Annotated in this window: 100 protein-coding genes, 2 pseudogenes and 1 riboswitch (2 of these 103 running past the window's edge); of the genes and pseudogenes, 53 read left to right on the top strand and 49 right to left on the bottom strand. The window is 72.9% G+C overall.

Annotated features, from left to right (window positions below; genetic code table 11):
* Together ACZ60W_RS00845 and ACZ60W_RS00840 are read right to left on the bottom strand one after the other, a co-directional pair.
* Positions 1–206: pseudogene (locus ACZ60W_RS00845) on the bottom strand (acyl-CoA thioesterase) (its annotated part extends 127 nt beyond the left edge of the window); the annotation flags it as partial.
* A gap of 129 nt (positions 207–335) precedes the next feature.
* A riboswitch (cobalamin riboswitch) is annotated at positions 336–559 on the bottom strand.
* A gap of 50 nt (positions 560–609) precedes the next feature.
* Positions 610–1,602 (bottom strand): LacI family DNA-binding transcriptional regulator, encoded by a 993-nt coding sequence (locus tag ACZ60W_RS00840; RefSeq protein ID WP_469753171.1) that lies wholly within the window; start codon positions 1,600–1,602, stop codon positions 610–612.
* A gap of 341 nt (positions 1,603–1,943) precedes the next feature.
* Between ACZ60W_RS00840 and ACZ60W_RS00835 the strand changes: the two genes are divergently transcribed.
* From ACZ60W_RS00835 to ACZ60W_RS00820, 4 genes are all read left to right on the top strand, one after another.
* Positions 1,944–4,079 (top strand): discoidin domain-containing protein, encoded by a 2,136-nt coding sequence (locus ACZ60W_RS00835; RefSeq protein WP_469753263.1) that lies wholly within the window; start codon positions 1,944–1,946, stop codon positions 4,077–4,079.
* Positions 4,080–4,295: 216 nt separating this feature from the next.
* Positions 4,296–5,675, top strand: a complete 1,380-nt coding sequence (locus ACZ60W_RS00830) for a DUF1996 domain-containing protein (RefSeq protein ID WP_469753170.1) — start codon at positions 4,296–4,298, stop codon at positions 5,673–5,675.
* Positions 5,651–6,217, top strand: coding sequence for a DUF305 domain-containing protein (locus ACZ60W_RS00825; protein ID WP_469753169.1), 567 nt, complete (start codon positions 5,651–5,653; stop codon positions 6,215–6,217). Before ACZ60W_RS00830 ends, ACZ60W_RS00825 begins: the two co-directional genes overlap by 25 nt.
* Before the next feature lie 77 nt (positions 6,218–6,294).
* The gene (locus ACZ60W_RS00820; RefSeq protein WP_469753168.1) at positions 6,295–7,269 is read left to right on the top strand and encodes a helix-turn-helix domain-containing protein; all 975 of its coding nucleotides are present in this window, start codon (positions 6,295–6,297) and stop codon (positions 7,267–7,269) included.
* 374 nt (positions 7,270–7,643) lie between these two features.
* Here ACZ60W_RS00820 and ACZ60W_RS00815 read toward each other — a convergent pair whose 3' ends face one another.
* On the bottom strand, positions 7,644–8,033 hold the full coding sequence (locus tag ACZ60W_RS00815; protein WP_469753167.1) for an alpha/beta fold hydrolase: 390 nt from the start codon (positions 8,031–8,033) through the stop codon (positions 7,644–7,646).
* Positions 8,034–8,226: 193 nt separating this feature from the next.
* Here ACZ60W_RS00815 and ACZ60W_RS00810 point away from each other — a divergent pair, with 193 nt between their 5' ends.
* From ACZ60W_RS00810 to ACZ60W_RS00800, 3 genes are read left to right on the top strand one after another with little or no spacing between them, the layout of a single operon-like run.
* Positions 8,227–9,087 carry an ABC transporter ATP-binding protein gene (locus tag ACZ60W_RS00810; RefSeq protein ID WP_469753166.1) on the top strand — a complete coding sequence of 287 codons (861 nt, stop codon included), beginning with the start codon at positions 8,227–8,229 and terminating at the stop codon, positions 9,085–9,087.
* Entirely contained in the window at positions 9,084–10,064 is a 981-nt protein-coding gene (locus ACZ60W_RS00805) for an iron-siderophore ABC transporter substrate-binding protein (RefSeq protein WP_469753165.1), read from the top strand. Before ACZ60W_RS00810 ends, ACZ60W_RS00805 begins: the two co-directional genes overlap by 4 nt.
* A 7-nt stretch (positions 10,065–10,071) precedes the next feature.
* Positions 10,072–12,123: an iron ABC transporter permease gene (locus ACZ60W_RS00800; RefSeq protein WP_469753164.1), complete on the top strand. Its 2,052-nt coding sequence runs from the start codon at positions 10,072–10,074 to the stop codon at positions 12,121–12,123.
* A gap of 173 nt (positions 12,124–12,296) precedes the next feature.
* On the opposite strand, the gene ACZ60W_RS00795 is transcribed toward ACZ60W_RS00800, so the two are convergent.
* The 4 genes from ACZ60W_RS00795 to ACZ60W_RS00780 all read right to left on the bottom strand — a co-directional run bounded on the left by ACZ60W_RS00795 (position 12,297) and on the right by ACZ60W_RS00780 (position 18,024).
* Positions 12,297–12,599 (bottom strand): WhiB family transcriptional regulator, encoded by a 303-nt coding sequence (locus ACZ60W_RS00795; RefSeq protein ID WP_469753163.1) that lies wholly within the window; start codon positions 12,597–12,599, stop codon positions 12,297–12,299.
* Between the two features lie 252 nt (positions 12,600–12,851).
* A complete protein-coding gene (locus ACZ60W_RS00790) occupies positions 12,852–13,442 on the bottom strand; it encodes an SMI1/KNR4 family protein (protein ID WP_469753162.1) in 591 nt (196 codons plus the stop codon).
* An 89-nt stretch (positions 13,443–13,531) separates the two neighbouring features.
* A complete protein-coding gene (locus ACZ60W_RS00785) occupies positions 13,532–13,828 on the bottom strand; it encodes an STAS domain-containing protein (protein WP_469753161.1) in 297 nt (98 codons plus the stop codon).
* Complete coding sequence (locus ACZ60W_RS00780; RefSeq protein ID WP_469753160.1) at positions 13,825–18,024, bottom strand: SpoIIE family protein phosphatase; 4,200 nt, start codon at positions 18,022–18,024, stop codon at positions 13,825–13,827. Before ACZ60W_RS00780 ends, ACZ60W_RS00785 begins: the two co-directional genes overlap by 4 nt.
* 344 nt (positions 18,025–18,368) lie before the next feature.
* Here ACZ60W_RS00780 and ACZ60W_RS00775 point away from each other — a divergent pair, with 344 nt between their 5' ends.
* Positions 18,369–18,725 (top strand): STAS domain-containing protein, encoded by a 357-nt coding sequence (locus ACZ60W_RS00775; RefSeq protein ID WP_469753159.1) that lies wholly within the window; start codon positions 18,369–18,371, stop codon positions 18,723–18,725.
* Between the two features lie 90 nt (positions 18,726–18,815).
* Here ACZ60W_RS00775 and ACZ60W_RS00770 read toward each other — a convergent pair whose 3' ends face one another.
* From ACZ60W_RS00770 to ACZ60W_RS00740, 7 genes are read right to left on the bottom strand one after another with little or no spacing between them, the layout of a single operon-like run.
* Entirely contained in the window at positions 18,816–20,462 is a 1,647-nt protein-coding gene (locus tag ACZ60W_RS00770) for a SpoIIE family protein phosphatase (protein WP_469753262.1), read from the bottom strand.
* Complete coding sequence (locus ACZ60W_RS00765; protein ID WP_469753158.1) at positions 20,462–22,345, bottom strand: ATP-binding response regulator; 1,884 nt, start codon at positions 22,343–22,345, stop codon at positions 20,462–20,464. Before ACZ60W_RS00765 ends, ACZ60W_RS00770 begins: the two co-directional genes overlap by 1 nt.
* On the bottom strand, positions 22,342–23,403 hold the full coding sequence (locus ACZ60W_RS00760) for an anti-sigma regulatory factor (RefSeq protein ID WP_469753157.1): 1,062 nt from the start codon (positions 23,401–23,403) through the stop codon (positions 22,342–22,344). The genes ACZ60W_RS00765 and ACZ60W_RS00760 overlap by 4 nt, the downstream gene beginning before the upstream one ends.
* Positions 23,391–23,813, bottom strand: a complete 423-nt coding sequence (locus ACZ60W_RS00755) for an ATP-binding protein (protein WP_469753156.1) — start codon at positions 23,811–23,813, stop codon at positions 23,391–23,393. Before ACZ60W_RS00755 ends, ACZ60W_RS00760 begins: the two co-directional genes overlap by 13 nt.
* Complete coding sequence (locus tag ACZ60W_RS00750) at positions 23,810–24,187, bottom strand: STAS domain-containing protein (protein ID WP_469753155.1); 378 nt, start codon at positions 24,185–24,187, stop codon at positions 23,810–23,812. The genes ACZ60W_RS00755 and ACZ60W_RS00750 overlap by 4 nt, the downstream gene beginning before the upstream one ends.
* Complete coding sequence (locus tag ACZ60W_RS00745; RefSeq protein WP_469753154.1) at positions 24,184–25,029, bottom strand: STAS domain-containing protein; 846 nt, start codon at positions 25,027–25,029, stop codon at positions 24,184–24,186. Before ACZ60W_RS00745 ends, ACZ60W_RS00750 begins: the two co-directional genes overlap by 4 nt.
* Positions 25,030–25,048: 19 nt before the next feature.
* Positions 25,049–25,594: a GNAT family N-acetyltransferase gene (locus tag ACZ60W_RS00740; protein WP_469753153.1), complete on the bottom strand. Its 546-nt coding sequence runs from the start codon at positions 25,592–25,594 to the stop codon at positions 25,049–25,051.
* 299 nt (positions 25,595–25,893) lie between these two features.
* Here ACZ60W_RS00740 and ACZ60W_RS00735 point away from each other — a divergent pair, with 299 nt between their 5' ends.
* Positions 25,894–26,490, top strand: coding sequence for an effector-associated constant component EACC1 (locus ACZ60W_RS00735; protein WP_469753152.1), 597 nt, complete (start codon positions 25,894–25,896; stop codon positions 26,488–26,490).
* Complete coding sequence (locus tag ACZ60W_RS00730) at positions 26,487–30,926, top strand: caspase, EACC1-associated type (protein ID WP_469753151.1); 4,440 nt, start codon at positions 26,487–26,489, stop codon at positions 30,924–30,926. The genes ACZ60W_RS00735 and ACZ60W_RS00730 overlap by 4 nt, the downstream gene beginning before the upstream one ends.
* Here ACZ60W_RS00730 and ACZ60W_RS00725 read toward each other — a convergent pair.
* A complete protein-coding gene (locus ACZ60W_RS00725) occupies positions 30,859–31,221 on the bottom strand; it encodes a hypothetical protein (RefSeq protein ID WP_469753261.1) in 363 nt (120 codons plus the stop codon). The genes ACZ60W_RS00730 and ACZ60W_RS00725 overlap by 68 nt on opposite strands.
* Positions 31,222–31,454: 233 nt before the next feature.
* On the opposite strand from ACZ60W_RS00725, the gene ACZ60W_RS00720 reads away from it, so the two are divergent.
* Positions 31,455–32,336: a hypothetical protein gene (locus ACZ60W_RS00720; RefSeq protein WP_469753150.1), complete on the top strand. Its 882-nt coding sequence runs from the start codon at positions 31,455–31,457 to the stop codon at positions 32,334–32,336.
* Positions 32,337–33,238: 902 nt separating this feature from the next.
* Positions 33,239–34,519 (top strand): alpha/beta hydrolase family protein, encoded by a 1,281-nt coding sequence (locus ACZ60W_RS00715; protein ID WP_469753149.1) that lies wholly within the window; start codon positions 33,239–33,241, stop codon positions 34,517–34,519.
* A 76-nt stretch (positions 34,520–34,595) separates the two neighbouring features.
* On the opposite strand, the gene ACZ60W_RS00710 is transcribed toward ACZ60W_RS00715, so the two are convergent.
* On the bottom strand, positions 34,596–35,240 hold the full coding sequence (locus tag ACZ60W_RS00710; protein WP_469753148.1) for a GAP family protein: 645 nt from the start codon (positions 35,238–35,240) through the stop codon (positions 34,596–34,598).
* A gap of 520 nt (positions 35,241–35,760) precedes the next feature.
* Between ACZ60W_RS00710 and ACZ60W_RS00705 the strand changes: the two genes are divergently transcribed.
* Positions 35,761–37,245, top strand: coding sequence for a multicopper oxidase family protein (locus ACZ60W_RS00705; protein ID WP_469753147.1), 1,485 nt, complete (start codon positions 35,761–35,763; stop codon positions 37,243–37,245).
* A 211-nt stretch (positions 37,246–37,456) separates the two neighbouring features.
* Here ACZ60W_RS00705 and ACZ60W_RS00700 read toward each other — a convergent pair whose 3' ends face one another.
* Entirely contained in the window at positions 37,457–37,903 is a 447-nt protein-coding gene (locus ACZ60W_RS00700; protein ID WP_469753146.1) for a winged helix-turn-helix transcriptional regulator, read from the bottom strand.
* A gap of 120 nt (positions 37,904–38,023) precedes the next feature.
* Here ACZ60W_RS00700 and ACZ60W_RS00695 point away from each other — a divergent pair, with 120 nt between their 5' ends.
* Positions 38,024–38,941 carry an alcohol dehydrogenase catalytic domain-containing protein gene (locus tag ACZ60W_RS00695; RefSeq protein WP_469753145.1) on the top strand — a complete coding sequence of 306 codons (918 nt, stop codon included), beginning with the start codon at positions 38,024–38,026 and terminating at the stop codon, positions 38,939–38,941.
* 168 nt (positions 38,942–39,109) lie between these two features.
* Complete coding sequence (locus tag ACZ60W_RS00690) at positions 39,110–39,502, top strand: DUF4267 domain-containing protein (protein WP_469753144.1); 393 nt, start codon at positions 39,110–39,112, stop codon at positions 39,500–39,502.
* A 195-nt stretch (positions 39,503–39,697) separates the two neighbouring features.
* Here the strand turns inward: ACZ60W_RS00690 and ACZ60W_RS00685 are convergent, their stop codons facing one another.
* Complete coding sequence (locus ACZ60W_RS00685; RefSeq protein ID WP_469753143.1) at positions 39,698–40,435, bottom strand: VOC family protein; 738 nt, start codon at positions 40,433–40,435, stop codon at positions 39,698–39,700.
* A 210-nt stretch (positions 40,436–40,645) separates the two neighbouring features.
* Here ACZ60W_RS00685 and ACZ60W_RS00680 point away from each other — a divergent pair, with 210 nt between their 5' ends.
* Positions 40,646–41,551 (top strand): arginase family protein, encoded by a 906-nt coding sequence (locus ACZ60W_RS00680; protein WP_469753142.1) that lies wholly within the window; start codon positions 40,646–40,648, stop codon positions 41,549–41,551.
* A gap of 70 nt (positions 41,552–41,621) precedes the next feature.
* On the opposite strand, the pseudogene ACZ60W_RS00675 reads toward ACZ60W_RS00680, so the two are convergent.
* A pseudogene (locus ACZ60W_RS00675) lies at positions 41,622–41,789 on the bottom strand (hypothetical protein); the annotation flags it as partial.
* A gap of 153 nt (positions 41,790–41,942) precedes the next feature.
* On the opposite strand from ACZ60W_RS00675, the gene ACZ60W_RS00670 reads away from it, so the two are divergent.
* Entirely contained in the window at positions 41,943–42,884 is a 942-nt protein-coding gene (locus tag ACZ60W_RS00670) for an SMP-30/gluconolactonase/LRE family protein (protein ID WP_469753141.1), read from the top strand.
* Between the two features lie 82 nt (positions 42,885–42,966).
* Here ACZ60W_RS00670 and ACZ60W_RS00665 read toward each other — a convergent pair whose 3' ends face one another.
* The 3 genes from ACZ60W_RS00665 to ACZ60W_RS00655 are packed head-to-tail and all read right to left on the bottom strand — an operon-like array spanning position 42,967 to position 46,300.
* Positions 42,967–43,821 (bottom strand): SDR family NAD(P)-dependent oxidoreductase, encoded by an 855-nt coding sequence (locus ACZ60W_RS00665; RefSeq protein WP_469753140.1) that lies wholly within the window; start codon positions 43,819–43,821, stop codon positions 42,967–42,969.
* Complete coding sequence (locus tag ACZ60W_RS00660; RefSeq protein ID WP_469753139.1) at positions 43,818–44,762, bottom strand: alpha/beta fold hydrolase; 945 nt, start codon at positions 44,760–44,762, stop codon at positions 43,818–43,820. Before ACZ60W_RS00660 ends, ACZ60W_RS00665 begins: the two co-directional genes overlap by 4 nt.
* Positions 44,759–46,300 carry a flavin-containing monooxygenase gene (locus tag ACZ60W_RS00655; protein WP_469753138.1) on the bottom strand — a complete coding sequence of 514 codons (1,542 nt, stop codon included), beginning with the start codon at positions 46,298–46,300 and terminating at the stop codon, positions 44,759–44,761. Before ACZ60W_RS00655 ends, ACZ60W_RS00660 begins: the two co-directional genes overlap by 4 nt.
* An 87-nt stretch (positions 46,301–46,387) precedes the next feature.
* On the opposite strand from ACZ60W_RS00655, the gene ACZ60W_RS00650 reads away from it, so the two are divergent.
* Both ACZ60W_RS00650 and ACZ60W_RS00645 read left to right on the top strand, forming a co-directional pair.
* A complete protein-coding gene (locus ACZ60W_RS00650) occupies positions 46,388–47,614 on the top strand; it encodes a PucR family transcriptional regulator (protein ID WP_469753137.1) in 1,227 nt (408 codons plus the stop codon).
* Positions 47,615–47,782: 168 nt separating this feature from the next.
* Positions 47,783–47,980 carry a hypothetical protein gene (locus ACZ60W_RS00645; protein ID WP_469753136.1) on the top strand — a complete coding sequence of 66 codons (198 nt, stop codon included), beginning with the start codon at positions 47,783–47,785 and terminating at the stop codon, positions 47,978–47,980.
* Between the two features lie 228 nt (positions 47,981–48,208).
* Here the strand turns inward: ACZ60W_RS00645 and ACZ60W_RS00640 are convergent, their stop codons facing one another.
* From ACZ60W_RS00640 to ACZ60W_RS00630, 3 genes are all read right to left on the bottom strand, one after another.
* On the bottom strand, positions 48,209–48,475 hold the full coding sequence (locus ACZ60W_RS00640; RefSeq protein ID WP_469753135.1) for a hypothetical protein: 267 nt from the start codon (positions 48,473–48,475) through the stop codon (positions 48,209–48,211).
* Between the two features lie 186 nt (positions 48,476–48,661).
* A complete protein-coding gene (locus tag ACZ60W_RS00635) occupies positions 48,662–49,204 on the bottom strand; it encodes a DUF3710 domain-containing protein (RefSeq protein WP_469753134.1) in 543 nt (180 codons plus the stop codon).
* A gap of 141 nt (positions 49,205–49,345) precedes the next feature.
* Positions 49,346–50,296, bottom strand: coding sequence for an ArsR family transcriptional regulator (locus ACZ60W_RS00630; protein ID WP_469753133.1), 951 nt, complete (start codon positions 50,294–50,296; stop codon positions 49,346–49,348).
* An 84-nt stretch (positions 50,297–50,380) separates the two neighbouring features.
* Here ACZ60W_RS00630 and ACZ60W_RS00625 point away from each other — a divergent pair, with 84 nt between their 5' ends.
* Positions 50,381–51,454, top strand: a complete 1,074-nt coding sequence (locus tag ACZ60W_RS00625; protein ID WP_469753132.1) for an alpha/beta hydrolase family protein — start codon at positions 50,381–50,383, stop codon at positions 51,452–51,454.
* A 131-nt stretch (positions 51,455–51,585) separates the two neighbouring features.
* Here the strand turns inward: ACZ60W_RS00625 and ACZ60W_RS00620 are convergent, their stop codons facing one another.
* The 4 genes from ACZ60W_RS00620 to ACZ60W_RS00605 form a co-directional block, all read right to left on the bottom strand.
* Positions 51,586–51,927, bottom strand: coding sequence for a hypothetical protein (locus ACZ60W_RS00620; protein WP_469753131.1), 342 nt, complete (start codon positions 51,925–51,927; stop codon positions 51,586–51,588).
* A gap of 480 nt (positions 51,928–52,407) precedes the next feature.
* Positions 52,408–53,139 carry an ATP-grasp domain-containing protein gene (locus ACZ60W_RS00615; protein ID WP_469753260.1) on the bottom strand — a complete coding sequence of 244 codons (732 nt, stop codon included), beginning with the start codon at positions 53,137–53,139 and terminating at the stop codon, positions 52,408–52,410.
* Positions 53,140–53,331: 192 nt separating this feature from the next.
* Complete coding sequence (locus ACZ60W_RS00610) at positions 53,332–53,700, bottom strand: hypothetical protein (protein WP_469753130.1); 369 nt, start codon at positions 53,698–53,700, stop codon at positions 53,332–53,334.
* A 96-nt stretch (positions 53,701–53,796) separates the two neighbouring features.
* Entirely contained in the window at positions 53,797–54,531 is a 735-nt protein-coding gene (locus ACZ60W_RS00605) for a dienelactone hydrolase family protein (protein ID WP_469753129.1), read from the bottom strand.
* A gap of 324 nt (positions 54,532–54,855) precedes the next feature.
* Here ACZ60W_RS00605 and ACZ60W_RS00600 point away from each other — a divergent pair, with 324 nt between their 5' ends.
* Positions 54,856–55,620 carry a hypothetical protein gene (locus ACZ60W_RS00600; protein ID WP_469753128.1) on the top strand — a complete coding sequence of 255 codons (765 nt, stop codon included), beginning with the start codon at positions 54,856–54,858 and terminating at the stop codon, positions 55,618–55,620.
* A 157-nt stretch (positions 55,621–55,777) separates the two neighbouring features.
* On the opposite strand, the gene ACZ60W_RS00595 is transcribed toward ACZ60W_RS00600, so the two are convergent.
* Positions 55,778–57,514 carry an amidase gene (locus ACZ60W_RS00595; protein ID WP_469753127.1) on the bottom strand — a complete coding sequence of 579 codons (1,737 nt, stop codon included), beginning with the start codon at positions 57,512–57,514 and terminating at the stop codon, positions 55,778–55,780.
* A gap of 170 nt (positions 57,515–57,684) precedes the next feature.
* Between ACZ60W_RS00595 and ACZ60W_RS00590 the strand changes: the two genes are divergently transcribed.
* Positions 57,685–58,410 carry a TetR/AcrR family transcriptional regulator gene (locus ACZ60W_RS00590; RefSeq protein WP_469753126.1) on the top strand — a complete coding sequence of 242 codons (726 nt, stop codon included), beginning with the start codon at positions 57,685–57,687 and terminating at the stop codon, positions 58,408–58,410.
* Positions 58,411–58,652: 242 nt separating this feature from the next.
* Here the strand turns inward: ACZ60W_RS00590 and ACZ60W_RS00585 are convergent, their stop codons facing one another.
* The 4 genes from ACZ60W_RS00585 to ACZ60W_RS00570 form a co-directional block, all read right to left on the bottom strand.
* Entirely contained in the window at positions 58,653–60,104 is a 1,452-nt protein-coding gene (locus ACZ60W_RS00585; RefSeq protein ID WP_469753125.1) for an amidase, read from the bottom strand.
* 132 nt (positions 60,105–60,236) lie between these two features.
* Positions 60,237–60,578, bottom strand: a complete 342-nt coding sequence (locus ACZ60W_RS00580; protein ID WP_469753124.1) for a hypothetical protein — start codon at positions 60,576–60,578, stop codon at positions 60,237–60,239.
* Positions 60,579–60,709: 131 nt separating this feature from the next.
* Positions 60,710–62,014 (bottom strand): MFS transporter, encoded by a 1,305-nt coding sequence (locus tag ACZ60W_RS00575; protein ID WP_469753259.1) that lies wholly within the window; start codon positions 62,012–62,014, stop codon positions 60,710–60,712.
* A gap of 17 nt (positions 62,015–62,031) precedes the next feature.
* On the bottom strand, positions 62,032–62,571 hold the full coding sequence (locus tag ACZ60W_RS00570; RefSeq protein ID WP_469753123.1) for an ArsR/SmtB family transcription factor: 540 nt from the start codon (positions 62,569–62,571) through the stop codon (positions 62,032–62,034).
* Positions 62,572–62,773: 202 nt separating this feature from the next.
* Here ACZ60W_RS00570 and ACZ60W_RS00565 point away from each other — a divergent pair, with 202 nt between their 5' ends.
* From ACZ60W_RS00565 to ACZ60W_RS00525, 9 genes are all read left to right on the top strand, one after another.
* On the top strand, positions 62,774–63,436 hold the full coding sequence (locus tag ACZ60W_RS00565; RefSeq protein WP_469753122.1) for a hydrolase: 663 nt from the start codon (positions 62,774–62,776) through the stop codon (positions 63,434–63,436).
* A 5-nt stretch (positions 63,437–63,441) separates the two neighbouring features.
* Positions 63,442–63,948: a DoxX family membrane protein gene (locus tag ACZ60W_RS00560; protein WP_469753121.1), complete on the top strand. Its 507-nt coding sequence runs from the start codon at positions 63,442–63,444 to the stop codon at positions 63,946–63,948.
* Positions 63,949–64,149: 201 nt separating this feature from the next.
* Positions 64,150–64,728, top strand: a complete 579-nt coding sequence (locus tag ACZ60W_RS00555) for a Dps family protein (RefSeq protein WP_469753120.1) — start codon at positions 64,150–64,152, stop codon at positions 64,726–64,728.
* Positions 64,728–66,152, top strand: coding sequence for a dihydrolipoyl dehydrogenase family protein (locus ACZ60W_RS00550; protein WP_469753119.1), 1,425 nt, complete (start codon positions 64,728–64,730; stop codon positions 66,150–66,152). The genes ACZ60W_RS00555 and ACZ60W_RS00550 overlap by 1 nt, the downstream gene beginning before the upstream one ends.
* A gap of 195 nt (positions 66,153–66,347) precedes the next feature.
* Complete coding sequence (locus tag ACZ60W_RS00545) at positions 66,348–67,301, top strand: alpha/beta hydrolase (protein WP_469753118.1); 954 nt, start codon at positions 66,348–66,350, stop codon at positions 67,299–67,301.
* A gap of 59 nt (positions 67,302–67,360) precedes the next feature.
* On the top strand, positions 67,361–69,244 hold the full coding sequence (locus ACZ60W_RS00540; RefSeq protein ID WP_469753258.1) for an amidohydrolase: 1,884 nt from the start codon (positions 67,361–67,363) through the stop codon (positions 69,242–69,244).
* A gap of 114 nt (positions 69,245–69,358) precedes the next feature.
* Entirely contained in the window at positions 69,359–70,102 is a 744-nt protein-coding gene (locus ACZ60W_RS00535; protein ID WP_469753117.1) for a GPR1/FUN34/YaaH family transporter, read from the top strand.
* 59 nt (positions 70,103–70,161) lie between these two features.
* Entirely contained in the window at positions 70,162–70,476 is a 315-nt protein-coding gene (locus ACZ60W_RS00530) for a GNAT family N-acetyltransferase (protein WP_469753116.1), read from the top strand.
* Positions 70,477–70,682: 206 nt separating this feature from the next.
* A complete protein-coding gene (locus ACZ60W_RS00525; RefSeq protein ID WP_469753115.1) occupies positions 70,683–72,944 on the top strand; it encodes a helix-turn-helix domain-containing protein in 2,262 nt (753 codons plus the stop codon).
* A 22-nt stretch (positions 72,945–72,966) separates the two neighbouring features.
* Here ACZ60W_RS00525 and ACZ60W_RS00520 read toward each other — a convergent pair whose 3' ends face one another.
* Both ACZ60W_RS00520 and ACZ60W_RS00515 read right to left on the bottom strand, forming a co-directional pair.
* Positions 72,967–73,962, bottom strand: a complete 996-nt coding sequence (locus ACZ60W_RS00520; RefSeq protein WP_469753114.1) for an alpha/beta hydrolase — start codon at positions 73,960–73,962, stop codon at positions 72,967–72,969.
* Between the two features lie 186 nt (positions 73,963–74,148).
* Positions 74,149–75,219 (bottom strand): AraC-like ligand-binding domain-containing protein, encoded by a 1,071-nt coding sequence (locus ACZ60W_RS00515; protein WP_469753113.1) that lies wholly within the window; start codon positions 75,217–75,219, stop codon positions 74,149–74,151.
* Between the two features lie 539 nt (positions 75,220–75,758).
* Here ACZ60W_RS00515 and ACZ60W_RS00510 point away from each other — a divergent pair.
* Complete coding sequence (locus ACZ60W_RS00510) at positions 75,759–76,595, top strand: alpha/beta fold hydrolase (RefSeq protein WP_469753112.1); 837 nt, start codon at positions 75,759–75,761, stop codon at positions 76,593–76,595.
* Positions 76,596–76,797: 202 nt separating this feature from the next.
* On the top strand, positions 76,798–79,056 hold the full coding sequence (locus ACZ60W_RS00505; RefSeq protein WP_469753111.1) for a helix-turn-helix domain-containing protein: 2,259 nt from the start codon (positions 76,798–76,800) through the stop codon (positions 79,054–79,056).
* Between the two features lie 205 nt (positions 79,057–79,261).
* On the opposite strand, the gene ACZ60W_RS00500 is transcribed toward ACZ60W_RS00505, so the two are convergent.
* The 4 genes from ACZ60W_RS00500 to ACZ60W_RS00485 form a co-directional block, all read right to left on the bottom strand.
* On the bottom strand, positions 79,262–79,810 hold the full coding sequence (locus tag ACZ60W_RS00500; protein ID WP_469753110.1) for a hypothetical protein: 549 nt from the start codon (positions 79,808–79,810) through the stop codon (positions 79,262–79,264).
* 408 nt (positions 79,811–80,218) lie between these two features.
* On the bottom strand, positions 80,219–80,503 hold the full coding sequence (locus tag ACZ60W_RS00495) for a hypothetical protein (RefSeq protein ID WP_469753109.1): 285 nt from the start codon (positions 80,501–80,503) through the stop codon (positions 80,219–80,221).
* A gap of 86 nt (positions 80,504–80,589) precedes the next feature.
* The gene (locus tag ACZ60W_RS00490; protein WP_469753108.1) at positions 80,590–80,910 is read right to left on the bottom strand and encodes a hypothetical protein; all 321 of its coding nucleotides are present in this window, start codon (positions 80,908–80,910) and stop codon (positions 80,590–80,592) included.
* Between the two features lie 97 nt (positions 80,911–81,007).
* The gene (locus ACZ60W_RS00485; RefSeq protein ID WP_469753107.1) at positions 81,008–82,345 is read right to left on the bottom strand and encodes a TerD family protein; all 1,338 of its coding nucleotides are present in this window, start codon (positions 82,343–82,345) and stop codon (positions 81,008–81,010) included.
* Between the two features lie 217 nt (positions 82,346–82,562).
* Between ACZ60W_RS00485 and ACZ60W_RS00480 the strand changes: the two genes are divergently transcribed.
* Positions 82,563–82,973, top strand: coding sequence for a RidA family protein (locus ACZ60W_RS00480; RefSeq protein WP_469753106.1), 411 nt, complete (start codon positions 82,563–82,565; stop codon positions 82,971–82,973).
* 139 nt (positions 82,974–83,112) lie between these two features.
* Here ACZ60W_RS00480 and ACZ60W_RS00475 read toward each other — a convergent pair whose 3' ends face one another.
* Entirely contained in the window at positions 83,113–84,639 is a 1,527-nt protein-coding gene (locus tag ACZ60W_RS00475) for a hypothetical protein (RefSeq protein ID WP_469753105.1), read from the bottom strand.
* Positions 84,640–84,782: 143 nt separating this feature from the next.
* Positions 84,783–85,481 carry a D-Ala-D-Ala carboxypeptidase family metallohydrolase gene (locus tag ACZ60W_RS00470; RefSeq protein ID WP_469753104.1) on the bottom strand — a complete coding sequence of 233 codons (699 nt, stop codon included), beginning with the start codon at positions 85,479–85,481 and terminating at the stop codon, positions 84,783–84,785.
* A 379-nt stretch (positions 85,482–85,860) separates the two neighbouring features.
* Between ACZ60W_RS00470 and ACZ60W_RS00465 the strand changes: the two genes are divergently transcribed.
* Positions 85,861–86,427, top strand: coding sequence for a DUF4291 domain-containing protein (locus ACZ60W_RS00465; protein ID WP_469753103.1), 567 nt, complete (start codon positions 85,861–85,863; stop codon positions 86,425–86,427).
* A 196-nt stretch (positions 86,428–86,623) separates the two neighbouring features.
* A complete protein-coding gene (locus ACZ60W_RS00460) occupies positions 86,624–86,944 on the top strand; it encodes a hypothetical protein (protein WP_469753102.1) in 321 nt (106 codons plus the stop codon).
* A gap of 141 nt (positions 86,945–87,085) precedes the next feature.
* Here ACZ60W_RS00460 and ACZ60W_RS00455 read toward each other — a convergent pair whose 3' ends face one another.
* Positions 87,086–87,541, bottom strand: coding sequence for a DUF6221 family protein (locus tag ACZ60W_RS00455; protein WP_469753101.1), 456 nt, complete (start codon positions 87,539–87,541; stop codon positions 87,086–87,088).
* Between the two features lie 194 nt (positions 87,542–87,735).
* Positions 87,736–88,857 carry a PI-PLC domain-containing protein gene (locus ACZ60W_RS00450; RefSeq protein ID WP_469753100.1) on the bottom strand — a complete coding sequence of 374 codons (1,122 nt, stop codon included), beginning with the start codon at positions 88,855–88,857 and terminating at the stop codon, positions 87,736–87,738.
* Positions 88,858–89,341: 484 nt separating this feature from the next.
* Here ACZ60W_RS00450 and ACZ60W_RS00445 point away from each other — a divergent pair, with 484 nt between their 5' ends.
* The gene (locus ACZ60W_RS00445) at positions 89,342–90,127 is read left to right on the top strand and encodes a hypothetical protein (RefSeq protein WP_469753099.1); all 786 of its coding nucleotides are present in this window, start codon (positions 89,342–89,344) and stop codon (positions 90,125–90,127) included.
* 155 nt (positions 90,128–90,282) lie between these two features.
* A complete protein-coding gene (locus ACZ60W_RS00440; RefSeq protein ID WP_469753098.1) occupies positions 90,283–92,799 on the top strand; it encodes a discoidin domain-containing protein in 2,517 nt (838 codons plus the stop codon).
* On the opposite strand, the gene ACZ60W_RS00435 is transcribed toward ACZ60W_RS00440, so the two are convergent.
* Both ACZ60W_RS00435 and ACZ60W_RS00430 read right to left on the bottom strand, forming a co-directional pair.
* Positions 92,733–93,443: a hypothetical protein gene (locus tag ACZ60W_RS00435; protein WP_469753097.1), complete on the bottom strand. Its 711-nt coding sequence runs from the start codon at positions 93,441–93,443 to the stop codon at positions 92,733–92,735. The genes ACZ60W_RS00440 and ACZ60W_RS00435 overlap by 67 nt on opposite strands.
* 593 nt (positions 93,444–94,036) lie before the next feature.
* Positions 94,037–95,308 carry an MFS transporter gene (locus ACZ60W_RS00430; protein ID WP_469753096.1) on the bottom strand — a complete coding sequence of 424 codons (1,272 nt, stop codon included), beginning with the start codon at positions 95,306–95,308 and terminating at the stop codon, positions 94,037–94,039.
* 282 nt (positions 95,309–95,590) lie between these two features.
* On the opposite strand from ACZ60W_RS00430, the gene ACZ60W_RS00425 reads away from it, so the two are divergent.
* Positions 95,591–96,010 carry an MmcQ/YjbR family DNA-binding protein gene (locus tag ACZ60W_RS00425; RefSeq protein WP_469753095.1) on the top strand — a complete coding sequence of 140 codons (420 nt, stop codon included), beginning with the start codon at positions 95,591–95,593 and terminating at the stop codon, positions 96,008–96,010.
* Between the two features lie 69 nt (positions 96,011–96,079).
* Here ACZ60W_RS00425 and ACZ60W_RS00420 read toward each other — a convergent pair whose 3' ends face one another.
* Together ACZ60W_RS00420 and ACZ60W_RS00415 are read right to left on the bottom strand one after the other, a co-directional pair.
* The gene (locus tag ACZ60W_RS00420) at positions 96,080–97,342 is read right to left on the bottom strand and encodes a DUF6357 family protein (protein WP_469753094.1); all 1,263 of its coding nucleotides are present in this window, start codon (positions 97,340–97,342) and stop codon (positions 96,080–96,082) included.
* 79 nt (positions 97,343–97,421) lie between these two features.
* Positions 97,422–98,081 carry a DUF6357 family protein gene (locus tag ACZ60W_RS00415; protein ID WP_469753093.1) on the bottom strand — a complete coding sequence of 220 codons (660 nt, stop codon included), beginning with the start codon at positions 98,079–98,081 and terminating at the stop codon, positions 97,422–97,424.
* A gap of 542 nt (positions 98,082–98,623) precedes the next feature.
* Between ACZ60W_RS00415 and ACZ60W_RS00410 the strand changes: the two genes are divergently transcribed.
* The 13 genes from ACZ60W_RS00410 (at position 98,624) to ACZ60W_RS00350 (ending at position 112,739) form a co-directional block, all read left to right on the top strand.
* The gene (locus tag ACZ60W_RS00410; RefSeq protein ID WP_469753092.1) at positions 98,624–99,352 is read left to right on the top strand and encodes a TauD/TfdA family dioxygenase; all 729 of its coding nucleotides are present in this window, start codon (positions 98,624–98,626) and stop codon (positions 99,350–99,352) included.
* 160 nt (positions 99,353–99,512) lie between these two features.
* Entirely contained in the window at positions 99,513–100,550 is a 1,038-nt protein-coding gene (locus ACZ60W_RS00405; protein WP_469753091.1) for an AurF N-oxygenase family protein, read from the top strand.
* A gap of 19 nt (positions 100,551–100,569) precedes the next feature.
* Positions 100,570–101,853, top strand: coding sequence for a KamA family radical SAM protein (locus ACZ60W_RS00400; protein ID WP_469753090.1), 1,284 nt, complete (start codon positions 100,570–100,572; stop codon positions 101,851–101,853).
* A complete protein-coding gene (locus ACZ60W_RS00395) occupies positions 101,850–103,346 on the top strand; it encodes a dipeptide epimerase (RefSeq protein ID WP_469753089.1) in 1,497 nt (498 codons plus the stop codon). Before ACZ60W_RS00400 ends, ACZ60W_RS00395 begins: the two co-directional genes overlap by 4 nt.
* The gene (locus tag ACZ60W_RS00390; RefSeq protein WP_469753088.1) at positions 103,343–104,458 is read left to right on the top strand and encodes an Ldh family oxidoreductase; all 1,116 of its coding nucleotides are present in this window, start codon (positions 103,343–103,345) and stop codon (positions 104,456–104,458) included. The genes ACZ60W_RS00395 and ACZ60W_RS00390 overlap by 4 nt, the downstream gene beginning before the upstream one ends.
* Positions 104,455–105,774 (top strand): ATP-grasp domain-containing protein, encoded by a 1,320-nt coding sequence (locus ACZ60W_RS00385; protein WP_469753087.1) that lies wholly within the window; start codon positions 104,455–104,457, stop codon positions 105,772–105,774. Before ACZ60W_RS00390 ends, ACZ60W_RS00385 begins: the two co-directional genes overlap by 4 nt.
* Entirely contained in the window at positions 105,771–106,985 is a 1,215-nt protein-coding gene (locus ACZ60W_RS00380) for a GNAT family N-acetyltransferase (protein ID WP_469753086.1), read from the top strand. The genes ACZ60W_RS00385 and ACZ60W_RS00380 overlap by 4 nt, the downstream gene beginning before the upstream one ends.
* 6 nt (positions 106,986–106,991) lie before the next feature.
* Complete coding sequence (locus ACZ60W_RS00375; RefSeq protein ID WP_469753085.1) at positions 106,992–107,912, top strand: branched-chain amino acid transaminase; 921 nt, start codon at positions 106,992–106,994, stop codon at positions 107,910–107,912.
* A 5-nt stretch (positions 107,913–107,917) separates the two neighbouring features.
* Positions 107,918–108,706 carry a hypothetical protein gene (locus ACZ60W_RS00370; RefSeq protein ID WP_469753084.1) on the top strand — a complete coding sequence of 263 codons (789 nt, stop codon included), beginning with the start codon at positions 107,918–107,920 and terminating at the stop codon, positions 108,704–108,706.
* Positions 108,703–110,058, top strand: a complete 1,356-nt coding sequence (locus ACZ60W_RS00365) for an MFS transporter (RefSeq protein ID WP_469753083.1) — start codon at positions 108,703–108,705, stop codon at positions 110,056–110,058. The genes ACZ60W_RS00370 and ACZ60W_RS00365 overlap by 4 nt, the downstream gene beginning before the upstream one ends.
* Positions 110,055–111,332, top strand: a complete 1,278-nt coding sequence (locus ACZ60W_RS00360) for an ATP-grasp domain-containing protein (protein WP_469753082.1) — start codon at positions 110,055–110,057, stop codon at positions 111,330–111,332. Before ACZ60W_RS00365 ends, ACZ60W_RS00360 begins: the two co-directional genes overlap by 4 nt.
* 1 nt (position 111,333) lies before the next feature.
* Complete coding sequence (locus ACZ60W_RS00355; RefSeq protein ID WP_469753081.1) at positions 111,334–112,407, top strand: alpha-hydroxy acid oxidase; 1,074 nt, start codon at positions 111,334–111,336, stop codon at positions 112,405–112,407.
* A gap of 116 nt (positions 112,408–112,523) precedes the next feature.
* Complete coding sequence (locus ACZ60W_RS00350) at positions 112,524–112,739, top strand: hypothetical protein (RefSeq protein ID WP_469753080.1); 216 nt, start codon at positions 112,524–112,526, stop codon at positions 112,737–112,739.
* A 106-nt stretch (positions 112,740–112,845) separates the two neighbouring features.
* On the opposite strand, the gene ACZ60W_RS00345 is transcribed toward ACZ60W_RS00350, so the two are convergent.
* Positions 112,846–113,022 carry a CsbD family protein gene (locus tag ACZ60W_RS00345; RefSeq protein WP_469753079.1) on the bottom strand — a complete coding sequence of 59 codons (177 nt, stop codon included), beginning with the start codon at positions 113,020–113,022 and terminating at the stop codon, positions 112,846–112,848.
* 884 nt (positions 113,023–113,906) lie between these two features.
* On the opposite strand from ACZ60W_RS00345, the gene ACZ60W_RS00340 reads away from it, so the two are divergent.
* On the top strand, positions 113,907–113,923 hold the 5' portion of the coding sequence (locus ACZ60W_RS00340) for a DUF805 domain-containing protein (protein WP_469753078.1). 337 nt of this gene lie beyond the right edge of the window; only the first 17 of its 354 coding nucleotides appear in the window; it begins with the start codon at positions 113,907–113,909; the stop codon falls past the right edge of the window.

Here is a 113,923-nt window from a genome sequence, read left to right as displayed (position 1 = left end):
GTCCGGCCGGCGCGTTCGAGGCCGGCGTCGACGCTGAGCAGGTCGCCCGCCCGGACCGGGGCGAGGAACGTCATGCGGTCGACGGAGACGGTCACGGCCGGACCGTCGGCGTGGCGTCCGGCGGCCGCCGCGGCGGCGTCGTCGATGAGCTTCATCATCACGCCCCCGTGGATCGTGCCGTACAGGTTGGTGTCGTGCTCGCTCATGATGTGGGCGAGGACGACCCGGGAGTCGTCCGGCGTCTTGAGCGGGCGGGCAGGGCTGGTGACGGTGGGATCGGCCACGTCAACTCTCCTTCGCGAGTCGCGGCAGGGCTGGTCCGCACGCCAGGGGTGTCGGCGGGCGGGCAGCGGGCAGGTCTTCGGACTCGCGGGCACGTCCTCCTCGTGGAGGGCTCCTACTGGCCGTCGCTTCCCAGGTCCGGTACGTCGGACCCAGTGCTGTGTGACGGCGGTCGTTCCCGCTCACCGCTGCGGGGCAGTCCCGGATTCCCACCGGGTTCCCTCTTGCGACGCATCCCGCCTGGCGGACGGGGCGAACCAGCTGCGCGTCCCACCCTACGTCGCCCCGGCCCGGCCTCCGCTCGGCGGCGCCGGACCGGACCTGCTGTCAGGTCGACTCGCGGACCACCAGCTCGTTCGGGATGACGACCGGCTCGCGGGGGCCGCCCTCGATGAGTCCGAGAAGGAGGTGGACCGTGGCGATGGCCTGGTCGGCCATCGGGCTGCGGACGGAGGTGAGCGCCGGGGTGGTGTACGAGGCCGCCTCGATGTCGTCGAAGCCGACGACGGCCACGTCCTCGGGAACGCGGCGCCCCGCCTGGTGCAGGGTCCGCAGCGCCCCGATGGCCATGAGGTCGTTGCTCGCGAACACGGCGTCCAGCGCGGGGTCGTCGTCCAGGAGCTGCCGCATCGCCTGGGCTCCCGACGCCCGGGTGAAGTCGCCGAGCGCGACGATCGACCGGCGGCCGGTGTCCCGGAGGGCCTCGCGGTAGCCTTCGAGGCGTTCGCGTGCCTCGAACAGGTCCAGGGGTCCGGTGACGGCGGCGATCCTGCGGCGGCCGCGCTCCAGCAGATGGCGGACCGCGAGCGAGGCGCCCCCGACGTTGTCGAGGCCGGCGTAGGGCACCTGGGGCGCCGACGTGCGGTTGAACGAGGCGATCGGCAGGCCGGTCCTGGCCAGGGCCGCCGGCAGCGGGTCCGTCCCGTGCAGGGCGACGAGCATGACGCCGTCCACGTGCCGGCCGGCCACGTACTCCTCCACCCTGGCGCGGCTGCGGTCGGACTCCGCGAGCATGAGGACGACCTGCTTGCCCGCCGCTTCCAGTTCCCGGCTGACGGCGCGCACCACGGTGGAGAACAGGGGATCGTCGGAGACCACGCCCTGGGGCGGATCGGAGACGACCACGGCCACGGCGTCCGTGCGGCGGGTGACGAGGTTGCGGGCGGCCGCGTTGGGGACGTAACCGAGTTCCCGCACAGCCCGCATCACGACCTCACGGATCTGCGGGGCGACCGTCGTCTCGCCGTTGACGACGCGGGAGACGCTCGACTTGGACACGCCCGCACGCGCGGCGACCACTTCCAGCGTGGGTCGTTTCATCCCGGTCCGTTCGATCGACGACACGCGAACCGCTCGGGGAGCGTTCTCCGGCGAGAATGACGCCCCGGCGCCGCCGCTGTCAACGGCCCCGCGCGCCACGGAGACCTGCGGGCTTCCGCCGCTCACCCGCCTCCGTCCCGTTCCCCCTCTCATCCGGCAGGGACTGCTCGCCTCGTGCCTGGTGAAGCGTGAGAAACCGTTCCCCAAAAGGTCGTTGACGCGTCGATGGCGTTTCCGGCACGTGAACCAAAGCCTTGACAGCCGATACGGACCGGCCCATTCTCACCCCTCAGGGAGCGCTCCCTCGCCCGACCCCCACTTGAGGAGCCGCCGTGCGCCCGCTGCTTCGCCGCCTCGGATTACTCGTCGCCGTCGCGGCCACCCTGCTCACCGTCACCACCGCCCCCGCCACACCCGCCCCGCCCACGACCCCCGCGGCTTCCGCCCTCGCGGCCGAAGTCCCGCTGTCACAGGGCAAGTCCGTGACTGCCTCCGGCACCGAGGGCGCGTTCGCCGCCCGGAACGCCGTCGACGGAGACACCGCGACGCGCTGGTCCAGCGGCTTCACCGACGTGCAGTGGCTCCAGGTCGACCTCGGAGCCCCCGCGACGATCAGCCAGGTCACCCTCGACTGGGAGGCCGCGTACGCGAAGTCCTTCCAGGTCCAGGTGTCGAACGACGCCGTCACCTGGACGACGATCCACACGACGACGCAGGGTGCCGGGGGCAGCCAGAACCTGGCCGTCTCGGGCTCCGGGCGCTTCGTCCGCCTGTACGCCACCCAGCGCGGAACCGCCTATGGGTACTCCCTGTGGGAGTTCCAGGTCCACGGCTCCTCCGCCTCCGCCGCCTGCGGCACCGCGGACGCCGCACGGGGACGGCCCGCCACCGCCTCCAGCGCCGAAGGGGCGTTCGGCGCCCCGAACGTCGTCGACGGGGACCCCGGTACCCGTTGGTCCAGCGCGTTCAGCGACCTCCAGTGGCTCCAGATCGACCTGGGTGCCACGAAGCAGCTCTGTGGCGTGACCCTCGACTGGGAGGCCGCGTACGCGAAGTCCTTCCAGGTCCAGGTGTCGAACGACGCCGCCACCTGGACGACGATCCACACCACGACGCAGGGTGGCGGGGGCAGCGAGAACCTGGCCGTCTCGGGCTCCGGACGCTTCGTCCGCCTGTACGCCACCCAGCGCGGAACCGCCTACGGCTACTCGCTCTGGACCTTCGCCGTCCGCACCACCACCAGCGACGGCGGCAACGGCGACGTGCTGCTCTCCTACGGACGACCCGGCGCGGCCTCCACCTCGCAGAGCGACCAGAACTGCTGGGAATGCACGCCCGCCCGCGCCTTCGACCGCGACCCGGCCTCCCGCTGGGCCACCAGCTCCACCAACGGCTGGACGGACCCTGCCTGGATCTCCGTGGACCTCGGAGCCCCCGCGCAGATCAACAAGATCGTGCTGCAGTGGGACCCGGCCTACGCCAAGTCCTTCCAGATCCAGGTCTCGTCGAACGGCACCGACTGGACGCCGATCTACTCGACCACGAACGGAACGGGGCTCAAGCAGACCCTCCAGGTCTCCGGCACCGGCCGCCACGTCCGGATGTACGGCACCGAACGCGCCACCCCCTACGGATACTCCCTCTGGGAGTTCCAGGTGTACGGCACCGGCGGCGCCCCGAACCCGGCCCCGCCGCTGCCGGCCGACCCCGCGACGCCGCCACGACTCGTCTGGAGCGACGAGTTCGACGGCGCGGCCGGCGGCAAGCCCGACCCGGCCAAGTGGAAGGCCGACCCCGGCACCGGGCAGAACGGCGAACTGCAGTACTACACCGACCACGACAACGCCGCACTCGACGGCGCGGGCCACCTCGTCATGGAGGCCCGCAAGCAGGCCACTGCCGGCAAGGGATGCCCGCCCGACCCGCTCACCGGCAGCACCACCTGCCAGTACACGTCCGCCCGCATGAACACCGGCTCCACCTTCCAGTTCACCTACGGCCGGGTGGAGGCCCGCATCAAGGTCCCCAAGGGCAACGGACTCTGGCCCGCGTTCTGGATGATGGGCGGCGACTTCCTCACCGGACGGCCGTGGCCCTACAACGGCGAGATCGACATCATGGAGATCCTCGGCAAGGACGTGAAGACCGCGTACTCCACCGTCCACGCGCCCGCCTACAACGGCGGCGGAGGAGTCGGCTCGCCGTACAAGCTCCCCCAGGACGCCGACTTCTCCGACGACTTCCACACCTGGACCGCCGACTGGACGAGCAAGGGAATCGTCTACGGCCTCGACGGACGCACCGTCTTCACCCTCGACAAGGAACAGGTGGAGGCGACCCGGGGGCCCTGGATCTTCGACCACCCGCACTACATGATCCTCAACCTCGCGGTCGGCGGCGACTGGCCCGGCCCGACCGACACCACCACGCCGTTCCCCTCGAGGCTGCTCGTCGACTACGTACGCGTCTACCGGTAGCCCCGGCGGCGTGAGCCCGGGCGTCCGCGCCGGTCACCCCGTACCCGCGACCGGCTCCGCCCCTCACCCGTGGCGCGCCCGATCCACCGCCCGCCGCCGGTGTCCGCCCCCAGGCACCGGCGGCAGGCTCCGCCGCGCCCACGGCGCGCCCCTCCGCTCCCACGCCCCAGAGGAATGGCGCGCCCCCGCTCCCTCCCACACCCCAGAGGAACCGACATGCGCCGACCATCCGTCCACCTCTACACCCTGATGGCGGGAGCGCTGGCCGTCGTCCTGGCCGCCGCGCTCGGCATCACCCTCACCGCCAAGACCGCATGGGCCGCCACCCTCGTCGTCCAGGCCGAGTCCTACGCCGCGCAGTCCGGCGTGGGCGTCGAGCCGACCGTGGACACCGACGGCGGACAGAACGTCGCCTACCTCGCCGACGGCGACTGGATGCGCTTCGACAACGTCGACCTGGGCGCCGCCGGCCCCCTGACGGCCTCCGCCCGGATCGCCTCCGCCACCGGCGGCCCCGGCACCGTGGAACTGCGCACCGGATCGCCGACCGGCCCGCTCCTCACCAGCTTCGCCATCACCCCCACGGGCGGCTGGCAGAGCTGGGCGACCCGCACCGCCACCGTCTCCTCCCCTCCCACGGGCCCGCAGACGCTGTACGTGCTCCTCCGCAGCACCACGCCCGGCGACTTCGTCAACATCAACTGGTTCTCGTTCGACAACGGCACCGGCGGCGGAGGCACCGCGCCCGGCTGGGTCGCCCTCGACCAGACCGCGTGGAACGCCCAACTGGCACAGTTCCGCGCCATGACCCCGGCCCCCGTCCCCGCCGGAGTCGTCCGAGTGCCCGAGTTCAACGCCACCTGCACCTACAGCCACTCCAAGCCCGACGACCCGATCGTCGCCCCCGGCCTGCCCGGCGCGTCCCACATGCACAGCTTCTTCGGCAACAAGAGCACCGACGCCTTCACCACCACCCAGAGCCTGCTGGCCAACCCGGGCACCAGCTGCACGCCGGCCAAGGACCTGTCCGCCTACTGGATCCCCACCCTCTACCAGGGCGGCAAGGCCGTCGAGAGCGACGGCATGATCGTCTACTACGGTTCCCGGCTGCCCGACCCCGCCGCGACCGTGCCCTTCCCCCAGGGCTTCCGCATGATCGCCGGCAACGCCAAGTCACAGGTCCCCACTCCGGCCGGCTCCGCCAACCAGTTCTTCTGCGCCGGTGAGGGCGGAGAGATCGGACGCAGCGCCGACGGCAACTGGCCGGTCTGCGCACCGACCGCCAAGCTCGTCTACCAGCTGGTCTTCCCCGACTGCTGGGACGGGAAGCACCTCGACAGCCCGGACCACAAGTCGCACGTCGCCTACACCTACACCGGCTCGTGCAGCGGCGACCACCCGGTCGCCATCCCCTCCGTCTCCTTCGTCATCTCGTTCCCGACCTCCGGGAGCGCCGCCGGCTTCTCCCTCTCCTCCGGCATGGCGTCGTCCATCCACGGCGACTTCTTCAACGCCTGGGACAACGCCGCACTCGGCCGGCGGGTCAAGGACTGCATCACGCAGAGCGCCAAGTGCAACTCCGCCGGAACCTTCTGACCCTCCGGGCGTGGGCCCTGCTCGCGGCACTCGCCGTCACCGGCTGCACTCCGCAGCCGGTGACCGCCGCGCCGCGAGCGGCGGCCTTCAACGCCACCGACACCGCCTGGATCCAGCTCATGATCCCCATGAGCGAACGCGCACACCGACTGACCGCCCTGGCCCCCACCCGCACCACCGACCCGGACCTCGCCGACCTCGCCTCCCGCGCCGACACCCGCCTGCGAGCGGAAGAAGCCGACCTGCGCGCCCTCCTGGACCTCTCCGGCGTCCCCGACACCCGCCCCCACGAAGGGCACACCATGCCGGGCATGGTCGGTCTCGACACCCTCCGCAGGGCGCAGGCCGCGACCGGCAAGGAGTTCGACCGGCTCCTCGTCGAGGCCCTCCACTCCCACTTCGCCCAGTCCAGAACCCTCTGCCTCGGCGAACGGACCTCGGGCGGCGCCCAGGAGGCCAAGGACCTCGCCGCGACGATCGAACGCAACGCCGCGGAGACACTCGCCCGGCTCACCCCGGCCTCCTCCCCGGTGCGCCCGTGAGGAGGATCACCGCGCCCGGCCGGAGGGTCCGGGCCGGCGCACGAACGACGGCGAGCGCTGCCCGTACCCTTCCGCACGTGACCACTGTTGCCCTGGCCATCACCGACGGCATGCTGCACCTCGAACTGTCGCTGGCGATGGAGGTGTTCGGTGCCGATCCGCCGCACCTCGTCGATCCCTGGTACGACTTCACGCTCTGCGGGCCGCGGGCCGTCCGGGTCGGGCGCTTCGTGGTGGAGCCCGACCACGGCCTCGATCAGCTCCGGCGGGCGGACACCGTGATCGTCCCCGGGTGGGCCGACGTCGACGTGGATCCGCCGGCCGAACTGGTCGAGGCCGTGCGGGCGGCGCACGAGGCGGGGGCGCGGGTGGCGTCGCTGTGCACGGGCGCGTTCGTGCTCGCGGCCGCGGGACTGCTCGACGGGCGGCGCGCGACCACGCACTGGGCGCACACCGACGAGCTGAGCCGGCGTCATCCGCGGGTGACCGTCGATCCCGACATCCTCTACGTGGACGACGGGAGCGTGCTCACCTCCGCGGGCAAGGCCGCTGCCATGGACCTCTGCCTGCACCTCGTGCGCCTCGACCACGGCTCGGGCGTCGCCAACACGATCGCCCGCCGCCTGGTCGTGCCACCGCACCGCGAGGGGGGCCAGGCCCAGTTCGTGACGACGCCCGTGCCCGCGCCGGGGAACCATCCGCTGGCCGAGCTGTTCCCGTGGGTGCTCCAGCGCCTCGACCAGGCGCTGACCGTGGAGGACCTGGCGCGTCAGGCCGGGATGAGCTCACGCCATCTGGGGCGCCACTTCAGGTCGGTGACCGGTACCACGCCCCTCCAGTGGCTGCTGGCCCAGCGCATCCGGCACGCGCAGGAACTCCTGGAGTCCAGCGACGACACCGTCGACACCATCGCGTCGGCCACCGGCCTGGGCACGGCCACCACGCTGCGCCGCCACTTCGCCCGCACCGTCGGCGTGCCGCCCGACTCCTACCGCCGCACCTTCCGCGCCCGCCTCCACCCCGCCCTCACGGCGTCGGGCCCGGCCTCCTGAGGCCCCGGCGGTGCGCCGGGGGCCTGCACACACCGGCGTCCCGGCGGTGAAGAAGTCGGCGAGGACCGGGGCGAGGAGCTCGGGGGCGATGCCGTGGTCCTGGCCGGTGAGGGTGTGCAGGGCGAAGTTGTCGGCGAGGGCGGCGAGTTCGCGCGCTCCGGTCAGCATGTGGGGTGCGCCGGCGTCGCCGCTGCCGACCAGGACGGGGACGGTGACCGACTGCCACCGGTCGGTGGGCAGGGGCCGGCCGGACATGGTGCCGGCCATGACGCGGCCGTCGTAGGGGAGGGTCCGTGCGGTGGCCTCCATGCCCGCCCAGAAGGGTGCCCGCCGCATGCCCTCGACGGCTTCGGCCGGCATGCCGACGGCCGCGGTCATGAAGGAGGCCACGGCGTCGCCGTACGCCTTCCGCGCCACGAGCGACTCCAGGCGGGAGACGTAGTCGGCGGACAGCGGCGGCCGGCCGGCGTCGGTGAGGAAGGGCGGCTCGTACAGTCCGGCCGGGTGACGGCGCTGCCGCGGGCCGTGGCCTCCAGGGCCAGGACGGCGCCCGAGGACATGCCGAAGACCCTCGCCTCGCCTCCCGCGCGCTCGATGAGCGCGTCCAGGTCCTCGACCTCGCGCTGCACGTCGTACTCCGGGGCGTCCCCGCTGTCGCCCCGCCCGCGGCGGTCGTACGTCGTCACGGTGAACCGCTCGGCCGGCAGGCCGGCCGGCGCGGCGGAGTCGCCGCGGGTCATGAACGCGCCGCCGACGAGCACCACCGCGGGGCCCGAGCCCCGCTGGTCGTTGTGCGGGCCGGTCGGAACACCCCGTCGGCCGTCGTGACGACGACGCAGCGGCCGGCCGCCGGACCGGGCCCGCAGCAGGGGAGCCAGAGGTTGGCGGAAACATGACTTGTGGTGGCCTCAAGGCCCCCCTTCAAATCGAAAGTAAGGTTAGGCTAACCTCTGTTCCGTGAGTGTTGCTGAAGAGAGCTCCGAGCTCCCGCGTTCCCGAGGTCACGCCCTGGCGGCGACGGACGTCACCGTCGCCTACGACGGTGTCGACGTCGTCCACGGGGCCTCGTTGACGCTGCGGCCCGGCGAGGTGACGGTCCTGGTCGGCCCCAACGGCAGCGGGAAGTCCACCCTGCTGAGGACCGTCGCGCGCCTGCAGCGGCCGCGGACCGCCGCACTGGTCATCGACGGCGGGACCGACGGGCTCGCGCTGAGCCCGCGTGAGTTCTCGCGGCACGTGGCCCTCCTGACGCAGGGCCGCCCCACCCCGAGCGGCCTCACCGTGCGCGACGTCGTCGACTTCGGCCGCTACCCCCACCGCGGTCGCTGGGGCAAGGCCGACCCCGGAGGACGGGCCGCGGTCGACCGAGCCCTCGACCTCACGGGCGTCACGGAGTTCGCCGACCGGGGCGTCGAGCACCTGTCCGGCGGACAGCTCCAGCGCGTGTGGCTCGCCGGCTGCCTCGCCCAGGAGACCGGCGTCCTCCTCCTCGACGAACCGACCACCTACCTCGACCTGCGCTACCAGGTCGAACTCCTCGACCTCATGCGCGATCTGGCGGACGACCACGGCATCGCCGTCGGCGCCGTCCTGCACGACCTCGACCAGGCCGCCGCCGTCGGCGACCGGGTCGTCCTGCTCGACGCGGGCCGCGTCGTCGCCGACGGCCTCCCCGAGGACGTCCTGACGGCCGAGCGGCTGACCACCACCTACGGCATCCGCATCGACGTCGACCCCGACCCCCTCACGGGCCGCCTGCGCACCCGCGCGATCGGCCGTCACCACACCCGAAGCGAAAGGCTCACCACCCCCTCATGAGGCGACTCCTGATCACCGCCACGGCCCTCGCCGCGGCGGCCCTCACCCTGACCGCCTGTGGCACCACCGAGCCCGCCGCCGACGACAAGGCGACGACGACCGCCGAGAAGATCACCCTCACCGACGCCTCCGGCCGGAAGGTCGTGCTGAACGGCCCCGCCAAGAAGGTCGTCGGCACCGAGTGGCACGAGGTCGAACTCCTGCTCTCCCTCGGTGTCGACCCCATCGGCGTCGCCGACGTCAAGGGCTACAAGACCTGGGACACCGCCGTCCCGCTGAGAAACGAGCCGAAGGACATCGGCACCCGCGGCGAGCCCAGCATGGACACCGTCGCCGCCCTCAAGCCCGACCTCATCGTCGCCAGCACCGACCTCCCGCCGGCCGCCGTCAAGCAGCTCCGCACGCTCGCACCGGTCATCGAGGTCAAGTCCGCCGACGCGGCCGACCCGATCGGCCGCATGACGAAGAACCTCGACCTGCTCGCCCAGGCCACCGGCACCACGGACAAGGCCGCCGAGCTCAGGAAGACCTTCGACGCCAAGGTCGAGGAGGGCAGGAAGGCCCTGGCCGGCGCCGGTCTCGGCGGCGCCAAGGTCGCCTTCGCCGACGGCTACGTCGTCTCCCACCAGGTCTCCATCCGGCCCTACACCAGCGGTTCGCTCATCGGCGCCGTCAACGAGAAGCTCGGCCTGAAGAACGACTGGACGGTCAAGGGCGACCCGGCCTACGGCCTCGGCACCACCGACGTCGAGGGCCTCACCAAGCTGAGCGCCGACGTGCACTTCGCCTACATCGGCAACGACGGCGACAAGGACAGCAACCCCTTCGCGGGCCGGCTGGCCGAGGACAAGGTGTGGACCTCGCTGCCGTTCGTGAAGAAGGGCAACGTGCACCGCCTGCCCGACGGCATCTGGATGTTCGGCGGACCCGAGTCGATGAACAAGTACATCGACTCGATCATCGCCCTGACGAAGTAGCGGAGCCATGGCCGTCACTGCAACCACCCCCGCCACCCGTCCGCCGGCGGCCCCGTCCCGGACGGGCGCGGCCGCGGTGACGGCCGCCCTGCTCCTCCTCGTCGCCGGCCTCGCGGTCGTCGACATCACCCAGGGCACCTCCTCGGTCGGCGCGTCCGACGTGTGGAAGGCGCTCACCGGACGGGCCGACCCCGCCGACGCCTCCGTCGTCATCGCCTCGCGCCTGCCCCGGATGACCGCCGGACTGCTCGTCGGCGTCGTGCTCGGCATGGCCGGCGCCGCCCTCCAGGCCGTCAGCCGCAACGTCCTGGCCGCGCCCGACACCCTCGCCGTCAACGCCGGCTCCTACTTCGCCCTCGGCCTCACCGCCGCCACCGGCGTCTCGCTCCCGCTGCTCGCCTCCTCCGGCATCGCCTTCGCCGGCGGCCTCACCGCCGCGGCCGTCGTCCTCGGCCTCTCCGGCCTGGGAACCGGCACCGTCCGGCTCGTCCTGGCCGGCAGCGCCCTCACCCTCGGCCTCAGCTCCATGACCGAAGGACTGCTCCTGCTCTTCCCCCAGGAGTCCGAAGGCGTCTACCACTGGAACCAGGGCAGCATCTCCCAGAACGGCTTCGACGGCGTCCTCCAGATGGCGCCCGTCGCCCTCGTCGGCCTCGCCGGACTGCTGCTGCTCGCCCGCCGCGTCGACGCCCTCGCCCTCGGCGACGACGCCGCCCGCGGCCTCGGCGTCCCCGTCCGCGCCACCCGCATGACCGCCGTCGTCCTCGCGGCGCTCCTCGCCACGGCGGCCGTCACCCTCGCCGGCCCCGTGGGCTTCGTCGGCCTCTGCGCCCCCGCCCTCGTCCGCCGCTTCCGCGGGCTCGCCCGCACACGCGTCGGCATACCGGCGGCGGGCCTCGCCGGTGCCGCGCTCGTGCTCGGCGCGGACGTCCTGCTGCGCCTGCTCGTCCCGGCCGACACGGCGGTCGCCGTGCCGACCGGCGTCGTCACCAGCCTCGTCGGCGCCACCTTCGTCATCGTGATGGCCGCCCGCCTCCGCGACACCGCCGGAGTCGCCGCCGACCGGCTCGGCATCCGCAGCCGCGCCGTCTTCCTCTCCGTCACGGCGGCCCTCGTGACCGCCCTCGTCGGCGTCACCCTCGCCGCCGTCCTCCTCGGCGACGCGAAACTCCTGCTCGGCGACGTCGCCCACTGGGTCACCGGCCAGGCCGGGCCCACCGTCGGTTTCGTCCTCGACACCCGCGTCCCCCGCGTCCTCGCCGCCCTCCTCGCCGGCGCCGCCCTCGCCCTCGCCGGCACCCTCGTCCAGGCCGTGACCCGCAACCCCCTCGCCGAACCCGGCATCATGGGCGTCTCCGGCGGCGCCGCGCTCGGCGCCGTCCTCCTCGTCACCACCGTCCCCATGGCCGGCGCGTGGGGCGTGGCCGGCGCCGCGTTCGCCGGCGCGGCCGCGGCCTCCCTCCTGCTCTTCGGACTGGCCGCCCGCGGCGGCTTCCAGCAGACCCGACTCGTCCTCGTGGGCTTCGCCATCCACTCCGGCGCAGCCGCCCTGGTCAGCCTGCTCATCATCCTGACCGACCCGTTCAACGCCACCAAGGCCCTCACCTGGCTGTCCGGCTCCACCTACGGCCGCACCCTGCCCGACGTCCTCCCGCTCGCCCTCGCCCTCGCCGTCGGCATCGCCGTCGCCGTCGCGCGCCGCGCCGAGCTGGACCTCGTCTCCCTCGACGAGGACACCCCCCGGCTCCTCGGACTCGACCTCGGCCGCGGCCGCCTCGGCTTCCTGATCCTCAGCGTCGTCCTCAGCGCCGCGGCCGTCGCCGCCGCCGGCACCATCGGCTTCGTCGGCCTCGTCGCCCCCCACGCGGCCCGTGCCCTCGTCGGCCGCCGGCACGCCCGCGTCGTCCCCGTCGCCCTCCTCCTCGGCGCCCTCCTGGTCTGCGCCGCCGACACGGTCGGCCGCACCGCCATCGCCCCCGCCCAACTCGGCGCCGGCATCATGACCGCGGTCATCGGCACCCCCTACTTCCTCTACCTCCTGATCCGCAGCCGCCGCTAGGGCTCCGAGCACTCCCTCTCGCCCGCACGGGCTCGAAGCACCCCGCCAGGGGCCGCCCGGGCCCGTGCGCGTGCACGTCCCAGGACCCCCGGTACCGACGGGGAGCCCGGCACCGTCCACGGCCCGCGCCGCCGCCGGCCGGACGGCGCGCCCGGACGCGGAGGCGCCGCCCCTCAAGCGGAGTCGCGCCGCGCGGACGCCCCACCGGAGTCGTGCTGACGCTTGGCCTCGTCCAGCAGCCCGGCCCAGGACCGTACGGTCGGCCTGCGTTTCAGGAGGGCACGACGCTCGCGTTCCGTCATCCCGCCCCAGACCCCGTGCTCGATGCGGCTGTCCAGAGCGTGCGCCAGACACTCGGCCTTCACGGGACACCCGGTACACAGCGCCTTCGCCTGGTTCTGCGCCGCGCCCTCGACAAACAGATCGTCCGCGTGCACCGTCCGGCACGACCCCGACATCATCCAGCGCTCGTCCATGCTCCCCCGCCTCGGCCTCGCGCCGCCCCCAAGTAGTCGGCGGCGCTGATCGGACCAGGGACGCTACGGAGGCATGTGACACGGGTCTACGTCTCTCCCCGTGCTTCCCCCTATCGGGTGACACCGACCTATGGCCACCGGTCACTGTCCGTCGGCATTCGGCCGTCACGGCGCAGACCGCCCGCACTCCCTCGTGGCCGGCGCGATCCGGCCACCCGATGCGACGGAAGGAGCGGAGATGGCCGATGACGACTAAGCGTCCGGGAACCAGGACCGGCCATCGGCCCAGTGGGACACCCAACCCGCGAAGCCCGGCGTCCCCGGCATGACGGCGTCCGGCGAGTCGGGACCGAAGGGCATCGCGCCTTCCCCGGCGATCTGCCAGACCTGTCCCCGCTGGGGGCCGGTGACGATCAAGTGCCAGTACATGCCGCAGCCGTCGGTGCCCAGCAGCAACGAGCCGTGGTCGAAGACGCGTTGCGTGCGGGTCTCGAACTCCTCGACCGGCAGCGCCGCATCGTCGTCATCGTCCTCCCACAGCCACGCCCCCTCCAGGGGGAAGGGCTCGGCGAGCAGGCGTTCGGGCCGGTCGGATCCCCAGTCCGACGGCGTCTCCGCCAGGGGCAGGAGGCCGTAGTGGGGCGGCCCGGCGGGCAGACCGTCGCAGACCTCCGCCACGAACGTCCGGTACGGCTCCGGGAGGACGACGCCGTGCTCCTTCTCGAAGGACCGCACCGCGTCCCAGCCGGCCGCGGGTGCCGCGGCGGGGTGGGCGGCGAAGGTGGCGCGGAGCCGGGCCAGTTCGGCCGGGTCGCATGTTTCCGTGTTCATGACGCTCATCATGCAGGACCCCGCCGGAAGACCGTCCGCGCCGGCGGGGTCGGCGGGTGGGCGAAGGGAGAGGGAGGGCACCCGCTCCCGAAGGCTCTCCCTCAGGCGTCGCTTTCGTGGACGGTCGTGAGGTCCGCGAGGCCGGAGACCGTCAGGACGGGGGTGAGGAGCGGGGGAGCGACGAGTTCGATGCGGTCGCAGTGGGTGAACAGGACGCTCAGGGCGGCGCTGTCGAGGTACTCGACATCGGTGAGGTCGACGACGAGGCGGCCCGGCAGGGCGCCGAGGGCGGAGGCGAGGAGGTCGGCGTTGCTCATGTCGATCTCGCCCGCGGCCTTGAGGACCGGGGTGTCGTCCGCTCGGCGGTCGGAGGTGAGGGTGAGCGGCGTCGTGGTCATGGGGTGATCCTCGTGTGCAGGGAGACGGTTGTTCCCGAGGGGCCGGGGGTGATCGTGACGTCCTGCATGAGGGCGCGCATGAGGGTCACCCCGCGACCGCGGTGCGGATGGGCCCGGGGGTCGGGGCGCTTCCAGCGGCCGGTGTCCTGGACGCTGAGCCGGAGCTCGCCGCCCAGGGCCTCGGCGCGGAGGTGCACGGCGTCACCGGGGGCGTGCCGGTGGCCGTGCTCGATCGCGTTGGCACACGCCTCCCCGGCCGCGACGAGGACGTTCTGAGCCGTGTGCCGGGGCAGGTCGCACCGGTCGAGCCAGCCGCGGAGGGCCCGGCGCACCGTCGCCAGCTGCCCCGATTCGGCGGGGAACGTCATGTGCAGGGGCGCGGGGTGACGGTAGAGCAGGAACGCCACGTCGTCGTCGAAGCCGCCCGCCGGGGCCAGCCGGGCCATGAGGTCGCCGGCGAGGGTCTCCAGACCCGTGTCGCGGCCGTCCTCGACGGCGCGGCCCGCCTGGGCGATGCCCTGGGTGAGGGGGACGCGACGCCGTTCCACCAGGCCGTCCGTGTACAGCAGGAGCGTGGCGCGGGCCGGCAGGGCACAGGTGCCCGTCGGGCGAAGCCTGCCCGGCTTGACGGCGAGCGGGGTGGAGCGGCCCTCCTCCAGCAGGACCGTGGTGCCGTCGGGCCCGGTGAGGATGCCGGGAGGATGTCCGGCGCTCGAGTACGTGAGGCTGCCGGTCCCGGGATCGAGCACGCCGCAGAACACCGTGGTGCACAGCGCGCCGGGAATGCCGACGGCGAAGTGGTCCAGTGCCATGAGCACCTGGGCCGGATCCGGGTTCTGCAGCAGCAGGGCCCGGCAGGCGCTGCGCAGCTGGCCCATGACGGCCGCGGCCTTGAGCCCGCGGCCGACACAGTCCCCGACGACGATGCCGATGCGTCCCCGGGGGAGCGGCACCGTGTCGTACCAGTCGCCGCCCACTTCAAGGGGGCGTCCGGCCGGCTCGTACCGCACGGCGAACCCCGGGGGGAGCTGCGCCGGACCGAGGATGGCCCGCTGGAGGGCGAGGGCGGTCTCCCGCTGTTCGTCGATCTGGTGGGCGCGGGTCAACGCCTGCGTCAGACGACCGGCCAGCAGGGACAGCAGCAGTTCGTCCTCCCGCGTGAAGGGAGGCCGGCCGCCGAGATCGATCCGGAGGACGAGGGGCCCGGAGGGGTGCTCCAGGAGGATGCCGACCCCGGCGGGGTCCGCCACCGGCGTGAGGGGCGGCGCCCCGCGCAGCTCCGTCAGCCGCCGCCGCTCCTCGTCCGGGAGCCGGTCCCATGTGACCGACGCCCCCGACACGGTGAGTTCGGGCCGTCCCTCGGCGGAGAATACGGCTGCGGTCACCCGGCGTGCGTGCCACACGTCCCGCAGCTCCTCCAGTGCGCCCGCCAGAGCCTCGGTCAGGCTTCCGGCCTCCGCCACGCGGGTGCCGAGGGCCGCCAGGGCGCCGTCGCGCCGGAGGGCGTCGTGCTCGGCGGTCACGTCGCGGAAGGAGCCCACCACGACGCTGCTGTGGGTGTCGGGGTCCTGGACGCGGGCCAGGGAGGCGTTCACCCAGACCCGTCGTCCGTCCCGGTGGGTGAAGGGGACGGTGCAGGACCCCTTCGCGGTCCGGGTCGACCGGGCGAAGGACTCCTCTGCCTGCCGGTACTCCTCCGGTTCGCGCAGCGGATCGGGCCACCACGGGTGCACGGGCGCGTACGGCAGGTCCTCGGGTCCGTAGCCGAGGATCGCGGTGAAGGCGGCGTTGATCTCGACGACCGCGCCCGTCCCGTCGCAGACGAAGAACCCCTCCTGGAGCGAGTCCACCAGGGCGGTGCGCCACCGGGCGTGATGGCTGCGGAGCCGGGCCAGTTCCACGGCCGCGCGTGCCCGTGCGAGGAGTTCACCGGCCGTGAAGGGCTTGACGAGGTAGTCGTCGGCGCCCGCCCGCAGGCCCTCGATGGAGGCGTCCTGGCCGGCCCGCGCCGAGAGCAGCAGGACGGGCACGGTGGCGGTACGGGGGTCGGCGCGCAACGCGGTCACCAGCGCCAGACCGTTCAGGCGGGGCATCATCACGTCGCTGACGACCAGGTCGGGCGCCTGGGCGCGGATCGCGGCGAGGGCCGCCTCTCCGTCGGCGGCGCCGCGCACCTCGTAACCGGCGCCCGACAGCAGGCGGGTGAGGTACTCGCGCATGTCCGCGTTGTCGTCGGCGACGAGGACCCTCGCCGTGCCGGGCCCCCCGGGCCCGCCGGCGAAGACGGCTCCCGTACCGGCCGGGGCGGTGTCGAGGGCGTCGCTCCCCGGCGACGCGTCGGCGTCCGGGCGGTGGTCCGCCTCCCGTCCCGGCAGCCAGCGCAGCGCCTCCTGCAGGTACGGCTCGGCGGTGCCGCCCGGCTCCGTCGACGGCGTCCCGGCCACCACCGCGTCCGCGGGCAGGTGCGCGTCGCCGAACGGCAGGCGGATCGTGAACCGTGTGCCCCGGCCCTCCTCGGACTCGGCGGTGATGGTGCCGCCGTGCAGCACGACCAGCTCCCGCACCAGGGCCAGGCCGATGCCGCTGCCCTCACCGGAGCGCGCGCGGGCGTTCTCGATGCGGTGGAAGCGCTCGAAGAGCCGGGGGATCTCGTGGGCGGGAACCCCGGTGCCGGTGTCCGTGACCGTCACCACCGCCTCCGTCCGCTCCCCGCGCACGGAGACGCCGATGCCGCCGTCGAAGGTGAACTTCAGGGCGTTGGACAGCAGGTTGAGGATCACCTTCTCCCACAGGTCCCGGTCCACGTACACCCGGCCCGTCAGGGGCCGGCAGTCGACCGTGAAGCCGAGACCGGCCCTGTCGACCGCGGAACGGAACACGCTGGCCAGATCGGCGGTGACCGCGGCCAGGTCCACCGGCTCGTAGCGGGCGCCCATGCGGCCGGCCTCGATGCGCGAGAAGTCGAGCAGGTGGGTGACCAGCCTGCCCATCCTGAGCCCGTTCCGCCGGATGACCTCGAGCTCCTCGCGCACCCATGGATCGGCGTCCGACAACCGGGTGCGCAGCTCCTCCACCGGCCCCATGATCAGCGTCAGCGGCGTGCGGAACTCGTGGCTGATGTTCGAGAAGAAGGCGGTCTTGGCGCGGTCGAGCTCGACGAGCTCCTCGGCCCGCCGCTGCTGCTCCCGGTAGCTGCGGGCACGGGAGATGCCGGCCGCGAGGTGTCCCGCCACGAGGCCGACGAATCCGCGGTACTCCTCGTCCGGCAGCCGGTAGCGGTTCAGGGCCGCCACCAGGAAGCCGTAGGGCGCGGTGCCCTGGCCGACGAGGGGCACGACCAGCGCGTGGGTCGGGGGCTCGGACCGGACGCCGCACGGGAGTTCCCGGTGAGCGGGGCCGTCCAGGGGCACCAGGACGGCCTCCTGCCCGGGCGCCGGCACCGGCCACGGCACGGAGGCGTCGCCGGCCGCCATCGTCTCCGGGGCGACGGCGTGTCCGGCGGCGATGCCGGTGCCGGCCGCCAGCCGGGCGGAGCCGTCCTCCTGGAACAGGTACGTGAGGGTGAACGGCAGGTCCTCGGCGTTCTGCTCCATCTGGCGGCTCGCGAAGGCGAGCAGCTCCTCCTCGGTCAGCAGCGTGCGGGGACCCGAGCCCAGATCGCGCAGCGTGCTCATGCGGCGCTCGGCGATGACGCGGTCCGTGTCCTCGCTCACGACGCACAGGACGCCGACGACCCGCCCGTCCTCGTCGCGGAGCGGACTGTACGAGAAGGTGTGGTAGCTCTCCTCGGTGAACCCGGAGCGTCGCACGAAGAGCAGCAGCGCCTCGTCCCACGTGGAGCTGCCCGCGAGGACGCTGTCGATCCTCGGCCGGACGTCGTCCCAGACCTCCGCCCAGACCTCGCGCACCGGCCGCCCTAGCCCCCACGGGTACTTGTGCCCGAGGGTGTCGCGCCGGTAGGCGGCGTTGCAGAGGAACGTCAGTTCCGGCCCCCACGCCATCCACATGGAGAAGCGGGACGACAACAGGATGCTCACCGCGGTGCGTAGGCTCTGCGGCCAGCCCTCCGGGGGACCGAGCGGGGTGGCGGCCCAGTCCACGGCCGCGAGGTCGCGGCCGATCTCCTGGTCGGCGTCGAACACTGCGGGTGCGGCCGCGCCCGCCCCGCGGGACCCCGCGTCCTCGCGCTCGACCACTGGCCACCCTCTCGTTCCCGCGTGTCACGCCCGTCGCGCCGCACCCGTCGCCACATGCCCCGCGAACGTCCGTCCCGCACGCCCGCGACACGCTCGCACACCGCGAGACGCCCGCACGGTCCGTAGGATAAACCTGCAACCGGACCGACGAAGGTGTGCGGGGACCCGCCAGGCCGAGGAGAAGAGCGCAGACCGCCCCGCGGAATCCCCGGAGGTCAGGTCCGGGGACACATACTCCGCCGAGCCGTGGAGAGGCGGAAGGCATCGGGACGACGACGCCGTCGCTCCGCAGCTCCCCACCCCGTACCCACGAACCGCACGCCCTCAGCCGTACAGGAGAACCGGTGAACGAGCGCACTCTCGCCGTCAGCCCCCAGCACGCCGGACCGGGCGACACCGTCCTGGTCGTGGACGGTGAGCTCGACCACCACACGGCCCCGGTCCTCGCCGGCTTCCTCGGCCCGGGGACGTTCACCCCGGGCGCGCGCGTCGTCCTCGACCTGACCACGCTCACCTACTGCGACTCCACGGGCGTGACCGTGCTCGTCTCCGCCTACCAGAAGGCACACGCGGCGGGGAGCGTCCTCGCGCTCGCCGGCGTGAACGACGACCTGCGCCGGGTGTTCGGGATCATGGGGCTCGACCAGGTCTTCACCTTCGTCCCCACGGCCGCCGACGCGCCGCGCCCGGCCGCTCCCTGAGCGCCTCGGGCCGACCCACACGCACCGGACCGCCGCGCGTGAACGGCGCGGCGGCCACGGCCGGACGGTCGGCCGCGCACCGGCTCCCGGTCAGTCCGAAGGGCCGGTGACGCGGGCCGCCAGCAGGGCGACGTCGTCCTCTCCGTCGGGCGGGAACGCCGACAGCAGACCGTCGCAGACCTGCTCGACGTCGGTCGGCAGCACCGCCAGAGCCGTGGACAGCCGTTTCAGCGAGTCGCCGAGGTCCTCCTGACGCCGCTCGATCAGGCCGTCCGTCGTCATGACGAGGACCGAGCCGGGAGGCGCTTCCACCTCGACCGCCGCGGGCTGGGGGAGCAGCAGTCCGAGAAGGGGGCCGTGCTCCTCGACGAAGCGGACGGATCCGTCGGGGAAGCGCAGCAGCGGCGGCAGGTGCCCGGCGTTGGCGATGTGCAGCAGCCCTGTCTCACCGTCGATCAGGACGACGCACAGGGTGAGGGTGAGGTGCGCCTCGACGGCGGCGAGAAGGTTCTCGATGCGTTCGAGGATCGCGCGGGGCGAGTGCTCCTCGATCGCGTAGGCGCGCAGGGCATGGCGGATCTGGCCCATCAGCATCGCCGCGTCGAGGGAGTGGCCGGCCACGTCGCCGACGGCGAGCAGCAGCCCGCCCCGGGTCGGCAGCGCCTCGTAGAAGTCGCCCCCGATCTCCGCGTGCTCGCTGGCGGGAAGGTAGCGCACCGCCAGGTCGGCCAGGGGCGAACGCGGCAGGGTGTCCGGCAGGAAGCTCCGCTGGAGCGTCAGCGCCAGGTCGTGCTCCTCGGTGTAGCTCCGCAGCGCTTCGAGGGCCAGGGCACACGCCTGGGCCAGCTGGGTGAGGAGCTGCTCGTCGTCGGGCGTCGCGACGGCCGCGGACGGTACGGCGAGGCAGACGGGAGGACGCCCTGGCTTGGCCCGCGCGACACCGACGGCGAGCGTGCCTCCGGGTATCAGGTGCTCCGGGAAGCCCGGCCAGAGCCGGGCGTCGACCACCACGAGCCGGGTTCCGGCCCGTTCGCCGAGGTCGTGGGAGGACGGTGACTCCCGTACGTCGATCGCGCCGACCGTCCCGGCGGGCGGGGCCGTCGCGGGGTCCGTCCCGGGGGCGACCGGCCGGCCCGCCGTGCGGACCGCCGACGTGGGCTCGCCGTGCGGCGAGATGAGGGCCGCCACCGCCGTCGTCCCCAGCACGATCGCGGCGCCCTCGGCTGCCGCCCGGGCGACCGCGGCCGCGTCGTCCGCGCTGTAGAGGAGGTGCGTGGCCTCGTTGAGGTGGAGGAGGCGGTCGGCCAGGTGCTCGGCCCGGCGCCGGGCGCGGGCGTAGCGCAGCGCGGCGGTGACCGTGGCGAGGAGCTCGTCCGGCGCGATGGGCTCGGTCAGGTAGGCGTCGGCACCGCGGTTCAGGCCCTGCGTCCGGTCGGTCGCGGTGATCGCGGAGGCGGAGACGTGGATGACGGGAAGGGCCGCTGTGGCCGGGTCCGCCTTGATGTGCTCGCAGACGTCGAACCCGGTCATGTCCGGCAGCCGTACGTCGACGATGGCCACCTCGGGCAGCGGGTCGCCGGCCTTGAGGATGCCCAGGGCCTGCGTCCCGTCCTCGGCCTCGACGACCGAATGGCCAGCCCGCGACAGCGTGGTCCTCAGCACGTACCGGTTCGTCGGGTTGTCGTCGACGATGAGGATGTTCGCCGGCGAGTTGTCGGACGGAGAGGGGTCGGGGATCACTCTGTTGTCTTTCCGCTCTCTGCGGGCGCGCCGCCGGCCGCCGGGGAAGCGGGAGCCACGGGGGAAGCGGGAGCCACGGGGGAGACGGGAGCCGCCGGAACCGGGTCCAGTCCCAGGGCCAGCAGGATGCGCTCCCGGGTGAGGTGGGTCTTGTTCAGCACGGAACGTGCGTGGGTGAGCCGGGTCCGGTCCACCTCGCTGGGATCGCTGGAGGTCAGCACCACGACCGGGATGCGCGCCGTGACCGGGTCACGGGCCAGGACCCCGAGCAGGGTGTAGCCGTCCGGCGCGGGCATGACGAGGTCGACCAGGATCGCGTCCGGCCGCCGGGCGCGGATGACCTCGAACGCCTGCGAGCTGACGTTGACCTCGGTGACGTCGTCGGCGAGCGTGTCCAAGGTGGGGCGCAGCAGACCGAGGAACGTCGGGTCGTCGTCCACCACCACGAGGGAGCCGAGCCGCCCGGCCGCCCCGCCGGGAAGCGGCACGCCCGCGTCGGGCCCCGGCGCGTCGCCGGCGGGGGCGTCGAGCTGCGCGGGGACGTCCACGCGCACGGTGGTCCCCTCGCCGGGGACGCTCGTCAGGGTGAGCGTGCCCCCGAGGATCGCGGTGAGCCGGCGCGCGTACGGCAGCCCCAGGCCGGTGCCGGACTGCCCGCGCTGATGCATTCCCAGGACCTGGTAGAACTCCTCGAACACCCGGTCCTGCTGGTCCGGCGGGATGCCGATGCCGGTGTCGGTGGTCGTGAACGTGAACCAGGTCCGCCCGCCTCGGGACGAGGTCTCCACGGTGAGCCGGACCTCGCCGGACGTCGTGAACTTCAACCCGTTGGACAGCACGTTGCGCAGCACGCGGGTCAGCATGACCTCGTCGGTCACCAGCGGCGGGGCGTCCGGCACGTCGGGGATGTCCAGGCGCACCCCGTCGTGCGCCATGCCGCCGAGCGTCCCCCGGAGCTGATGGAGCAGCGTCCGCAGGTCCGTGTCGGCCGGCGCGGGCTCCAGCCGTCCGGACTCGGCCTTGGCCACGTCGAGGAGCTCCTCCACGAGCGCGAGGAGCGTGCTGCCGGAGCCGGCGATCAGCGACAGCTGCTGCCGCTGGTCCTCGCTCAGGGGATCGGCCCCGGGGGCCATGAGGAGCCGCGCCAGGGAGATGACCGAGTTGACCGGCGCGCGCAGCTCGTGGCTCACGTTGGCCCAGAACCTGGTCTTCGCCTCACTGGCCAGGCGCAACTGGCGGGTCATGTCCTCCAGCTCCGCGTAGAGGGCGACCACGCCCGTGTTCGTCTCCTCCAGCTCGGCGGACAGCTCGCTGTAGAGGGCGACCACTCCCTGGTTGGTCTCCTCCAGCTCCTCGTTCAGCCGCCGCAGCTCCTCCTGCTGCGCCCGGGACTCCTCCAGGGCGAGCAGCAGCTGCCGGTTCTGCGACCGCAGCTCCTCGCTCATGCTGAAGTCGCCCGAACCGAGCAGCGCCGCCTGGGCCCGCTCGACGCGCTGTTCGGCGGGGACGTTCGACGAGGGCAGCCGCTGTCCCACGGTCAGGACGTGCCCTTCGTCCGAGGCGCTGGAGCTGCTGTGGTCCAGCAGCCGACGCGCCGCCCGTACCGTGTCCTCGCCGGGGCGCCGGGGGCCATCCCAGGCGAAGGACGCGAGGAAGTGGATCCCGTCGGGCCGGGACTCGGTTCGAAGCTCCACACGAAGCCCCGGGGACCCCAGGAGATCACGCCCCACCTCACTCAGTACGGTCACCACTCGGACCCGTTCGTGGCCCTCCAGTCCCAGGGCCTTGGTCAGCAACTGTCCCTGTCTGCGGAGTTCAAACACATCCCTGTCGGCGCGCAGGGTCACGCCGCCGAACTCGTGGGCCTCCACGGGTCTCACGCGGTGGCCGCCTTGACGACGACGATGCCGGCGTCGTCCCGCCGTACGCCGGCCTGGCCCAGTATCTGCGCGGCGATGAGCGCCGGACGCCGCCGGAACAGGCCGGGGAAGGAGGTGGGGGACCAGCGGTCGCTCAGCCCGTCGGAGTGCAGGAACACGACACCGTCCCGGTCCAGGGGAGCCTGGAAGGTCCTCAGCGTCGGCATCTGGTGCCCCACGATCCCGGGCAGCGACAGCAGGGCGCTCCGCCTGTCCCCGCTGACCACGCCGGCGCTGATGTTGCCCACGCCGCAGTGCTCGACGCTGCCGCGGAGGTAGTCGGCGCGGGCCACGGCGACCGCCGCGCCACGGGTCCCCTTGAGCTCGGAGTGCAGCGCCCGCATGATCATCTCGGGCGAGCGGTGGGCGTTGGCCCGGAACGCGGCCCTCGCCCGTTCGCTGGCCAGTGCCGCCAGCGGACCGTGGCCGAGCCCGTCGCACATCATGGCCGTCACGACGACACCGTCGAGCCCCTCGTCGGCGCGCGCGGCCCAGGTGTCCCCGCACACGGTCTCGCCGCTGATCGGCCGCGTCAGCCCGGCCACCGACGGTTCCACGGGGCCCGGCGCGCCCTCGTCCCGGACGGACCAGAAACGCGCGAGCAGCGTCGTCCCCGTCCCCGGCCGGGAGTACACGTCGAACGCGTCGGCGCACCGCGCGATCGAGCCCAGCCCCACACCGAGGGTGCCGCTGCTGGAGACGCCGTCGGACAGTGCCGCGGAAAGGTCCGGGATGCCGGGCCCGTTGTCCAGTGAGAGCAGTTCCACGGCCGCCCTGTCGGGCAGGGTGACGACCCTCAGCGCCAGTGAGCCGTCCTTCGCGTGCTTCTGCAGGTTGGTGGCGGCCTCCGTGACGGCGAGCCGCACCTCGGCCACCCGGTCCGCGGACATGCCGATGCGGTGGGCGAGGCGCGCGGCCTCGTGGCGTGCGACCGCGTCCAGGGCGGCACCCAGACGCATCCACACCACGTCCTCGGCCTCGATCCCCTGGCCGTCCGCGACCGGGTTCACCGTGCCCACTTCAGCACCGTCACCGTGGTACCGACACCCGGCGTCGAGTCGAGCTCGAACTCGTCGACGAGGCGCCGGGCGCCGCTGAGGCCGAGCCCCATGCCGCTGCCGGAGGTCCAGCCGTCCGTCAGGGCCAGCTCCGTGTCCGGGATGCCGGGGCCCACGTCGGCGAAACGCACCCAGACGCCGACCCGGGCCACGTCACGGACGATCGCCGCCACCGCGGAGCCCCCGCCGCCGTAGATGAGGGTGTTGCGTCCCAGCTCACTGGCGGCCGTGACGAGTTTGGTCTGGTTGACCAGGGACAGACCGGCCTGCTGGGCCAGCAGGCGCACCGTCTGGCGCGCCTTCACCACGTCCCCGCTGGCCTGGATCGGCACTTCCTCGCGCGAGGCCTCGTCGGCCGGGTAGTCCCTCACCGGCTTTCCGGACCCGACACCTGTGCGCGACGAAGGTAGCCCAGACCGAGCTCCAGGTTGAGCGCCGTCCGGACCCCGCCGAGGGACAGCCCGAGCTCCACCAGGGTCATGGCGACGGCGGGCCGCATGCCCACCACGACGGTCTCCGCACCCAGGACGCGGGAGATCGCCGCCGTGGTGGCGAGCATCCGTCCCACGAAGGAGTCGACGATCTCCAGGGCGGAGATGTCGATGATCACGCCGCGGGCGGAGGTGGCGACGATCTGCTGGGACAGGTCGTCCTGCAGGTCGAGCACCATCTGGTCCTCCAGATCGATCTGGATGGACACGAGCAGGATGTCGCCGATCTTCAGGACCGGCACGCGGTCGCTCACAGCAGACCTGCCGCTCGGGTCGCGGTCGCCTTGTCGATCTCCACGAGCGCGTGACGCAGCGCGTCCGCCAGCGTCGCCTTCGTCGGGATGTCGCCGAACTCGATGCCGAGCCCCACGATGGTCTGCGCGATCTGCGGCCGGATCCCGGAGATGACGCACTCGGCGCCCATCATGCGCGCCGCCACCACGGTCTTGAGGAGGTGCTGCGCCACCTGCGTGTCCACGGCGGGCACACCCGTGATGTCGATGATCGCGTGGGCGGAGTTCGAGTCCAGCAGGGCCTGGAGGAGCTTCTCCATGACCACCTGGGTACGGGCCGAGTCCAGCGTCCCCACGAGCGGCACGCCCACCACGCCGTCCCACAGCTTCACGACCGGCGTCGACAGCTCCAGCAGCTGCTGCGACTGCGCGGAGATGATCTCCTCGCGGGTCCGCGCGTACTCCTCCACCGTGAACAGGCCGAGGTCGTCCAGGAGGCGCGAGAACTGCAGGTAGACGCGGATGTCCTCGACGGACCCGCCGAGCAGGGACTCCAGCACCTCCTTCAGGGCGAACACGCTCACGGCCGTCTCGGTCGGGGTGAAGCCCTGGCGGGCCCGGTTCCGCGACAGCTCCACGAGGAGGCTGCGCACGACCGCGTAGTCCGCGCCCCGCCCCGCGAACCCGCCGGTCGCGACGGCGTCGGTGATGGCCTGGTACAGCTCGTTCAGCTCGCGTCCCAGCTCCACCGAGCTCAGCCGGCCGTGCAAGGACGCCCCGACGGCCTGCTCCCACTGCGCGATCAGCTCGGCACGGCGTGCCGTGAGCAGTTCCAGCAGCCGCTTCGAATCGGCGCTGTCCATACGCGGTCCCCTCCACATGTCACCTAGTCAGAACGGTGCCGACCCTACGGCACTGTTCCGGGCACCACTGAAACCCGGTGTCGCGAACGAAGACCCCCGACCCCCCCCCGGCCGGGCCTCCCGACCGCCCGACGACCCACCCCTGCCCCGTGGAGCGCGTTCCATACCTCGTACGGTTGTCCGCCCGGTCACCTTCACCGGCGTCGGCGATGGTGGCCCTCCCCCCCCGGGCCTCCGGTCCGCCGTGGGCCACCGGAAACCGGCATCGCCGTGGCGCCCCGCTCGACCGGGAGGCGCGACGGGGGAGCGGCACCCGGAGGCGGCCCTCACGGCTCCCGGAGGTCGAGGGACCAGGTCTGGCCGACGACGTCGTGCCCGACGCCGCGCCGGGGCCGACGACGTCGTGCCCGAAGCCGCGCCGGAGCCCTTCGGCGTCGAGAGCGAAGCCGACGTGCCGGTAGATCCGGCGCGCGGACACCAGGTCGGCCGTGGTCCACAGCGTGACGCGGTCGTAGCCGGCCTCGCGGGCGAACGTCAGGGACTCCTCCACGAGCCGGGTGCCCATGCCGAGAGCGCGCGCCGCCGGGTGACGAGGAGCGTGCGCAGCGTGGCCGCGCCGCGCGCACCGTGCAGGACTGGCCGGACGTCCTGGCAGGCGGCACCCTCTCCGCCGTGCGATCCACTGCCCCGGACGACACGGGCTCGACCGGCAAGGTCCGAAAGAGACGGCCGAGAGGGGTGTCGGAACCGGGGAACCCGTGTCCTGCGCGGCCCCGGTGCGGCATGCTGTCGGCAGGGCGAGGGGGGCGCGTGGGACATCCGATCTTCCTCGTCCCCAGGTGACGTCCGACCCCGGGGGAGACCATGCGACTCGTCGTGACGGTGCACGGTGACGAGGACGGAGCCGACGCCGGCACCGCCGAGCTCGGGGCCTGGCTGAGGGACGAGCCGCACCTGCGGGGCCGGGTCGACCACGGCGGGCGCGCCGACGCGCCGGCGGGGACGATGGGGCCGGCGATGGACACCCTCGTCGCGGTCCTGGAGCCCGGAGGGGTGGCGGCGGTCTTCACCGGCGCGCTGGTCGCATGGCTGCAGACGCGTCGCGGCAACCACACGATCAGCGTGACCCGCCCGGACGGCACGCGGATCACGCTCTCCTCCCGCCAGGCCCGCGCCCTGAGCCCGCAGGACGCCGCCGACATCGCCGAGCGCCTGGCCCGCGGACCGGCCGACGACGGCGCGCGGACCGTGAACCAGGACGAGCCCCGCGAAGGGACCCGCCAAGAGCACTCCGAGGAGGCACCCGCCGAGTCCCCCGGAGTGATCCGCCGGCAGACCACCGCGGAGACCCCCGCCGCATCTCCCGAAACGCCCCGCCGGCAGACCACCGAGGCAACACCCGACGAGTCTCCCGAGACGAACCCGCGACACGGGAACACGCCGGACACCCCGACGTCATGACGGGCGGCGGCCTCGCGGCACCCGGCGCACGCGCGGTGCTCTTCGGCACCGGCAGCCACGTCCACGGGTCGGAACTCCCCGACCTGCCCGCCGTCGACGCGACACTCGACGCCCTGCAGCGCAGCCTCGTCGACGTGTGCGGCATGGATCCCCGCCATGTCGTGCGCGTACCGGCTCACGCCGACTCCCCGCGCGTGGTCGGAGCGGTCGAGGAGGCGGTGGCCGAGGGCGGCGGCCCCGTTCTCTTCTGCTACGTCGGGCACGGCCTCCTGGGCCCGCGCGACGACCTCTACCTCGCCACGCGGAGCGGCCGGTCCGCCCGGCACGTCGCACAGGCCGTGTCGTACCGCACCCTCAGCGACCTGCTGGGCGACGCGGGAAGAGGCAGCGTCGTCCTCCTCGACTGCTGCTTCTCCGGCCGCGCCGACACACCGCCGTCGGAAGGCGGAGTGCGCCGGGCCTTCGCCTCCGCCGGCCCGCGCGGGAGCTTCCTGCTCACCTCGGCCTCGCACTACGCGCTCTCCTTCGCGCCGGAGGGCGCACGGCACACGCTGTTCACCGGGCGGCTGCTCGAACTCCTCGACGACGGCGATCCGACCGGACCGCTGTGGCTGACCGCCGACCGCCTCCACGCCGCGCTCGTCGAGCGGTTCGCCGACGACCCACGGGTCAACCCCGGCCGCCGGAGCGAGGGCACCATGGGCTCGCTGGTCCTCGCCCGCAACCGCGCCTATGCCACGCCCTCCGCCGACGTCGACACGACCGAGCCACCCGCGGACCTGCCCTGCCCCTACCCGGGACTGCAGCCGTACCGAGCGGACGAGAGCGCCTACTTCTTCGGACGCGACGCACTCTCCACACGCCTGAAGGAGTTGGTCGACGACCTCCCGGAAGGCGGCCAGGCGGTCCTGGTCGGCGCATCGGGCGCGGGCAAGTCGTCCCTGCTCCGCGCGGGCCTGCTCGCCGGCCGCGAGGCCCGTACGGACACCCCGCCCCCGGCCCTTCTGCTCCCCGCCCCCGGACCCCACCCCCTGCGCACCCTCGCGGACGCATGGGCCCGAGCCACCGGACGGGAGCCCGACGAGGTGAGGGCGGCGCTGGAACGCGGATCCTTCCCTGCGCCGCGCCACGGCCGTCCTGCCTGCGGACTGCTGGTGGTCGACCAGTTCGAAGAGGTCTTCACCCGCTGCACCGACCCCGGCGAACGCAACGCCTTCGTCTCCCTGCTCACCGGAGACGGAACGAACCGTCGGCCCCGTGTCGTCCTCGGTCTGCGGGCGGACCACTACGGCAGCTGCCTGGAGCACCCCGGGCTCGAACGCGCCCTGGCACGGGCCCAACTCGTCGTGCCACCCCTGCGCGACCAGGAGCTACGCGTCATCGTCGAAGGCCCGGCCGCCGCCGTGGGCCTCACCGTCGACCCGGGTCTGACCGACCGCCTCCTCGACGACCTCCGGTCGGGCCGCTCGGCGAACGACGCACCCACCGCCCTGCCGTTCCTGGCCCACGCCCTGCGCGAGACATGGCGCGGCCGTAACGGAGCACGCCTCACCCTCGCCGCCTACCAGGCGACGCAAGGGATCTGGAAGTCGGTGGCCACCACGACGCGGAACGTCTACGAGTCCCTGGACGACGACGGACAGGAGACGATGCGCGCCCTGCTCCTGCGCCTGGTCCACCTCCCCTCCGACGGAGGCGGCGCCGTCCTGCGGCACCGCGTCCCGTTCGCCTCACTGCCCGCCGGCTCCACCGACATCCGCGATCGCCTGGCGGCCGCGAGACTCCTGACGGTCGACGAGAACACCGCCCAGATCTCCCACGAGGCACTGCTCCGGGCCTGGCCCCTGCTGCGCCGGTGGATCCAGGAGGACACCGCCGCCCTGCTCCTGCGCCAGCAGCTGGAAAACGCGGCCGAAGCGTGGGACACCGCGGACCGCGACGCGGCCTTCCTCTTCCGCGGAAGCCGGCTCCAGGCAGCGGCAGAGATGGCGGAACGCATCCGACTGCCGCGGCTGGAAGCAGAGTTCCTGTCCGCCGGACAAGCCGAGGCCACGCGCGAACTGCGCCGCGAGCAGCGCCGTACGACCCTGCTGAAGCGAGCCCTGGCCGCCGTCGCCGCCGCTTTGTGCCTCGCGATCGTCGCCGCCGTCGTGGCGGTGAAGGAACAACGGAACGCCGAGGCGCAGCGCCAAGTCGCCACGGCCCGGGCCCTGCTGGCCGAGGCGAACGGCCTCGCCACCTCCGACCCCCGCGCCGCCCTGCGTCTCGGCCTCGCCGCCTACGCCCTGCGCCCCAGCGCCGATGCACGCCGCACGCTCTTCGACACCCTGGCCGACAGCGCGTTCCGCGGCGTGACGAAGCTGCCCTCGGCGACGGGGGACCCGGTCATCGCACGGGGCGGGGAGATGCTCGCCACCTGGGCAGTCGGCGGATGGACCATCTGGGACACCGGCCGCGACCCGGTTCCCCGTACTCCGCTCGCCCGACTCGCCTGCCCGCTGGCGGACAGCACCGAAGCGACGATGGCCTTCGGCGGCCCCCGTGGAGGGACGGCCGTCGCCGTGTGCAAGCACGACGAGGTGTGGATGTGGAACCTCGACGGCCTGCGCGGCGCCGCGGAACCACGCCCGTCCGCGACCCTGCGGTCCACGGGCTTCACGGCACGGACCGACGGGCCGAGCGTGGTCGCCGTCAGCCCCGACGGGAAGACCGTCACGAGCCTCGGCTGGTCCCGGTACGTGAACCGGAGCACGCTCGTGCAGTGGGACGTCGGCAACCCTCGCAGGCCGCGACAGCTCCCGATCGTCGAGGACACGTCGATCCTCCAGGATCTGATCCAGGGGGACAGGGCGGAGTTCAGCCCGGACGGCCGTCTCCTGGCCACCGGCGACAAAAACGGGGACACCCGTCTGTGGGACGTCTCGGAACCCCGCACCCCCAAGCCACTGGGCCTCATCGAGGACGCGGGCGGAGCTCTGGCCTTCAGCCCGGACGGCCGTCTGCTGGCGGCGAGCCACGAACGCGTGGTCAAACTGATCGACGTCCGCTCGCCCCGCAACCCGACCGTCCTCGACGACCGCGCGGCCCACACCGACCTGGTGACCTCCCTCGACTTCTCCCCGGACGGCCGCCGCCTGGTCAGCGCGGGCTGGGACGACAAGGTCGTCCTCTGGGACGTCACCGACCCCAGGGCCCTCACCGTCGACTCCCGCCTGCACGGACACTCCGCCTTCGTCGAGGCGGCCCGGTTCACCGCCGACGGCAACGCGCTCGTCTCGGTCAGCTTCGGTGAGGTCATCCACTGGGATCTCTCCGACCTCCACCAGCCCCGCACCCTGAAGACCCTGCCCGACGGAAACGACCTCGCCCTGACCCCGGACGGCACGACCCTCGCCGTCGCCCGGGGCGCCCGGATCGCCCTCTGGGACCTCTCCGACCCCGCCGCGCCGCGCCGCCTCGCCGCCACCGAGAATCCGGTGAAGGACCGCTACGACACCGTCGACGGCGGCACCATGATCGGCCCCGGCGATGTCCTCGCCGACGTCGCCTTCAGCTCCGACGGCTCCCTCCTCGCCACGCTCAACCAGGACCGGGAGGTCACCCTCTGGAACGTCTCCGACCCGGCCCGCCCCCGCATCGCCGGAACCGTCGGAGGCGAGGAAGACGTCTTCAGGCCGTCACTGGCCTTCGCCCCCGACAAGCCTCTGCTCGCCGTCAACGACCTGCGACGAGTCCGCGTCTGGGACGTCTCCGACCCCGCCCGCCCCGTCCTGACCTCGGCCCTCGGCGCCACCCGCGGGCTACGTGACATCGCTTTCAGCCCGGACGGCCGACGCCTCCTGCTCGCCGGGCAGAGCCTGACGCTCTGGGATCTGCGCACCGGAAAGACGTCACTCCTCTCGGGAGGCCACTCCTACTCGGGCGGGGCTCGTGCTGCCTTCTCCCCCAAGGGCGACACGGCCGCAGCCCTCGCGACTTACGCGTCCCTGGCGACGTCCGAGCCCGGCGTCCACCTCTGGGACACCGGACACGACGGCCGTACGTCCCCGATCGGCGAGACCGAGTCCACCGGAACCGACAGAGCCGCGTACGCACGACTGGCCTACCACCCCAGAGGCGATCTCCTCGTCGGCGCCGGCGAGGACGGCGCCGTCCGTGCCTGGAGCGTCGCCGACCCCGAACGCCCCCACCTCGCCTTCACCTTCGGCGGCCACACCGAAGGCGTCGACGACGTCGTCCTCGGCGGACCCGAAGGACGAACCATGATCACCTCAAGCGCCGGTCACGTCTTCGTCATCGACATCGGCGACTACCCCGAGATCGCCGCCGACACCCTCGGCATGGCCTGCCGCGCCACGGACGGCGGCTTCACACGGGAAGAGTGGCACGAGCACGTGCCGGACACCGAGTACCGCGCGACCTGCCCGAGTGCCTGAGCGGACGCCGAGCCCTGTCCTCGACCGGCGAACCCGGAGACGGAGCAGGCACCGAGAGGCAGCGAGCCGGTTCTTCCGAACCCTCTGCCTCCAATCGACCCTCTGCCTCCATGCGTTCTCCGGTCCGGCTCAGCCGATCCAGATCAGCATGGCGTCCCCGACGGCCGCGGCGCCCCGGAAGCATGTCGTCGTCCTGCGCGTCCGGCATCTCCTCGGCGAACTCCAGAGCCCATGCGGAATCCGCGAGCGCCCGTTCCAGCTCCGCAGACGTCACACGCAGATATGCGCCGTTCATGCTCATGGGCCGCAGCCTACGAAGCCCGTCTGACATCCCGCGTCGTGCGCAAACGGACGACCAGGCGCACGATGGTGAGGAGAGCCCGCCCGGGAAGCCGTCGCACGTTGCACCGGGCGGGCCCACTTTCTGCGCCCGCTTCCGGCGCGACACGCGGAATCGCCGTCCGAGGGGGCTTCCTGAGCCGCCGAAACCGGATGACCGACGGTCGCCCGCCAGGTCATCCTGACTCCATGGGAGACAGAGCCAACATCATCGTGGTCCGCGAGGACGGCACACATGAGCTGTACCGGACCGGCTGGGCGGTCGGGATGGACCTCGACCTGCTCGACGGGCCGATGGCGGTCCTCGACATGCTTCCCGAACTCCGCCGGGACGACTGGTGGCTCGACGACTCCATGGCCCAGGCCGGTGCGCTGCTCGACCTCGGCCGCAAGCTCCTCCTGTTCTTCGCCTGGGAAGGGCCCAGTACGGAGCTCCGCCACCGTGCGGCCATGCTCGAACTGATCCGAGCGGCGTGGCCGGGCTGGCAAGTCCGCTGGCTCTACGACGGCCCGGCGGAACTGCGCCGGCACGTCGGGCTGGACCCGCAGTACGTCCGCTGCGCAGACTCGAACCACTCCTCCCCGGCCCCGTTCCTCGCCCCCGACGAGGAAGACCTGGTCGGCCCGGACCCGGGCGGTGTGGTGATCACCGTCGGGTCCGACCGCTGCCACCTCGCCTCGGACGCCTTCGACCACCCCGTCCACGAAGGCGTCTCCCTGCTCGACCGCCTGACAGACGCACCCGAACACGGCACCTGCCGCCTGCACGTCAACTCCGGCATCCACCTCGACCCCGAACGCCGCCGCTTGGGCTGGTGGTCCCTCTCCTCCTCCCCGCCGGCCTACGACGTGCCGAAGGTGTGGCCCGGCTGGACCGTGGAGTTCTGGCAGGACGACTGGAAGCGGCACGTCAGTGCCGGCGACCGATTCTCCCCGGCACCCTTCGACGCCGGAGAGGAAGCCAGGTCCGCGGTACGCGCCGAGGCCGAGGAACGCCGAGCCATGCGGGCCCGCCACGCCGCTCAGGTCGCCCGCCTGCGGACCGCACCGGCCCGCCCCCAGGCGGGATGACGGTACGAGCCGTCCTGATCGGCGGGACACCCCCTGGCTTCTTTCGGACGTTACGGTGCGGCACCACGATGACCCCCGCGAAGGACCGCTTCCTCCTCGGGCCGGCAGGGCTGCGGCACCCCCGCCAGCCGGATCTCCCCGCCGGCCCTGCCAAGCCACCGGCTTCGTGACCGTGACGGCACCCCCTGTTCTCAGCCCACTCGCCGCGCACGGGGTGTGGGGCCGGCATGTGGGGGTAGTCGGACGACAGAGCACATGGGGCTGCTCTACAGCCGGTCCGCCTGCAGCCATCCCCCCGCTCGCAGGCGGCGGCCTCGCGACCGTCCCGCGCGGATTCCCCCTCCAGCGCGGGACGGTCGCCGTCTTCGCACGGGATGTCGCCGTCGTACGGTATGCCCCGGAATCTAAGCGCGGACAGCGCGGAGCACGGTTCTGGGTGAGTCACAGGCCCGTGGATCTCTCCGGTGGCGGGGATCGGCGCCGGAGTTCGTGACGATGTCCGCGGGCCCCTCGGATCAGTCGGCCCCGCCCTCGGTGTTGGAGCCGGATTCGTGGGAGTAGCGGGTGGCGCGGTCCCATTCCTTCCCGGTGCGCCGTTGGAGGCCCGGTCCGGTACGTAGAGGCCGCGCCGGGGCGGGGCGGTGAGGAGGGTCGGACGTGAGGGAGGTCGGTGGTCGGTGACGATCAGGCGGCCGACTGAATCGGCGAGCGGGCCGAGTGGCCCCTATGGCCCTGTGCGGCGACCGTGTCGCCCCAGGGTGTAGACCCGTGGGCGAAGGCCGCTCCTCCGTGGTGAGCCGGTGGGCTGATGTCTCACCGACGAGTAGCTGACAGCGTGGCTTCCGTGACCAAGGAGCGTTCGCCACGGCACGGTTGGCGATGCGTTGACCAGGGGAGGAATTATGACCTTGTCGTCGTTCGGCAGCCGGGTGGGGATGACGCGGCGTCGTGTCCTGGGGGCCGGGCTGGCCGCTGGGACGGCTTTGCCGCTCGCGGCTGTTGCCGGTCCCGCATGGGCCGGATCGGCGACGGCGGGCCTCGCCGCGGTTCGGCCGGGCGCGGACGGGGTTGCTTCGGCCCACCCGGGGCCGAGCGGTGCCGCGGCGGCGCGACTGACGCTGCCGGCGCCGACCGGGCCGTACCCGGTGGGCAGGGTCGAGCTGCGGCTCGTCGACCGGTCGCGGCCGGACGAGATCGCCGGTGCCGGACGCTTTCGGGAGCTGATGGCGACGGTCTGGTACCCCGCGCGGAACGTCGAGGGGTTTCCGGTGGCGTCCTGGATGCCGGCGGGGGCCCTTGAGGCGTTCCTCGCCGACGTCGGGTTCAGCGAGGTGGCGCCGCTGGCGCCGTTCACGTCCGGTCATGTGGGTGCGCCGGTGCGGCGCTCGGGGCGGCGGATGCCTGTCGTGGTGTTCTCCCATGGCGCGCACAGCCACCAGGGAGACCACACCGTCGTGGTGCAGGAGCTCGCGAGTCACGGCTACGCGGTGGTGACGGTGGCGCACGCGTACGACTCGTACACCACGTTTCCCGACGGACGGGTGGCCGTTCCGGTCTTCGACCGGGAGGCGCCGACGATGCCCGGGGACTTCGCGGCAGACCTGCGCTTCGTCGTCGACTGCGTCGAGCGGATCGCCGCCGGACGCAACCCGGACGCGGATGGCCGACAGCTGCCGGCGGGGCTGCTCGGGGCGCTGGACCCTCGGCGGATCGGGGCGATGGGCTGGTCGAAGGGCGGAACGGCGACGGCCTGCGCCATGCTCGCCGACGGGCGTATCCGGGCGGGGGTGAGTTTCGACGGCCCGATGGAGATGAACCCGCCGCTGGCCGGAGACCTGGACCGGCCGTTCCTGATGGTGACGGCGGAGTACACCCGAGCCGGGTACCCGGCGGCCGCCGCGTTCTGGTCGCGGCTACGGGGCTGGCGGAGGAACATCCACGCCGAGGGCGCGATGCACCTCTCCTACGGCGACAACGAGGCGCTGTTTCCCCAGATGGCGAAGATGCGCGGATGGAGCGAAGAGCAGCTGCGGAGGGCGATCGGCTCCCTCGATCCCGGCGAGGCGGTGAGGATCCAGCAGGCCTACCCGCTCGCGTTCTTCGACGAGCACCTCCGCCACCGTCGCCGGCGCCTCCTCGACGGACCCACCTCGGACTTCCCTGCGGTGACGTTCGTCCGGTGAGGGTCCGGGGCCACGCCGCCGCAGGCGTGGCCCTCGCGCGCAGCGACCGGACGGCCGTCGTCGGGCTCTGATCGGGTCAGGTGACGAGCCCGTAGATGCTGCGGGCCGTCAGGTATAGGCCGACGATCAGGGCGAGGGTGACGATCAGTTGTTCCTGGTGTTCGGCCAGCCAGGTGCGGAGGGCGTTGAGGCGGGCGTTGGCGGCGCCGGGGGCCCAGACCGCGTACATCTCCATGACGATGAGGCTGAGCGTCGCGAGGAGGCAGTACGCGGTGAGGGTGAGCCAGTCGGTGAGGGTCGAGAGGTCGGCGTCGAGGGCGGTCGCGGCGCCGGCGCCGACCAGCGCCCAGGGCTGGAGGAGCCAGGCGAGGCCGGCGGCCGTGAGGGGAGAGGCGTTGTCGATCCGGCTGGTCCAGCGGGGAGGGCCGTGCGGGCGGGGCGGTCGCCGGTGGCGGTGCGCGCCGTAGAGCACCAGCACGACGCCGATGGCGAGTTTCGCGGCGAGCCCGGCGGTGGAGGGAGCTGTGTGCCGGGCGGGGGGCTGGCCACCGGTGAGCAGGACGACGACGGCCGTGACGGCCACCAGGTTCGCCAGCCACGACAACAGGAACGCCAGCCCTTGCCGCACGCCGCGTCGCGAGGACAGCAGCAGGATGAAGGCACTGTTGTGCAGGGGCCCCAGAGTGATGGCCGTACCGATCAGCACCAGGTCGAGGACCATCGGAGAGGTTGCTCCTGGGGGCTCGGGGGCTGTCCGCCACCTCTGGACAGGAAAGCGGCCGACAGAGGAACTGCCTCACGGGTCCGCATCCCGACTGTGCAGGCGACGCTCCTGCCGGTCAAGCAAGCCACGCCCGCGCCGCCGCCTCGTCCCGTTCGTCCGCCGTCCGCATTGACTCTGCGCCTGCGGCGTCACACCGCCCCCACAGGGGCGGCCCGCAGCATCACGGCCACCAGGCCGGGGCCCTCATCCCCTCGGTATGCCTCACGAGCGCCATGGGTGAATTGTTCTAGATTGCTCAGTTATGGAACACAAGGGTGGAGTCAGTCGTCGGTCAGTGCTCAAGGCGATCCCTGTCGGTGCTCTGACAGCGGCGGCAGGGGGCGCCCTGGCCGGCCGGACCGCGGTAGCGGCATCGGGACGCCCTGCCGCGGGACCGGGGACACCGGCAGCAGCAACGCCGGCGTTCCCGCAGCCCGTCGTCTCGGCGGCTCAGACGGTACCCGGTTCGGTGGCACGCGTGCTCGACCAGACGCTCGACGTGCGCTACACGGACATGGTCGTACCGGGCTACGGGCAGGTCAGCACCCGCACCTACAACGGGACCATCCCGGGGCCGACCCTCCGCCTGCGGGGCGGGGACTCGCTGCGGCTGACGCACGTGAACGGGCTGCCGCCCAACCCGCCCCACACCCCCGGAGACGCGCACGAGCCCCACCCCGCCAACAGCTTCAACCTGCACACGCACGGCCTGCACGTGAGTCCGTCCGAACAGGCCGACAACGTCCTGCGTGAGTTCGTGCCCCGGACGGAGGAGGAAGTGGAGGCCAGGGTCGCGGAGCCGCGGTACGAGACGGTCATCCACGTGCCGGAGGACCATCCGGCGGGGACGTACTGGTATCACCCTCACCTGCACGGGGCCACCGCCGAGCAGGTGATCGGAGGGATGGCCGGGGTGATCATCGTGGAGGGCGATGTCGACGAGGTCCCGGAGATCGAGGCGGCGGCCGACGTCGTCGTCTGCGTCAGCGAGCTGAAGTTCAAGGACGGCCACGTCCCCGCCTTCACCTCGGGCAACTGGCTGAGCGGCGTGGCCTCCACCTTCACCGTCAACGGCACGGTGAACCCGACCCTCACGCTTCGTCCCGGAGAGGTCCAGCGGTGGCGGCTCGTCGGCGCGACCGCGTTCACGGCCCTGCCGCTGGAGGTCAGGAGCGCCGTCGCCGGTGGTGACGGACTGACCCTGCACCAGATCGCGCAGGACGGGGTCACCTTCGGCGCGCCGCGTGCCCAGAGCGTGGTGGAGCTGGGCATGGGCAACCGCGCGGACGTCCTGATCCGGGGTGAGACGCCCGGCACCTACGAACTGCGCGCCGCCTCGGTCTCCGGCCCGCTGATGACGATCCAGGTCACGGGCGAGCCCGTGCAGCCGCCGATGGGGCTTCCCGCGTCGCTGCCGCAGGGCAGGCCGTTCCTCGACGAGGCCGACATCACCGACCCGGGGGCGGACCGGGAAGTGGTCTTCCACGTGGACCCCAACGTCTTCACCGGCGCCTTCCCGAACGCGTACCGCATGCTGGGCACCCACGCCACGCCCGCGGCCGACCCCGACGGGGACCTCACCCACGATCCCGCCTACGGCCTGTTCGACCCGAACCACACCAACCACACGCTTCGCCTGGGCACCGTCGAGCGCTGGACCGTCCGCACCGACGAGACCATCCCCGCCCGCAGCCACCCCTTCCACCTCCACACCAACCAGATCCTGCTCACCCACCGCAACGGCCGGCGGCTCGACCCGCCGGTCTGGCACGACACCATCGCCCTGGCCGGTGGACGACCCGGACAGTCCGCCACCTTCCTCGTCCGCTACGAGGACTTCACGGGCGACACCTATGCCCACTGCCACCAGCTCCACCACGGAGACCTCGGCATGATGCAGACCGTCCGCTACGTCGACCAGCCCGCGCCCGCCGAGCCCCGGACGCGGCCGGGCGGTCGCTGAGGAGCCTCGCGGACGCCCCGCCATGACCTGTGCCGGCGGAGAGGGTTCCTGCGCCATGCCTTGGCGCGGGGCGTCGCAGCCCGGCCGCGCTCGGTCCGGCCGGGCGGCGTTCCGCCGCGGACGAGCGGCCACTTCGGCGGCACCGGGACTCCGGATAGGGCCGCGCACGTGCACCGCGCCACGCCCGACCGCGGGCTGCGGCGGCCCCGCCTCAGTCCTCGGCGGCGGCTTGGTGTGCGGCCCGGTGGGCGAGGACGTCGGGCATGTGCGCCTCGGCCCATTCCTTGAGGCCGGCCATGACGGTGTTCAGGGACAGGCCGAGGTCGGTCAGTGCGTACGTGACGGTGACCGGCACGGTGGGGGTGACGGTACGGGTGACCAGGCCGTCGGCCTCCAGGGAGCGCAGGGTCTGGGTGAGCATCTTCTGACTGGCGCCGGCGAGACGACGGGAGAGTTCGGAGTAGCGCATCGAGCGGGGTCCGTCCTGGTGGTCGACCCCGGGACGGTGCGGGCCGTCGCTGCCGAGCGCAGCGAGGATCAGGGCGACCCACTTGTCGGAGATGCGTTCCAGCAGCCGGCGGCTCGGACATCCCGCCATGAACGCGTCGTAGCTCGTCCTCGCCTCGGCCCGGTCCTGAGCCGCTGTCCGCGTCGACATGAGTCGCTCCTTCGGTGCCCGGGTGGCTTACGCACTTTCAAGTGCCTTCTTCCGAGCCGAGGTTAACGAAACCAGCATGGAACCCGGAACCGATCACCCCCATCGCGAGGGAACGAAGCCATGCGCGCTGCCACTTTCCGTACCGCTGTCGTCCGTGACCCGAACGGACCCGACTCGATCGAGATCATCGACGTGCCCGTCACCGAGCCCGGCCCGGGACAGATCCGCGTCGCCCTCGCCGCCGCGACGGTCAACCCCACCGACCTCGGCGTCGCCGCGGGCTTCTTCCACCGGATCGGGCTGGTCCACCAGACCGAACACACGGGACTCGGTTGGGAGTTCGCCGGCGTGGTGGAAGCGGTCGGGCCGGGCGTCGACCTGATGCGCGGCACCAGGGTGGCCGGCCTGGTCGTCGGCTTCGATCGCGACCACGGCACCTACGCGGAACAGATCCTGGTCGCGGCGACCGAGGTCGTTCCGGTCCCCGAGGAGCTGGACCTCCTGGCCGCGACCACCGTTCCCCTCAACGGCCTTGCCGCCGCGCACGCGGTCGACCTGCTCGGCGACGCGCCCGCCGGTGCCGACCGCCTGCTCGTGACGGGCGCCGCCGGAGCGGTCGGAGCGAACGTCGCCGTCCTGGCACAGGAGCGCGGCTGGCAGGTGACGGGGCTCGCCCGCGCCGACGACGAGAAGTTCGTCCGCGGTCTCGGCGCCGGTTTCACCACGCACGTCGAGCCGGGCTGGGACGCGGTCGTCGACCCCGCGGAACTCGACGACGCGGCCCTGAGGGCGGTGCGCGACGACGGCGCCTACGTCGGCCTGCGGCCGGGACTCGGACCCGCGACCGAGCGGGGGATCCGGGTCGCCTCCGTGGTCACCGCCTTCGACGGCACCCGACTCGCCGAGCTCCTCACGCGGGCCGCCGACGGCGACCTCCCGACCCGCGTCCACACCGTGGTCCCGCTGGACCGGGCCGCCGACGCCCACCGGGCCACCGCCGAGGGCGGCCTCCGCGGCCGCTACGTCATCCGCCCCTGACCCGTCCGCGCCGAGTGCGCGCCCCGCAGCGCGTAGACCGGGACCCGCCCCGGGTCGAGTCGTGATGCCTCGCCAGGTTCGCAGGGAGACCCGTCGCCCCGGCCCCGCCACATCCACCTTCCTTCCTTCCTTCTTCCTTCCGTACGCCAGAACCCTCAGGAGATCACCATGTCCACGCAGCGCGTCGCCACCCTCCTCGCCGTCCTCACCGGGCTGTTCCTGCTGTACACGGGAGGCGGCTTCCTCCTGGCGCCGCAGACCCTGGCCGAGGGATTCGGGGTGCCGACCTGGCCGCGCGGCGAAGGGAACGGCTTCCTCATGGTGAAGGGCCTGCGGGACGTCGGCTTCGGCCTCGTCATACTCACGCTCCTGTCGGCCGGACACCGCAAGGCCCTTGGCCTGGCCATGGCGGCCATGGCCTTCGTCCCGCTCGGCGACATGGTGGTCGTCCTGAGCCAAGGGGGCCCGGCCGCGACCGCGTACGGCGTCCACGGGCCGGCCGCGGCGATCGTCGCCCTGACCGCGGGGCTGCTCGTGCGCGAGCGGCGAGCCGCCGCCTGACCCGGACACGCAGGCGGACCCTCCTCATCTCCGAGCCCTCGGCGTGATTCCGGCACGGCTCGGACCCGTGGACCTTCCCGTGTCACCCGTCGGCACCCAGGCCCGAGGCCCTGCCGACGACTCGACGACTCGACGACTCGATGACCTGACGACCCGACGGCTCGATCACCCTCTGCCCTCGGCGGTCGCCCCAGGTCAGCGGGGGCTGAGGAGACAGAACTCGTTGCCCTCCGGGTCGGCCAGAATCCGCCACGACAGGGCGGACTGATCGATGCCGGGGTCGGTGGCGCCCAGGGCGCGGAGGCGGGCTTCTTCTGCTTCCGGGTCGGCACCGGGGTACGGGCTGACGTCGAGGTGGACCCGGTTCCAGACACGCTTGGCGTCCGGTGTGCGGACGAACTCCAGGTAGGGGCCGACGCCTTGTGCGGATCGCAGGGATGCCTGGTCGTCGCTGACCTGGTGCACCGTCCAGTCCATCGCCCCACCCCAGAACCGGGCCATCCCTCGCGGATCGGCGCAGTCGACCACCACGGCAGCGATCGGCCCCGTGTCCTGGTAGATCGGCCGGGGCTCCAGGACGCAGAACTCGTTGCCCTCCGGATCTGCCATGACCGTCCAGGGGACATCGCCCTGACCCACGTCGGCGAGCGTCGCGCCCAGATCCCGGAGGCGGGCGACCGACTCCTGCTGCTGGGCCGTCGATGTGGTGGCCAGGTCAAGGTGCACCCGGTTCTTCACCGTCTTGGTCTCCGGGTCGGCGACGAGGTCGATGCAGACGGCCGCAGGGTCGGGATACGCGAAGCCCACGGGCTCCAGATTGGTGATCCCCGGTCCCTCGCTGTCGAGCCCCCAGCCGAGCACGTCGGCCCAGAAGCGGCCGAGAACGGCGTCGTCCTTGGCCTTCATGTTGATCTGCACGAGTCGCGTCGCCATGGCGCAGATCCTAGACTCCGTCCGCGCGCGCGGCGTCCTGAGCGTAGGCCGCCTCTGGCGGGCAGGGCAGGAAGCCAACCTGACCCTGTGGGGAAGACACCGCGCGCCCTGAACACCCCGTTCCCCTGCGCGGTGTGGGCCCGGCTGCGCCCCGCCGCCGTCCGCTCGGGATCATTGCGCTCGTACGGCAAGGCCGTGAGGATGGCTCGCATGCGGAACACCGTGATCATCGACGCCCCCTCCAACCTCGGTCTGCGCCCGCCCGCCCCCGGCACCGTGCCCGGCTGTTACAAACTCGCCGGAGCGCTGCGTGAGAACGGGATCGTGCGGCGGCTCGGGGCCGTCGAGGGCGGGGTGGTCGTGCCGCCGAGGTACGACCGGGGTGACTGGCAGGAGGGCGACGGGGTGTTCAACGCCTCCGCCCTCGCCACGTACACCGTCCGGCTCGCCGACCGCATCGAACGCCACGTGTCGGCCGGGGACTTCACCCTCGTCCTGGGCGGGGACTGCTCCATCCAGCTGGGGGCCGCGCTGGCCCTCCGCCGGCTCGGCCGTTACGGCCTCGCGTCCGTCGACGCCTCCCCGGACTTCCGCAACCTGGGCAACTCGGACCGGATCGGCGCGGCCGGCGGCGAGGAGCTGGCCCTGGCGACCGGCCGGGGGCAGGGCGATCTGACGGACCTGGAGGGTCTGCGGCCCTACCTCCGCGACGAGGACGTGCGCGTCCTCGGCACGCGGGACGTCTACGCGGACGATCCTGAGATCACCCAGCTGCGGGAGCTGAAGATCCCCCTGGCGACCGTCTCCGACCTGCGGGCAGGGGGCCCGGGCGAAGCCGGCTCGCAGACCGCGCGCAGCCTGGAGACGACGGATCTGGAGGGCTTCTGGGTCCACCTGGACGCCGACGTGCTCGATCCCGGCGTGATGCCGGCCGTCGACAGTCCCGACCCGGACGGGCTGCTTCCCCGCGAACTCACCGCGCTGCTCCGCCCGCTCGTACGCTCGCCGCGTTGCGTGGGTCTCAACGTCACCATCTACGACCCCGACCTCGACCCCGAGGGAACAGCGGGCGCTCTGCTCACCGACCTCGTCGTCGAGGCCGTCGCCGGCGACTGACAAGCCGCCGGACCGGGCACTCCGGACCTGGCTGCGCACGGCCGGAGTGCCCGGCCCACGGCCTGCATGCCTACGACTCCCCGGTGAGTCGCGGCCATGCCGCCTCGCGCAGGAGGCGCAGGCCGTTGAGGCCGACGACGACAGTGGAGCCTTCGTGGCCGGCGTCGGCGTCGGCGGTCTCCAGGGCGAGGTCGGAGCCGGCCTTGCCCAAGGCGACTCCGCAGTGGGCCGCTGCCACGCCGGTGCGTCCGCCGAGAGACGTCGGCGCCCCGGACATTGGAGTGGCCCGCGGGCGGCCGGGCGGCGTGGTTCCCCCCTCGCGGCCGACGCCTCTTCCTATGGTCGGCGCAGGCACGGCAGCGGGCCGGCCGCTCAGACCCGATGGGGAGTCATGGTGCGTACGACGACCAGGTCCGGAACGGTGAAGCTCGCGCGCGGGAAGGGGCGTCCCACCGACCGATGGGCGCGTCGGCTCGCCGCCGCGGTGGGCCTCCTCACGCTGTGCTCGCTGCCCACGGCGACGGCGGGCGCGACCCCCTCGGCCGGCCCCCGGCCCACAGCTCCTGCGCCCCTGTACGTGTCGGACTACGGGAACAACCGGGTCGTCGCCCTGCCCACCGCGGGAGGCGACCAGGCGGCCGTGCCCTTCGAGGGACTCGTACGGCCGACGGGCCTGGTCGGCGACGCGGCGGGCCGCCTCTACGCGTCCGACACCGGCAACAACCGCGTGGTCGTGACGTCGGTCCGCGGCGGCGGTCAGTCCACCGTCCCGACCGACGGCCTGTCACGTCCCCTCGGACTCGCCCTCGACCCCACCGGGAACCTCTACGTCGCCGACAGCTTCAACGACCGGGTCGTGAAGGTGTCCCTCGCGAGCGGCACCCAGACGACCGTCCCGACCACGGGGCTCCTGCACCCCTGGGGGCTCGCCCTCGACGCCGCCGGCAACCTGTACGTCTCCGACTTCGTCAACGACCGTGTCGTCAAGGTGGCCGCCGACGGAAGCGGCCAGTCCACGCTCCCCACCGTCGGCCTCTCCCAGCCGACCGGCCTGGCGCTCGACCCGGCGGGCGACCTCTACGTCTCCGACAGCGGCAACGACCGCGTGGTGAGACTCGCGGCCGGCGGCGGCCAGTCCACCGTCCCCACCACCGGTCTCAGCGACCCGCTCGGCCTCGCCCTCGACGGCTGCGGCGGCCTCTACATCGCCGACGGCTTCCACAACCGCGTCGTCCGCGTCCAGGAGACCGGCGGCGGCCAGACCACCCTCCCGGCCACCGGCCTCAACACGCCGACGGGCCTTGCCTTCCTGCCGCGGGTCGCGCGTCCCTGACGGCCGACGAGACTCGGCAGGGAGAGGGGACGTCGTGGACCTCGACCAGACCCCGCGAGCCCGGCATGAGCGACGGGCCCCCCTAGCGAGCGCCGAACAGCCTCCGTTCGAGGGCGGCGGCCAGCCGGGGGTAGGCGCGGGGAAGGAGACGGACCAGGCGGTCGGCGTTCCTGGCGTCGGAGCCGACGCGGATGCGGGGGGATCCGGCCTCCACTCCGTCGACGATGATGCGCGCGGCCTGCTCGGCGGGCATCTTCAGGAGCTTCTCGTTGTAGACGCGGGTGCGGGCGAGCTCGGCGGCGGTCGGGGTGAGGCCCTGGTCGCGGGCCTGGGCGAGGGTGGAGGTGGCGATGTCGGTCTTCACGCCGCCGGGGTGGACGAGGGACACCCGGACGGGGAGGCGCTCGGTCAGCATCTCGGTGCGCAGGGCTTCGGTGAAGCCGCGGACGGCGAACTTGCTCGCGCAGTAGGCGGAGAGGGCGGGCTGGGCCAGGTAGCCGTTGAGGCTGGAGACGTTGACCACGTGGCCGTCGCCCGAGGCGATGAGGTGGGGCAGGAAGGCCTTGGTGCCGTGGATGACGCCGAACAGGTTGACCGACAGGGTGCGGTCGTACACCTCCCAGTCCGCCTCCAGGACGGTCTGCCCGCCGCCGCTGATCCCGGCGTTGTTGTAGATCTGGTGCACCACCCCGTAGTGCGCCGCGACGCCCGCGGCGTAGGCCAGTACGGCGGCGCGGTCGCCGATGTCGAGGCGGGCGGTGTGGACCTCGGCGCCCAGCGCCCGGGCGCGTGCGGCGGTCTCGGCCAGGCGGGTGTCGTCGACGTCGCAGACGGCCAGACGGGCGCCGCGCTTGGCGAGCTTGAAGGCCAGGTGGCGGCCGATGCCGGAGGCGGCTCCGGTGACCACCGCCACCTTGCCGCGCACACTGCTGTTCATACGGGCTCTCCTGCTGGTGGGGTCGGCGCGACGCGGGCGCCGGGCGTGCGGGCGAGGGCGGTGACGAGGTCCGTCAGACGGTCGAGGACGCCGGGAGCGAGGTGGTGCCCCATGCCGGCGATCTCCACGTGGCGGGCGCCGCGGATCGCGGCGGCCGTGGCGCGGCCGCCGCTGGGGTGCACGAGGAGGTCGCGGTCGCCGTGGACGACGAGCGTCGGGGCGGTGATCCGGCCCAGTTCGGCGGTGCGGTCGCCGGAGGCGCGGATGGCGTCGATCTGCCGGGCCACGGGCGCACCGGAGCGTCTGCCACCGCAGCGCTCCCACACGGCGGTCGCCCAGGCCCGCTCCAGTGCCTCGTCGGCGGGGAACCCGCGGCCGCCGATGTGCGCCACCAGGTGGAGGTGCCGGGCGACCGACTCCTCGACGGTGCGCGCAGCGGGCGTGACGAGCCGCGCGACGGTCGACCAGGCCGGCCTGCCGACGCGCCGGTGGCCGGTGGTGGAGAAGATCGAGGTGAGCGTGGCGACGCGGTCGGGGTGCCGGGCCGCGAGGGTCTGCGCGATCATGCCGCCCATCGACATGCCGACCACGTGGGCCCGTTCGATGCCCAGGGCGTCGAGCAGGCCCAGCGTGTCGGCCGCCATGTCGCCGAGGTCGTACGCGTCGGGGCGGGGGCGCGCCAGCAGTTGGCGCGCCCGGCCCGGCGCCGGGGCGTCGATCCGGCTGGACCGGCCGGCGTCGCGGTTGTCGAAGCGCACCACCCGGAAGCCGTGGCCGACGATGCCGTCGACGAAGGGGGCCGGCCAGGAGGTGAGGTCGAGCCCCAGCCCCGAGATCAGTAGGAGGGGTTCGCCGCCGTCCGGGCCGTGCGTCCGGTACGCGAGGCGCGGGCCGGCCGGAAGGTCGACGAACCGGTCCTCCGGGTCGGCGCCGCCCGTCACGCCGTCGCCTCCGCGCGGACGGCGGCCCGGGAGAACGCGAGCTCCGGGTCGGTGACGCCGCCCGTGCGCAGCAGCTTCACGTCGTCCCGGTAGTCCATCGACGTCAGCCAGGGCATTCGGTCCCCCTGGCGGGGCAGCGAGTCGACGGCGCGCCGGACGTAGCCGGCGCCGAAGTCCAGGAGCGGTCGGGTCGCCATCCCGGGGTCCGACGGTTCGGGCCGGCACGTGTCGTGGCCGTGGGCGTCCATGTGGGCGAGGAGCCTGCAGAAGTGCTCGCAGAGCAGGCCGATCTTCAGGGTCCAGGAGGAGTTGGTGTAGCCGATGGCGAAGGCGAAGTTCGGCACGCCGGAGAGCATCATGCCCTTGTAGGAGAGGGTGTCCGCCAGTCGTACCTCCTGGCCGTCGACGGTGAGGCGGATGCCGCCGAACGCCTGGACGTTCAGCCCGGTGGCGGTGACGACCACGTCCGCCTCCAGCTCCCGGCCGGACTCCAGCAGGACGCCGCGCTCGGTGAAGGCCGCGATCCGGTCGGTGACCACGTCGGCCCGGCCTTCCCGGATCGCACGGAACAGGTCGCCGTCGGGGACGGCGCACAGCCGCTGGTCCCAGGGGTCGTACGGCGGGTTGAAGTGCACGTCCACCGGATAGCCGGCCGGCAGCTGCCGGGCGTTGACCCACCGGATCAGGCGCCTGGCGGTCTTCGGGAACCTCTGGCAGAAGCGCCAGACCAGACGCTGCTGGACGATGTTCTTGCGCCGGGTCAGCGCGTAGCCCCGCCGCTCGCCGACGAACCTCTTCAGCGTGTTGGCGACCACGTCCGCGCGCGGCACCGGCATCACGTAGGTCGGCGTGCGCTGCAGCATGGTCACGTGACCGGCGGTCCCCGCCATCGCCGGCACCAGGGTGACCGCGGTCGCCCCGCTGCCGATCACCACGACCCGCTTGCCCGCGTAGTCCAGGTCCTCCGGCCAGTGCTGCGGGTGCACGACCGGGCCCGGGAAGCGGTCCAGGCCCTCGAACCGGGGCGTGAAGCCCTCGTCGTAGCGGTAGTAGCCGCCCGCGCAGAACAGCCAGCCGCAGGTCAGGGTGGTGCGCTCGCCGGTGTCGGTGCGCTCGACCTCGACGGTCCACCGGGCCTCGTCGGTCGACCAGGAGGCCCCCAGCACCTTGTGGTGGTACCTGGTGTGCGCGTCGATGCCGTTCTCGGCGGCCGCCTGCCGCAGGTACGCCAGGATCCGCGGAGCGTCGGCGATGGACTGCTCGTCGCGCCAGGGCTTGAACTCGTACCCGAAGGTGTGGAGGTCGGAGTCCGACCGGATGCCCGGGTAGCGGAACAGGTCCCAGGTCCCCCCGGAGGCCCGGCGTGCTTCGAGGATCGCGAAGCTCTTCGACGGCAGTTCGGTCTTCAGATAGCGGGCGGCGCCGATGCCCGAGATCCCGGCTCCGACGATGAGGACGTCGAGGTGCTCGACGGCGGACCTGGCAGGGGACGTGGACACGGGCGGCTCCCGGCGGTGGCGGTGTACGAGTGGGTCCATCGTGGTGCGACGGCGACCCGGCAACAATGTGCAAACTGCACCATCAAGCGCTGTCTGCATGGCAATCCGCACCACTACGATGGGCGCATGTCGTGGCCGTCACCCTCGCCCAGGATCCGGGAACTCATCCGCCGGGGCGCCGAGATCGCGCTCACCCCCGCCCCGGAATGGCTCGCCGAGCTGGACGCGGCGACCCTGTCCGGCGAGGCCAGGCGGCAGATCGCCGCCGATCCGTCCCTGGCGGCCGGCACGCGCCGGACCAACCGCTCCAACCTGCTCTTCTGGGCCGCCTCCAACGTCCGCGCGCCGGGTGAGCCTGTCCCGCCCAACGACACGGAAGCGCCGCTGGCCGTCGCCCGGGACATGATCCGCAGAGGACTCGACGAGTCCGCCCTCGACGCCTACCGCGTCGGCGAGAGCGTCGCCGTCCGCATGTGGACGCAGATCGCCTGCACGCTCACCAGCGACCCGCAGGAGCTGCGCGAGCTCCTCGACGTGTCCCTGCGCTCGATCTCCTCCTTCGTGGACGACACCGTGAGCGCCATCTCGGCCCGCATGCGCGCCGAGCGCGACGAACTCACCCGCGGCACCCACGCGGAACGCCGGGAGACCGTCACCCTGCTGCTCGAAGGAGCGCCGATCACCCGGGAGCGCGCGGAGAGCCGACTGGGGTACCGCCTGCAGCCGGCCCACACCGCCGCGATCGTCTGGACCGACGCACCCGACGCAGACCTGAGCCACCTCGACCGGGCCGCGGACGCGCTCGCCGAGGCCGCCGGACAGCTGCGGCCGCTGAGCGTCATCGCCGGCGCCGCCACACGCTGGCTGTGGGTCCACGGCCGACCCGACGCCGACCGGGCACGTGCCGCCCTGGACCCCCTGCCCGACGTACGGGCCGCGATCGGCTCCACCGCGCCGGGCGTCGACGGCTTCCGCCGCAGCCACCTCGACGCCCTCACCACCCAGCAGATGCTCACCCGTCTCACCTCACCCTCGCGCCTCGCCTTCCACCACGAGGTCGAACTCGTCGCCCTGCTCACCGCCGACCCCGAACGCGCCGACCGGTTCGTCACCCGCACCCTCGGCGCCCTGGAGACCGCACCCCCCGAGATCACCGAGACCCTGCGCGCCTTCATCGCCGAGCAGTGCAACGCCACCCGCGCCGCCGCCCGGCTCTTCACCCACCGCAACACCCTCCTGCGCCGCCTCGCCCGCGCCGACGAACTCCTGCCACGCCCCCTGGCCGAGCACACCATCGAGGTCGGCACCGCCCTCAAGGTCCTCCAGTGGCGCGGACACCCCGGACAGCGCTGACCGGGCCACCAGGTGGTCCGGCGCCACCGCCGTGTGGCGCGCGGGGGAGGCGGGCACGCACGGTGCGGACGAAGCGAGCGCCTCAGGGGGCGCGCGCATGCGTCCAGGTGTGCGCCGGGAGTGCGGGGGCATACGGACGCCACGCCACCTAGGAAAGGAGTCCCGCGCATGCTGGGCATAGCAGCCGCCGTACTGTTCTTCGTCGCCTTCCTCATCAACGCCGCGGACATCGCCACCAACGACGTCTTCTCCTCGACGAACGTGATGCTGCTCGGCCTCACCGCGCTGGCCCTGCACCTCGGCGGCGTCGGAGGGGGTCGCTCTCACTCCACCACGTCCAGGCGCCGGCCCTGGTCCCGCTCCTGACTCGGAGCCCGAAACTCCGAGCCTGGCGCCCGGTCGGTCGACGTCGCCGGCCGGGCGGTGACGGGGCGCGGACGACCTGGCCCGGCGCCGCGAGGGGCCGGGCCAGGCGGCGCCCCCGTGAGGGCCGGCGACGAAGCCGGCCCGCTTCATCCGCCGCGTACGAACGACTCCCGCGGTCGCCACTCCGTGCCGGCGTGCACGATGAGCTCCGAGCCGGGCGGCGTGCTCCTACAGCCCGTCGAAACCGCGCGCGGGATCGTGGATGTCGAGCTCGATGACGACCACGAAGAAGGCCGTGACGACGTAGTGCACCATCACGTGGTCCTCCCAGACAGCGCGCGTCACGGAGTCGCCCGTGTAGGCGAGGTGGCTGCCGGCGCCCTCGGGGTCGGCCGTGATCCTCTCGACGAGGTTCAGGAACGCGGCCCGATCATCGGTCGGCATGTAGTCGCGGAAGCGTGCGACCTGTTCGGTGAACTGCACTCGTCTCTTCATCGAAGCCGGATTCTAGGGACCTGGCGGAGATTCCTGCGGGGTTTTCGGGGACCCCTGGGCACGAACCCGACCTCTGCGTCCCCCCCCCCACCGGTCGCGTGGCGAACCGTCTCTCGGTCCACTTCCCTTCCCTGATGGCGCCGGCCACCGGGGGCGGGCGCGGCCGGGGTCGGCGCCCGCCGCCGGCTACGCGCTCCCGGGCACCTCGACCGGAGGCCAACGCAGCTCCATCGCCGAGCCGCCCGGTGCCACGAGCGCCGTGCACGTGACGGTCGCCCCCTCGAACACCTCGTCAGGCCACGCGTCGCCGACCCCTGGCGCGGCCCCCGCCCCGGTGATGGTGCCCCGCAGCAGCCAGCCAGGACCCTGCCGGCCGACGAACCGCACCTCCTGGGTCCTCTCCGTGCCCCGAGGAGTGACCACAGGGATGCGGGCGTGGACCTCGATCCCCGACGCGCGGCCGCCGACCTCGGTCGCCGTGCCGCCGTTCCGCCGGAGCCGCGCCAGGAGCTCGAACCGTGCGGAGTCCCAGTCGCGTCCCGGCGACGCACGGAAGGCCTGGAGCTGTACGGCCGTCCGACCCGACACGGCGGTGACGGCGACGACGACGTCCTCGCTCACGGTGGTCATGGGGAGCAGCCGCACACCACTGCGGGCCGGCACGGTCAGTCCGTTCAGCTCGAAGTGTCCGGGAGTCGCCTGCTGCCAGTGGACCTCGTGGAACGTCACCTCGCGTACCCCCGTCGAACTCGTGCGCCGGCTGTACACGGCGTGTCGGCAACGACCCTGTCCCGGGACCGCGGCCTGGTCAAGTGCCGTTCCCGTCAGGGTCGTTCCTCAGCCGATCGTCGCGGGGGACCGAGGGCCGGGTCAGGCGCCCGCGACGAGGGTGCCGAGCGCCGTGCACCGGTGCGTGACGGAGCGGCCCGTGCGGGTCGTCGTCACCATGCCCGCCGATCTCAGCGCGGCCGCATGGGCCGAGGCGGTCGCGTTGCTGACGCGGAGGGCGCGGGCGAGTGACGTGGTGGTGTGGGGTTCGGCGAGGAGACGCAGCGCGTCCAGCCGGGTGCGGCCCAGAACAGCGGCCAGGGACTCGTGGACGGGGGCCCTGTCCGGGGTCGGTGGCAGTCCGGGTCCCGCAGGGAACGTCAGCACCGCGGGACGGCCTGGGACGTCCTGGAGCAGGGGACCCGCGGGGTGGTGGAAGGTGGGCAGCAGGAGCAGGCCGCGCCCGTCGAGGCGGACCTCGCGATCCGCCGCCGCGGGCCATTCCCAGACGCCGTGCCGGACCCGACTGCCCGGGGCCAGGAGCGTGAGAGCGGCGGCGGCACCGTGCTCGGCGACCGTGAGGGCGTAACGGGTGAACTCCTCGCGGTGCAGGTCCTGTACGACCGGCCACACCGGCGCGAGAATCGTCTCGTACGCGGCCTGCTGGGCGCGGCGCAGGGTGTGCCAGGCGGCCTCGTCGCCCTCGTACAGACCGTGGATCCAGCCGGGTGCGGCCGATGACCCGTAGACCCGCTCCAGTGCGGAGCGCACGGCGCCGGTGCTGGTGGCACGGATCTGCTCGAAGCCTTCTCCCATCGTGTCGCCGAGGACGTCGAGGAAGGCCGGCGGGCGGCCCGCCGGAACCAGGTCGGCCAGCGGGTCGGCGGCGACCGGCAGGGAACGCAGGACACGGCCGCGCCACGGCGAGAACAGCGCCCCGCCGCGCCGGGTCACCACCGTCGTCAGGGCGGCGTGCATCTCCTGCAGGGGCACCGGGCGGGAGGCGAAGCGGATACCGGCCCAGTCCTCCGCGGTGAAGTGGATGCGAAGCACCCGCACAACTCCTCGCGCTTGTCCGGCCTTTCGGCCAGGGCCTGAACCTTCGCGTCGCGACAGCCCCGGCCCAAGGATGCACATATGACTTCTCGACGCGCTCTTCTGCGAGGAACCCTACTCGGCACTGCCGCCGCGCTTCTCCCCACGGCCGCCGCGACCGCCTCCGACAGGGAACCCCACCTCCGGCTTCCCGCACCCACCGGCCCGCACCCGGTGGGCATGCGGACGGTCCACCTGACGGACCCGACGCGCACCGACCCCTGGATCGGCGGCGCGCGGGAGCTGATGCTGACCGTCCTGTACCCGGCTCGATCGCTACGCGGCTTCTCCCGGGCGCCTCAACTCACCCCGGACGAGGCCGAGGTGTTCGCCGCGTACGCACCGCACGTCCACCCGGGGCTGCCGGAACCGGGCCAGGTGGACTGGGGCACGGTCCTCACCCACGGACACGTGGGCGCACCGCCGCTCGCCGGGCGCCGGCCGGTGCTGGTGTACTCACCCGGCGGCGGTGACTCCCGCACGCTCGGCACCTCCCTCGCCGAGGACCTGGCCGGCCACGGCCACGTCGTCGTCCTCGTCGACCACCCCGGCGACGCCACACAGGTGGAACTGCCGACCGGGATGCGGACCACGGTCCTGACCGGCCCGCCGGACCCGGCGACCTTCCGCACGATGGTGGACACCCGCATCGCCGACCTCCGCTTCGTCCTGGACCGGCTCGGCAGCCTGCCGCTCGCGCCCGTCATCGACCCCCGCCGGATCGGGCTCTACGGGCACTCCGCAGGCGGGACGGCAGCGGTGTACGCGGCCTCCGGCGACCGCCGTGTCGGCGCGGTGGCGAACCTGGAGGGCTACCTCGACCTGCACCCGCCCGCCGGCATCGACCGCCCGCTGCTCCTGTTCCGCACCGACGGCTTCGACGGCGCTGCCCGCATCGACTCCTCCTGGACCGGCCTCACCGCCCGCCGCGGGGTGCTGCCCGACGCCGACCACTGGGCGTTCACCGACTACGGCTCGCTCGTTCCACAGCTCCAGAGGGCCGGTCTCATGACCGCGGCATCACGTGACGCGCTCGTCGGCACCGGCGCCCCGGCTGCGACGCTCGCTCACGTTCGGGCTCGGGTGGGCAGGTTCTTCGCCCGGCATCTGGTGTGACGGGCAGCCGTCCTCTCGAAGTGCCGCTCCGGGGCCCCCTCTTCCCAGGACGGTAGGGGCTGCAGTACGGCAGCAGCTCCGCCCCGTCCAACGAAGGGCGTGCCTGTGCAGGACGCGGCGATCGCCGATGCTCAGTCGGAGTCGTCGAACCAACTGCCGATGTTGTTCCACATGAAGCCGTCCTTCCAGCCGGGCCGTCCCTTGGACCAACCGTCGAAGGCCGCGATCACCTTGTCCTGGGAGACCGTCCTGGTCTGGTAGTGCTCGGACGCAGTTCCCGCACGGAACTCCAGCTGATAGGTGTTGTCGTCCCTCAGCCACACCTGTACGTACCAGTCGCCGGGCATCGCGCCGTCGCATCGCTCGACGATCGCGAAGGTGTTGCCTCGGCCGAGGTTGGCCACCATCCGGCTGAGGGCCGTGGGGCCCGGATTCTTGATCTGACGACCGCGTTCGTCGCTCGCTCGCAGCATGGCCCGATCATGTACCACAGCTCTGACAATCGGCCTTGACCAGGCAATTGATGAGCTACCCGCGTTCTGGTCCACATAAGCTCAGCCGGAAAGGGGGCGTTGATGGAATCACTGGGGACTCTTTTGGCGGCGGGAATATGGGGCATCCCCGTGGTCTGCCTGCTGGGTGTGGTGGTCGTGGGGGTGGGCGTCGCGCGATGGCGACGTCGGGCCATCATCGCTCTGGAAGAGGCCGAAGGCGCGCGAGGCGAGAACAGGGTGAGCAGGGGCGACGCGGGGTGAACCCGGCTTGGCCCTGCCGTGTCGCCGTCGACGTGCACGACGTCGACGCAGGGGTTGCCGTCGGCCCTGACATTCGTCGGAGGCGGAGCAGGTGACCACTCCCCGCGTGTGTGCCCGGAGGGAGTGGTCGATGCCGTGTCCCGAGGGGGCCGGCCAAGGGGGAGCCACCCTCGTGGCGCGGTACCCGACACCGAGGGATCAGCTGCGGGAGAACGGGCGATCCGAGGCCCTCACCTGGTCCTTCGGCCCTGCTGCCCGCAGCACGACGTCCAGTACGCGGGCCGGGTCGGAGGCGTACGCGTGCGAGAACCACGCCATGTTGGCCTCGACGACGGCCCAGCGGTGGCCCGGGTGGTAGGGATCGAGGAGTTGGCCGACGTCCACGACGACGGCGCTCGGCAGGGTGGAGCCCGCTGAGGCGACGAGGCGGTCGACGAACTCCCCGATCTCCGAGGCGACGGGGTCGTCCCGGTCGAGCGGCTGGGGGTCGAGCCGGCCGAACACCGCGTAGCGGCTGCCGATGGCGATCTGCCCGTCGAGGAGGAAGAGCCGGTACTCGGCGGCGAAGGTCACCACCTCGGAGAGGAGTACCGGAGTCGCCGGATCCAGACCCACGGGCAGCCGCGAACCATCCGCGTAGACGTCGGCCGCGAACGACTTCTCCCGCGGAGGCTTGACGAACGTCGGCTGCTGCAACGCCCAGGCGTCCAGGACCGTCGCCGCGCGCACGTCCCGCCCGGTGAACTCCTGCGGCAGCTCGGCCAGCCACTCATCCGTCGGCTCCAGCAGCGCCCATCCCAGCTCTCCCGCCAAGCGGGCACCCGCGGACGGACCTCCGTACCAGTACGCGGGTCCGGCGGCTCCGGACATCTCCTCCGCGGTGCGGACCGTCATCCCGCGCCCCGCTGCCTCGACGGCCAGCAGCTCCATCGTCGACGTCCGCCGCCCGGGCATGACAAGCACCGCAACCTCCCCCGTGATGTGTGGTGCCGTCAGGTTAGACCGCGTTCGTCTGGGCGGCTCCGAATATCCGGGCCGGGGTGGAGCGGCGGTACGTGTGAGCGCCCCGGTGGTCGGGACGACCCCGCTCGGCCGGCGAGCGGGGTCTGTCCGGCCTCGACCTCACGGGCGCTCCTCCATGCGGATGGCACGCCGCAGTTCCTCGGCCGCCTCGTGGCTCTTGCCCTCGCGCTGTTCCAGGAGCGCGGCGGCGATCGCGTCCAGCTTGCGCTGGACGGCGTGCGTGTCACGTAGTTCGGCGTTCTTCAGCAGGGCGAGGAGCAGGAGGTTGACCGAGGTCATGAGGTCACCGGCGAAGATGAGCCAGGACAGGGGCGGGTGGAGGAAGTGCAGGACGATGGTGCCGAGGACCAGGAGGACGCACAGGACGTAGAAGAGCGGGGAGCTGGTGATGTTCGACGCCCGGTCCGAGAAGGCGGCGAACCACTTCTGTGCGGCACCGCCCCGCTTGGCGGGATGATCAGTGGTCATACCCGCCATGTTCCCCGGACGCGCTCTCCGACCCCGGACATCACGGGATGGCGGCGCGTCCGGAACCCGTCGACAGCCGTGCTCGCCCTCACGGCCTCAGGCGGTGCGCGGCGTCACGGGCATGCACTCGGCGAGCAGGCCGACGATGTCCTGCCAGGCTCGCTCGGCGTGCCGTGGGTGGTAGGCGACGCCGGGAACCGTGACCTGGTCGACCGGCGGATGGTGGAAGGCGTGCTGGGCGCCGCCGTAGACGACGAGCCGCCAGTCGACGCCGGCGGCCTGCATCTCGGCGGTGAAGGCGTCGCGTTGCGCGGGTGGCATGATCGGGTCCTCCGATCCGACGCCGGCCCACACGGGGCAGCGAATGCGCGACGCCTCGCCGGGCCGGCCCGTGAGGAGTGCGTTGACCGTCCCGATCGCCTGGAGGTCGACGCCGGCGCGTCCGAGTTCCAGCGCCACCACGCCGCCGGTGCCGTAGCCGATGGCGGCGATCCGTTCGGGATCCGTCCGGGGTTCGGCGCGCACCACGTCGAGGGCGGCGTTGCCGATGTCCCGCAGGCGGTCGGGGTCGGCGAGGAGGGGAGTCGTGTGTGCCAGCATCTCCTGCGGGTCGGTGAACCAGCGCCCGCCGTTGATGTCGAAGGCCAGCGCCACATAGCCCAGTTCGGCGAGGGCGTCGGCCCTGCGGCGCTGGACGTCGTTGAGGCCGGGGCCTTCGGGCCCGACGAGGACCGCGGGGCGCGGATCGTCACCGGCGGGGAGTGCGAGGTGCCCGACCATGGTCAGGCCGTCGGCCGGGTATGCGACTGAGCGTGTGGTGACCGTCGTCATGACAGGGACTGTAGTGAGGGGAAGTGGCCGGCGGACCGGCCTTCACTGTCGGCGGAACGGCGCAGCGGCGGGGCCGCGTGCCGAAGAGGGCCGAGCAGCGCGGGCGGCGGAGGAGAACTCGGCCTTTCGTCTCCGCAGCCGAGGAGCGAGCCCCGCCGGCACGCGTGCACGGCGTCTTCGGCCGCTGGATACCGGACGCCGGACACGGGCCGTAGCCACGGCCTCGTACCTCACCGGGGGAGCTGTCGCCGGGCGGCGGGCGCTCCTGCCGCCTGCGATGCTGAAGGTGCGGGCACCGGGCCGTGTACACGGGAGGTGACGGTCATGGTCGATCTGGCGACGCGGCTGTCGCGGCGGTCGCGCCTACCGGACGCCGACGGGCAGGCGCCGTGGCCGGACCACGAGTACGCCCGGGGGTGGGGCGTGTTCGGCCTGCCCTTCGATTCCGGGCACGTGCTGGCGCTGCGGGTTTTCCCGCAGAGCTCCTTCGGCCCGTACCGCACGGTGTGGCACCGCACGCCCGAGGGCCGGTGGTCCATCCACGTCGACGGCCCCCCACCGGACCTCGCCTGCCCGCGGTACTACGGGCCCGCCTGCGAGACCATCGGCACCGCCCGCATCCGACTGGCCTTCACCGGGCCCGCCACGTTGCACGTGATGATGGACCGGCCGGCACTGGACTGGGTGCTCACCGCCCGTTCCACCCCGGTGCTCGCCGTGATGAACACGCTCTCCGGCGTCATGCCCCTGGCGACCTGGCGCGTCCGGGCCCTGGTGCGGGCCCGCGAGCAGGCCGCCCGCGCCCTGGGACTGGGGGAGATCCGGATGCGCGGCCGGATGCCCAGCGGTCACGAGGGCATCCTGATGCCCCGACGCATGTATGACGTCTCCGACGCGGCCGCGTTCCTCGACGGCGCTGACCTCGGGCATCCCGTACGTCTGCGCCGCAGTCCCCGGATCGGCGCGGTGGCGCTCCCCGCCCGCGGGATTCTCGCCGTCGGCCAGGCCGTCTGGCGGATCCAGGACACCGCCGAGCAGCCGTACGCCCGCGTGGAGGAGCGAGGGGACGGAACCTCCGGCACCTCCTGACACCTGCTCCCGTTCCCCTGCGCAGCCGTGGGGAGGACGTGGCCTGATGCCACGCCCCCCACGGAGCGGTCGGCGTCCGCTTGTCCGGCCGATGGATGCGGGAGGGCCGATGGATGGGGGAGGGCCGATGGCTGCGGGAGGCCCTGAGACCCGTCGGTCACTCCGAGGTCAGGCGCGGCGTGCGCGGCGGCGCCGTGCGCCGGTTGCCGGTGGTCTCGAAGGCGGCGGCGAGGGACAGCAGGGCATTGTCGTCGTAGGCGCGGCCGGCGAAGGTCAGCCCGACGGGCATGCCGGTGTCCGTCATGGTGCCCATGGGGACGGTGACGGTGGGGATGCCGAGGTGGCGGGGGACGAGGTTGCCGTTGGCGACCCAGACGCCGTTGCGCCAGCCGAGGTCGGCGGACGCGACGCTGACGTCCATGTCCGCCGGGCCGACGTCGGCGACCGCGGGGAAGACGACCGCGTCCAGGCCGAGGCCGTCCATCCACAGCTCCAGGTCGACGCGGCGCGTCTCCTCCAGGCCGCGCAGCCCCTGCTCGAGGTGCGGCATGTCGTCGACGGACGCGTACGGGCGCTCGCGCACGAAGCGGGGGTACTCCCCGATCGTGTCGTCGAAGCCGTCGTACCGGTCGGGCAGCTCGCCCTCCTGCTTGGGCCAGATGCGGGCGCCGTCGACGTCGGCCAGCGTGGAGAGCGCCGGGTCGCCGTTGGCGCGCAGGAAGTCGTCCCAGGCCCAGGCGGACAGGTCCTCGATCTCGAAGGTCAGGTACGCGCGGCTGACCAGCCCGCGGGTGAGCAGCGAGGGCGCTCCGGGCCGGTCGGACTCGTAGTGGGACACCACGGGGAAGTCGACCTCGACCACCTCGGCCCCGGCGGCCTCCAGGTCGCGGCGGGCGGCCTCCCACAGGTCGATCACCGAGGCGCGGGTCTCGACGCGCTGCCCGGTCTGGCCGCCGATGCCTCCCTCGGGGTTCGTTCCGGCGTCGGGGTCGGCGTTGATGTACATCCGGGGCACGCCGACGCGCTTGCCGGCGAGTGCGTCGGAGGCGGCCTCGGCGTCGGCGGGGGCGAGGGCCGGGTACGAGGCGGGGCGCACCTGCGACGCCGAGGGCAGCGGTATCCACGGCTGCGCGCGCCACAGGTCCCCGCGGGTGTGCGGGTCGTCGGCGACGATCACGTCGAGCAGTTCGAGCAGGTCGGCCATGGTGCGGGTGTGCGGGACCACGACGTCCATGGTCGGGACGAGCGGCCAGTTGCCGCGTACCGAGATCACGCCGCGGCTGGGCGTGTAGGCGCACAGCGCGTTGTTCGAGGCGGGGGCGCGGCCCGAGGACCAGGTCTCCTCGCCGAGGCCGAACGCGCCGAAGGACGCCGCCGTCGCCGTGCCGGACCCGTTGGAGGAGCCGGAGCCGTAGGCGCTGGTGAGCCACTCGGCGCTGTACGGGCTCTCCGCGCGGCCGTACACACCGCGCTGCATGCCCCCGTTCGCCATGGGCGGCATGTTGGTGAGGCCGATGAGGACGGCGCCGCCCGCGCGCAGCCGCTCGATGGCGAAGGCGTCACGCTGCGCGACGAGCTCTGCGAACGCCGGGGAGCCGGACGCGGCCGTGAGCCCTTCGGCGAGGTAGCTGTTCTTGGCGGTGTACGGGATGCCGTCCAGCGGGCCCAGCGTCTCGCCGCGGGCGCGACGGGCGTCGGAGGCCTCCGCGTCGGCCCGGGCGCGCGGGTTCATCACGACCATCGCGTTGAGAGCGGTGGCGGTGCCGGGCCGGTCGTAGGCGTCGATCCGCGCGAGGTAGGCGTCGAGCAGCTCGACCGAGGTCGTCTCGCCCTTCTCCAGCGCCGTGCGCAGGTCGGCGATACAGGTCTCCACGACATCGAATCCGCGCGTCATGTAGGTGCTCCAGGGTGGTGGGTAGGGCAGGCCGCCGGCCGTGGGGCGACCGTGCAGAGCCGGCCGTCACACTCCCCATCGTGCTAACTAGATTTTCAGTCTAGACTAAAGGTCTAGATGCTCGGAAGCCTAGACTTGGGACCTGGATTTCCGTCACTGAAAGTGAGCTCATGCCGACGTCAGACACCGGGCCCGCCCTGCCCGACCGTCTCCCCCCTGAGCAAGGCGGGATCGAGTCGGCGGGCGTCGCCACCGGCGCCAGATCGAGGCCGGCGGCCCGTGTCCCCACCGACCGGAAGCGTCAGCCCAGCGGGGACGACGCGCGCGAGCGGGCCATGCGCGCGGCCGTCAGCGTCATCGCCGAGAAGGGCACGGCCGCCCTGCGCATGTCCGACATCGCCGCACGGGCCGGCATGAGCACCGGCCACATCCTCTACCACTTCGGCAAGAAGGACCGGCTCCTGCTCGAAGTCCTCGCATGGAGCCAGGCGGACCTCTGGGCCCGGTTTCGGCAGGCCGCCGACGAGGCCGCATCACCCGCCGAGAAGCTTGACCTGTTCGTCCGCTTCTACCTCCCCACCCACCAGGGCGACGAACGCTACGCGCTCTGGACCCAGGTCCTGGCCCAGCATCACGACGACGCCGGCCGGAAGATCCTCACCGAGCTCCTGGACGGCTGGGACGAGCGCCTCGACTCCATCCTCCGGGAGGGGCAGGCCCTCGGACACTTCGCCGACGTGGACCTCCCCGAGTTCACCATCCGTGCCGTGGCCATGCTGAGCGGACTCTCCGAAGACGTGATGTTCGGACGCTCCCGCTGGCAGAACGCGTCCCCACACGCCTTCGCGCTCGCGGCCCTCCAGCGCGAACTGCGTCGTCCTCCCGATCGAGGGTGAGGGCGGCGGGGTGGGCGAAGTGGTGGGCGGAGTGGCGTGGTCAGGCCGGGCCGGGCACTCTCCCGGCCGGGCGGTGCTCGCGTCGCCGGAGCGGCCGAGATGACCGCTGCGGGTCCCGGTCGGTGTCGGGACTGCCGGCCGTCCTCCCGCGCCAGGCCGCGGCACGAGGGCCGGACGGGGCGCCCACCCCCGTGCGGCCTCCGACCCTCGTCCTCGCCGGACCCCCGGCGCGACAGCGGCTGCTACCTCGGTGCCTGGAAGCCGCCGATCCTCTGCTCCAGCAGTTCGGCCAGCCGGAGCGGGGTCCGGTCCTCGAACATCGGACCGATCAGCTGGACGCCGACGGGCAGGCCCTCGGGGGACAGCCCCGTGGGGACGGCGGTGGCGGGGAGGCCGGGCATGGTGGCCAGTCCCGCCCAGACGAGCTGGTCCAGGTACGGGTACGCGACGCCGTCGATGTCGATCTGGCGCCCCAGCAGATCGGGGTGATGGTCGTGGGGGAACGCGGGAGTCGGCGTGATCGGGCACACCACGGCGTCGAACTCGGCGAAGAACTGCCGCCAGCCGTGACGGTGGAACTCGCGACGGTCGTCCGCCTGGATCCAGTCGCGGTGGCTCGACGCCACTCCGCGCAACCGCGCCGCGGCGAGGCTCGGGTCGTCGGCACTCAGCCCGGCGGCGTGGGTACGCAGCTCCTCGTACGCGGCGAGGGGCAGACGAGCACCGGAGCCCGAGAACAGCAGCGTCATGTAGAGCGTGGCGGCTTCGGCCAGGTCGGGCAGCAACGTGCTGTGCCGTTCGACGTGGGCGCCGCCCTCGGCGAGCGCGTCGACCACCCGGCCCACACCCGCCCGAACGGCGGAGCTGGTCCCCAGGAGAGGATGCTCGTCGAGGACGAGGACCCGGAAGTCACTCAGGTGCGCGTGGCGTGCGGGCGGCAGCGTCAGGCCGTGTGCCACGCCCCGCGTCAGAGGGTCCGGCCCGGCCATGACGTCGAGCAGCAGCGTGAGGTCACGGGCGCTGCGCGCCATGGGGCCGACGACGGCGAGGTCGAGGTCGACCGGCAGGGCCGGCGCGGCCGGCGGGACCATCCCTCGGCTCGCCACGAGTCCGAGCGTCGGCTTGTGGGCGTACACACCGCAGAAGTGCGCGGGGGTGCGCAGTGAGCCGCCGATGTCCGAACCGATGGACAGCGCACCGAACCCGGCCGCCAGTGCCGCCGCCGATCCGCCGGACGATCCGCCCGACGTCCGCGCGAGATCCCACGGGTTGTTGGTGGTTCCGTGGATCTCGTTGAAGCTCTGCACGTCCTGCAGTCCCACCGGCACATTGGTCTTGCCCAGCACCACCGCACCCGCGTCCTTCAGCCGCGCCACCTGGAGCGCGTCCTCCGCCGGCATGAAGTCCCGGTACTGTGGCATGCCCCAAGTCGTCGGTAGTCCCGCGACGTTGTACGACTCCTTCACCGTCACGGGCACACCCAGCAGCGGCCGGTCCTCGCCACGGGCCCGCTTCTGGTCGGCCTCGTAGGCGGCGGCGCGCGCACGGTCGAAGTCGCGCACACAGATCGCGTTGAGCGCCTTGTCGCCCCGCTCGATGCGGGCGATCGCCTCCTCGGTCAGTTCCACCGAGGTCGCTTCGCCGGCACGCATCGCCGCCACGAGTTCTTCTGCAGTCCGAAGGTTCGCATCCATGAATCCGACCGTACGGGCCTCTCTGGGAAGCCATAAAATCCCGTTTCGCACAACGGCATTGACCGGCCGATCGATGATCGACGCGTCGGCTGAGAACGCCAGGGACGCCTGCCGCCGCTACACGCCCGCGGGCTACGCGGGACCGGACGACCCCGGCGTCGTGATGCGCGGGCAACACGTCCGGCAGGTACCGCGGTCACGTCCGCTGTTCATGGTGACGCACGACGGCGCGTGCACCGCATGGGATTCGATGCCGTCGATCATCTGCAGTGAGGGCAATGCCTCACGACTGAGCCGGCCCTGCTCGACCAGGTGCTGTGCGAGGGCGAACGTGTCGTCGAGGCCCAAGGCGATCTCGTCCGTCGGCACCCCGTGTTCGTCCAGCCAGGCGAGCTGCTCTGTGGCAGGTGCCGCGACCACGACGACCGCCGCGATCAGCATGCGCCGGTGTGCCGACAGGCCAGGAGTCTCCACGGCGTCATCGTGACACGAGGTCGTCCGACTCGGCGAACGGGCGGTCATCGCCTTGTACGCGTCGGTGAGTACCCCCCGCGTACGACTCTGTTCGCTGACGCGGGTCTGCGGTCCGGCCGTGTGCCCGGCCGTCACGCGCTGTCGGGTGTCGTCGCGTGGGTGGCCCGCGGGGATGCCGGAGGTGCGGGAGCGCCGGGCGGGTTCGGGGTCGGAGCCGGGGTAGGGGGCGTGGCCGCGTCGCGTATCGCGGCTTCGATCCTGCGGTTGCTGGTCATGGACGCCGTGACGGCCGTCATGGCCAGGAGGAGGGCGGCGGCGGTGTAGAGGGGGGTGCGGATGTCGTGAGTCGTGGCGAGCCAGCCGCCGAGGAACGCTCCGACCGGGGCGGCGCACATGGCGAGCATGCGGGAGGTGGAGGCGACCCGGCCGATGAGGTGGGCGGGGACGATGGTCTGCCGGAGGGACGGGGCGAGGACCATGGTGGCGCCCATGCCGGCACCGCAGACGGCGAGTGCGAGTCCGGCCACGTACGCGTGGGGGGCGGAGGCCAGGCCCAGGATGGCGAGTCCTTCGACGGCCGCCGTGCAGGTGAGGGCGGTGCCGGTGCCGAGGGTGCGGCCGAGGCGGGAGGCGATGGCGGCGCCGAGGAGGCCGCCGGTGGCCTCGGCGGTGAGAAGGAGGCCGAAGCCGAAGGCGCCGATGCCGAGACGGTCGTGTGCGAAGAGGGCGAGGACGGTCTCCACGGCGAGGAAGGCGACGTTTCCGACCGCCGGCCGGAGTGCGAGCCCCAGCAGGACCCGGTCCCGGAAGACGTACGCCGCGCCTGCTCGCGCCTGGCGAAGAAGCGATGCGCGGGCCTCCGGTACGGGCCGGGGCATGGCGGGCAGTGTCCGTACCAGCAGAGCGGAGACGAGGAAGGACACCGCGTCGGCGAGCAGCGGTACGGCGCGTCCGAGCGTGAGCAGCCAGCTGCCCGCGGGCGGGCCGGCGAAGCCGGACATGGCGGTCTGGGCGCCGCGCAGGCGGGAGTTGGCCCGCTCCAGGAGGACGGGGTCGCGGCGCAGCAGGTCCGGCAGGTAGGCGGTGGCGGCGGTGTCGAAGAAGAGGCCGCCCAGAGCCAGGAGGAAGGCGACCGAGGCCAGCAGGCCGATGCTCAGCACGTCGAGCAGGGCGGCGGCCGCGGGTATCGCGAGCAGTGCCGCACGGGTCAGGTCCGCCACCCACATCGTCCGCCGGCGGTCCCACCGGTCGACCAGCGCGCCTCCCAGCACTCCGAAGAGCAGCCACGGCAACGTTCCCGCGGCCGTCACGACGGCCAGCGCCATCGGGTCGCGCGTCAGGGTCAGCGCCAGCAGCGGCAGCGCCGCGTGCGTCACGCCGTCGCCGAACGACGACACCGTCTGCGCCGCCCACAACCGACCGAACCCGGTCGGCAATCCCACGTTTTCCTTGCTCACTCGGTCTCCCCCTCGCCCTGGACGCCCACCGCCGGGTGGAACAGTGCGAACACGAACGACGTGTCCGGCAGCGACGGATCCGACAGTCCCCGGTACTCCTCCGCGAGGGCCCGCAGCCGTGCCCCCAGTTCGGAGAACTGCTCCTCGGTGAGGCGCAGATGCATCATTCCCACGTGTCGCTCGCGGTCGGCCGGCGACGCCTCCAGGTCCGCCACCGCGTGCCGCATCAGCACATCCGGCCCCCCTTCGCCCGGGTCGGGCAGCACGATCGACCGTGCGGCCATCGCGTAGTACCGCTCGGTGACCCCGCGCACCTTCCGCGTCCGCACCACCTTCACCAGGCCGGCGCGTTCCAGCAGGCGCACGTGGTAGCTGGAACTGCCCTTGGCGAGGCCCATCCGCTCGGCGATCTGCGTGATCGTCGCCGGTTCGAAGCGGAGTACGGCCATGATCCGGTGCCGCGTCAGATTGGAGACGGCACGCATCTGTTCGTCGGTCGTGACGTGAAGCGTCCGGGGAACGTCGTCGGTTGGCATGGGAGTAATGGTCAACGATTCTTGACCATTAGGCAAGTGCTCTTCGCCTAACCATCGGCCCCGACCCCCGGCCGGTTGTGCGCTGTCGTGCCATTTGCTGGGCGCGGGAGGTCAAAGTGGCCGGTCGAGACGCTCGTAGCGTGAGGGCGTGCCGAACCGCCGAGACGGCCGGCACCCTTCCCCAGCCCCGAAAGGACCCCTCATGTTCGACGTCGCCGCGGTGCAGGCCGCCCCGAGCAAGGACCTGCTCACCCCCGACAACGCCGTCATGCTGTTCGTGGACCACCAGCCGCAGATGTTCTTCGGCACCGGCAGCGGCGACCGCGCCGCGATCATCAACAGCACGGTGGGCCTCGCCAAGGCGGCGCGGGCGTTCGACGTGCCGGCCGTCCTGACCACGGTGGCCGCGGAGTCGTTCTCCGGCCCCCTGCTGCCGCAGCTCGCCGAGGTGTTCCCGGAGAACGAGATCGTCGACCGCACCACCATGAACGCGTGGGAGGACGAGGCGCTCGTCGCGGCGGTCAAGGCGACCGGACGCAAGAAGATCGTCCTGTCGGGCCTGTGGACCGAGGTCTGCCTCGTCCTCCCGGCGCTCTCGGCGCTGGAGCAGGGATACGAGGTGTACGTCGTCTCCGACGCCTCCGGCGGTGTCAGCCCGGCCGCCCACGAACACGCCCTGCAGCGGATGATCGCGGCCGGCGCCGTGCCCGTCACCTGGGTCCAGGTCCTCCTGGAGCTGCAGCGCGACTGGGCGCGCCAGGAGACGTACGACGCCGTCATGGAGATCGTCAAGGCCCACGCGGGCGCGTACGGCCTGGGTGTCGTCTACGCACAGGCCGTCATCGGCGCGCACGCGGCCGGCTGATCCCCGTGGACACCGGCATTCTGATCCTGCGTCTGCTGGTGGGACTGCTCGTCGCCGGCCACGGCGTGCAGAAGGTCAGCACGCACCTGGGCGGCCGGGGACTCGACGGCGGTACGGAGGAGTTCCGTGCCGACGGCTTCCGCGGGGGAGCCCTCACCGCTCTGGCGGCGGGCGGCGGACAGATCGGATCGGGCCTGCTGCTCGCCGCCGGACTCCTCACGCCGCTCGCCGCGACCGGCGTCATCGGAGTCATGACGGTCGCGCTGACCGTGAAGTGGCGGCACGGTCTCTGGGTGCAGAACGACGGTTACGAGTACCCGCTCGTCCTCATCGGAACCGCCGCCGCCCTCGCCGCGACCGGCCCCGGAGCCTGGTCCGCCGACGCGGCCCTCGGCCTCGCGCCGTACGCGCCGGCGTGGGCCGCCCTCGCGCTCGCCGCGGGCCTCGGCAGCGGACTCCTCACCCGGCTCGTCCTGCACCGGCCCCCGTCCCCGGCGGCCGCCGACAGCTGAGCCCGCCCCCCGGCGGCCCGCCTCCGACGGCCGACGGCCCGCCTTCCACGGTCTTCGGCCGGCGGACCGCCTTCCTCCGTCCTCGGCCACCCGCCGCGCACCGGCGTCGGAGCGCCGTGCCCGCAGACCGGGTCCGGCCGGTCATGGACCCCCGACCGGCCGGCCGGGTCCTTCCACCCTCTTCCTCCTCAGGAGTACTCGATGGACACCCTCACGACCCCGCACGGCGGCGGACAGCCGCTGCTGCACCAGAAGGGTGCCGAGATCCAGGCCTTCGGCACGCTGAAGCAGCTGCCGATCGGCCTCGGTCACGACACCCGGATGTACGCCTGCCAGCGGCTGAACCGCGTGCTCGCCGACACCCAGATCCTGCACGCGCTCTACAAGAAGCACCACTGGCTCATGCGCGGGGCGACCTTCTACTCGCTCCACCTGATGCTGGACAAGCACGCGGAGGCCCAACTGGCCATCGTGGACGCGCTGGCGGAGCGGGTCCAGAGCCTCGGCGGCGTCGCGGTCGGCGACCCGCGCCACGTCGCCGAGCTGACCTCCGTCCCCCGTCCGCCCGACGGCGTCGAGCCGGTGCCCGTCATGCTGTCGAGGCTCCTCGACGCACACGAGCGGATCCTCATCGACGCCCGCGACGCCGCCGCCCGGCTCTCGGGGGAGGGCGACGAGGGCAGCGCCGACCTGCTCGTCTCCGACGTCGTCCGGACGGGCGAGGCACAGGTGTGGTTCCTCGCCGAGCACCTCGTGGACACCCCTCTGGTGCGCGGCTGATGGACACGTACGACGTCGTCGTGGTCGGCGGCGGACCGGCCGGCGAGGTCGTCGCCGACCGGAGCGTCCGGGCCGGGCTGACGGCCGTCGTCGTCGAGGCCGAGGCCGTCGGCGGTGAGTGCTCCTACCGGGCCTGCGTGCCGAGCAAGGCCCTGCTGCGCCCCGGCGCCGCCCGGTCCGCGGCCCGTGCGGTCGACGGGGCCCGGCAGACGGTCACGGCCGGCCTCGACCCCGCGCGCGTGCTCGCCCGCCGCGACCGCTTCACCGGGCGCGGCGACGACACGGGCCAGGCCGCATGGCTCACCGGGGCCGGCATCACCCTCGTACGGGGGCACGGACGGCTCGCCGGGGAGCGCCGGGTGGCGGTGACCGCGGCCGACGGCACACGGCGGACGCTCGCGGCACGACGCGCGGTCGTGGTCTGCACCGGCACGGAACCCGCCCTGCCGGCGGTCGAGGGCATCGACCGGATCGGCGTCTGGACCAGCCGCCAGGCCACCACGGCCGACGCGGTGCCCGACCGGCTCGTCGTCATCGGCGGGGGAGTGGTGGCCTGCGAGACGGCCACCGCGTGGAGCTCGCTGGGCTCCGCCGTCACGCTGCTCGTCCGCGACCACGCCCTGCTGACCGGCTGGGAGCCGTGTGCCGGCGAGGAGGTCCTGCGGGGGCTCGGGGACCTGGGCGTCACCGTCCGCTTCGGCGTGTCCGCCCTCCGGGTCGCCCGGGACGAGGACACCCGCACGGTCACCGTGCACACCGACGACGGGACCGACCTCGTCTGCGACGAGGTCCTCGCCGCCGTCGGACGGCGCCCGCGCACCGCCGACCTCGGCCTGGACTCCGTCGGCCTTCCGGCCGGCGCCTGGCTCCCGGCCGACGACACCTGTCGCGTCACCGGCGTCGAGGGCGACTGGCTCTACGCCGTCGGCGACGTCAACCGGCGCGCGCCGCTCACCCACATGGCCAAGTACCAGGCCCGGGCCTGCGCGGCGGCCGTCGCCGAGCGCGCCGCGGGACGCCCGGTCCCCACCGGCGACCGGCAGCCGTGGAGCGCGGAGGCCGACCGCTTCGCCGTCCCCCAGGCCGTGTTCACCTGCCCTGAGGTCGCGAGCGTCGGGCTCACGGAGCGCGCGGCGCGCGCGGCGGGGCTCACGGTGCGCGCCGTGGAGTATCGCCTCGACGACGTCGCCGGGGCCGCCCTCCACACGGACGACCCCCGCGGCCACGCCAAGCTGGTGGTCGACGAGACCCGGGGCGTCGTCGTCGGCTGCACGCTCACCGGCCCGATGGCGACCGAGCTCCTCCACACGGCCACCGTGGCCGTCGTCGGCGAGGTCCCGCTGGACCGCCTGTGGCACGCCGTGCCCGCGTTCCCGACCGTGAGCGAGGTCTGGCTCCGGCTCCTTGAGGCGTACGGCCTCTGAACCCCGTCCACCCGGCGGAGACCGCCGGTCCGCCTCGCCTCGCGAAGGCCCGGCGAACGAAGACCGGGTGGCCCCCGCACCACGAACGCGGCCGTCCCGCACACCGCGGCCGTTCCCCGGCAGGCAAGCCGTCCACGACCACGCGGTGACCCACCCCGCACCCACCCCCACCCACACCCCGAAGGAGCACCCCTCATGACGAACCGTCCCGTCCTCGAACCCGCCGCCCAGGCCTTCGCCGACGCCACCGCCGAGCCGCCGTACCTCTACCAGATCCCGGTCGCCGAGGGCCGCAAGGCCGTGGACGACGTCCAGAACGGCGAAGGCGTCCCCCTCCCCGACGTCGACGAGGAGTGGATCACCGTCCACGGCGGCCCGGCCGGCGACGTCCGCGCCCGGATCGTCCGCCCCCGCGGCGCCACCGGCGTCCTCCCCGTCATCCTCTACATCCACGGCGCCGGCTGGGTCTTCGGCAACGCCCACACCCACGACCGGCTGGTGCGCGAACTCGCCGTCGGCACCGGTGCCGCCGTCGTCTTCCCCGAGTACGACCTCTCGCCCGAGGCGCGCTACCCCGTCGCCGTCGAGCAGAACTACGGCGTCGCCCAGTGGATCGTCCGCGAGGGCCGGCACAAGGACCTCGACGGTACGAGGATCGCCGTCGCGGGCGACTCGGTCGGCGGCAACATGACCGCCGCCCTCACCCTCATGGCCAAGCAGCGCGGCGACGTCACCCTCGTCCAGCAGGTGCTGTTCTACCCGGTCACCGACGCCGGCTTCGACACCGAGTCGTACCACCGGTTCGGCGAGGGGTACTTCCTGCGCCGCGACGCCATGAAGTGGTTCTGGGACCAGTACACGACCGACGAGGCCGAGCGCGCCCAGATCACCGCCTCCCCGCTGCGCGCCTCCACCGAGCAGCTCACCGGTCTGCCGCCGGCGCTGGTCGTCACCGCCGAGGCCGACGTGCTGCGCGACGAGGGCGAGGCGTACGCGGAGAAGCTCCGCGCCGCCGGAGTCCCGGTCACCGCCCTGCGTGTCCAGGGCGTCATCCACGACTTCGTCATGCTGAACGCGCTGCGCGGGACGCACGGCGCGGAACTCGCCATCGGCGTCGCCACCGACATCCTCCGCAAGGCCCTCGCATGACCGGCACCCCGACGGACACGGTCGCGTCCGCGACGGGACCGGCCGCGTCCCCGCCGAGCATGCCCGTCGCCGGGCTGGTCCCCGCGCCGCGGCGGGAACAGGGGCACGCCGACCTCCTCGTCCGCAACGCCAAGGTCTTCACCGGCGACCCCGCACGGCCCGAGGCCCGAGCCGTCGCCGTCCGCGACGGCCTGGTCGCGGCCCTCGGCGACGACCACGACCTCGCCCACCTCGTCGGGCCCGGCACCACCGTCGTCGACGCCCTCGGCCGCCGCGTCGTCCCCGGACTCAACGACTCCCACCTGCACGTCATCCGGGGCGGACTCAACTACGTCCTGGAACTGCGCTGGGACGGCGTGCGCAGCCTCCGCCGCGCCCTGGCGATGCTGCGCGAGCAGGCCGGCCGCACCCCTAAGGGCCAGTGGATCCGCGTCGTCGGCGGCTGGACCGCCGAACAGTTCGCCGAGCGCAGGATGCCCACCGTCGCGGAGCTCAACGCCGCCGCACCCGACACCCCCGTCTTCGTCCTGCACCTGTACCAGTCGGCCCTGATGAACCGGGCCGCCGTCCAGGCCGCGGGCTTCACCCGGGACACCCCCGACCCGCGCGGCGGGCAGATCGTCCGGGGCCGGGACGGCGAGCCCAACGGCGTCCTCCTCGCGGCGCCGAGCGCCCTCGTCCTGTACTCGACCCTCGCGAAGGCCCCCGCCCTCGACGAGGCCGACAAGCGGACGTCGACGCGCCACTTCCTGCGCGAGCTGAACCGCTTCGGTCTGACGTCCGCGGTCGACGCCGCCGGAGGGTTCCAGAGCTTCCCCGAGCACTACGCCACCGTCGTCGACCTCGCCCGTGCGGGCGAGCTCACCCTCCGGATCGCCTACCACCTCTTTCCGCAGACGGCCGGGCAGGAACTCGCCGACCTCAAGCGCTGGACCGAGACGGTCAGGCCCGGCGACGGGGACGCGTGGCTGCGGCTGAACGGCGCCGGGGAGAACCTGACCTGGGCCGCCGCCGACTTCGAGAACTTCTCCGAACCCCGCCCCGAGCTCGCCGACGGCTACGAGGGCGAGTTCGAGGAGGCGGTCCGGCTGCTCCTCGACAACGGCTGGGGCTTCCGCCTCCACGCGACCTACGACGAGACCATCCGCCGCGACCTGGCCGTCTTCGAGAAGCTCGCCGCCGAAGGGCTCTTCCCCGGGGGAAACCGCTGGCTCTTCGACCACGCGGAGACCGTCTCCCCCCACAGCCTCGACCGGATCGCCGCCCTGGGCGGCGCCGTGTCGGTCCAGAACCGGATGTCCTTCCAGGGCTCCGCGTTCCTCGACCGCTACGGCGCCGAGGCGGCCGCCCACACCCCGCCGGTGCGGGCCATGCTCGACCGGGGCCTGACGGTCGCGGCCGGGACCGACGCCACCCGCGTCTCCTCGTACAACCCGTGGGTCGCCCTCCACTGGCTGGTCACCGGCCGCACCGTCGGCGGCACGGCCCTCTACCCGCCCGCGAACCTGCTCGACCGGGAGACGGCCCTCGGGCTCTACACCCGCGGCGGAGCCCGGCTCACCGGCGAGGAGGACGTCAAGGGCTCCCTGCGGGAGGGCTGTTACGCCGACCTCGCCGTTCTCTCCGACGACTTCCTCACCGTGCCCGAGGACGTCATCCCGGACATCGAGTCCGTCCTCACCGTCGTGGGCGGCCGCATCGTCCACGCGACCGCGGAGTACGAGGGTCTCGACGAGGCCGTCCCGCCGGTGACCCCGGAGTGGAGCCCCGTGGCCCACTTCGGCGGCTACCAGGCGGACCGGGACGGCCTGAGCGGCGCACGGCAGGCGTCGCGCGTGGCCGAGGCGGTCGCCGAGTCCGAGCAGCACCGCCGCTGGCGCGTCGCCCGCGGCGCCGCCCCCGACACCACACCCCCCTTCGTGGACCCCTGCTTCGCGCACTGAGGCCGGAACGGACCCTTTCCCGCGCGCGTACGCCGACCCCGCCGCGCGCGCGGAAGCCCCACCACCCCACCCCACCCCACCCGCCTCGCGCGCACCGAAAGAGAGCCCCCTCCGATGACCGAAGCCTCTCCCGTCGCCGCCGGCGGCGACGGCGAAGCCCCGACCACCCCGCCGGACGCTCCCGCGGAGCGCCGCTTCGAACCGGACCTCCGGTCGATGACGCGGATCAACCTGCGTCCCATCGCCTCGCCCATGCCGCTCGGCTTCTTCACCATCGCCATCGCCTCGGTGATGACGGGCTGCCTCCAGCTCGGTCTCTTCGACGAGACGGCCCGCGCCGCCGTCGCCCTCACCGTGCTCCCTGCCTTCGTCCTCCAGCTCCTGGTGAGCGTCCTGGCCTTCGGCGCCCGCGACGTGATCGCGGCGACGCTGATGGCGGTGTTCGCCGGGAGCTGGCTGCCGTACGCGCTCGTCATGCTCACCGGCGCATCCGACGGCCTCCGGGTCCTCGGCGTGTTCAACCTGGCCCTCCTGTGCTTCGGGGCCCTGATGACCGCCGTCACCGGGCCCAAGCGCGCCCTGTGGCTCGTCCTCGCGGTGTCCCTGCCGCGCTGGGCGGCCACCGGTCTCGCGGGCGTCACGGGCGCCGAGTGGCTGACGCGGACGTCCGGTGCGCTCGGCCTCGTGGTGGCGCTCGTCGCGATGTACACGGCCTTCGCCCTGATGCTCGAGGACATGCGCGGCGAGCAGGTGCTGCCCATCGGCCGCAGCGGTCCCGCCCACCTCGCGGTGGAGGGCGATCTCGCCGTCCAGCTCCGCAACCTCGAACGCCAGGCGGGCGTGCGCCGCACCCTCTGACGACCGCACCCCCGCGCGCGTACCCATGCCCACACCACCACGACCGCACAGGAGCACCCATGGAACCGCAGGTGACGGACCGGCCCGAGAAGTCCCGCTACGAGATCCTCGCCGGCGACGACGGCACCGAGCTCGCGGGCTTCGCCGACTACCACCTCTCGGACGGCGAGATCGCCTTCCTCCACACCGAGACCGACAGCCGCTTCGCCGGCCGGGGCCTGGGCGGGCTGCTCGCCCGCGGCGCCCTGGACGACGCCCGGGCCCGCGGGCTCCGCGTCCTGCCCTACTGCCCCTTCGTCCGGGGCTGGATCGGCCGCCATCCCGCGTACACCGACCTGGTGCCCGAGGACAGGCGCGCCCGCTTCGGCCTGTGACACACCGGCCGTCCACCGCCCGACCCCGGTCGCGTCCAGGCCGGCACCTCCCGGCGGTCCGCGCCGCCGGTCACTGATCCGCGTGCCCCGCCCGGGCCGGGTCCACCCCTCCAGGTGGGCCCGGCCTTGTCGTTCCACGGCGCTGGCCTGCGGTTTCGTCCCATCTGACACGCCGTATCCTTTCCTCGGGGCGGGAGGAAAGAGGAGTGGTGGACGGGGAAGAGCCGTTCGGTGCCGTCCTGCGCGGACTGCGCACCCGGGGCCGTCTGACGATGGAGGACCTGTCCGAGGCGTCCGGGGTGAGCGTCCGGGCGATCGGCGACATGGAGCGGGGGCGCAGCCGCGTCCCCCAACGGCGCACCGTCGTCGCGCTGGCCGAGGGCCTCGGGCTCGCGGACGGCGAACGCGAGGCCCTGCTCGCCACGGTGCGCGCGGCCCGGCCGGCCCGCGCCGCCGCGGGGGCCGGAGCTCTCGCCGCACCGCGGCCGGTGGGCGACTTCACCGGACGCGGACCCGAGCTGGCGCGTCTGCGGGAGGCCGCCGAGCGCGCGCCGACCGGCGAGGAGGTGGCCGTGTGGGTCGTCTCGGGCCCACCCGGCTGCGGGAAGACGACACTGGCGCTGAAGGCGGCGGCGGATCTCGCCGGGGCGTTCCCCGACGGGTGCTTCGTCGTGGACCTGCACGGGGTCGACGGCCCCGTGGACACCGGCGAGGCGCTGCTGAAGCTGCTGAAGGCCCTCGGCGTGTCGGACCGCCGGCTGGCGCAGGAGGACCAGCAGGGCCGCGAGGGGCTGCTGCGGGCGCTGCTCGGCGACCGGCGGTGCCTGGTGGTCCTCGACAACGCCCGCGACGAGCGACAGGTCCGCGCACTGCTGCCGGCCGGAGGGCGGAGCCTGGTCCTGGTCACCAGCCGCAGGCCCCTGACCGGCCTGGAGGACGTGGACCGCCTGGCGCTGTCGGCGATGGACCGGGACGAGGCGGTGGAACTGCTGCGCCGGATCCTGGGGGAGGAGCGGGCGGACGCGGAGGCGGACGCCGTGGCGCGGGTGGCGGAGCTGTGCGGACGGCTGCCGCTGGCCCTGCGGGTGGCGGCGAACTGGCTGACGGCCCGCTCCGGTTGGACCGTCGGCCACCTCGTCCGCCGACTGGCCGACGAGGAACGCCGCCTCCACGCGCTCACCGCAGGCGACGTGCGCGTGGAGGCGGCCTTCGAGCTGTCCTACCGCCGGCTGACCCACCAGGCCGCGCGCATGCTGCGCCTGCTGAGCCTGGTGACGGCACCGGACATGACCACGGCCTACGGCGCCGCCCTGACCGCAACCGACGTCTTCGAGGCCGAGGACGTCATGGAGGAACTCGTCGAGGCCGGCCTGCTGCAGGCGACCTTCACCGGCCGCCACCAGCTCCACGACCTGATCCGCCTCTTCGGCCGGGACCGGCTCTCCCGCGAGGAGGCACCCGGCGAGCGGGAGGCAGCCGAGGACCGGCTGCGCTCCTGGCTGCTGGAGACGGCGGCGGTCGCGGGCCACTGGTACCGGCCCGGCTACGGGGCGCCGCCCGCCTCCTGGCGCGGCCTGGTCCCGCTGGCGACCGCCGACGAGGCCCGCGCCTGGCTCCAGGGCGAAGCACACGCCTGGCTCCACGCCCTGCGCGACGCCGCCCACAGGGGGGAGCACACCCGGGTCCTGGAGACCGCCAGTGCCATGGAGTGGTTCTGCGACCTGTGGGTCCACTGGGGACACTGGCCCGATGTCTTCCGCCTGGCCGCCGAGGCAGCGGCGGCGCTGGACGACCCGTACCTGCGGGCCTTCCACCTCAACTGCCACTCCTGGGCCCTGAACAGCTGCGAACAGCGCTACCGCGAGGCCATCGAACGCGCCGAGGAGGCGCTCGCACACGCGCGGCGCGCGCAGGACGTCCACCAGCAGGTCTCAGCCCTGGTGCACGCGGCCAGCGGACACCGGCAGCTCGGCGAGGCGCAGAAGGTGGCGGAGCTGTCCCTCGCGGCGATCCGACTGTCGGAGGAAACCGGCCACTACCAGGTCTGGCCCCAGGCCGTCCGCTTCTACGGCAGCTCCCTCCGTCTGCTCGGCCGCCCCGAGGAGTCCCTCACCCAGCACCTGAAGGTCATGGCCTTCCTCGACGCGCCCGACTGCCCGGTGAGCGGGCACGTCGCCGACATCTTCCGCGCCCACACGACCCAGGCGCTCGGGCTCGACCACGCCGCGCTGGGGCAGTGGCGGCAGGCCGCCGACCACTACCGCAGCGCCCGGATCCAGTCGCACCGCATCGGCATCGGCCACCGCGAGGCCGAGCAGCTCATCCACCTCGGCGAGGCCCTCGTCGCGCTCGGCGAGACCGAGGAGGCCCGCTCCTGCCTGCGTCAGGCGCTCGCACTGGGCGACGCCGCGGACGACAAGGAACTCAGGGCCGCCCAGGACCTCCTGGACACGCTCCCCGCCGCGTGAGGGGGACCCGCCGCGCGGCGGTTCAGCCGCGGTACCGGTGCAGCGCCACGTGCACGGTGTCGAGGGTCTGGACGAGCGCGGCGCGGGCGGCGTCCGTCCCGCGCAGCGGGTCGAGCACCATGAAGCCGTGGACCGTCCCGTGGTAGCGCATCGAGACGACCGGCACGCCGGCCGCGCGGAGCCTCGCCGCGTACGCCTCTCCCTCGTCGCGCACCACGTCCGCCTCGCTCGTGACCACCAGCGCGGGGGGAAGCCCGGCCAGCTGGTCCAGGGACGCCCGCAGCGGTGACGCGGTGGCCTGCTCCCGCTGCCCCACGTCGGGCAGGTACTGGTCCCAGAACCAGCGCATGGTGGCGCCGCCCAGGAAGTAGCCTTCGGCGAACTCCTCGTACGACGGGGTGTCGAAGCCCGCGTCGGTCACCGGGCACAGCAGCACCTGCTGGAGCAGCCGCACCCCGCCGCGCTCCTTCGCGAGCAGCGTCAGCGCCGCCACCAGGTTGCCGCCCGCCGAGTAGCCCACGGCGGCCATCCGGCCGCCGTCCAGGCCGATCTCGCCGCCGTGCTCGCCGATCCACCGGGCGACCGCGTAGCACTGCTCGACCGCCACCGGATACCGCGCCTCCGGGGCGCGCTCGTACGCGACGAGGACCACGGCGGCGTCGGTGCCGAGGGCGAACGCCCGCACCAGGCGCTCATGGGTCGCGGCGTCGTCCAGCGCCCAGCCGAGCCCGTGCAGGAACAGCACGACGGGAACGTCCCCGACACTGTCGGCGGGCCTGACGACCTGCACCCGCACGCGGCCGGTCGGCCCGCCCGGCAGCGCGAACCATTCGACGGAGGTCTCCTCGTCGTCGGACGGTGCCGGCGCACCCTGCCCCAGCAGGCGCGTGAGAAGTCCGCGGGCCCGCTCCGGGTCGATGCCGTGGACCGGCGGGAGGCGGGCGTGCCGATCCACGAACGCCCGCGTGGCCAGGTCGAGGACAGGGCGCCGCGTGGACGGAGGGAGGAAGTCGGTCACACGGTCTCCTGCCGGAAGGGCCTGAAGCGAAAGGGCGTTTCGATGCACCGGGGTGCCTGGTCGAGCGGGGGACGCGAGGCGCCGGAGGCCCTCACCAGGGCGTCGCCGCGAGTCGGGCGAGGCCGACGGCCGCCGAGGCGCCGCCGCCGCGGACACGGGCGGGCGGCGCGGCTCCGAGCGGGGACCTTACCCGCTGGACGCCCGAAGGTCAGCCCCCTCCCGGTCACGGCCCGCGACCTCGCCGCCGGGCCCGGCGGCCCGTCCCGGTGCCGGGCACACCGCCGGAGACGGCCCCGGAGCGTCCTGCGCGGTGCGCAGACTGCGCCACTCACGGGGCGAGACGCCATAGGCGGCGCGGAAGGCCCGGCTGAAGTGCGCCGGGTTCACGAAACCCCACCGCTGGGCCACGGCCGACACGGTCGGCGCCGCCCTGCCGCGCCGCGCCAGCTCGCGGCTGCACTCCTCCAGCCGCCGCTGCCTGATGAGCCGTCCGACGGTGGTCCCCTCGCGCTCGAACAGCCGGTGCAGATAGCGGACGGAGATCCGGTGCGCCTGGGCGATCCGCTCCGGGGACAGATCCGGGTCGCCCAGGTTCCGGTTGATGTGGTCGAGGACGCGCAGCACCAGATGGCTCCGCGCCTCCGCCTCCGTGCCGTCAGGATGGGCCCGCTCCGCGATCAGCGTGGCGAACAGGTCGACCACGTTGCCGGCCAGCCGGTTCGCCACGGCCGGCGGGTAGCCCCCGGACGAGGAGGAGGCGAGCGACCCGAGGAACGGGAGCAGCATCGCGCCGAACCCGTCCCCGGTGCCGATGGCCCGCCCCGTGACCTGCCGGATGTCGCCGTCCGCGACGCCCAGCGCGCGGCGCGGCAGCTGGAACACGTGCGTGGCGAAGCGCTCCGGGTAGTCGAAGCTGTACGGGCGGGTCGTGTCGTACACCACCAGGTCGCCCTCGCCCACCTCGGCCCGCCGGCCGTCCTGGACGAGCACGGCCGTGCCGGACACCTGCACCCCGACCGCCACCAGGGCCTCGGACGAACCCGCGATCTGCGCCGGGCTGCGGCTGACCCGCTCCGCGTCGGCCTCCACGGTGGAGACCTGGAGGTAGCCGAGCCGTTCCGTGGCGATCCGGCCGTCGAACGGCCCGTCACCCCGGGGGGTCACGGTCATGGGCACGAGCGTCCTGCTCACCGCGTCGTTCCAGTACGCGACCTTGTCCCGGTCGGGGACGGAGGCCGTCGTCAACACCAAGCTCAACTTGTTCTCCGGTCGGGGAAGCGGCTCCGCGGCCGCGACGGACGGGACCAGGACGCTGTGCTCCCGGGACCGTGGCGGCCGGTGCCCGGCACGGCCGGGCGGATCGTCGTACGGGCGGCGGACGCGCCGGAGCGCGACCGGACCGCATCGGCGGGGCCCGGTGTCCGCCCGCACCACACAGCCAAACAGCGGGCGATTCCCGCCTCCAGGCAGAACCACAGGCAGGAATGGCAGAAAGAGAGGCCACGTCGACCCGGGGCCGCGCCGAGCTGGGGCCATGCCGGCCTGGGGCCATGCCACCTGGGCTGCGTCGGCCGGGCCCATGCCGACCTGGCGCCGCGCGGCCCGGGCCCCCGGCCTGGCCCGCGCCGCCCGGACCCATGCCGGCCAGGCTGCTCCGGGCGGGCCGTGACGACTGCGCTCACGGGCAAGACGCCGTGCGTGACACGGCAACTGCCCGCTCCCTCCCGGACCTAACGTGACGGCGTCGCGTGCCGCACCGAGGCACGGAACACCCCTTCGCACCGAGGAGACCAGCCATGCCGTACATCACCGTGGGCCAGGAGAACACCACCGCCATCGACCTCTCCTACGAGGACCACGGCGCCGGACAGCCCGTCGTCCTCATCCACGGCTTCCCGCTCGACGGTCGCTCCTGGGAGCGCCAGTCGGCCGCGCTGCTCGACGCCGGGTACCGCGTCATCAGCTACGACCGCCGCGGGTTCGGGCAGTCGTCCCAGCCGACGACCGGCTACGACTACGACACCTTCGCGGCCGACCTCCACACCCTGATGGAGACCCTCGACCTGAACGACGCCGTCCTCGTCGGCTTCTCCATGGGCACCGGCGAGGTCGCCCGTTACCTCGCGACCTACGGCTCCGCCCGCGTCGCCAAGGTCGCCTTCCTCGCCTCGCTGGAGCCCTGCCTGCTGAAGACCGACGACAACCCGGACGGCGTCGCCCCGCAGGAGTTCTTCGACGGCGTCGTCGCCGCGGTCAAGGCCGACCGCTACGCCTACTACACCGCGTTCTTCACCGACTTCTACAACCTCGACGAGAACCTCGGCACCCGCATCAGCGAGGAGGCCCTCCGCAACAGCTGGGACACCGCGGCCCGCGGCGGCTCCTTCGCCGCCTCCGCCGCGCCGTCGACCTGGTACACCGACTTCCGCGCCGACATCCCCGCCGTCGACGTGCCGGCCCTCATCCTGCACGGCACGGCCGACCGCATCCTGCCCGCCGAGGGCACCGCGCGCCCCTTCCACAAGGCGCTGCCCGCCGCCGACTACGTCGAGATCGAAGGCGCCCCGCACGGCCTGCTCTGGACCCACGCCGAGGAGGTCAACACCGCCCTCCTCGCCTTCCTCGCGAAGTGACCCCCGCCCCGCCGAGGCATCCGGTGTGACGGACGCGGTGTGACGGGTCCGGTGGGACGGACGCGGTGGGACAGGCACCGTGTGACAGGCCCGGCGTGAGGGGCGCGCCACCGCTGTGACCTGCGGTTCGTCCCTTCACCGCTCGCGCCGTTCACCCGCGCCAGGGGCATATTCTTCAGGTTCGGGAAGAACAGGGAGAAACATGTTCGGGGAGAAGCCGTTCGGGGCCGTCCTGCGCGACCTGCGCCTGCAGGCACGTCTGACGATGGAGGAGCTGGCCACGGCGTCGGGCGTGAGCGTCCGGGCCATCGGCGACATGGAACGCGGGCGCAGTCGGGTCCCGCAGCGGCGCACCGTGATGGCGCTGGCGGAAGGGCTGGGCCTCTCCGACGCGGTACGGGACGACCTGCTGGCCGCCGGCCGGGCAGGGCGTCCCACGCGTACCGTCGCGGTCGCCGGCACGGCCGTACCGCCCCGCACGGTAAGGGACTTCACCGGCCGCGGCCCCGAGCTGGAACGGCTCACGGAACTGGCCGAGCGCACCGGCGCCGGAGCCGGCGGCCCCGTGGCGGTCGTCTCCGGCCCTCCGGGATGCGGGAAGACCACCCTCGCGCTCAAGGCGGCGGCCGATCTGGTGGACGCGTTCCCCGACGGATGCCTCGTCGTCGACCTCCACGGGGTCGACGGAGCCGTCGCACCCGGCGAGGCCCTGCTGAAGCTGCTGAAGGCCCTCGGCGTGCCCGACCGCCGGCTGCGGCAGGCGGGCACCGCCGGGCACGAGGGGCTGCTCCGCACCCTGCTGAGCGAGCGCCGCTGCCTGGTGGTGCTGGACAACGCCCGCGACGAGGAGCAGGTCCGTCCCCTCCTGCCGACGGGCGGCCGGAGCCTCGTGCTGGTCACCAGCCGCAGCCCGCTGACCGGACTCACGGAAGTCGACCGGCTGGCGCTCTCCGAGATGACACCGGACGAGGCCGTCGCACTGCTCGGCCGCATCCTCGGCCGGGACCGGGCGGACGCGGAACCCGACGCGGTGGCTCAGGTGGCCGAACTGTGCGGTCGCCTGCCCCTGGCCCTCCGGGTCGCGGGCAACTGGCTGACGGTCAGGTCCGCGTGGAGCGTCGACCACCTGGTCCGCCGCCTGTCCGACGAGGAGCGCCGCCTGAGCGCGCTGTCCGCCGGCGACGTCCGCGTGGAAGCCGCGTTCGCCCTGTCCTACCGGCAGCTCACCCCCGAGGCGGCGCGCCTGCTCCGCCTGCTCAGTCTCGTCCCGGGCCCGGACATGACCGCCGCCTACGGCGCGTCCCTCGCCGGCACGAGCCTCGCCGAGGCGGAGGACGTCATGGAGGAACTGGTCGAGGCCGGCCTGCTCCAGGCCGCCTACACCGGCCGCCACCAACTGCACGACCTGCTCCGCCTGTTCGCCCGCGCCCGCCTGGCCCGTGAGGAGGAACCCGACGCGCGCGACGCGGCCGAAGAGCGCCTACGGGCCTGGCTCCTGGAGACGGCGCTGGTCGCCGGCCGGTGGTTCAAGCTCAAGTACGGTGCCCCGCCGTCTTCCTGGCAGGGGCTCGTCACCCTCGACAGCGCCGAAGCGGCCCGGGCATGGCTCCAGACCGAGGCCCCCGCCTGGCTCGCCGCCCTGCGCAGCGCGGCGGACAAGGGCGAACACACCCGGGTCGTCGACACCGCGGACGCCATGGAATGGTTCTGCGACCTGTGGGTCTTCTGGGGCCACTGGTCCGAGGTGTACGACCTGTCCAGCCGGTCCGCCACAGTCCTCGGCGACCCGGACCAACAGGCGTTCCACCACAACATGCACGCCTGGGCCCTCATCGAGTGCGATCACCGGTACCGCGAGGCCATCGACCGGACCGACGAAGGACTCCGCAGCGCGCGCCGCGCCGGAAACGTCCCCCAGCAGGCGTCCGCCCTCTCCCACGCGGCCGTCGCCCACCGCAAACTCGGCGAGGCCCAGGCCGCCACGGACAAGGCCCGCGCCTCGGTGGAGCTGTACGAGAAGGCCGACGACCGCGAAGGCTGGCTGGGCGCCCTGGTCACCTACGGCTCCTCCCTGCGCTTCCTCGGACACGTCGAGGAAGCCCAGACACAGCACCAGCGCATCATCACCTTCCTCGACGCCCCCGACCGCCCGGTGAGCGAGCACGTCGCCGCCATGACCCGCGCCCACACCACCTACGCCCTCGGCCTCGACCACGCCCTCCTCGCCCAGTGGCCCCAGGCCGCCCACCACCACCGCGAGGCGGTGGACCAGTTCCACCGCATCGCCATGCCCCACATGCGCGGCAGCGCGCTCCTGGGCCTCGCCGAGGCCCTCACGGAACTGGCCGAGACACAGCAGGCCCGCACCTGCCTCCACCAGGCCGTCGACCTCGGAGACGCCGTCGACGTCACGATCCTGACCCGCGCCCGAGAACTCCTGGAATCCCTCCAGGACCGATGAGAACCCCCGCGCCACCCGACTGACGCCGCCAGGGCCCGGGCGGCGGCGGCCGGGGAGCGCGATCGGAGGCGAACTCAAGGTCGTGGGCCCCGCGGGTCGACCGGCGGCCAGGGACAGCCCCGTTGCTCGGCATCATGGAACCTCCCCAGACCTCGGCGTCGGCGCGGAGGTCGCCCGCGGGTACGGTCCGGTGATCCCCCCGCCCTCAGACGAGCTCCGGAGGAGACGGACTGCTGCCCATGACCACGCCGAGATCCTGGCGCATCACGGTCCTCATGGTCCGCAGCAACTCCCACACCTCCCGCTGGGCACGGAACGCGGCGGCCATCGTCTCCCCAGGCTCCGGCTCTCCGCGCTCCAGCCGCTTGATCTGGCCGTAGACGTCGGTCAGGGCCCTGTTGACCGCGCTCGCACTCCGGAGGACGTCATCAGGGGCGGTCATCTGCGCCTGGGAGTACGTGTCGCGATGGGCTCTCTTCGCCTCGTCGAGCGCGGTCCGGTAGGACTCCTCGATCCGCTGTTCCTGCATGACATGCAGGAACTGGTTGAGTGTCGTGGTGAACTGACGTGCGTCCCGGTTGAGTTCCACGTAGCAGGTGCGGCGACGTGAGAGGTTCTCGCGCGCCTCCTCATGGTCGCGCACCAGTTCCATCTCCCGGCGTTTCGCCCGTTCGGAACCGCGTTGCGTGAGCAGCGACGCTCCCAGCGTCCCGGCCACACCTACGACCGCGATGATCACCGAGCCGAGATCCACAGCACTCCTCGAAGCCGCCTACGGTCCACTGCCCTTGTTCCAGTGGCCCTCCACGGCAGACGCTAAGTGATCGCGGGCTGATGATCCACCCCGGAGACTCCCGCCCGGGACCAGTGTGACGGGCGACCACCTTCGGCGGCCGCCGTTCCAGCCTTTGACCTGCTGCGTCGTGGGAGTGGAGGTTCGGCAAGCAAGCAAGAATCCAGCAGCCTTCCTCGAAGGGCTGTCCACCGCATCGAGACGCCTGAGCAGTGTCGACGGATACGACCTCGCCTGCGCCCAGGGGCTGTGCGAAGCGATCGCCCGCCACGACAAGCCGAGGCTGGTTCTCGACGAGCTGCCCCTCGCGTCCGGCAGTGGCCGCAGCGCGGCGGCCTGCCGTGTGGCGGGCGGAGGTGCCGCCGCAGCTCAGGTGCCCGGCTTGGGCAGAAGCTCCTCGTAGTCGCAGACGGGGACGGCCCGGTAGCCGGCCTCCCGGACCGCTTCCAGAACCGCTGCCGTGTCCGCGACGACCTCAGATGGCGAGGCGCCGCGACGAGGCTGGCAGACGAGGAGCGAGTGCCAGTCCAGAAATTCCGCGTCGGCGCCCGTGCCTTCGTAGTCGTTGCGGTCCCACTCCGCCTCGACGCATCCGTACGAGATCACATGACCCGGTCCGAGCGGCACGTTCAGAGTTGCTGCCAGCCTCTCCATCAAGCGATCCCGGCCGGGAGCGGCGACGTAGATCTGGCACTCACGGTCTTCGTCGCCGAAAGATTCCCGGCTCGGCAGACGCCCCATCAGGCCACTCGCCGGTCGGTGAGCGCGGCCGGCTCGGTGAAGTACGCCCGGAACGACAGCTCGTCGGCCGGCGGCACGCGACGGGCAGGCGAGGTGAGGTGCCAGACGGCAGGACGATCTGTTCCGTACAGTGCGGCGTCCGGAGTGCGTACGGAGCCGATGCACAACGGGCCGGACTTGTCGGGCTTCCTTAAGTGCACCAGGGCCCCAAGCCACCGGAGCGGTACCCGGAGCTCGGAGCACCCCGTGCTGAACAGCCCGAACACCCCCCGATCCACGCGCAGATGCAGGTCCTCGTCGTCGAACGTCAGCGGGTCCATGGCGGGACGACAGCCCGGCTCCCGCGTCACAGGACGATCACCCCCACCGTGAGCCGCGGCGCCAGACACCGCGAGCCCGGCATGATCGGCAAGACACCTAGCACGCGGCTCGCCGCCAGAACCTGCCCGAGCCCCTCTCCTTCGGCGGGCGGACCTCCACGGTCCAGTCGCCCTCGGCGCTGGCGACCTGGACGAGCAAGGGACCCTCGGGCAGTTCCCTCGTGTCCTTGGGGCGCCTGCTCGCCACATTGGCGAGCAGGCAGTCGCGGCCGTCCGGCTCGATGCCGTGCACGTGGAAGTACGCGTGGCTGTAGGTGTGGAGCCGGGAGGTCAGCCGGCCGGCGGGCCCGGTGTGGAGCAGCACGTCCGCGCCCCGGCCCTTCGCGCCCCGGCCGAGTTCCTCCACGACGCTCACCGGACGGATGGCGATGGTCCACTCACGGTCCGCAGCACTGACGCGGAGGCGCAGGGGGCCCCGGCCGTGGTGGTGCAGCACGGCCCGGCCCTCGAAGTCCTCCAGGGTCGTGTTCGCGAGGAGGGCGTCGTCCTTGCCGTGCTTGTCCCTGCTGTGCACGCTGAAGTAGCCGTCGCCCCTGCGGGCGGAGTCGACCAGCACGTAGCCGGCCGGGATCGTCACGTCGACCGTGAAGCTCTTGCTGCCCTTGCCGCTGCGGACGTATTCGGGGAAGTCCTCGCCGAAGGCAGCCATGCCCGACACCGGGCCGGTGCGCACGGGGTCCTGATCGACCACCCGCGCGGGGACGGCGGCCTCGGCTTGCCGCACCTTGGCCAGCAGCACCTCGGGGATGTCCTCCGGCGCGGCGCCCTCGGACGCCTTCTCCTCTTCGGGTGCGGTCGCGTCTTCGAGGGCGGGTACGTCCTCGGGCGTGGTCTCGTCGGGGTCCCGGCCCTCGATGCCGAAATCCTCCGCCAGGCCGACGAGGCCGGAGTCCCACCCCTGGCCCACGGCGCGGAACTTCCAGGCCCCGTCGCGCCGGTAGAACTCGCCGAGCACGAAAGCCGTCTCGGTGCTCGCGTCGTCGACCTCGTACAGCGCCAGCTGCTCCCCGGTACTGGCGCTCATCGTCCGTATGTGGAGGCCCGGCACCTGGCCGAACGTCCCCGTGTCGGTCGAGGCGCCGATGACGATGCGGTGGACGGAGGGTTCCACGAGCGCCGTGTCGACCTCCAGCCAGTCGACGACGCGTTGCTGCTCGTCGCCCACCTGTCCGATGTGGCGCACGGCGCCCGACGGGTGGGTCAGCTGGTTGTAGAAGACGAGGTCACTGTCTCCCCTGACCCTGCCCGTGGCGTCGAGCAGGAGGGCCGATGCGTCCACCTGCGGCACTCCGTCGCCGGCGGCCCGCCGGACGACCGCGATGCGCCACACCTGCCCGGGGACCGGCAGGTTTCCCCCCTTGATGATCTTTGTCACCGCGTCATGCTGGCACGCGACCGTCGCGCCTGCCTAGGGGGTGTCTTGTCGATCAGGCCGGATCGGGGAGCGGCCGGAGAAGCGGCGCCTGGCAGCAGGGGAGTGGGGAGCGGTACGGAGTACCGGACGCCGCGCCCCGAAAATGCGTCGTACGCCGAGTGGACCTCTGAGAAGGTCCTGATGGCCAAGGCCCCCGAAATTCTGCGAAAGGAACCCCGTGCCGCGTGCTGTCACCCTGATCCGTTCCGCCTCCCTGTCCGATGTCGCCCCGTACGCCTACGCGGCCACGGCCCCGGCCGAGTCGCGGCTGATCTTCCTGGCCGGAGCATGTCCCCTGAACGAGGACGGGTCCACCGCGGCGATCGGGGACGTCGCGGGGCAGGCGGCCAAGGCCGTGGAGAACATGCTGACCGCTCTGGCGGACGCGGGAGCGTCCCTGCACGACGTCATCAGCACCCGCGTTCTCGTCGCCTCCCACCGGCGGGAGGATCTGGTGAAGGCGTGGGGGGTCGTCCGAGACGCCTTCGGTGACCACGACGTGCCGAGCACCTTGCTGGGCGTGACCGTGCTCGGCTACGACGGCCAGCTCGTGGAGGTCGAAGCCGTCGCCGCCGTACTCGATTCCTGAACCGACGGAACGGGACCCCAGGGGAGGGGGCGGCAGCAGCGCCGCATGCTTCATCCGGCCCACCCCGCCCACCCGCCACCCCCTCCGAGGGGGCGTTCGCGTGATGCACGCAGCAGTTTCGCGCCGCACGGACTTCTCTTCAGCGCGGGGAGGCCCCGGCCGTCGGCGGCGTGCCGGTGTCCGTCAGGCAGCGATCGAGCAGGTCGTGCATGCGTGCCACCGGGAGGCTCGGGTTGGCTGCGGCGGCCTCGGCCATGCCAGGGTCGGCCAGGAGGCCCTCCAGGATCTCCGGTGACAGGTGGGGGTTGACCGCGGCCGCGCGGCGCACCGAGGCGTCGGGGTCGTCCAGCGGGGGACGGGGCGTGGCGGGATCGGCGGCGGCCAGTGCCCGTACCTCGGGATCCGGGTGGCAGACGAGGTGAGCCCAGCCGGTACGGGGGAACGCGGGCAGAGCCAGAAGGTGCGGGCGGTGAGCGGGACGGGTGACGAAGACCTCCGTGAGGAGGTGGGGCGGAGCCAGCGGGTGGTGGCCGGCCAGCCGGATCCTCACCTCCTCGTCGTCGTCCCGCGCGAGCTCCTCGACGAGTTCCGCCGGCAGCCCCGGCCAGCTCGCCGCGACCCGGCGGAGGACCGGTTCCTCGGAGACCGCGCAGCGGGCGAACCAGTCGGGCGACGGCCCTATGGCCGGGTGCGTACGCGACTCGAGAAAAGGCTCGGTGAGGGGGCACGAGCAGTCGGCACCGTGCCCGATGACCCACCGGATCGCCCGGTACTCGGCCCAGGTGCGGGGGAAGGGGTGGAGTCGGGCGGACCTCCGCACGTCCTCGTCCGCGTCCTCCCTCAGCTCCGCGACCAGGTCCGGCCCCAGATCGGGCCGGGCGGCGATCAACGCACGGATGTCCGCTTCGGGATGGCGGGCGAGCCGGGCGACGGCGGAGGCCGGGGTGTGCTCGTTGCGGGTGAGGGGGCGGACCGAGCCGGCGGCGAAGCACTGCTCGACGAGCGCGGGGGACAGGGCGCAGCTGTCGAGCAGCGCTTCGGGTGAACCGTAGGTCGGCAGCGCCGCCTCCACGCGGTCAGGGTCCAGCCTCCAGTTCCGGTCCCACGCCGATTCCCGGACGGTGGCGTCAGGGTCCGCGAGCAGTGTGGCCCGTTGCCCCGGGGTGAGTGAGTGCCACCTCCAGGTGGCGACGGTCCGGAGTTCGGGGCGCTCGTGGTCGGCCATGGAGCGGAAGAAGGAGAGCGGGATCTGCCGGGACGAGTCGAGCTCCGCGATGATCTCCCTCGCGGTGACCTTGCCGTCCTCGCCTCCGTCCTGGGCGGTCAGCAGGGTGACGAGGATGTCGTCCGGCAGCGGCCGGACCCGGCGGGGGAAGTCACGGAGGCCGCCCGCGAGCCACCCGCGGACGCTTCCCGCCGGGTCCGACGCCAAGGGGGCGAGCCGCGCCGGGTCGACGTGCCGGTTGCGTGCGAGCGAACGGCGGACGCTGCGGTCCGGATGACGCAGGGCCGCGTCCAGGGCGGCGTCGGGCAGGTCGCGGCCCTCGCACATCAGCAGGCCGGCCGCACGAGCCGTTCCCTCCAGCAGGCGGAGGAGTACCTCGGCGGGTGCCGCCGGATTGAAGGCGATGCCACGCAGCCACGGTTCACGCAGAGAGTCCCACACCGTGTCATCCTGCCACCCCGCCTCGCAGCCCCGTCGCCCCCTGCTGGGGGAGTCCGCCGCAGGGCGAGATGTCAGACGCCTCCGGCACGGGCGCGGACCGGCTGGGCAGCCACCCCTCGCGAGCGGGAGGGCCCGCCGTGTCCTCAGATGCCGCAGCCGGAGGCCGACCAGAAGCGGGCGCTGCGGTGGTCGACGTGGGTGTGGTCGCTGTGTCCGGGGTAGCCCGGGCCGAGGATCCCGTTGAAGCCGTGGTTGCGGGCCTGCTGGGCCAGTCGGCAGAGTGAGTGGGGCCCGGAGCCCAGGTCGGCCGCGTCACCGTAGAGGTGGCGGCTGGAGGCGGCACCGCCGACCGCGTTGTTGCATGCCTGGCTGCGGAAGCCGCTGGTGACGCGGATGCTCTGGTCGCCGAGGGCGTGACGCAGGGCTTCGAGCTTCCACATCGTGCGCAGGGCGTTGGATTTGGCGGTGGCCGCGCTGACGGCGCCGCCTGCCCAGGTGGAGTTGCAGGTGTTCAGTTCGGCGTAGGAGAAGTGGAGGGGAGTGCAGTCGTCGTCCTGGAGGGCGTAGATCTTGCTGAAGGTCGCCGGGCCGGCGACACCGTCGGCGGCGAGCCCGTAGGCGGCCTGGAAGCGCTTGACGGCGGCTGCCGTTCCGGGGCCGTAGGCGCCGTCGATCGCCAGCACGCCACCGTAGCCGGGGTATCCGGCCACACGGATCTGCAGCGCGGTGACGTCGGCGCCGGAGGCGCCTTGGGAGAGGGTGCGCGACCAGGTGTAGCAGCCGTCGGCCTGCGCGGTGCCGGCGGTGGCGACCACACCGCCCACCGAGGCAGCCATGATCATGACAAACGAGAGAAGCAGGCGTAGGGGCAGGGAACGCGAGCGGTGTCGGGACATCAATCCTCCATGGCCTCACGAGTCCGAGGTGACCCAGGGGTACGGGTCCCCCCGAGACTGACGGCCCGGTCGACGCGCGTCAACTACGCCGAGGCCGCCGTCATTTGTCGAGCCAATGGCGCCCGGGCGAACAGTCGGACGAACAGGACGACATGCCCCGACCGCTCTGGAGGCGGAAGGAATCGGGTCGGCCCCAGCGTGCCCGGAGAGGGCGGATTCCTCGGCGTCGCGCGGTAGTCGCCGCACCACGGCGCACCGTCCCGCCTCGCCCCAGGGCTCGAAAACGGTTCGCGGGACCCCGGCACCGGATGGCAGGGTCCTGCGCATGGCGCCCCCGTACCAGATCCGTGCCGACTACGATGCTCACACGATCGTGGTCTACCAGGCGTACCCGCCTGCCATCGCCGACGCGGCGCTGCGCGCGGGCCGGTTCGTCGCGCCGTTCTCCTTCCACCGGATGACGTGGATCAAGCCGTCGTTCCTGTGGCTCATGCACCGGAGCAACTGGGGCCGCAAACCGGGTCAGGAACGCGTCCTCGCGGTGCGCATGACGAGGGAGGGCTTCGAGGACGCGCTCTCCCGGGCCGTCCTCACCACGGCCCACCCGGCGGCCGTCGCCGAGGCGGCCGTCCACGTCCAGTGGGACCCGGAGCGCACGTCACGCGGCGCGGCGCTCAACCACTACAGCATCCAGGTCGGCATCAGCCGTCATCTGACGCGTACGTTCACCGACGACTGGATCGTCCGTCTGACCGACCTGACTCCGCAGGTCCGCAAGGCCGCCGACCTGACCCGGTCCGGGCACGCCGCGCAAGCCCAGCGGCTGCTCCCCGCGGAGCGCGTCTACCCGCTGCCGCGAGCCTTGGAGCATCGCCTCTCCTCGGGCGGCTGACGGGCGTACCCGCCGCACCCTTCGCCCGGGAACCCGGCCGGGCGGGCTGCGAGGACCGGGGTGCGGCGGTGGTTCGTGAACATGACTGCGTGCTCGGCCACCCCTTGGGCCCCATCGGACGCGCGCCATCGCAACCCCCTCCGCTCACCCGGCGTCCCTCTTGGCGAGGGATGGTCGCCGATCGCCGGGAGAGCACATGACGGAGAAGGACCCGAAGACGGACGCGGCGGGGGAGAAGGACCGCGATCGGTGGATGGCGCGTTTCCAGGTGCGACTGGCCATGCAGCCGGGCGTGGACCGGCCGGTCGTACTCCAGGCGGTCAAGGAGGTCACGATCCATTGCGCGGATACGGGCGAGCACCCTCGGACTGCCTTCGGCGACCCGGACGCCTACGCCGTACAGACCGCGGAGCGGCTGGTGCCGGCCGACCGGGCGGCAACCGCCAGAAAGCGCAACGCCGTCGTGGACGCGCTGGATTCGGCAGTCAAGAAAGTCAGGGACGTCGCCGGCCTGTGACCCGTTGACGCGTTGCGGAGGTGGGGCCGGGGTGCATGCCCACCGGCTGTCGGCCGGCCACCGCATCGTGTGACGGCCCGACGGCGGGCTCCTACGGGGAGCCGGAGGGCTTCGGCTCCCCGACTGGCCTTGCGGACACCCCTAGGACTGCCAAGCGGCGCGGTAGTCCGGGTGACGGGCATAGGGCAGGGTGAGCATCCGGAGGACCCATGCAGGTGTCACCGGCGGGGCTGCGAATCGGGCTCCGGTGTCGTCGCGCACCCACTGGACTCCGTCGGTCTCCTCGACAGGCCCCATCCATCGCAGCGCGCAGGTTCTGTCGAAGGAGTGCTTGCCGAGGCCGGCACAGGTGGGTGCGCAGGCGGCAGCGGAGGTGTCGAGCAGCTGACGTTTGGAGTAGACCTCGGCCAGCACGCGCGCGGGGTCGTGGCGGGCGATGTGATCGGCGCTGTCGGTGGGAGCCGCGACGATGTCGGTCGGGTGGGTGGCGTAGACGTCGCCGCCGCCGTCCGTGTGCCAGGGGCCCGGCTTGGCCGCGCGGGCGGTCTGCTCGTCCTCGGCGAGGCGGGCGCGGAGGAACGCGATCAGGTCGTCCATGTGGCCATCATGCCCCTTCGGCGGCCCCAGCACTGGCTCGCGGGCTCGGTCCAGGTACAGCGCCTGCTGTGGTCGCGGTCGTCCTAGGTCTCGTGAGCGTGGAGCCGCGTACCTTCATCGGTTGATGGCGACCGGCTTGGCCCGCCCGGCGTGAGCTGGGGCGGGCGGGCCGTGGTGGCGATGAGGACGGGGCGTCAGTTGCGGGCGTTCAGTTCCGCGACGATGGAGGCCGGTGTGTGACCGCTGCTGTCGGAGATCCGGTGGAAGTCGACGGAGACGAAGTTCGGGTCTCGGCCGCCGGCCGCCGGGCGGCACTGCTGGGTGATGCGGTCGCGGAGTTTGGTGCCGTTGTCGAGGGCGGAGTTGATGACCGTGGGCACGTTGCGGTGGTGACTCATGGTGAAGAGCCGGCGGAATCCCGGCTCCTGGCGGTCCAGGGGTACGTCGGACCAGCGGGTGACGCAGGAGACGTCGTTGCCGAGGTCGCCCAGGCTCCAGAAGTTGCTGACGGTCCAGGCCTTGTCGTACATGACGCCCAGCTGCTCACGGTCGGGCGCGTCGCTGAAGACGAGCAGGCGCTTGCCGGAGCCGACGAGGTCGGTCATCCTCGGCCACCCCTGTGCGCGGACGTTCCACGCGTCGGGCCGGAAGAGCAGCGGGTCCAGTCCGCGGACCCGGCTCAGCGAGTTCCCCAGCTGCTGGGCGCTGACGTAGTCCTCCAGGAAGAGGGTGACGACCTCCTGGGGGTTGGCGTTGAGGAAGTCCACCACCGTCTGCACGGTGCCGTGGAACGTCTGCCGTGGCAGTGCGTACGTGGCCCCGGCGAAGGTCTTGCAGTCCCCGTGGCAGAGGTAGACGTCGCTCGGGTAGCAGTCGCTGCCGAAGCTGATGACGCACAACCACGTGCTGCGCTCGTACCAGTGGGTGTCCAGGCTCAGGCCGCGCACCCCGTTGTCGAGCTGGTGACGTATCGACTCGGACTGGGAGACCGAACTCCACCGCGAGTCCTCGTAGTTGGTGAACGCGTTGTGCGTGCCGAGGAAGGTGACCTCGTCCAGCCGCCGGTCGCCCCAGCGCGCCCTGGCCTGTGCCACGGCAGCGCTGTTCGGTTGCGCTGCCGACGCCGACGCGCGGGTGGGTGCGGGTGGAGGCGCGGCACCGGCGAGGGCAGGGGTCGCGAGGAGGCCCAGGGTGAGCAGGAGGAGGAGGCCCCATCGTCGGGCGCTGTGCAAGGCGGCGGTCCCGGGCGAGCCCGCCGCGAACCGTGGGCGCACCCCGAGGCGGGCCTCCGGAGTTGGCATGTTCATGTTTGACATGGGGGGGAGCGTAACGCGACGCCCGATGATTCGGCCCCGTCTGCGCGGTAAGGATTGATATGGCCTGATCCGTTCTCCGTGGTGACCCACGGCAACCCGAACCGTGCCCTACGGCCGGGGCATCCTGCGGAGTCGCCTCCGTGCCCCTGGGTGCTCCGCTGTGGCACGCTCGCTACTGAACTACTGTTCAGTCACCTCTCGTGTCTACTGCCTCACGCCGCCGCCGCGCAAGACTCCGCCGCGCCCTTCTCGGTGGGCGCGGTCGCGGTCGCAGGGGCAAGCGTGGGGGGGGGCAAGGTCCCAGGGGCGCCGTCCAGCCGGACTCGACCGCACACGTGCGACGGGCGGAATCCGGCGCGAAGCAGCGACGACGATCCGGCGGTTCGCTGTCACTGGTGTCCGGGATGATGCGTGACGTGGAGCGGCCCGTCCGGCAGGGACTTGAGAGGCCGTGGCGACGAGGGGGGGATCTGTGCACGGGTCGATGGCGGACGGGGAACGGGCCGCGGAGGAGCGGCTGCACTACGAGAGGTGGCAGTGGGGCGGAAGGATGCCGAGCGAGAAGCTGCTCGGTGTGCACGGGAGCAACGTCCTGGGACTTCTCGACTTCGACAGCGACCTGGTGCACGCGCTCGGTGACACCGAAGCCGGGGTGCAGCGTTCGGTGGCGCTGCTGGCCGCGCGCCGGGCGTGCGAGGCGGCCGGTCTGGCCGCTGTGCCGTGGGTGGCCGGGGCGCTTGCCGCGCTGGTGGACGGAGATCGGCTTCCGCCGCCGTTCGATGACGAAGCCCGTATGTGGGAGACCCTGCGCTCCACCCGTCTCCCGCAGGGGCCGACGGTGCGGGGTGCCATGCCCCCGGAGCGCCCGCCCTACTTTCCCCCGGCGCCCGCCGGATGGGCATGGGTCCTGGCCGAGGAGCCGGGAGACGACGGAGCGAAGCACTACCGGCTCGGCCGCCTGCCGGACGGCCCCCGACCGGTCGCGCCCGACGACAAACTCGGGGCAGCGGCCGCAGGTGTCAGGCGTGTCGCCGCCCCGTTCATCGACATGGAGCTCACGCACCCCGCTCGTACGCCGTACGTCCCCGGACCGATCTCGCAGCCTCACTTCGCCCTGCCGGCCGTGCTCGCCGCCGCCGATCCCGACCCGCTCAAGGCGGCCCTGGACGCGGTGTGGCACGCCCTGCACGCGTGCGGAGAGCACTACCCGGACGTGCTGGAGGAGATCCGGCCGCTCTGCGCCGGCGGGGCGGGCGGCCAGGGAGCCTGATTCGACAGGTCCGGCCGGAGCGGTTCGAGTCGGACAACTCCTGTTTTCCATGGTTGAGTTGCACTGTTCTGGCCTATGTTCGGGGAGCCCGCGGTTCACGGTTCGCCCAGGAGGTCCGATTGCAGGCCAGACGTCTCAGAGCGGTTGCCGGAGCATTGCGCCGTTCCCCTCTGCTCATCGCCCTCGCCCTCGGCTCGCTGCTCGTCGGTTTCACCCCCTGGCTCGGAGTGGCGAGCACCGTGCCGGGCGGCCGTACGGCCACGCCACGGCCGACGCCGGGCCCCTTGGAACAGCAGCCGGCGAAGCAGTCGCCGCACCACGGGGTGGCCCCGGCGAACGCCATGGAGCCGATGGCTCCTGTGCTCGACCGGACCGGATGGACCGCCGTCGCGAGCGACGAGGAGACCGTCAGGGAGAACGGGCGCGCGGCCAACGTCCTCGACGGCGACGCGGCCACCCTCTGGCACAGCAGGTACTCAGGGACCACGGCCCCGCTGCCGCACACGATCACGGTCGACATGCACCGCACCACGGTGGTCTCGGCGCTCGTCTACCAGCCCCGTGCCGTCGGGGTGAACGGACGCGTCGGCGAGTACAGCATCAGCGTGAGCACTGACGGGCGGGCCTGGGGGAGTCCGGTCGCCACCGGCACCCTCGCGGACGACGGCAGTGCCAAGACCCTCGCCTTCGCCCCGCAGGGCGCCCGGTTCGTCCGGTTCACCGCCGTCTCCGAGGCGGGTCGGCGCGGTCCCTGGACCTCCGCCGCGGAGCTCAACCTGCTCGGCGACCCCGGGACCCCGGCCGCGACGGTCGACCTGCCGCGGACGGGATGGACCGCCGTCGCCGGCGACGAGGAGACCGTCAGGGAGAACGGGCGCGCGGCCAACGTCCTCGACGGCGACGCGGCCACCCTCTGGCACAGCAGGTACTCAGGGACCACGGCCCCGATGCCGCACACCCTCACCGTCGACATGCACCGGACCGCCGCCGTGTCCGCCCTGGTCTACCAGCCCCGCCAGGTCGGCATCAACGGCCGCGTGGGCGCGTACACCATCACCACCAGCACCGACGGCACCACCTTCGGGACACCCGTCGCCAAGGGCACCTGGCGCGACGACGACACCCTCAAGACCGCCACCTTCACCCGCACCGCGAACGCCCGCTACGTGCGCCTGACCGTGACCGGCGAGGCCGGGAACCGCGGGCCGTGGGCGTCGGCCGCCGAGATACGCCTGAGCGGACCCGCCGACCCGGCCACCCACGGATCCTGGGACCGGATCACGGGCTTCCCCCTGGTGCCGGTGGCCACCGCCGTCCTGCCCGGCGACAAGCTCCTCGCCTGGTCGGCGTACGCGCTCGACCGGTTCGGCGGCAGCAGCGGCTACACCCAGACGGCCATCATGGACCTGAAGACCGGCAAGGTCACCCAGCGCCGCATCGACAACACCGGCCACGACATGTTCTGTCCGGGCATAGCGATGCTCGCCGACGGCCGGGTCCTGGTCACCGGCGGGAGCAACGCGGACAAGGCGAGCATCTACGACCCCGCCACCGACTCCTGGTCGTCGACCGCCGGCATGAACATCGCCCGCGGCTACCAGTCCATGACCCTGCTCTCCACCGGTGAGGCGTTCGTCCTCGGCGGTTCCTGGAGCGGTGCCACGGGCGACAAGGCCGGCGAGGTGTGGTCCCCCGCCACCGGCACCTGGCGCAAGCTCCCCGGCGTCCCCGCCGCGCCCGCGCTGACGGCCGACCCCCGCGGCCCCTACCGCGCCGACAACCACATGTGGATGTACGCGACCTCGGGCGGAAAGGTGCTCCAGCTGGGCCCGAGCAAGCAGATGAACTGGATCACGACCGACGGGAACGGCGGCATCACCTCCGCCGGCACCCGGGCCGACAGCCAGGACGCCATGACCGGCAACGCCGTCGCCTACGACATCGGAAAGCTGCTCACCCTGGGCGGCTCGCCCGCGTACGAGAACACGCCCGCCACCCGGCGCGCCTACACCGTGAACGTCGACGGCGACCGCGTCCAGGCCGCGCGCACCGGCGACATGGGCCACGCCCGTGCCTTCGGCAACAGCGTCGTCCTGCCCGACGGCAAGGTCGCCGTGTTCGGCGGCCAGTCCTACCCCGTGCCGTTCAGCGACGCCACCTCCGTGCTGACCCCCGAGCTGTGGGACCCGGCGACCGGAACCTTCACCCCGCTCGCCAGCATGGCCGTCCCGCGCAATTACCACAGCGTGGCGAACCTGCTGCCCGACGGCCGGATCTTCTCCGGCGGAGGCGGCCTCTGCGGGGACTGCGCCACCAACCACTCCGACGGCGCCGTGTTCACGCCGCCGTACCTGCTCAACGCGGACGGCTCACCCAAGCCGCGTCCCGTCATCACGGGCGGCGTGCCGCCCCGCGCCGCGGCCGGCGGCTCCCTCACCGTCACCACCCAGGGGCCGGTGGCCTCCTTCGTGCTGATGCGGGCCGCGGCTGCGACCCACTCCACGGACAACGACCAGCGGCGGGTCCCGCTGGTCTCCACCGCCACGGGGACCGGCACGTACGCGGTCTCCCTGCCGGCCGACAAGGGCGTGGTCCTGCCCGGCACCTACATGCTCTTCGCCTTGAACGCCCAGGGGGTGCCGAGCACCGCCCGGTTCATCACCGTCTCCTGACGGCACGTGTCCGCCGTCCGCCCCGGTCTCCCGTCGGGGCGGACAGGCAGGCCGGGGCGCGTGACCGCGTCCTGCGTCCCGGGGGAAACGTCGGCTCCCGCGCTTCCCGCCCGTGGCTTCTGCCGCCGTTCCCGGCGTCGTGCGCGCAGCGCGGTCCGTTCCTCCGCTCGGCGCCGCAGCCAGGCACGTCGTCGCTCCCGGGTGAGGACGAGGGCCACGGCCAGGGCGAGGACAACGGCCGTGGTGAGCAGGGCGGTGACCCACGGGAAGAAGGACAGCCGGCCCGTGTTGCTGGCGACGGTCCTGACCGCGCCGTCGGGAACCGTGGCGGTCACCTGGGCGGCGACCGCCAGGCGGCCGAGGGCCGGAATCTCCGGCAGGCGGCCGGTGAGGACCGTGCTGCCGCCGGGGACCTCGTAGATCCCCGTGGGGGTGAGCGGGACGGCGCGAGGGGCGCCGCCGCCGGTGATGTTCAGCCGTCCGGTGAGGGTGGAGAGGACGTTGCCCGTGTTGCGTACGGTCACGGTGAACTCCTCGCCGCCACCCGCAGGGTGGTGCACCCGGCCGGTGAGGGTGAGCTGGAGGTCGGCGGTGCCGGGGACGGTGAGTTCGACGAGGCGGGCGAGGCGGGTCTCGGTGTTCACCCCGCCGCTGACCGCGGGCGTGCGCAGCGCGGTGACCAGGCTGCCGAGATAGTCACCGGGCGGGGTGGGGTGCGAGGCCGCCCCCGGCCGCGTGGGTGAAGTCGGCCCCGTAGACGTGGAAGGTCCGGGGCTTGTCGTCTCGTTGGAGATGACCGAGGAATCCTCGATCAGGGCGCCGGCCTTCAGCGCGTATCCGAAGTGTCCGCCGGTCGGTGTCGTCAGACCGTGGAGACGGCCCGCACGCCGAACGTCGGGTCCGTGGGGGAGGCGGGCGGAGCGGAGGAGGAGACGGGGGCCGGTGCTGCCTGCGCGCCTGGCGCGCGTGCGAGCGCGAGGCCCGCGAGGAGGAAGCACGCGAGGAGGAGGTCCCCGGCGAGCGGGTTCCCCAGGAGGGGGAATCAGGGCCGCCGGGTGGGGGTGGCGCCGCCCCGGGCGCGCAGACAGGCGTTCACGGGATCAGCCGGTGATCGTGCACTGGAGGGTTCCACTGGAGGAGCCGGGCAGGGTCTGGGCGGGGATGTACCCGAGCCGGACCGGCCGCGCTACGAACGCCCCTGACGCCCCGCCGGGGCAGGCCGAAGTCTCAGGGAGGCTCAGGGCCTTATGCGCTGCCCGGACGGCTCCGGCGCCCCCGTGTCGGCTGGTGCGGTCGTGACCTTCCGGTGGTGCTCCACCGCGTGCGCCACCAGTCCCGCGACCAGCGAGATGACGCCGCCGATGAGGAATCCCCAGCGCACTCCCCAGCCCTCCGCGATGGTGCCGACCAGCAGGGCGCCCAAGGGGGTCGATCCCTGGAGGATCAGCGTGTAGAGCGCGAGGACCCGGCCGCGGAGCTCGGGGGGAACGCCCAGTTGGATACGGTGGTTGGCCGCCTGGGCGAAGAAGATGGACATCCCGCCGGTGAGGAACAGCAGCACCATGGACGGGCCGTACGAGGACACCGTGCCCACGGCGCACTCCAGCAGGCCGAAGGCGACGGCCGCGCCCGTCACGAGCCGCGCCGACGGGCGGCCCCTGCGCAGCGTCGTCATCATCGCCGCGACCAGCGATCCCGCCGCGAAGACGGCGGTGACCACGCCGAACGTGGACGCGCCGGCGTGGTGGACCTGGGAGGCCAGGAGCGGGAGCGTCAACTGGAAGTTGAGTCCGAAGAGGGCCACGACCGCCACCAGTACCAGCGACACCTTCAGATCGAGACGCCCTGCCGCCTTCAGGCCGTCCCTCACCCGCACCCGGTCGCCGCGCCGCCGTGCCGGCCCGGTACTCCCGCTCATCATGCGGAGGGCCACGAGGGTGGCCGCGTAGCTCGCCGCGTTGACCGCCATCACCCAGCCGACTCCGGCGACCGAGATGAACAGCCCGGACAGGGCGGGGCCCACGACGCGGGCGACATTGAAGTACGCGGCGCTGAGCGCCGAGGCGTTGGGGAGCAACTCCGATCCCACGAGCTCCCCGACGAAGGCCATCCGCGCCGGCACCTCGACCGAGTTCACGACCCCCAGAGCGCAGGCGAACACGTAGACGTGCCACAGCCGGACGCCGCCCGCGAGGACCAGGACCGCCAGCATCAGGGCGAGCGCGAACGACACCACGTTCGCGACCGTGAGCAGCGCCCGCTTGTCATGGCGATCCGCGAGACGCCCTCCGTACAGCGTGAGCAGCATCAGCGGCGCGAACTGCAGCGCCGTCACCGTGCCCAGCGCGGTTGCCGAGCCGCCTGTCAGGCCGAGCACGAGCCAGTCCTGTGCGACCACCATCATCCACGTGCCGGCCACCGACACGATCTGGCCGAGCACGAACAACCGGAAGTCCCGTACGCGCAGGGAACGGAACACCTCACCGAAGCCACGGCTCACCTTGCGCACGGCGCAGCAGCCCCCACCGTCACCAGGCACTCCGTCAGGAACAGCTCGGTGCTGGTGGCGGCGGGCGTGTACCGCCGTCCGGGCTCGGGCGTGCCCCCGACCTCCTCCGCCGTCCCAGGGCAACGACCACCCACCGCGTCCTCCTCCTCTCCTCGGCGTTCGACGCCGCCACGGATCGGCGGACGGAGAACAGGCCCGGAGGCTACCGGTCGGAGGTCGGGCCGCGGTCGAGCCCACGACGTCGGCCGCCCTACGGAACCAGCGGGTCGGTAGGGTCGGTGCATGTCCAGTCCTGGAGACGTGCCGCCGGAGATCCTGAACAAGCTCCGCTCGATCTGTCGGCAGCTGCCCGAGTCCTACGAGGAGCCGGCGTGGATCGGTGTGCGCTGGCGGATTCGTCAGCGGACGTTCGCCCATGTCTACGCGCCGGACGTGGGCCGCTCCCCGAGGTACGCCCCGTACGCGACCGCGGGGCGGGAACCGGTCGTGGTGACGTTCCGGGTGCCCGCGGACGACCTGCTCGGCCTGACCGCGCCCGGGTTCCCGTTCTTCCGTGCCGACTGGGGCGCGAACGTCGTCCTCGCCGTTCTCGGTGAGCACACCGACTGGACCGAGCTGGACGAACTGATCACCGACAGCTATCGCGGTATGGCTCCGAAGTTCCTCGCCGCCCGGCTCCGCCTGCCCCCGCCGTCCGCCTGACCGGCGTCGTCGTCCGGCGGGGGAGTGCGGGCGGGATCCTTCCGGGCCGCCCGTGGTCCGCGCGGCTGTCTACCGGGCCCTGCGCCGCCGGCGCGCGCGCTCGAACTCGGCGACGTCCGCGATCCACGGGCCGTGCCGGTCGAGCGCCGCGTAGCCGCCGCGGACGAAGACGCTCACCAGGTTCCGGTAGTCGCCCATCCCGTCGACCAGGCGGTACTCGACCCGGTACTCCGGGTCGGAGCCGCCCCGATCCTTGCGCAGCGTCATGATCCGGGCCATGGAGTCGGCGTAGAAGTGGAGCTGGATCCCTTCGCCCCTCTCCTCGTCCTCGATGGTGAACACCTCGTTGTCCGCGGCGGAGCGATCGCCGACGAACTCCCAGAACTCCGCGGAGGCGGTGCGGCCGCCGTCCCGTAGCCACTTCTTCTCGACGTCCTTGTCGTCGGTGAAGGACAGGAGCGTCCTCCCCGCACCTCCACCGGATTCGGCACCGTGTTCGGCGGCCTCCTCCTCGGTCTCCACGGGGCCGTTCCCGGCACGGTCCGCAGTCTCCGAGCACATCAGGAAGCTCACGGTACGCACCGCGTCGTCGACGAGACGAGGATGCGCCCGGCGCACGGCCGCTTCGACCGCCGCCTCCATCCGAGCCCAGTCGCCCTTGTCGGTGGCGCGTCTGCCCCGTCGCGGGTCGCGAGCGATCCGCATCCCGGCGCACGCCTGCTCCGCGGTGGCGATCACCCGCATGACCTGGGGCAGCAGCGCGGGATCGACGGCGCCGGGCATCCGCTTCGGGACCGTCCCGCCGTGCAGGTACCGGCCCGTGTACTTCAGGAGCGCGGCGTCGAGTGGACCGAGCACGGTTCCGCGCTCGGCCCGACGGCGGTTCGCGTGATACTTCTGGGCTCGCTTCTCGTTCGCCGTCTCCGTCGCCGCGCGCATCGCCGTGCACACGTGACCGCGCTCCAGCAGACCGATGTCGGCCCCGTGGGCGACGAGCCGGCTTCGGTCCCACCGGATGCGCCGGAAGAGCGCGTCGACCTCCGGGGGCGCGGCGAGAAGGATGGGTTCCAGGAGGGCGACGGCAGCGTCCTCGTCCAGCCGGCCCCGGGTTCCGGCGGCGTCGCACAGCGGCAGGACCGCGGCCCACAACAGCAGGTGCCGGGCGAGGTCCTCCTGGATCACGGCGAGATGGGCCTCGCCGATCGGGAAGGTGAACGTGCGCGGCTCGTGGTTGGCGTCCGCCCCGGCACCGAGCATCAGCTTCAGCGCGCCGTCCTCGCGGATCACGTTCGGGATCCACCCGCTCGCGCGCGTGAAGACGACGTCCCTCACCGGTTCACTCCGTCTTCGCTCAGGCGCCGCCGGCCGGCAGCACGGCGCGGAGGCTCCGGCATCCGGCCGCCCCGACCCCTCACGACCACCGTGCGCACTCCCTCTCAAGGCGCGGGTCGGTGCGCACCCAGACTTCGCCCCCGGCGGCCCCGGCCGGAGCGTCGACCCGTTCGAGACCGAGGAACCCGATCAACCGCAGCAGCTCCGCGCGTTCGGCTCGGTCGTCGTCGGCGTCGCGCGAGTCGAAGAAGACGTAGTACTGATCGCCGGGGTCCACGTAGCCGGAATCGCTCCAGATCCGCGCGACTTCCTCGATCGCCGCGGCTTCCGTCGTGAACGTGGAGGCGCGGGCGGTGCCGCGGGTCTCCGGGGACGCGTCGAGGTCGGCGAGGTCGGCGAACCACTGGCCGAACCGGTCGAGGCCGGCGTATCCGTTCTCGAAGAACAGCATCGCGCTCGGCAGGTAACGGTTGGGCCGGTCGACCTGGAGGTACTCCGACCGGGTCTGCTCCGTTCCCACGTCCTTGATCCGGGAGACGACCCCCTGCTTCGGCATGAGGACCAGGCGCTGCCCCGACTGCTCGTCCTCGATGGTGTAGGCGTCGGACTCCCGGCCACGGAAGAACGCGGAGAACGCCACGTAGGCCTCCTGAGCGTCGCCCACGGAGACCGTCAGGTCGGTGTCGTCATCGGCCGCGAAGACGAACTGCTTCGGTCCGGGGCGGTAGGGGCGAGCCATGGGTGTCCTTCGGTGACGTGTGCTGTGCCGGCGCCCTCAGCGTAGTCGGAGCCGCGTGGACGGATCCGTCGGCGCCGACCGTGCCGTCACGATCGGCGACGGCCGGCATCTGATTTGGGTCGATTTGCATTCGTTCATGGAATGCTCGGAGGGCTTCCCGGCTCACTCTGCGGACTTGCCGGAGGCGCCGTATGTGTCTTCTCGCCACGTCGCGTCGAGGCCGGCGATGTCGCTGTGCGTGGCGCGCCGGGCGTCGATAGGGGTCATACGGCGCATGAAAGCCAGACGCCCCATTGCAGCAACTGACTGCTCGATCAGTTGCGAATCGAACTATTCATACGCCTTTCACCTGGGGAAACGTCTGATGGTGACACGCGGCCGAGGTCTTTTCGGTTGCGTGATTCATCTCACAACGAGGGTCGTTGCACCCCGGTCCTCACTCCCGCAAGATCACCTCTCGGGGTACGCCGATGGCTGGATCTCGACGAGATCGTCGGATCACCAATCGGCCGTAAGCGCAACTGAGGATGGGGGAATCCGTCATGTCTACGGCCCTTGATGTTCACAGTCGGGAACTTGCCGAGCAGGGATACACGCTGCTCGCGGGGATCAGTACGGACGAGGAGGCGGCCGCCGCGGTCGGCGTCTTCGGCGATCTGGTCCCGCAGTACGACGGCTCGCTGCGTTACCAGGTGAAGGCCGCTCCCGGCTTCGAGGAGCGGCGCTACTCCAAGAGCGTCAACACGATCCTGGTACACACCGAGGCGCCGGGCTGGAACCCGCCGCCCACCTATCTGGCCCTGCACTGCCGGGTCCAGGCCACCTGCGGCAGCGGCCACACCGAACTCGCCGACATGCGGCGGTTCGTGGCCTCGCTGCCCGAGCGCGACCGTGACGCGCTCTACGAGCGGACCATCGACTGGATCGGCCACAACACCGGAGGCATCGGCACCGAGGGCGTGCGCCGCCCGGTCGTCGAGGTCGCCGACGGCGGCCAGGAGATCCTGCGCTTCAGCTACAACCTGCTGACCACCGGTCAGTACGACCCGCCGGTCGACGCCGCCGTCGACCCCGAGCGGCTGCCGCTGGGCAGCTTCGGCATCCACCTCGCGGAACAGGCCGAGGCGTTCTTCCGGGAGAACCGCGTCTCGGTACTCATCCCCGAGAACCACGTCCTGGTCTGGGACAACCAGCGCATGGTGCACGCGCGTTCCGCCTACACGGACAAGCGCCGCCACCTCACCCGCTACTGGATCGCCGCCCAGCGCTGACCCGTAACACCGCCGACCGCCCGGCGCCGAGACGCGCCGGCGGGCCGGCCGGCCGCGCCCCGTCGCGCCCGCAGCGCGCCGTCCAGGCCCTGCGGCCCGCGCCGCCACGGCAGCGCTGTCGCCAGTTCACCGACATTGACACCACGTGAGGCCCAGAACCATGGCTGACGACCGGAACGAACCGGTTCAGGACGAAGAGTTCCCCACCGGACTGCCGGAGGAGCTCCGGGGGCTGCCCGAAGGCGTGCCCCGCCACGACCCCGACGACCAGATCGAGAGCGCCGTCATCCGCCGCCTGGTCGGCAACTGGCAGCGCCGCGCCACCGTCAAGCGCGACGAGCCCAACCTCGACGAGCTCTTCGAACTCGACCGGCCGGACTACCCCGAGCAGATCCTGCCCTTCAGCGACCACCCCACGTTCCGGGCGCTCGACCCGGAGAAGAAGACCCAGCTGCTCAGCTGGGCGTGGATCGCGTACAACCGGCACACCATCATGGCCGAGCAGAAGGTGGCCAACCCCGCCTTCGCCCTGGTCATGGAGGGCGAGTACCCGCAGCTCCAGGACGAGGCGCTCAACATCTCGCTGGCCCAGGCGATGGTCGACGAGCAGTACCACACCCTGATGCACCTCAACGCCAGCGCCGTCACCCGGCGCAAGCGCGGCTGGGCGATGCCCGACCACGAGCTGCCGATCTCCCACACGGCGCGCGAGCACCTGCGGCTGCGCGAGAGCGCGAGCGAGCGCTGGGAGGCGTCGCTGACCACCCTCGCCTTCGCGACGGTCTCCGAGATCTCCATCAACGCCTACCTGGACCTGCTCGCCGACGATCCGGACATCCAGCCGATCAACAGCAGCACGGCCAGACTGCACAACCGGGACGAGTACTGCCACGCCTCGATCTCCGCCGTGCTGGCCGAGGTCGTCCACGACCGCCTCGACGAGAAGAAGCAGCGCTTCTTCCGCGACATGCTCTTCGAGGGCCTGGAGGCCTTCGTCGCCACCGACTACACCACGTGGCACCGGATCATGGACCTCGTCGGCGTCGAGGGCGGCCACGAGATGCTCGAGGACTGCCGGGCCGACCGAAGCCGCAGCCGCCTCGTCCGCGACTACACCGGCCTGCACACGCTGATCGAGCGCATGGGCGTCCAGGACCTGGTCGAGTTCGACTGGTCCAAGTCCCACGTCGCGCGCTGAGCGGGAATCGAGAAGCCTGGTGAAGCACTACGCGAACGAGCGCCTGGCGCAGCTCGCGCGGGACCGCGGCATGCCGGACGAGTACGTCCGCGACCTGCGCGTGGTCTCCAGCGTCCTGCCGTTCAAGGTCAACGAGTACGTGGCCGACGAGCTGATCGACTGGTCGGCGGCGCCCGACGACCCGATCTTCCGGCTCACCTTTCCGCACCGCGACATGCTGCCCGCACCCGTCTTCGACCGGATGGCGGCGCTGCTGGACGCCGGCGCGCCCCGCACCGAGCTGCGCGAGGCCGCCACCGCCGCCCAGCGCGACCTCAACCCGCACCCGGGCGGCCAGCTCGAGGCCAACGTGCCGACCCTCGACGGCCGCCGTCTCGACGGACTCCAGCACAAATACGCCGAGACGGTGCTGGTCTTCCCCTCCCAGGGGCAGACCTGTCACTCGTACTGCGGCTACTGCTTCCGCTGGGCGCAGTTCGTCAGCCAGGAGGAGCTGCGCCAGGCGCTGCGCGACCCGGCGGACCTCACGGGCTATCTGGGCCGGCATCCCGAGGCCACCGACGTGCTGTTCACCGGCGGCGACCCGATGATCATGCGGACCGACGTGGTGCGCCGGTGGGTCGAGCCGCTGCTGGCGCAGACCCCGTCCGTGCGCACTCTGCGGTTCGGCACCAAGGCCCTGTCGTACTGGCCCCAGCGGTTCACCGAGGGGACGGACGCGGACGACCTGCTGCGGCTGCTCGAACAGTGCGTCGCAGAAGGCCGGCACGTGGCGCTCATGGCGCACTTCTCGCACCCGCGGGAGCTGGAGACCGACCAGGTGCGCGAGGCGATCGCCCGGATCCGCGCCACCGGCGCCGAGGTCCGGGCACAGGCCCCGCTCGTCGCGCACGTCAACGACGACGCGGCCGCCTGGGCGCGGATGTGGCAGCTCCAGGTCGAACTGGGCGTCATCCCGTACTACATGTTCGTGGAGCGCGACACCGGGGCGAGCAGCTACTTCGGCCTGCCCCTCGCCCGCGCCCTCGACATCTACCGCGAGGCCGTCCGCGGCGTCTCCGGCCTGGCCCGCACCGCCCGCGGCCCGGTGATGTCGGCCGCGCCCGGCAAGGTCATGCTGCACGGCACCACGGAGGTGGCGGGCGAGAAGGCGTTCGTCCTGAGCTTCCTCCAGGCCCGTCGCCCCGAGTGGGTCGGACGGCCGTTCTTCGCGGCGTACGACGAGCACGTCCAGTGGTACGACGAGCTCAAGCCCGTCTCCTTCGGCACCACCCTGCCGACGTACGCGGAGGAGCAGTGGTGAGGCTCCACGTCCACGAGATCCGCCTGACGGACCACGACATCTGGCGCAGCGCCCGCGAGGCGATCCCGGTGCAGCACGGCGTGCTCGTCGAGCTGACGGCGGGCGGCCGGTCCGGCTTCGGCGAGGCCTCGGCCTTCATGACCGACCGCTACAACTCCTCGCTCGACGCGCTGCACGCCTCGCTGCGCTCCGTCGCCGGCGTCCTGCGGGAGCTGCCGGGCGACGACCCCGAGGGCGCCTGGCCGGTGCTGGCCCCGCTGCTGGCCGACGCGCCGTTCGCGCTGGCCGCGCTGGACGTGGCCGCGCACGACCTCGCGGCCCGGCTGGCCGGTGTGCCGCTGTGGCGGCGACTGGGCGCCGAGGCGCCCGGTGCACTGCGCTCCAGCTACAGCATCGGACTCGACGAGCCCGACGTCATGGTGCGCAAGCTCCACGAGCGTCCGGGCTGGCCCGTGTACAAGGTCAAGCTGGCCGACCCCGGCGACCTGCACGTCCTGAAGGCGCTGCGGGAACACACCGACGCGCCGTTCTTCGTCGACGGGAACTGCGGCTGGGAGCCGGCCGCGACGGCCGCCGCGCTGGACGGCATGGCCGCGCTCGGTGTGACGCTCCTCGAACAGCCCTTTCCCCGCGAGTCGTGGGAGGCGGCCAAGGCGCTCAAGGAAATCTCCCCGATCCCGGTCTACGCCGACGAGAGCATCACCGGACCGCACGACCTCGACGCGTGCGCCGAGGCGTTCCACGGCGTGAACCTCAAGCTGATGAAGGCCGGCGGCATCACGCCGGCCCTGCGGATGCTGCGCGCGGCACGGGCCGCCGGCCTCGGCACCATGCTCGGCTGCATGCCGGAGTCCAGCGCCGGCGTCTCCGCGACGGCCCACCTGGGCCCGTTCGTCGACCACCTCGACGCCGACAGCATCGCGCTCCTGGCGGTGGACACCGGAACCGGAGTCCTGCTGGACGATACGGGCCGCATCACGCTGCCCGCGACGCCCGGCACGGGCTTCGTGCCCGAGTACGGCGGACCGGCCTTCACCGTGCGGCCCGCCGCGGCCGGCCAAGGCGCCCGGGACGGCGACGAGCTGTCCGTGCACCGCGACGGCACCACCGTGGCCTTGGTGCGGATCCGGCGCCGGCCGCTGCCCGGCCGGGTGCCGGCGGACACGGTCCGGCAGCTCGACCTGCTGCCCGCGCCGTCCGCCGGCCCGGCGACCGCCGAGGAACTGGCGGCGCTCGTCCGCGGAGCGGTGACCCACGCGGTCGCCGACGGCGCGGACACCGTCTGGCTCCGGACCGCACACGACGGCGACCGCGAAGCCTGCCGCGCGACCGGCTTCGACGCCCTGGCGGGTCCCACCGCCGACGCGGGCGCCGGCGAGGGCCCTGACGGTGGGCGCCCCGACGGTGGCGGCGACCCCGCCGGCGACCGCACCCTCCCGGACGGCCACGGCCCGTCCTCCCTCATGCTCTGGAAGGCGAACCGACCCGCATGACCGACGTGCACGACGTGCGGCACTCCCCGGCCGCCGAAGAACCCGCCGACGCGGCCCCGGCAGCGCCCCTGCTCCCGGCCGGCACGGCCGTGACCCTGGCCACGACGGCCCTGACCCGCGCCGGCCTGTCCGCCCAGGACGCCGGGGAGGTGGCCCGGGCCCTGACGGAGACGTCCCTGCGCGGCATCGACACCCATGGCCTGCGGCTGCTGCCGCAGTACCTCGACGAGCTGGCCGACGCGATCGCCACCGCCCGCCCGGAGATCCGTACCGTCCGGGACAGCGGCGCCGCCGTGATGCTCGACGCCGACGGGGCGCTCGGCGTCGTGGCCGGCCTGGCCGCCGCCCGGATCGCGGCCGAGCGGGCCCGCAGCCACGGCGTGGCCGCGGTCGGCGTCCGCAACTCCAACCACTTCGGCGCGGCCTCCGTCTACAGCCGGTACCTGGCCCAGGAGGGCCTGGTCGGCATCGTCACCACCTCCGCCGCCTCGCGGGTCGCCCCCTTCTCCGGGACCGAACCGCTCTACGGCACCAACCCGCTGAGCTTCGCCGCCGCCGTGGAGGACGACGAGTTCACCCTCGACATGGCGACGAGCCAGGTCTGCTTCGGCGAGATCAAGGAGCGCCGCAAGCACGGCCGGGCGCTGGACCCCGGCTGGGCGACCGACGCCGAGGGCCGTCCGGCCACCGACCCCGAGCAGGCGTACGCGCTCTCGCCGCTCGGCGGCTACAAGGGGCAGGGCCTGGCCATGGTGGCCACCCTGCTCGGCGCGGTGCTGACCGGTTCGCCGGCCGACTGGGAACTGGAGCACATCGGCGCCTCCGCCCCCGGCCGCAGCCGTGGCATCGGGCACCTGATCGTCTGTCTGGACCCGGCCGCCTTCGCGGGCCGGGAGGACTTCGCGACGGGACTCGCCGGCATGCTCGACACCACCCGCGGCACCCGGCCCGGCGCCGACGCCGAGCAGCCCGTCCAGGTCCCCGGCGACCCGCAGCGGCGGATCGCGGACCGGCGCACGGACCTCGGCATCCCGCTGGACCCGCACACCGCATCGGCGTTCGCGGCCCTCGCCGCGGAGCAGGGCGTGGCCTGGCCGGAGGTGTCGGCATGATCCTCGTCCTGCTCAGCCCGCGCAACGCGGGCCTCCCGCTCGCCGAGTGGCTGCCCGAGAAGTCGGGCGCGCTCCTGGCCGTCACCGCGGAGGGCGTGGCCCCCGGACCCGGCTTCGCCGAGGTCGAGCGGGTCGCCGACTACACCGACGACGCCGCCGTCCTGGACGCCGCCCGGCGCCTGGCCGGCCGGCACGCCGTCACCCGCGTCCTGGCCCTGGCCGAGGTGGACGTGGAGCGGGCCGCGCGCCTGCGCGCCGAACTCGGTCTGCCCGGCCAGCTCCCCGAGAGCGCCCGCGCCTACCGCGACAAGGTGAGGATGAAGGAGCTCGCGGCGGCGGGCGGGGTGACGGTGCCGCCGTTCGCCGCGGTCGCCTCCGCGGCCGACGTCGAGGCGTTCATGGCCGCACACCCGGGCCCGGTCGTGGTCAAGCCGCGCGGCGGATCCGGTTCCACCGGCGTCGCGGTGCTGCACGACCCGACGCGGATCCCGGAACTCGCCGACCGCCTGACCGCCGGGGACCACGAGGTCGAGGGATACGTGGCCGGCCGCATGTGCCACGTGGACGCGCTGCACGTCGGCGGCGAGCCGGTGGTGTGCGTCCCCTCGGTCTACACCGACGGCGGCTGTCTGTCGCACTGGACCGACTCCGGCAACGGCAGCTGGACGCTGCCCGCCGACGACCCGCTGTACGAGCGGCTGGTCGCGGAGACCTGGAAGCTGGTCGGCGCCCTGCCCGCCGCCCCCGCGCTCTTCGTGCACGCCGAGTTCTTCGTGACGGACGCCGGTGAGATCGTGCTCTGCGAGATCGCCGGCCGGGTCGGCGGCACCCCGATCCCTGCCATGCTCGAAGCCCTGCTCGGGCTCGATCCGCGGCACCTGTGGGCCCGGCTCGAATGCGGGCTGCCGGTGGACCTGGACGCCGTCCGCGCCCACGCCGCCGCCGCACCGCTGGTGGCCAACTACGGCCTGCCGCCGCGCGACGGCCGCATCGTCCGGCTGCCCTCCGAAGCACCCCACGGAACCAAGGATTTCACCGTTCTCGCCCGACTCGGCGAGGACTGGAGCGGCGCACGCTACGCCGGCCGCAAGTCCGGCGACTTCATCGCGACCTGGCTGGTCGAGGCACAGGACGCCGGGGAACTGCTCGCCCTCCTCGACAAGACGGGCACGGCGGCGGAGGAGTCCTTCGGCTGGGAGCCGACGGGCGCCGGCCACGACGGCCCCGCCACGGATACCGGCCACGACGTCTCCGCCGCGGACGCCGGACACCGCCGGGAACCCGCGGGCGCCGAACCGGGGGAGGCGTCCCGGTGAGCGACCTGACCGCGGAGGTCCTGCACCCCGACCGGCGCCCCACCGCCGCCGACTTCCCTGCCCTCGCCGCGCCCGAGGTGATCTGGGACGACGACCGCTGGTGGCGCTTCACCGAACGCACCGACCTGCACGAGGTCCGCTACCTGGCCGTCCGCGAGGCCGGTGAGCTGGTGGCCCTCGCCCCCCTGCTCGTCACCCGCGACGGCGGCGGGCTGCTCTTCTACGACACCCCGAAGATGACGGGCGAGCTCAACGCCTTCGGCGCGCCCGAACTGCTGGACCCGGCCGAGCGCGAGCGCTGGGACGAGCTGGCCGGCGGCCTGGCCGAGGCCCGCGCCGCCCAGTACCCCTCCGTGGCGCTGGGCATGTTCGGCTCGCACCACGGCATCGTGCACGCCACCGGCCGCGACGCGGCCGGGCGGGCGCGGGTCCTCGCCGAGCTGCCCCGTCTCCTGGACGAGGCCGCGGCCGAGCTCGGCTGCCGCAGCAGCTCCCTGCTGTACGCCACCGACGAGCAGGCCGCCGTGCTGGACCCGGCGGCACGGGCCCGCGGCCACGTCCCGGCCGTCCTCGGCGCCGAGTCCGTCCTGCGGCTCCACGCGCCGGACTGGGACGCGTACCTGGCGGGTCTGGCCAGCCGCAAGCGCCGGCGCGCCCACCGGGAGCTGGGCGAATACGCCGACGCCGGCTTCCGCACCGTGGTCCGCGAGGGACCGGAGGCGCTCTCGGACTCGATCGTCGACCTCCAGGTCGCCCTGCGCGCCAAGTACGGGCTGCCCGGCGGACGGCCCCGCGTCCAGCGGGACTTCGACGCCATCCGCGAGACGGTCGGCGACAGCTGCCTCGTCCTGAGCGCCGAGCGCGACGGCGAGACCCTCGGCTTCGTCCTGTACCTGCGGGCCGGCCAGGCCCTGTACGGGCGGACGGCGGGCTTCGACGACGACCGGGCCAAGGGCGTCTACTTCGCCCTCACCTACCACGAGTCGATCCGCTGGGCCCTGGCCCACGGCGTGCGCGAGATCTGGTACGGCCTCGCCGCCTACGACGCGAAGAAACTGCGCGGCTGCGACCTCGAAGCGCGCCACGGCTGGTTCCGCTTCACCGGCCCGGCCCGTGCCGCACTCGACGAGACCGTACGCCTGCAAGGGACGAGCGAGCGCGACCGGCTCCTCGGCCTCGGGCAGAACAGCACCACCTCACAAGGAGACTGAGCAGACATGCCACTGACCCCGACCCCGTTCATCTGGATGGACGGCGAGCTGGTCCCCTGGGACGACGCGAAGGTGCACGTGCTCACGCCGAGCCTGCACTACGGATGGGGCGTCTACGAGGGCATCCGGGCCTACGCCACCGACTCGGGTTCCGCCGTCTTCCGGCTGCGCGAGCACGTCGCGCGGCTGCGCGACTCGGCACGGGTGTACCTGATGGAGCTGCCGTGGACCGATGAGGAGCTCGTCTCCGCCGTACGCGAACTGGTCCGGATCAACGGCCACGAGTCCTGCTACATCCGCCCCATCGCCTACCTGGGCTACGGCGAGATGGGCGTCGCGCCGCAGCTGGACGCGGTGAGGATGTCGATCGCGGTGTGGCCCTGGGGCTCGTACCTCGGTGACAAGGCCGAGGCGGAGGGCTGCCGGCTCATCGTCAGCAACTGGCAGCGCAACTCCCACCAGACGGTGCCGCCGCTCGCCAAGGCCACCGGCGCCTACGTCAACAGCGCGCTCGCCAAGGTGGGCGCGCAGCGCGCCGGGTACGACGACGCGCTGATGCTGACCGCGACCGGCCACATCGCGGAGGCGTCGGCCGCCAATCTGTTCCTGGTGCGCGACGGCGCCCTGGTCACCCCGCCCGTCAGCGACGGGATCCTGCCCGGCATCACCCGTGACAGCGTCATCACCATGGCCCGCGACCTGGGCCTGCAGGTGACGGAGCGCAGCATCCCGCGCAGCGAGGTCTACATCGCGGACGAGGCGTTCCTCACCGGGACCGCCGCCGAGATCGTGCCCGTGGCCTCCGTGGACGAGCGCCCGGTGGGCGCGGGCGGCGTCGGCCCGGTGACCAAGCAGCTGCGCGACCTCTTCCGCGACGTGGTCGGCGGCCGGCACGACGGGTACGCGCGCTGGCTGGAACGGGTGTGAGCTCCATGGGAACGACAGGGAACACGGGGGCGGCCGCCGCGGTCGCCTCGCTGGAGAACGCCGCACGGCGACTGCGGACAGTCCTGACCGCGCCGCTGCCGGGCGACGCCGCTCCGTCCGGCGCCTCCGCGTGGCGGGCCGCGCTGGACGAGGAGGTGTGCGACCGGCTGATCGACCTGGCCGCCGCCCGCGCCTGGGCCGCGGACCAGGCCGCCGAGCAGGACCCGGCGGCCGGCGTCCTGCACGGGTGCGCGCTGTGGGCCGTGGAGACGGACACCGCACGCGTCCTGGCCGCGGCCGGAACGCACCACCCCGACGGCCCGGACGCCGCCGCAGGCGCCGCCGTGGCCGCCCACGGCCAGGTGGCGACTCTCGTCAGCGCCCTGGCCGCGGCCGACGTGTACGACGCGGTGCGCGACCGGCTGCGGACCGCACTGGGCCCGCGCCCGGCCGGCCGGGCCGCCGCCGCCTGGGAGATCGCCGAGACGGCGTTGTCGGGCCTGGCCACCACGCGGGACGAGTGGGTCGGGGCCGACCCGGCGCACACCGCCGCCGGCGGCTGGGCGCTGGTCGACCGCGTCGGCCGGCTCGCGCTGGCCGTGGCGCTGCTTTCGGCGGCCTCGGCACACCCGGACGAACACGCCGATACCTGCGTCAACGCGGCCCGCCGGTACACCTGGAACCACCTGCGCCAGCCGCCCCCCGAGGCCGCCACCGCCGTCCACGTCCTGCGCACCGCCGAACTGGTCGACTGGATCGCCGGTTCCGCGTCCGCCGAGAGGAGCGGCGCATGAGCGGGCAGCCGAACGACACCGAGGAGAAGGAACAGCGCACGACCGGCCGCGTCGCGGGCCTGCTGCTGTCCATCCTGCCCAAGACGCCCGCGGGACGGCGGCTGGCGGCCGGCGCCGCGGTCGACTCCGTCGGCTCGGGCATGTTCCTGGCCGCCTCCACCCTGTACTTCGTCACCGTCGTCGGCCTGCCCGCCGCCCAGGTCGGCATGGTGCTGTCCGTCGCCGCGGTGGCCGGGCTGCTCAGCCCCGTCCCGCTCGGCCGCCTGGCCGACCGCGTGGGTCCGGTACGGGTCTACGTCGCCCTGCTCACCCTGCGCGGTCTCGGCTACGCCGGATTCGCGCTGATCGACGACTTCTGGCCGTACGCCGTCCTCACCTGCCTCCTCACCGCCCTGGACCGGGGCTGCTCACCCCTCCAGCAGGTGGTCGTGGGCATCGTCGAGGGCGGGCAGAACCAGACCCGGACGATGGCCTCCATCCGCTCGGTGCGCAACATCGGCCTGACCGCGGGCTTCCTGCTCGCGGGCGCCGTCCTCGCGATCCAGGAACGGGCGGCGTTCGCCGCGCTGTTCCTGGCGAACGCCGTGACGTTCTTCGTCATCGCCGCCGTGGTGGAGCAACTACGCCGACGGGTCCCGGCCGCTGTCCCCGCACCCGCCGCCGCCCAGCCGGACGCCGGTGAGCCCGCCCCGGCCGAGCCCCGGCCCACGGCGGTCCGCAGCCCCTTCCGGGACGTGCGGTTCATGCTCTTCACCCTCTCCAACGGGGTGCTGTCCCTGCACGACTCGGTGCTCTTCGTCCTCCTGCCCCTGTGGCTGACCACGGCCACCGACGCCCCGTCCTCGGCGGTCTCGGTCCTGCTCGCGGTCAACACCGTGCTGACCGTGATGCTCCAGGTGTACGTGGCCCGGTTCGCCGAGACCACGGCCGACGCCCTGAGGCTCGTCCCCGTCGCCCTCGTCCCGCTGCTCGTCTCGTGCGCGGCGTTCGCCGGCGCCGAACACGTCCCGGTATGGCTCGCCGCGGCCTGCGCCGTCCTCGCCGTGGTGCTGCTGACGGTGGGCGAGAACCTGCACTCCATCGCCGTGTGGAACCTGTCGTACGAGCTGTCGCCCGCACCGGCCCGGTCCCGCTACCTGGCCGCCTTCAGTCTGGGCATGACCGGCCAGCAGATCGTCGGCCCGATCCTGATGACGGGCGTGCTGCTGCCGATGGGCACGGCGGGCTGGGCCGTGCTCGCCGTCGTGTTCGCGCTGGCCGCCGTGGTGGTACGCGCCACCGGCGCACCCCGCGGGACGCCCGTCCCGGCACCCTCCTCCCCTTCCGCCACTCCCAGCGAGGTGACCCCATGACCGAACACGTGCTGATCGTCGGAGGAGGCAGGGAGATCCCCGGCCTGATCCGCGACGCGGGCGACCCCGACGTCGTCACGACCATCCTGTGCCGGATGGACTTCGTCCCCAAGATCCGCAAGCCCGGGCAGCACGACCGCGTGCTGGCCCTGCGCAGCGACGCCCCCGACGCGGAGTGGATCGCGCTGGCCACCGCCGTCCACGAGCGGCAGCCCTTCACCCGCGTGGGCACCTTCGGCGAGCGGGACCAGGACCGGGCCGCGGCGGTCGCCGCCGCCCTCGGGCTGCCCTGCCACTCGCCGCAGACCGTCGCCTACGTCCACGACAAGCACGCGATGCGCCGCCGGCTTGCGGAACTGGGCGTGGACGAGACCCCCGGCGGCCGGGTCGCCGACGTGGCCGAACTGCGCGCCTTCCTGGCGCGGCACGGCACCCCGTGCGTGGTGAAGCCGGTGCAGGGGGCGGGCAGCTTCGGCGTCTCCGTGGTCCGCGACGCCGCCGAGGCGGAAGCGGCCTTCGCCCGCGCCGCGGCGGACTTCGAGGTCATCCCGGACGCCGGCGTCCTCGTGGAGCGCTTCCACGAGGGCCCGCAGTTCAGCGTCGAGGCCTTCTCCGAGGACGGCGAGCACGAGATCCTCGCCGTGACACGGAAGTTCTCCGACCCGGTGGGCTTCGTCGAGCTGGGCCACGTCGTGCCCGCCGAACTGTCCCCGGAGCAGACCGACGCGGTCCACGGGTACGTACAGCGCCTCCTCGACGCCCTCGACATCACCTACGGCGTCACCCACACGGAGGTCGTCCTGACCGAGTCCGGACCCCGGGTCATCGAGACCCACGTCCGCCTCGCCGGCGACGAGATCCCGTACCTCGTGCACGACGTCACCGGAGTCGACCTGGTGGACTGCGTGGTCCGCCAGACGCTCGGACAGCCGGTACTGGCGGACATCCGCAAGACGCTGGCCGACCCCTCGGTCGACCGCAGCCCCGAGGCGATCTGGTTCGCCGTCCCCCAGGCGCGCGGCACCCTCGCACGCATCGTCGGTCTGGACGAAGCCGCCGCCCGGCCCGGCGTCGTGGCCGCCGAGGCCCTGCTCGGCGCCGGCGACGTGCTCGGCGACCTGGACAGCTCGGAGTCCCGCGCCGCCTTCGTCCGCGCCCGCGGCGCGAACGCGGCCGAGGCCGTGGAGCGCGCCCGACAGGCCGTGGCGGCGCTCGAGTTCGAGGTCACGGTGTCCGGTGACGCCGCGGCCGGCGGCACGGGGGACTGGATCTGACATGACGGCGACACGGGAACTCTCCGGCTCGGCGCACGCCGGCATCCGCGCGTCGGGTGAGCTGTCCGAGCTGGCCCGCACGGTCCTGCCGCAGGCCGCGTACGAGTTCTACGCCGCCGGCTCGGACGAGGAGATCAGCGCGGGCGAGGCGGCAGCCGCCTGGCGCGGCCGGCGGCTGCTGCCACGCGTCCTCCGCGACGTCTCGTCCGTCGACACGGGCGTCGAGCTGCTGGGGACCCGTCTCGCGTCCCCGGTGCTCGCCGGCCCCACGGCCTTCCACCGCATGGCGCACGACGAGGGCGAGACGGCCACGGCGGCGGGCGTCGCCGCGGCCGGCTCGCTGCTCGTCCTCTCCTCCCGCGCCACCCGCCACCCGGAGGACGTCGCCGCCGTCGCCGGACCGTGGTGGTACCAGGTGTACTGGCTGCGGGACCCCGAGATCACCCGCCGCCAGGTCGATCGGGCGGTCGCCGCCGGTGCACGGGCCCTGGTGCTGACGGTCGACGCCCCCTACGTACCGCCCCGGGCGACCTCCGGACTCCCGCTGCCCCTGCCCGAGGACGACGAGCTGTGCCGCTCGGTCGGCATCGGCACCCGGCTGCCCGGCTGGGAACAGGACCCCTCGCTGGGCCTGGACGCCATCGCCCGGCTGCACCGGATGTCCGGTCTCCCCGTGCTGGTCAAGGGCGTGCTGCGGCCCGACGACGCCCAGGCGTGCGTGGCCGCCGGCGCGGCCGGGGTGATCGTCTCCAACCACGGCGGCCGGCAACTGGACCGCGCGGTCTCCTCCGCGGACGCCCTCCCCGCCGTCGCGGCCGCCGTCGGCCCCGACGTCCCCGTCCTCGTCGACGGCGGCCTCCGCACCGGCACGGACGTCCTCATCGCCCTCGCCTCGGGCGCCCGAGCCGTCCTCCTCGGCCGCCCCGTCGTCTGGTCCCTCGCCCTCGGCGGCGCCTCCGGCGTCACCAGCCTCCTCGACTCCTACCGCACCCAGCTCGCCACCTCCATGGCCCTCGCCGGCTGCGCCCGCCTCGCGGACATCGACGGGAGTCTGCTGCTCGACGACCGGGCATAGAAGGGGGGGGCGGGGGCCGCGCGCCAAGAGCCGTTTCCCTCACCTCGGGCTGCTCCGGGAGCAAAGGGTGTGTGTTATGAGCCGATATGTGACTATCGGCGGCTTACCTTCTGTGTATGACAGTTCAGGTGACCATGCACACCTCGTCGCTCCCGGAAGGCTCTCCCGCGGCGCGCCGTACGGTGACCTACGAGGACCGTGAGGGCGAGACGTTCGTGTACTCCATCGTCGAGGGCGGAGCCCTACGGATCTCCAAGGGTGGGGGAGCGGCGCCGGAGGTGGTCTACGGCCCCTTGGCGTGGGAGAGCGTCGAGGGCGACGCCGCGTCGTGAACGCACGGGAGCCCAGCCGCTGACGCCGGGGACCGCCTCCGTGCGGCCGGGCGGACGAACACCGGGCCGCTCCTGAGGGAGCGGCCCGGTGTTCGTCCGTGACGGATCAGCGTTCGTCGCGCTTCCCGCGGAGGGCGTCCTTGGCGTCGGTCACCGCTTCCTTCGCCTTGCCCTCGGCCTGGTCCATCTTGCCCTCGGCCTTCATCCGGTCATTGCCCGTCGCCTTGCCGACCGCTTCCTTCGCCTTGCCCTTGACCTTGTCCATGCGGCCCTTGTCAGCCATGACCAGCCCTTCGTCGGGAGAGAACAACAGTGATGACAAACTAAGACAAAAGCTGATGTTCTTCCTGTCGAGCCAGTCCGCCGCATCGCGTGGACCGGAGTGGACTGCGCTTGCGTCGCTCCTCATGAGGTCGCGTCTTCCCAGGTCATGCGGGTCGGGGCCGTGAGTCCGCCCCCGGAGCGGATGCTGCGTCCGCGGCCCCGCCACCGGATGCCACGACGAGCCCCGGCGCCGGTCGGCCCGCGGGCTTCGCGCCGCCTGCCGCACCTCGCCCGGGCACCACCCTGCACGGCACCTGACACGGAGCCCGGACGCCGCCCCAAGCCGGGCTTGCAACCTGTACCCAGGTACGGGTCCACCGTCGGAGATGTCCCCACCACCGGTTTTCAGTGCCTCATGGGGTGTTGAATTTTGTGCAGATCGGGATGGAGGTTTTCGTGAATCCATCGTGATCCAAATCTGCATATAAAGGCCAGATGGGGCGCGAGGTGAGGCGAGCCGCAAGACGGGTGCCTCCCATCTCGCAGTCGATATCGGAAAAAGAGGCTTTACCGGAAATGTGGGATCAAGGTGCCGGAACCTGAACTCGTCCTCGGTGCCCCCGTCGTCGACGGCACCCCTGAGCGCCTCGGCACGTTCATGTCGATGGCCGCGCGGCGCTCACCTTCCATGGTCGACTCTCGGTGCGCAGGGAAGGTCTTCCCGCGGCCGCTCACCTCCTCGATCCCAGGAGGCGAAGCCGTTCACATGCGGTGCCCCGTGGCTGTGAATGGCCGCCTCCAGATAACGAATTGACCCACGCAGTTTCGGCCACATAAGTTCTGCGTAAGCCTCGCTCCACAGGGACAGGCTCCCGCTCGCACAGCAGTCCTTGGGGGGACAAAATGAACTGGTACCTCGA

It is taken from the genome of Streptomyces sp. NPDC104202 (assembly GCF_055584185.1).
Note: the sequence above shows the minus strand (reverse complement) of the source record. Positions and strands in the feature narration are given on the sequence as shown.

What these genes read in the sequence shown, in the direction of transcription:
- ACZ60W_RS00840 (WP_469753171.1), bottom strand. Translation starts at nt 1,602, where the DNA reads ATGAAACGACCCACGCTGGAAGTGGTCGCCGCGCGTGCGGGCGTGTCC.
- ACZ60W_RS00830 (WP_469753170.1), top strand. Translation starts at nt 4,296, where the DNA reads ATGCGCCGACCATCCGTCCACCTCTACACCCTGATGGCGGGAGCGCTG.
- ACZ60W_RS00805 (WP_469753165.1), top strand. Translation starts at nt 9,084, where the DNA reads ATGAGGCGACTCCTGATCACCGCCACGGCCCTCGCCGCGGCGGCCCTC.
- ACZ60W_RS00800 (WP_469753164.1), top strand. Translation starts at nt 10,072, where the DNA reads ATGGCCGTCACTGCAACCACCCCCGCCACCCGTCCGCCGGCGGCCCCG.
- ACZ60W_RS00795 (WP_469753163.1), bottom strand. Translation starts at nt 12,599, where the DNA reads ATGGACGAGCGCTGGATGATGTCGGGGTCGTGCCGGACGGTGCACGCG.
- ACZ60W_RS00790 (WP_469753162.1), bottom strand. Translation starts at nt 13,442, where the DNA reads ATGATGAGCGTCATGAACACGGAAACATGCGACCCGGCCGAACTGGCC.
- ACZ60W_RS00785 (WP_469753161.1), bottom strand. Translation starts at nt 13,828, where the DNA reads ATGACCACGACGCCGCTCACCCTCACCTCCGACCGCCGAGCGGACGAC.
- ACZ60W_RS00745 (WP_469753154.1), bottom strand. Translation starts at nt 25,029, where the DNA reads ATGGACAGCGCCGATTCGAAGCGGCTGCTGGAACTGCTCACGGCACGC.
- ACZ60W_RS00740 (WP_469753153.1), bottom strand. Translation starts at nt 25,594, where the DNA reads ATGGGCACCCGGCTCGTGGAGGAGTCCCTGACGTTCGCCCGCGAGGCC.
- ACZ60W_RS00735 (WP_469753152.1), top strand. Translation starts at nt 25,894, where the DNA reads ATGCGACTCGTCGTGACGGTGCACGGTGACGAGGACGGAGCCGACGCC.
- ACZ60W_RS00730 (WP_469753151.1), top strand. Translation starts at nt 26,487, where the DNA reads ATGACGGGCGGCGGCCTCGCGGCACCCGGCGCACGCGCGGTGCTCTTC.
- ACZ60W_RS00725 (WP_469753261.1), bottom strand. Translation starts at nt 31,221, where the DNA reads ATGAACGGCGCATATCTGCGTGTGACGTCTGCGGAGCTGGAACGGGCG.
- ACZ60W_RS00720 (WP_469753150.1), top strand. Translation starts at nt 31,455, where the DNA reads ATGGGAGACAGAGCCAACATCATCGTGGTCCGCGAGGACGGCACACAT.
- ACZ60W_RS00715 (WP_469753149.1), top strand. Translation starts at nt 33,239, where the DNA reads ATGACCTTGTCGTCGTTCGGCAGCCGGGTGGGGATGACGCGGCGTCGT.
- ACZ60W_RS00710 (WP_469753148.1), bottom strand. Translation starts at nt 35,240, where the DNA reads ATGGTCCTCGACCTGGTGCTGATCGGTACGGCCATCACTCTGGGGCCC.
- ACZ60W_RS00700 (WP_469753146.1), bottom strand. Translation starts at nt 37,903, where the DNA reads ATGTCGACGCGGACAGCGGCTCAGGACCGGGCCGAGGCGAGGACGAGC.
- ACZ60W_RS00695 (WP_469753145.1), top strand. Translation starts at nt 38,024, where the DNA reads ATGCGCGCTGCCACTTTCCGTACCGCTGTCGTCCGTGACCCGAACGGA.
- ACZ60W_RS00690 (WP_469753144.1), top strand. Translation starts at nt 39,110, where the DNA reads ATGTCCACGCAGCGCGTCGCCACCCTCCTCGCCGTCCTCACCGGGCTG.
- ACZ60W_RS00685 (WP_469753143.1), bottom strand. Translation starts at nt 40,435, where the DNA reads ATGGCGACGCGACTCGTGCAGATCAACATGAAGGCCAAGGACGACGCC.
- ACZ60W_RS00680 (WP_469753142.1), top strand. Translation starts at nt 40,646, where the DNA reads ATGCGGAACACCGTGATCATCGACGCCCCCTCCAACCTCGGTCTGCGC.
- ACZ60W_RS00670 (WP_469753141.1), top strand. Translation starts at nt 41,943, where the DNA reads ATGGTGCGTACGACGACCAGGTCCGGAACGGTGAAGCTCGCGCGCGGG.
- ACZ60W_RS00665 (WP_469753140.1), bottom strand. Translation starts at nt 43,821, where the DNA reads ATGAACAGCAGTGTGCGCGGCAAGGTGGCGGTGGTCACCGGAGCCGCC.
- ACZ60W_RS00655 (WP_469753138.1), bottom strand. Translation starts at nt 46,300, where the DNA reads ATGGACCCACTCGTACACCGCCACCGCCGGGAGCCGCCCGTGTCCACG.
- ACZ60W_RS00650 (WP_469753137.1), top strand. Translation starts at nt 46,388, where the DNA reads ATGTCGTGGCCGTCACCCTCGCCCAGGATCCGGGAACTCATCCGCCGG.
- ACZ60W_RS00645 (WP_469753136.1), top strand. Translation starts at nt 47,783, where the DNA reads ATGCTGGGCATAGCAGCCGCCGTACTGTTCTTCGTCGCCTTCCTCATC.
- ACZ60W_RS00640 (WP_469753135.1), bottom strand. Translation starts at nt 48,475, where the DNA reads ATGAAGAGACGAGTGCAGTTCACCGAACAGGTCGCACGCTTCCGCGAC.
- ACZ60W_RS00625 (WP_469753132.1), top strand. Translation starts at nt 50,381, where the DNA reads ATGACTTCTCGACGCGCTCTTCTGCGAGGAACCCTACTCGGCACTGCC.
- ACZ60W_RS00620 (WP_469753131.1), bottom strand. Translation starts at nt 51,927, where the DNA reads ATGCTGCGAGCGAGCGACGAACGCGGTCGTCAGATCAAGAATCCGGGC.
- ACZ60W_RS00615 (WP_469753260.1), bottom strand. Translation starts at nt 53,139, where the DNA reads ATGGAGCTGCTGGCCGTCGAGGCAGCGGGGCGCGGGATGACGGTCCGC.
- ACZ60W_RS00610 (WP_469753130.1), bottom strand. Translation starts at nt 53,700, where the DNA reads ATGACCACTGATCATCCCGCCAAGCGGGGCGGTGCCGCACAGAAGTGG.
- ACZ60W_RS00605 (WP_469753129.1), bottom strand. Translation starts at nt 54,531, where the DNA reads ATGACGACGGTCACCACACGCTCAGTCGCATACCCGGCCGACGGCCTG.
- ACZ60W_RS00600 (WP_469753128.1), top strand. Translation starts at nt 54,856, where the DNA reads ATGGTCGATCTGGCGACGCGGCTGTCGCGGCGGTCGCGCCTACCGGAC.
- ACZ60W_RS00595 (WP_469753127.1), bottom strand. Translation starts at nt 57,514, where the DNA reads ATGACGCGCGGATTCGATGTCGTGGAGACCTGTATCGCCGACCTGCGC.
- ACZ60W_RS00590 (WP_469753126.1), top strand. Translation starts at nt 57,685, where the DNA reads ATGCCGACGTCAGACACCGGGCCCGCCCTGCCCGACCGTCTCCCCCCT.
- ACZ60W_RS00585 (WP_469753125.1), bottom strand. Translation starts at nt 60,104, where the DNA reads ATGGATGCGAACCTTCGGACTGCAGAAGAACTCGTGGCGGCGATGCGT.
- ACZ60W_RS00570 (WP_469753123.1), bottom strand. Translation starts at nt 62,571, where the DNA reads ATGCCAACCGACGACGTTCCCCGGACGCTTCACGTCACGACCGACGAA.
- ACZ60W_RS00565 (WP_469753122.1), top strand. Translation starts at nt 62,774, where the DNA reads ATGTTCGACGTCGCCGCGGTGCAGGCCGCCCCGAGCAAGGACCTGCTC.
- ACZ60W_RS00555 (WP_469753120.1), top strand. Translation starts at nt 64,150, where the DNA reads ATGGACACCCTCACGACCCCGCACGGCGGCGGACAGCCGCTGCTGCAC.
- ACZ60W_RS00550 (WP_469753119.1), top strand. Translation starts at nt 64,728, where the DNA reads ATGGACACGTACGACGTCGTCGTGGTCGGCGGCGGACCGGCCGGCGAG.
- ACZ60W_RS00545 (WP_469753118.1), top strand. Translation starts at nt 66,348, where the DNA reads ATGACGAACCGTCCCGTCCTCGAACCCGCCGCCCAGGCCTTCGCCGAC.
- ACZ60W_RS00540 (WP_469753258.1), top strand. Translation starts at nt 67,361, where the DNA reads ATGCCCGTCGCCGGGCTGGTCCCCGCGCCGCGGCGGGAACAGGGGCAC.
- ACZ60W_RS00535 (WP_469753117.1), top strand. Translation starts at nt 69,359, where the DNA reads ATGACCGAAGCCTCTCCCGTCGCCGCCGGCGGCGACGGCGAAGCCCCG.
- ACZ60W_RS00530 (WP_469753116.1), top strand. Translation starts at nt 70,162, where the DNA reads ATGGAACCGCAGGTGACGGACCGGCCCGAGAAGTCCCGCTACGAGATC.
- ACZ60W_RS00510 (WP_469753112.1), top strand. Translation starts at nt 75,759, where the DNA reads ATGCCGTACATCACCGTGGGCCAGGAGAACACCACCGCCATCGACCTC.
- ACZ60W_RS00505 (WP_469753111.1), top strand. Translation starts at nt 76,798, where the DNA reads ATGTTCGGGGAGAAGCCGTTCGGGGCCGTCCTGCGCGACCTGCGCCTG.
- ACZ60W_RS00495 (WP_469753109.1), bottom strand. Translation starts at nt 80,503, where the DNA reads ATGGAGAGGCTGGCAGCAACTCTGAACGTGCCGCTCGGACCGGGTCAT.
- ACZ60W_RS00490 (WP_469753108.1), bottom strand. Translation starts at nt 80,910, where the DNA reads ATGGACCCGCTGACGTTCGACGACGAGGACCTGCATCTGCGCGTGGAT.
- ACZ60W_RS00470 (WP_469753104.1), bottom strand. Translation starts at nt 85,481, where the DNA reads ATGATCATGGCTGCCTCGGTGGGCGGTGTGGTCGCCACCGCCGGCACC.
- ACZ60W_RS00465 (WP_469753103.1), top strand. Translation starts at nt 85,861, where the DNA reads ATGGCGCCCCCGTACCAGATCCGTGCCGACTACGATGCTCACACGATC.
- ACZ60W_RS00460 (WP_469753102.1), top strand. Translation starts at nt 86,624, where the DNA reads ATGACGGAGAAGGACCCGAAGACGGACGCGGCGGGGGAGAAGGACCGC.
- ACZ60W_RS00455 (WP_469753101.1), bottom strand. Translation starts at nt 87,541, where the DNA reads ATGGACGACCTGATCGCGTTCCTCCGCGCCCGCCTCGCCGAGGACGAG.
- ACZ60W_RS00450 (WP_469753100.1), bottom strand. Translation starts at nt 88,857, where the DNA reads ATGTCAAACATGAACATGCCAACTCCGGAGGCCCGCCTCGGGGTGCGC.
- ACZ60W_RS00445 (WP_469753099.1), top strand. Translation starts at nt 89,342, where the DNA reads ATGGCGGACGGGGAACGGGCCGCGGAGGAGCGGCTGCACTACGAGAGG.
- ACZ60W_RS00425 (WP_469753095.1), top strand. Translation starts at nt 95,591, where the DNA reads ATGTCCAGTCCTGGAGACGTGCCGCCGGAGATCCTGAACAAGCTCCGC.
- ACZ60W_RS00415 (WP_469753093.1), bottom strand. Translation starts at nt 98,081, where the DNA reads ATGGCTCGCCCCTACCGCCCCGGACCGAAGCAGTTCGTCTTCGCGGCC.
- ACZ60W_RS00410 (WP_469753092.1), top strand. Translation starts at nt 98,624, where the DNA reads ATGTCTACGGCCCTTGATGTTCACAGTCGGGAACTTGCCGAGCAGGGA.
- ACZ60W_RS00405 (WP_469753091.1), top strand. Translation starts at nt 99,513, where the DNA reads ATGGCTGACGACCGGAACGAACCGGTTCAGGACGAAGAGTTCCCCACC.
- ACZ60W_RS00390 (WP_469753088.1), top strand. Translation starts at nt 103,343, where the DNA reads ATGACCGACGTGCACGACGTGCGGCACTCCCCGGCCGCCGAAGAACCC.
- ACZ60W_RS00385 (WP_469753087.1), top strand. Translation starts at nt 104,455, where the DNA reads ATGATCCTCGTCCTGCTCAGCCCGCGCAACGCGGGCCTCCCGCTCGCC.
- ACZ60W_RS00375 (WP_469753085.1), top strand. Translation starts at nt 106,992, where the DNA reads ATGCCACTGACCCCGACCCCGTTCATCTGGATGGACGGCGAGCTGGTC.
- ACZ60W_RS00370 (WP_469753084.1), top strand. Translation starts at nt 107,918, where the DNA reads ATGGGAACGACAGGGAACACGGGGGCGGCCGCCGCGGTCGCCTCGCTG.
- ACZ60W_RS00365 (WP_469753083.1), top strand. Translation starts at nt 108,703, where the DNA reads ATGAGCGGGCAGCCGAACGACACCGAGGAGAAGGAACAGCGCACGACC.
- ACZ60W_RS00360 (WP_469753082.1), top strand. Translation starts at nt 110,055, where the DNA reads ATGACCGAACACGTGCTGATCGTCGGAGGAGGCAGGGAGATCCCCGGC.
- ACZ60W_RS00355 (WP_469753081.1), top strand. Translation starts at nt 111,334, where the DNA reads ATGACGGCGACACGGGAACTCTCCGGCTCGGCGCACGCCGGCATCCGC.
- ACZ60W_RS00350 (WP_469753080.1), top strand. Translation starts at nt 112,524, where the DNA reads ATGACAGTTCAGGTGACCATGCACACCTCGTCGCTCCCGGAAGGCTCT.
- ACZ60W_RS00345 (WP_469753079.1), bottom strand. Translation starts at nt 113,022, where the DNA reads ATGGCTGACAAGGGCCGCATGGACAAGGTCAAGGGCAAGGCGAAGGAA.